Genomic DNA, 115343 nt, shown 5'->3' on the forward strand with positions numbered 1-115343 from the left:
AGAAAGAGTATTAAACTACTTAGTAAAAGCCGCAAAGATGCGGCTTTTTTGCATTTTAATTTACATAATCATCGGATGAAACAGATACTAGATTGGTTAGGCGGAGGCATTTCATTGACTCCTTTGAATGAGTTCAGTGTGAGTTGTTGGTACGTTCCTGGATGATCGCTAGAAGTTCCCATATTTTCGTAACAGAAGAACGACTACTCCAATCAAAATAAATATGATCCCGCCAAACATTTCAGTGGAACCATTTGAGCGAACTTGTTGGACTTCGGTATTGGGAGCACGTCGCAAAAATTTAAGAAGTCTGGAATTAGGATTTTTATAATCGTACAGGCCTAATACAATCATGAATATACCGAGTACAATCATCCCCATTTGATTTTTCTGCTTTTCACGAAAAGTTCCTCCAATCTTTAAATAAACTTCATACTAATAAAACAACTATATAGATTGAACTAAAGTTTAGCTTAGAACTTCCTGTTATAACGGTCCCATACGGCTCTATAACAATTAATTTCTTTAGTTCATTCTATCTAACATGTTAAGAAGTTCTTGGTTTTAGGTAAATACCCTTTTTCTTCATACGGACCAGACCGTGGCTGAATAAGCGCCATTGGAGCAGAATGGTTGACTAGAATTCATAATGACGGGAACCATCCATCTGAAATATGGTATACTGTGAACGTTAAGGGGGTGCTTTACTGATGGAGAATCGATCAAGATTGTCTGTGACTTCTTTCACTCATGCAAAGCCAGTATTGGAGAAGCGTTACTTTGCATGGGGCGGAATTTTAACTAACGCTGAATAAGCTTTTCTAATATTTTGGCTTTGCACCTTATTTTCAAAATAAGGAGTGAAGCGAATTGAAATATACGAATGCTAAAAAAATACTACCTGAAAAGCTAATTATAGAAATTCAACAGTATGTCCAGGGAGAGACGATTTACATTCCGAAGCAGCAGAAGGAATATCAGCATTGGGGGAGCTTGAGCGGCGGAAGGCAGTGGCTGGATCAGCGAAATGCCGAGATAAGACAAGCATATAAGAATAACAGCAGTATCGAGCAGCTAGCTGAGGACTATTTTCTCTCCATTGAAACGATTAAGAAAATTGTATATTCGGGAAATAAATAACGAACGGCACTGATGAAGATTATCTTCATCAGTTTTTTTAAGAGATCAGAAAGTATAAGTTTCGGAGCTTATGTTTCCTGATCTCGCAAGAAAAACTTCCTTTAGACGCGGTCTGTCTTCTTTGAAGGTACATCGATAGACGTTTTTTTTATGTCGAAAACGATTTTAAGTCATTGTTTACATATGAATCGTTTATTGCGCTCTTTAGAATTTGAATAGGTGGAGGAAGAATCCACTGGGGCGGAAGATCGATACAACAACTTATGAAATCGATCCCAACGGGGAATGCTGGACCACATCATCCTTCGATGGATTCTATAAGAAAGCGGGGAAACGTAACGATGAACGAACAAAAAAGCAGAAGCAGGCATCTGGTCGATCCGGAGATTATAAGTGCACTTGATTTATTTCCGACAAGCGATCTGACGGGTGCAACCCTAATGGAATCACGGGAAAATCAAGCAAAAATGATTCCGCAAACGGATGTAACGCAGCTGTTTCCTGTCACATGGGAAGAAAGAGCGGTGCCAAGCTATTTTGGCGGACCCGATATACGCATAGAAATTATTAAACCTCGTGAGCCCAAGTACGATAAAATGCCGTTATATTATTCGATTCACGGTGGCGGAATGGTTATGGGCAGTCCGGTCGGCGATCGCTCAGCGAATGCAGCCTTAGCGGCGCAGCATGGTTTTTGCTGCGTATCTGTGGATTACCGTCTAGCGCCGGAACATATTCAGCCAAGCCAGTTGCAGGACTGTTATTCAGGGCTGAAATGGTGCATTGAACATGCCGAGGAACTCGCGATCGATATTCAGAAAGTCGCGGTCGGAGGGAGCAGCGCAGGTGCCGGACTTGCGGCAGGGCTAGCCCTATACATTCGCGATCAGAAGGAATTCGATATTCATCATCTAAGGCTGCGCAGCCCGATGCTCGATGACCGTACGAGTATTTCGCCGGATCATCCCTATGCCGGCGAGTTTGTGTGGACAAATCGCAGCAATTATTTTGGCTGGAAATCGGTACTAGGGCACGAACCCGGTCAAGAGGGGACCAGCGAGTATTACGTGCCTGCGCGTGCGAAATCGCTGGCCGGTTTAACGCCCACGTATATCAGCATAGGCAGCATTGATTTGTTCATAGATGAAGCGATACGATTTGCCCAACAGCTTGCCTTTGACGGTGTCTTGGTGGAGATGCATGTATATCCTGGATATCATCATTTGGCTCCAGCCTTTCCGAATGCGCATTATTCGCAAGAAGGCGCCAAATCCAGTGAATACGCCTTGCTGAAAGCACTGGAGCTGGTTTGATTTCATTTTCTCGAGTATGATCTTAAAAGTAAAGCAGCAGTTCAAAACTTTGAACTGCTGTTTTTTTGTTGCTTACACATCGATGCTCAAATAACTGCAGGTACCATACAAATTTCAACCATCGTTATCAAGACATGGTGTATTGCGTATATATCTGGTCAGCATTCTCGCTATATCTTCGGGAGGAATAGAACGATCCGCCGTAAACCAATGTTGAATCATTCCAAACTGTGCATTTCCCAAATAAGCAATTGCATAATCCGTAAATAGGTTTTCAGAATGATCGTCTTGATTTCGTTTCAGATTTTCATACAAACGTGTACCCACTAAATACTGGAGCCGTTCTTTCAACTCTGCTGGAGCTTCCGGATGGAATAGCGCTTTAAAAAAGCTGGCATGCGTATGCATGTATTGGAAGGCTTTGGTAATCGGAGGATAAGCTCCCTCATGATCAGGATAGCGCATCAACTCCTGAAGATTGAGAGGTTCGAATACGCTCAATAATTCTTGAATAAATACAGTTTCCTCAATCAGATGAAAAATATCTTTATAATGCAAATAAAAAGTACCTCGATTAATTCCTGCTGTTTCACATAGGTTTTTAACCGTAAGCCCTTTAATGCCTTTATTTTCTAAAATAGATAACAAGGCGTTCTCCATTAGCGTGCGACTGCGGACGACTCTCAAATCCGTACTACTTTGGCTCATTTGTGTACCTCCATGATGAATGTCGGTGTTTATCAACAATTTTGACGTTATATCTATTAATCAACACGTGGCCTTTTATGTTCATTGAACTCCCCGTTATGCCTGATTATAATTGCTTCTATAGCCTTAAATCAACACGTGTTCATTACCATCGGGCTATATCAAATTTTAGGAGGGAAACCATGGAATATAGATATCTTGGAAAGACGGGTACGAAAGTCAGCGCGTTTGGATTAGGCGGATCCAGTTTTGGATCAAGGACAAGTGAAGAAGATAGTATAAAAATGATTGATGAAGCATTGGATTTTGGGATCAATCTGATTGATACATCTAACAGATACGGAAATGGGGAATCGGAACGCATTATCGGAAAAGCGATTAAAACCAGGCGGCAAAATGTCATATTAGCTTCTAAATTTGGTGCGGAGGCTACCCATGAATTAAATCATAGTGGTGCATCTCGCCGCTCAATACGAACTGCTGTTGAACAAAGTCTGCTACGTTTGCAGACCGACTATATAGACCTTTATCAACTCCATCTTCCTTTTGAATTTGTTGCTTATGAGGAGATTCTATTAACGTTGAACGATTTGGTGAAAGAAGGGAAAATTCATCATATCGGTACTTCAAATCACCTGGGTTGGCAAATGGTTCGGGCACAAGCCATTAGCGATCGATATCATATTCAGCGATTTGTAAGTGAACAAACACCATATTCTATGATCAATCGACAAATGGAATTTGAACTTGCTGAAGTCGCTAAACAATATGATCTTTCTCTATTCGTGTACAGTCCCTTATCTGGTGGCTTGCTGACAGGAAAGTACAAAGCAGGTCAGGCCGCGCAAAGCGATTCTCGTGCTGCGACATTAAAAGGGTATGCAGATGCGTTAGATCCTGAGCTAGCTGAAAATGAATATAAGTTTAAGATCATTGAAAAGCTGCAGCATCTTGCGAATGAAGCGGGGATTCTACTAGCGGATATGGCAGTCGCTTTTACCCAAAGTCATCCATCCGTCACGTCAACTCTCTGGGGACCGCGCACTTCAGAACAATTAAAAGCGTATATTGCCGGTGCAGAATTGAGGCTCGGTACGGATGTGCTGGATGCGATCGATGCCATTGTTCCACCAGGCAAACGGATCGATGACAAAGAGCAGACCTGGAGTCCTGAGTGGATGAGTGCCGAACGGCGCAGACGACACGTGAGTTGAAAAATCATTGGAGAGGAACCTTGCGAAATCATACAACGGCAGCCGATCACACGATCGGCTGCCGTTGTTTATCGTAGTATTGGGGAGTGCACGTTTTGGATCTTCATGAATATTAATGATGATTTGTCCCTCTAAACGGCTTGTAGAAGGCACGAATGTCTTGTGCCAAGAGCTCGGGTTCTTCCAATGCGGTAAAATGTCCGCCACGGGGCAGCGTAGTCCAGCGGGTTACGTTTAGGTTGCGTACAGCCCATTCTCGGGGCGGCAGCAATATATCTGCAGGGAGTAATGCGATGCCTGTCGGCACCTCAATGTAGCCCAGTGGCGGCAAGGAATGAGAATTCTCATAATAGATGTTCGCTGCCGACATGGCCGTGTTTGTCACCCAATAAATCATCAAATGCGTGATCAATTCATCCTTACTGAATTTTTGCTCAAGATTACCGTTACAATCGCTCCATGCCCGGAATTTTTCAATGATCCAGCCTGCCAAGCCGACCGGTGAATCGGATAGCCCATACGCCAGTGTTTGGGGGCGAGTGGATTGAAGGGACATATAGCCACCTTCTTCAGCAATCCATGCCGATGCGTTTTTCTTGTATCGCAGTTCCTCTTCCGACAGCTTTGCCTGATCCGTTGCCGTTATCAGATCTTTAATGATGCCGATATCGGTCAAGTGGATTCCGAATAACAGTTCCGGATGGTTGGCTGCCAGGTACCTTGTAACACCGGAGCCGATATCCCCGCCGGCGGCAGCAAATTTTTTGTAACCTAAGTGCTGCGTCATCAGCTTAGCCCACATTTCCGAGACACGAAAATTGTTGACGCCGGAATGTGCAGGGCGGCTTGAGAACCCAAAACCAGGTAATGACGGGACAATCACATCAAATGAGTCTTCAGGGTTACCGCCGAAGCTGGCTGGATCCGTAAGCAGAGGAATGATTTTTTCGTAACGAAGGTAACTGTCGGGCCAACCGTGGGTAAGAATGATGGGCAGAGGGTTAGATCCTTTACCACGCTCATGTACAAAGTGCACATCGATCCCGTCGATATGGCAGCAATACTGTGAAAAGCGGTTCAACTCGGATTCCTTGGCTCGCCAATCATAATGGTCCTCCCAGTACGAAACGAGCGACTTTAAATAACTTAATTCCGTGCCTCGTTCCCATCCATCGTTATCTAGTTGTTCCGGCCAGCGAATATGATCCAGTCTGTATTTTAGATCGTCCAAAATTTCGTCTGCGACATGAATGTGAAAACGCTCAATCGTCATCGTGCTTTCCCTCCTTTTGTCGTTGCATCGCCATTATATCCTTTGTGCTGGTATGGTACACTGGCATAAACGAAGCATCTAACTATAAAATTTGATAGGTGATGGCTATGCCGCAAATAGACCGACACAAACATCGTACTGTGAATATTGAGTTTACCGCTGTGGAGGATCTCAGCATGCTTCCTTATCCTGATCGTTATACTCTCATTCTCTTCACATCAGGAAGGATGAGCGGGATGTTAAACGAACGGCCGATATCGATCGTAGCTCCTGGTATCCTTTGTTTGGCCGAGGATGATGAGATGGAAGTGATCGAAAAACAAAACGTTGCTGCACAATCCTTTCGTTTTCATCCCGAATTTCTTAACACGATCACTCTCTCCGAAACGCGGGGCTATTTCCCGACGAGTCCGAGAATTCAAGCAGGCCGTTCCCTTTTTCACAGGGAGGATCCATATACAGCTGTACCCCGTATCACCGAGAAAGCATTTCCGCTATTATTTGAATGGTTTTTTATACTCGGCATGGAAGTGCAGGCGCAAAGTGATGCCCGCTGGGTGTGCAGAATAAAGAAATACCTCATCCAAATTCTGGGTTTGCTCGAGGATTTAAACCGAAATGGCGAACATTCCCCTGTCGATTTGGTGCTGGAGTATATTCACACGAACTATTCCAGAAAGATTTCTTTGGAGGATCTGACGAGCTGCGCTCATTTAAACCGAGTGACGCTGAATAAGTTGTTTCAGGAAAGATGCGGTCTTACAGCCATGGGTTACTTGCTGTCATACCGTTTAAAAGTTGCAAGTGAACTTTTAACGCATACCGGGATGAAGCTTGATGAAATTGCTCACGCTGCCGGATTTGAGTATGACACTCACTTGATCAAGCAATTTACGGCTAAAAAAGGCATCTCACCTACAAAATACAGGACCATCTCCCGCAAGTTCTCCACGGTTCAATAAAAGACGGAGAGCCCTTGAGCCTCCATTGACAGTGATCCGCTTAACGATTAAGGTAGTGGAGGATATGAAGTAGAAAGTCATTTATTTTGGAGGATATTTATGAATCAACGCTTTCGAATTACGAGATCGATGCAGCCGGACTCCGGTGATCAAGACATTTCATTGGAAGAATGCAAAGCTTATTTTTCAACCAAGGCTGATTTTACTTACCAAACGGTGCTGACTGTACAAGGGGAAGAAAGTACCATGTCGATCGAAGGGGATTTCTTTATGTGGCAGCATGGGGGCGCCCTCATTCCTTTTAGGCACTATATGGGGGAGTTGTATGCAGCTGTCTCACATCAAGACGTCGTACCCCTTATGATCGAAATTGCAGGAGATTTGCGGGCGGATATCGTGGAAGGGTAATGGGCATAGGAGGGAGACCATGGAAGTTTTTGAAGAATACTTAACACGGATGGATAACCCCGAGCATCGTGCCCGATTGGAAGAAATTATTGGCTGGATCACGAAGACATTCCCGAATTTAACACCAAAGATTGCGTGGAATCAGCCTATGTTTACCGATCACGGCACATTTATCATCGGCTTCAGCGTTGCCAAACATCATCTGGCTGTTGCCCCTGAAAGGGCGGGGATTCTTCATTTTTCCGATGAAATTGTACAATCTGGCTATGATCACACCAAGGAGTTGGTGCGGATCCGCTGGGATCGTCCTGTTGATTACTCCTTACTTGAGAAAATGATCAAATTTAACATTTTGGATAAGGCAGACTGCACAACGTTTTGGCGGGCATAGCTTTTTCATAAAGTGCAAATCGCAAGATTACGAGAATAGACAATAGTTAAAAAAGCCGCATTGCTGCGGCTTTTTTTATTTTAAATCCAATTGCCAAAACCTGGCCTACTTAACCTTGTTGTTCTTCTTAAAATAGGCGCGCGCATCTTCCCGGGTTTCCTTGGGCAAGGTGCGCTCCAGTTCCTCGTTCATCCACTGCAGTGTCCGGCTTCGCAAAGAATCCCGCATTTTCTCCTCCGCCTCCAGCATGACCATATTGATCAAGCAATCCGAAGGCGTGCAGGAAGCGCACGCATCGTTGTTTTCCTTGCTCCGGTAGAAATAATTTTTATCTTTAATGTTCTGGCATTGAAAAATGGGCTGATCTCCTTCGACGGCCGTTACGACGTCCCAGAACGTTATCGCATCCGGGGATTTGGCCAGCTTGTAGCCGCCCTTGACCCCTGGTACCGAATCCACAATACCCGCTTTGGACAGCTTCCCGAATATTTTGGACAGATACGTCTCCGACAAACCTTGATAGGCGGAAAGTTCTTTGATCCCGATCGGACTGTCCACCGGGAGATCAATCAAATATACGAGGCAATGCAAAGCATATTCGACCCCAATACTATACTGCATGCAAGCCACCTGCCTCCCGACAAATTCACTAACCATAATGTTAAAAGCAAACATTTTTGATGTCAAACGTAACGCGATTGACAAACGGAATGATTGCAAGTTATAATGTCGACAGAACTAATCGACGATCAATGTTGTCGACAATTATAAATGAGTAGGAGAGGATGCATCATGAATAAAATGCTGGTTCTAAATGCCCATCCGGACGTAGAATCCACCACCTCGGTGACTTTAAACGTGCTCGAGTCTTTTTTACAGCGTTACAGAGAGCTTGTCCCAGATGGTGAGGTCGAACAACTCCATCTTTATCGTGACGAGGTACCACTGCTGGATCACGTTGCTCTAACGGCCCGCAGCAAGTCCGCAGCAGGAGAATGGCTTACACCGGAGGAGCAGGCCGTTACGGACCGGACGAACGAACTGCTGCGGCAGTTCAAAGGTGCGAAGAACATCGTCATTGCGATGCCGATGCATAATTTCAATATCCCGTCCAAACTCAAAGACTACATGGACGCCATTCTCATTCCGCGGGAAACGTACACGTTTACCCATTCGGGCTCCGTAGGCTTGCTTAAGGACGGACGGAGCGTACTCGTTATTCAGGGAAGCGGATCGATATACACCAAAAACGACTGGTACACGGAAGTGGAATATTCCCATCAATATCTACGATCGATGTTTACCTTTATGGGATTTGACAGCTACGAGATCATTCGCGCACAGGGAAACGCTGTTTTACCGAAAGAGAACGTACTGGAGCAGGCCAAGCAGGAGGCCCTTCAGGCGGCCGAACGTTTCGCACATCGCATGTCTGGCAGCGTTACGCGATAAGGGCCCGTATTAAAGATCGTCCTGGGGGATACGATAAAGATCAAATCGGATCCGAAACGCCCCGCCATCTTCAGGCCAGGAAGGAAAACTGTCATGGAATGCGTCATTTTCACTGGGATACAGGCTTCCGGAAAATCAACATTTTACAAGGAAAGGTTTTTTGCAACTCATATGAGGATTAATCTTGATATGTTGAGAACAAGACACCGGGAGAGTGTTTTTCTGGAAGCATCCGTCCGAACGATGCAATCCTTTGTGGTAGACAATACGAATCCCACCGTGGAGGATCGAAAAAAATATATCGATTTCGTGAAAAAACATCATTATAAGGTTATAGGGTATTATTTCGAACCTGACTATGAATTATCCCAAGACCGTAATAACAAGAGGGAAGGGAAAGAAAAGGTTCCTGAGATCGGAATGATTAGCACTTTGAAGAAGCTGCAACGGCCGTCTTATAGTGAGGGTTTTGATGAGCTGTATATAGTCAAGTCACTAAACGATGGGTTTGAGATTCAAAAATTACCTTATGAAGGATAACGCAATCTTACCGTGCGCCGTCAGGCGGCGCGGTTTTTTGCTAATCCCTTCCGGTCAACAGTCGTCTTCCCAGCTGCAGCCTCGCTTCAAGCTCGATCCTGCTTTTGCAATCCTCGCAGTAATACATTCCGTTTCTGTTACGTTTCGCGCGCTCATATGCTGGAGTGCCCTCGAAGACATCAAATGATCTTTTGCAGCTATAACAGATCAATTGCCAACGAAATTTATTGGATTGGTCCTGCACCGATATCCCCTCCTTAAATCACGAAAGAGTCCGACTCTCTTGACGTGGTAACCACAACGCGGTATAACTGAAAAAAACTCTAAATAACACACTGTGCTATTTATAATAATACATCGTGTTAAAATAAAATCAAGGGGCGTTTTCACCGTGCCAAAAATTGTGGACCATGACCAAAAAAGAAAACTGATCGCGGAATCGGCATGGAGAATTATTGAAACAAAGGGGATCGAGCATGCGTCTATTCGTGCCGTTGCCGCTGCGGCAGGGGTGTCGCCTGGAGCCTTACGGTATTATTTTTCAACGCAGGACGAGCTGCTGTTATTTATCGTGGATTATTATTTGACGAGAGGAGCCGACAGAGCAAAAGGAACAGAGATAAGCCGTATTCCGATGAAAGCCGCGCTGGAAGTGGTATTAGAGCTCCTCCCCATGGATTCGGACAAACGAACGGCAGCCGGCGTCTGGTGGGTATTCGCGATCCGTTCACTCACGAGCTTGGCGTTACAAGATAAAAAGGATGAGCTCACGGACGGGCTTCATGACCTGAGCAGAACCGTCCTCGATCTTCTGGCTAAGGCAGAGCTTCTTCCCTCATCCATCGACATGGAGCTCGAAAGCTTGAGATTGGCCGCGCTGATCGAAGGCTTGACGGTTCTGGCTTTGCTTCGGTCGGAGATCTACGCGCCGGAGACCATTGAACGGATCATCGTCCGCCACCTTCAGGAGCTGTGCGGGCACGCGGTGAATGAGTAAACTTGAAGAGGAACGGTTTCACCAAACTCAACTTAGCAATTGAAAAGAAATCGAAATCGTTAATATACGATAATATTGGGTTGTGCTTATTGCGTCATTTCTAAAGCGATTTGCATCATTATTTCTTGGATGAAGGAGATGTGCGAGATGAAGGTCAATAAAATAGATCATGTAAGTATAAACGTAAATGATCTCTCGGCCGCCAAAGCGTTTTTTCTCGATATAGGCTTTGAGGTGCGAGCGGAATGGGAGATGGAAGGCGAGCTGTTGGATCGGGTCCTAGGGCTCCGCAACGGAAAAACAGCCTGTATAGCATTGGGGGCACCAGAGAGCCAGGCATGGATCGAGCTGGTCAAATATTATCATCCGACAGATGAAACCGAAATTCAGCAGTCTTATCCCTATACGCTCGGTATCCGGCATATGGCCATTGAGGTTGAAGACATTGAAGCCATCGTATCCACATTGAAACAGAAGGGCACGGAAACCTTTAGTGAGATCCAGCAATATGAACAAAGTTACAAGTTATGCTATGTTCGTGGGCCGGAAGGGATTATTTTGGAGCTGGCTGAGAAGGTCAAATAACGGGACGTCTCTGGCGTACGGAAGGGTGAATGCGCAGAGAACCCTGGTTATTCGAATTTCGAAGGCGGCACATTGTAATATTTTTTGAAGGCTTTTGAAAAGGTAAACGGATCAGGATACCCGAGAAAGCCTGCGATCTGTTGGATCGTGTATTTTTTGGCGTAGAGATAGTCGCGTGCCCGGTTCATTTTGATTTGGGAAATGTACTGTCCTGGCGTAATGCCTACGCTTTTCTTGAAATAGGAGATAAAATACTTTTCGGATACGCCGACTAGCGCAGCGAGCTCATTCATCCGAACGGAACGGTGCAGGTTTGCATCCACGTATTGAAATACGTCCTGCAGTACACTTAGGCTTCCTTCGGTTTTACCCGGTTTCCTGCCGTTGAGGAATGTGCCGGTGTAGGCGCCTTGCCCGTGAAGCTCAAGGATCTTTGCAATAACGGCGAGGAGGCAGGCTTTCAAGTAAAGCTGGTTCCCTGGTGTGCCGCTGACCTGTTTCAACCGGCGATAGGCCTGTGTGAACAATATCGCTTCCTCCTGGATCAGACCGCGTGGCACAATTCCAGGGAGTTCGAACTCACCTAGTATTCGCTGTTGTTCGCCGATACCGAAATTGAAATGAATGTAAATGAATCGGCAGCCGTCTTCGGTCGTCGAAGCGATATAAGGCATATCGGGATAAAAAAACACCGCATCTCCCGGACCTGCCGTATGTTCGGACTCGCCGATCGTTACCCTCACAGAGCCCGATTGAATGAACCATAGATCGTAATCGGGATGAGACTTGTGCTCGGTCCAATTCTTATCGTGAGCTTGTTCTAAATAAGAGCTTATGCCGAGCGTGACATACTCCGAGAGTTCGTTGAGAATGCTCATGTTTGCATTCATCGGCTTGCATGACCTCCTCTACCGCATGACATCTGTGATTTTAAACTTAGTATATCAAAGGGTTTATGAGTTGTTAATGATATTACTTTTTGACATGTACTTGAAACGATCTCACATTCCGTTTTCCGGTCATCCTCCTATAATGGACTTATACCATACGAGGAGGGTTATTTGTGAACAGTGTGAACATGCAGCAGCCGAAGGTCGTCGTCATTGGAGCAGGCAGTCTGTTTTTCGGTCGTCAGTCCATTTGGCAGATGGTCCATTCTCCATACTTGAATCAGGGAACGCTTGCTTTGGTGGATACGGACGAGGAACGATTATCGAAAATGGTCAAACTGGCGGAGATGGTGGCCCGCGAGAACAACGTATCTTTGAAGGTGGAGGGCTCGACGGACCGAAGACAGGTGCTTCCAGGGGCTGACTTTGTCGTACTCAGCTTTGCGGAGCAATCGGTCAAATATCGGGGCATCGACTGCCAAGTGTCATTAAAATACGGCATTCGCATGTGCTCCGGGGATACGATCGGACCAGGCGGTATATTTCGGGCGATGCGGGAGCTGCCGGTCATTATGGAATGCGCCAGAGATATTGAAGAGCTGTGCCCCGACGCCTGGGTGATCAACTATATTAACCCGTCTACCGTCAATGGGATCGCTTTACACCGGTATGCGCCGAAGCTGAAATCGTTCGCGCTGTGTGACAGCCATCATATGCCGCATAAAAAGGCCTATTACGCCGTAAGGGCGGGAATTATCGGGGACAGAAGCGGGTTCAATGAGGAGATCGACCGGAAGTTCGACTTCCGCGTCGCCGGCGTCAACCATTTCACGTGGCTTTTGAAAGCGGAGTTCGAAGGCAAGGATGTCATGCCGACGATCGCGGAGGCGATGCGCAAAGCGGCTGGCGAGGAAAATAACGGCGGAGATCGCGGGGCAAAGGCGCTTCATAACGATGCTATTACGTATGAACTGTACGATATTTTCGGGTATATTCCTACCTGTACAGCCCATACCAAGGAGTACGTCCGTTATTGGCAAGGTCACGGCAAGACGCCGGACGCCATTCCGCCGTTGTCGATATGGGAGACGGAGGACCGGTATCAGCGTCACGACGAGATGTGGCGGCAGGTCGACGACTTCCTCACAGGAAATATTCCGATTGCCGATTACATGAGTACCTTCGGCCCGGATCATGCGACAGACATTATCGAAAATATGGTGGGCAACTTGGGGAAACGGTTCTTCATCAATACGCTGAATCGCGGCGCGGTCACAAATATGAGCGACGACTCGTTCCTGGAACTGCTGTGCGACGTGAGCATGGACGGGGCGAAGCCAGTCCACGTGGGCGAGATGCCGCGGGGAATACGGGGCATGCAGGAGCTTGTGCTGGATACGCATGAGCTTACGGCGGAAGCCGTCGTGGAGCACAGCTACGAGAAGCTGCGGAGAGCGATGCTGACGGATCCGCTTGTGAACTCGATCAGCGACGCAGACCAGATCATCAAAGAACTGCTGATACTTGAGCGAGAGATGATCCCTGATGCTTGGTATTAAGAATGACAATCCAAACCCAAATCAGGTTCGGCGTCATGATCGTCAGTATATGTAGGAGAAAGCCGGGCGCATTAGGCTGAGAAAGTTCCATGATTGAACCTTGGTGCCCATACAACAACAGGCAAGCGAGCTAGCGCATTATGCACAGCTCGTTTGTTGTTTTTGGATATTCAAGCCTCCGATCGTTCTGGATTTATCGTTTTGGGCTGGGGTACGCCAATTATACACATGAATCTTTAATAACACCTTATTATATAGAAGGCATGTATTCAGATAATATATTAATGCGGGGTAAATATAGAAGAAGGGATGGTGGAAAATGATGAATTTTACGAAGCTCACTGCGTATCTGGATACTTTTTATAATGAGAAAAACATTCCTGGTTTAGGTGTCGCTATGTATCACAAACACCAGCCTGTTTACGAACATTATACCGGGTTTTCAGACGTAGAGAATCAGGTTCCATTTAGAAGGGACAGTATTTTCAAATTGTATTCTGCAACAAAGGTCGTGACTTGTACAGCACTGCTGCAGCTGCTAGAGCGAGGAAAATATAAGCTCACGGATTCTTTGTATGAGTATATCCCAGAGTTTAAGCACATGCTTGTTCGTCATTCGCTGCCAGATGGAACAGTCGACCTGGTTCCTTCACAAAATCCAATTACCATCGAGCATTTGTTTACAATGACAGCAGGAATCGAAACGATTCATACGGATGCAGTTCATAAGGCTGTAGCCGAGAGCAACAGTGAGGGCCGGACACTTGCTGTTATCAGGGCAGTGGCGCAGGAGCCGTTAGCCTTTGAACCGGGCTCGCATTTTAAATATACCGCGTGCCACGATGTGCTGGGTGCATTGCTCGAGGTCATAACAGGGCAAAGCTTTGGACAATATTTGCAGGAGAATATTTTCGATCCGCTAGAGATGAAAGATACCTCATTCCAGCTAAAGGATGAGAGCCGCTTTTGCAAGCTGTACAATCGATTTAATGGTAAGACGCACACGGCAGAAAGCGTCGGAGAAACCTTTAAGCTTAAGCCAGGTCCAGCTTATGAAAGCGGCGGCGGCGGATTATATTCCACAGTGTCAGACTATATTATATTTGCAGAGGCATTGTGCAACTACGGATTGGCACCGAATGGCGTGCGCATCCTTAAACCGGACACAGTGGATGCTATGCGAAGCAACCGCCTGTCGCGTACTGCGCAGCAGGATTTTGCCAAATTCGGCGGGGGAAGCAAACTGGGCTATAGTTATGGCTTAGGCGTAAGAACCTTAGTGAATCCTGAGGATAACAATGCACTTAGCCAACATGGGGAATTTGGCTGGGATGGCGCTAGAGGCTGTTACGTTGTCATGGACCCTGAATCGGAAGTCACGCTGTTCTATGCGCAACAGGAACAGGGTTCGGAGTGGTATCGCTGGCACGGTACGATACGGAACTATGCCTATGCTAGCATTTGGGATGCAGAGATGCCACCAACCCAATATAAAAGCCGACGTTTAGAGGATATATGAGGCGAAAAAAGCCGCATGGTTGCGGCTTTTTGTATTTTCTTAAACGACCCTTGCTGTTCCAAATGCATAATGATGCCATAAAATATCTTCCACCGTATCAGCCTGATCCTCCTCGCACTCAATCAAGAGGATCACTTCCGAATATTTGCCCCGTAACAGACGCCGCTTCTTTTTAATGACTTTGTAGTAGAACAAGTCGATGCAAACCCCAAGGATAAAACCAACAGACGTGCCAATCAGGCCGCAATAGATCGGCCCCCAGGCCAGCTTAAAACCGACACTGGCACCAATGACGGCAAACGCCGTGCCAAGCGCTGCTCCAGTGCTGATCAACGAAATTCCGTCCGCGTTGTGGATACTGTCAAACAATCTCCGCTCCGTTTTGCGATTCGTTAAGGGTACAGCGAAAATGTTCTCTTTATGGATTCCGTTTTTCTCCAGAACCGTGATCGCTAATTCCAAATTGGTGGAATGCTCAAACGTTGAAAATATTTGTACCATCGGGTTTATTTCACTACCTTTCCCTTTTTTACTTGAAACGAAGGGCTTTGGTAATGCTTGATCAGGAAACTCTTCTGCTCGTTGTTAAACAGCTTGTTATTTTCCACGGTGTTTGCATACGAGTCGTACGCTGAAAATCCCCACATGGAAGGCATGAACAGCAGCCATTGTTTGTCAAGCACAGCCGTTGACTCCGTTAATTGACCAAGGAACAAGTACTGGACGGACAGAAGCAGTTTGGAGAAATATAAAAATACGATCGTCCAAGCAAGTGCGAAAAACGCGGTGACGATGCGGTGAATGTGCAGCTGTCCGAGCCCTGGCATAAATAATGACCAGATGACCGACATGACGGGTTGCCGTTTATCCAAATAATTAATCTCCATCGCTCCGATGGTAAAAGAGTTAAATGGCGCATTTTCTTTTTCAGCGAGCAAATAAACTTTGTTCATATCGACCGATGTTCGGTAACTATCCCATATGCCAAACAAATAAACCGGAATATACATGAGCATCCACCTTGGATCCAGCACCTCTTTCGCTGCCTCAATATTCCCGCAAAACGAATGCACCATCGCCAGATTAATTTTTGCGTTGTAATTGACAATCACTTCCCACATAAACAAGGTGAGCCCACGTAAATATTTGCTTAACAGGAGGTGCCCGAAACCCGGAAATGCCGCAGACCACCAAGCAATGACATACGGATTGCGGATATGAAACTGGGTGGTGCCGGCTATGGAAATATGGGCCTTGTAGCGGCGGAATTTGTTTTCGACATTCCTGTAATTATCCACGAACTTTCCTCCATAAATACACTTAAAGATTGGCTATTTGCCTTCTCACGAGTTTCAAATTACATACAAGAATTAAGAATATAAAGGGATATAATACAGCTGAATACCATAGCTTCCAACCGTTGTAATAAAAAAAGTCGGTCTGCACTGTGAGCCATTCAATGCCAACAGAAAATACTGACCAGATTAGAATATAGGTAATTTTGAACCGCAATCTCTTATGGAAAGGGAAAAAATTCAAGAACAGGAAGCTGACGGACGGGAAATACATGATAATCGCCAACATAGACAGCCACTGGAATCCGGGGGACAGGTAACCATAGAGATCATAATGCAGGTCAAACACCACATCCGTTGTAAGACCGAATGCGTAGGCAAAAAAGGAAGTCGCATAAATTTCGACCCTGCTTAAACTTTTTGGGACTGAAAAAGACACAATGTTCAGAAATAAAAAAAGGACAAATACATAGACCATGCTTATTGACCACTTCCCGTTTTGATCCGGCGCAGTTCTGTGCCTGATTAGCATTATGGGATGATTCAGATGATAATAAACCCCCTTCACTGAAGACAGTAAAAAGCCCTCGGCGATGGTGCCAAGGACTGATCGGATTTTTGTTGGGCACTACTAGTCTCCCAAAAAGATTATACTTTTGGCCGGGTCGTGTTTCTACCCAAGCATTACCATAGGGACAACATACATTAATAGAGTCAACTTATGATGATTAAGGAGGAGATATGATGGGGAACAACAATATTCACGGCTGTCCCGCTCCACAGAATATTACATTGGTGCAGCGCTTGCAGGCGCTTGTGGGACGAACGGTTACGGTGTTCCAGCCCGGGTTTCCGAGATTAACCAAAACGACAGGCAAGCTCTCCAATGTGACCAAGTCCTCGTTTACCGTTGGCAAGACTGTAGTCGCAATCCAGACCTCCTTCTATATCGTCACGAACGAAAGGGTTATACGGACGAAACCCTTTGACTTGACGGCCACCGCAGAAGATATCGGCGAACTGAACGGGATTTTAATCCGCGTGGGGCGGGGTTTTGTCGAGCTTGTCCAGACCCCGGGCCGAAGAGTGCCTACCATTTTTCCATTGAATATATTTACTGAAGTGATTTGCGAAAGCGAAGAGGAGTAAGAACCGCAACAAAGCGAAAACCTTCAATCCGTTGTGGCATGGATTGAAGGTTTTTTGAGTTTAGATGCTTCTATTTTATTGTAAGATGCAATGCAGTTTTTTACCCTTCTTCCGTCGAGTACGTCTTCAGGTTCCGAAGAACAGGGAAAAGCCAATACATCCAGATCACGGCAACAGCTAGGGTGCCAACGCCGCCGATGATGGTTGCCGGCACGGCACCGACCAACCCGGCCATCGTACCGGATTCGAATTCGCCGAGCTGATTGGAAGTGCCGATGAAGAGCGAGTTAACGGCATTGACCCGACCCTGCATCTCTTGGGGCGTGTTCACCTGTACAAGCGTCGAACGAATCACGACGCTGACGACGTCGGCTGCGCCGGTGAGAAACAACGCGAAGAGCGAAAGCCAGATGCTGCGGGAGATGCCAAACAGGATGGTCGCCAAGGCGAACACCACGAGCGAGGCAAACAGCGTTTTGCCAATGGCTTTCTCAATCGAAATACGCGTGAGAATCAGCGAAACAACGATCGCCCCGACTGCTGGCGCGGCGCGAAGCAGGCCGAGACCGGTCGGACCGGTCTTCAGGATTTCGTCGGCAAAGATGGGCAGCAATGCCGTCGCGCCGCCGAGCAAAACGGCGAACAGATCGAGCGAGATGGTGCCCAGGATGATTTTACGGGCGAATACGAACCGCAGACCGCTGAAAAAGGTGTCGATCCCGACGGCATCCAGCTTTTTAACGAAATGAACGGTCTTCACGAAGAAAATCAATACGACGGATATTAGGAGCGCGACCAGCGTTGTGATGTAGGCCGTAGAGATGCCCCAGATCACGAGTAAACCTCCGAGCGACGGGCCGACGATCATCGCCGTTTGCATCCCCGAGGCGGACCAGGCGGCTGCCTGCGGCAGCTGCTCGCGGTCGACGATATCCGGCACGAGGGCGGCAGAAGCCGGGCCTTCGAAGGTACGGCAAGCGCCGAGAATGGCAGCGGCGATCAACAAATGGACAGAGGTGATCCAGCCCTCAATGCTGCTGATGACGAGAAAGACGACGACAGCGCACTCCATGAGTTGGCAAATATAAACGATGGTACGGCGATCATAACGGTCCGCCGTCTGCCCGGCCGGCAGCGTCAGCAACAGCATAGGCAGGAACTGGGCCAGCCCGACAAAGCCGAGCTGAAAGGCGCTGTCCGTCAGTGCGTACATCTGCCAACCAATGACGACGGACAGAATTTGAAACGCGCTGGCCGAGAAAATCCGCGCGATCCATAAGTGCAAAAATGAGCGGTTATGGAGCACGGACGAAGTGTTCACATTCAATGCAAGTCATCCTTTCTTGTTGTGGAAAAAATGCCGAACGTATAGTTTCGGTAAAGCGAAACTATGTATTTGCTTACATAGTGCTAATTCATTTTATATGAAATGAAAAAAAGAGGGAAGGGAGGGGGAGAAAAACATGGAAGCCCCTCACGATAATAATCGAGAGGGGCTTGCTTATTATTCGTGCTATTTCCGAAAGTTATTTTTTTCAAGGGACTATTGCAATGGAGCAGAAATCATAGCTTTCAGGCTGTCTTCCGGGAGTTTGTCCATGCCCCAGAAAACGGCAGTATAATAAATATCGTTTTGCTTCCATAAGTAATAAGGAAGTTTAATGTTATCGTCTGATGATAAGTAGACATGATTTTTGTCTTCATAAGCCGAAACTTCGACGCCGTCCATCTCCAGTGTCCGGGTGAGCGAGAATTGGGACGCGTCGAAAAGGGGCTCTTTGCTCTGATATAGCGAGACACCGGTTGAGGAATCGGAAGGTCCGTGATAAGTTGTCCATAGTGTGTCCGTTGCTTGTCTGAAACCAAACCTGGTATTCTGGTCGCCGGCTCTAAGCAGTACCGAACCGCTCAGTTTATGTTCGGGCAATTCCTGAGGGATTTTCACCTTAAAGCCGAGAAGGTTCTTCGCCGCAAGCAAATCTTTCTCATCATACAGGGGAAATGAGTTTCCAGCTCCGTCGTAGCGGACATGCTGTATTTCCTTCGGCATAGCAAAAGATTGCACCATTTTGGTGAGATCTTCCTGCGACATATACTCGCTATAATAATTGATTGCGTACCATACGTGGTCATCCTGCCAGTAGAAGCTTCTGCCGGTTTCCGGCCTTTTCTTGTCGCGTCTCATTTCCGTGAATAACGTGCCTTTGACATTGCCGACCGTCACGGCTTCCTGTCGGTATTCAAGCGGCTTGTTCGGATTTGGGGGAATCTGAGAATAAGGAGCTCCCTGCAATTCACCCTCCTCCAACAAATTTCCCTTGCCCTTGGAAGCCTTGACCTCTATGGTTTGTTCATTTTTTTGGCCAAAGTTAGATACAAAAGTAACGGATACTCCGTCGATAATAGGATCGGTATCATGAATGTTGGTGACGTTCTTAAAATATGTGATAGCCTCCAAATGATAACCTTCAGGAAGATAGTCAGGTACTTTATAGTTATACTTCGGAAAATCAAGTGCCCGATCGATACTATGAAACCATCTGAATCTGTCGTTGTATGTAGGATATAGATTCAAACCAGGGTTTACGGATGGTTCCACCATATCCAACTTAGTATCCTTCCCGGCATCCGACGCATTGGTGAGCAAGATGGCTCCCATGACCATAAACAAAAGAATCGCAGCGGCGGATAGCTTGTACGAACCTTCCTTAAACTTGGTAATCATCTTCATTCTCCGTTTCGCCTCATATTTGCTGTCCCCAAAATGCGACAGGTTGATGCCAGGAGGAGGTTGATGGGAAAATGAACGCGACAGCATGAGTAAGGTCTTGCCATAAGGCAAAGCTTCACGCTCTCCCAATGTTTCAAGAACTTTTGCGTCGCAGGCCACCTCCTGATCGGCTTTCATCTTTCTTATGGAAAGCCACACCAAAGGGTTGTACCAATGCATCCCGACGGAAAGAGCCCACAGGGAATTGAACCATAGATCCTTACGTTTGTAGTGCACCAGCTCGTGCATCAGGATATGCGTCAGCTGGTTTGGGTCGGCGATCGTGCAAATATCTTCAGGCAAATAAATCCTAGGCCTCCATAAGCCATAAAGACAAGGGCTGCGAAGATGGCTTGTTTCATAGGCGTATATTCGTTTTTTTATGTTCAGCTTTCGTTTACACGCTTCAAGAACGTTGAGTACTTTAGTTTCCTCAATCTTTAGGGAGTTTCCAACTCTTTTTCTGAAAATGAGCGCGCAAAACAGGTAATATCCTCCCAAGCATAGAAGCCCTACAAGCCATATCAGCGAGCCGATCGAAAGCCAAGTCAGTCCACTCGTGGTGCCTGTGGAATGGTCTTGAGAAGAACGTGTTACGAAGGGAGACCCAAGTTCCTCCGCCGGATTTGGAGTGAGTTCAGGAAGCTGTTTTTTTACATCCGTTTCATTGTATTGAATTTCCGTGCTGGATCCGTTCTCACTTTGTTGAGTAGGTTGATCCGAATTTCGTTCCATCGGGAACATTTGCGGCAGCACATTAAACAGGCTCATCGGACTCTGCGGAGCAATGGGAACCAGAAGCTTAATTAACACAAGAAACCACAATATATAAACAACTCTAGGTTTAAGATGCTTTTGGAACAGCTTCCGGATCATAAGCAATAACAGTAGGATTACCGTCGATGCCACTGACGCTGCGAACAGAAGAGAGAAGGCCGTTTCCAGATACTTCATGACTTCTTCTTGTTCTCCAAGATTTGTTGAAGCTCCTCAATATCTTTCTCCGAAAGTGTCTCTTCTTCGAGAAATTTTGCGCACAGCATCCCTACAGCTCCTTTATAAACTCTATTCAGGAATATTCTCGGCTTTCAAGTATTCATCATGCGAAACCAGCGGATAGTAGAGGTAATTCCGGCCGGACTTTTCAAATCGAATGGCCTTTTTCTTGTGAAGCCTATTCAGGAAGGTTTTAACTGTCTGGTCTGACCATTGCATTTGCTGGGTTAATTCGGAAATGATCTCGCTGGCGGACATAGGCTCCTTTTGCCAGAGAAGCTTCATCACTTCGCTTTCGGCTTCAGTAATGTGCGGGAATTCGTGCATGGTATTCACCTTTCTTGTTTTTTTGTTTACAGCTGTAAACGATATTTAAAGTTTACAAGTGTAAACGTAACGTGTCAAGCTTAAATTGAGCCCCCCGAACGCAACAAAATACGCATACTTTTAACGTCCGCATCCTTGACAACGGCATGCAGTTGACGATCAATCTTTGTAAATGTTATTTTGTAATAATACCCATTTTATGGGTCACAAATTAAGGGGTGCTTGGCATGAAGTTATCTTTACACGATCGATTCATTAAACAAGCGATTGAACATGTAAGCAAAGATCAACGTTTTATGGGCCTGCTCGCGGGCGGATCTATGATGTATGGAGAAATGGATGAGTATAGTGATCTGGATTTAATTATCGTCTACGAGGATGCTTTTCAAAAAGAGATCATGGAACAGCGCATCCAATTTGCCGAAAGGCTTGGTCATTTACTGTCTGCATTCACAGGCGAGCATGTTGGGGAACCCCGATTGCTTATTTGTTTATATGGACCAGCCGCTCTCCATGTCGATTTAAAATTTGTTCATTTGGAAGAGCTCGAATCCCGGGTCGAGAACCCACTGATTCTTTGGGAGAGGGGGAGTGGAATTTCAACAATACTCAATAATACAAGTGCATCTTTCCCCTCCCCTAAGCCTCAATGGATCGAAGATCGCTTCTGGGTATGGGTTCATTACTGTGCTGCAAAATTAGGGAGAGGCGAATTATTCGAAGTGATCGATACGATAACATTTATGCGGAATACAGTGTTAGGACCATTGGTACTCATCCACAACGGTCGTTCCCCAAGAGGAGTCCGAAAGCTCGAGAAATATGCTCCCAAGGAAATGGAGGAATTGCAAGGAACGATCCCTATCCATAGCTTTGAAAGCTGCTATCATGCGTTAAAAAATACGATCCAGATGTATCAGCGTCTACGCCAAGGTTCGGAAATTGTGCCAAGGAACGAAGCAGAACGCGTCTCCATCGAGTTTCTTGACGGTATCTATTCAGAAAATTCCAATGCCAGCTCGTTTAACGAACGGAAACTATAGCACAGCATAACACAACAGCAGCCGATCCAATGGATCGGCTGCTGTTGTTACTATGACTAGGATTTGTTAAGTTAGGTGTTATGAGTTCAATGAACTATTCATTTACGCGAATCGCCAACAGGCGTTTTAGGTTGTCATCAATAAATTGATTATCGGGAGGGTTGATTCCGCGGCCGGCAAAATGGCCCCAGATCGACTCGATCGGTTTAAAAATCGCATGAGGTATAAGCTTAGCCTCATATTCATTATCGTCCGCCGGACAGAAGAGATCCGTACTTCCCGGCATGATGCAGGCATGCGCCTTAATGCTTCCCAGCGCCTTATCGAAATCCCCGTTATAAGCGGGGTTTGCACTAATATCCGCATGTTGGCCGGTCCATAACATGGCCAGGACGTTATGCGGATCCATCTTCATAAAGCTATCTTCCCAGACGCCAGCCATAAAATCTGCCAAAGAGCTGAATCCCATCTCACGATAAATTTCCTCTCTGTAAAAGGCTTGAGATACGCCCCAACCTGCATAGACATGGCCAACGGCGCGCATGTCAGCCGAAGTCAACCCGTCAAGTTTACTGGAATCGAATCGGACTGCAGCCATGAGCGCGGCTTTCATTCCGCCCAGGACCACATACGTTTGGGGCCAAGTCTTTGCAACTCCGGCGAAAGGTGCGATTCGTTCCACCATGTCGGGATAGCTTGCTCCCCATTGGAAGGCTTGAATGCCTCCCATGGACCAACCAACAACGAGGGCGATCTTCTGAATGCCGAATTTTTCGGTCACCAGCCGATGCTGGAATGTAACGTTGTCATAGATCGTTACCTGCGGAAAATTCGCCCGGTCGAAAGGCGGAGGCGTATTACTGGGAGAGGAGGATAATCCGTTGCCCAATAGATTCGGAACGATAATGAAATATTTCTGCGGATCCAGTGCCATGCCGTCTCCGATCAACCATTCATTCTGAACGTGCTGGTCGCCAAATGCCGTCGGATAGACGATGACGTTATCTTTCTTTTCATTCAATTTTCCATAAGTCTTATAAGCAAGGAAAGCGCTCGGTAACGTCACTCCCGATTGCAAGGTTACGTCACCCAAATCAAAAATTTCATAATCCATCATATCGTTTGCTCCTTTCAAAATGAAACCAACAGATTGTATTGCTTGTTGTCAGTATAGTTCTGTGTTACTCTCAATAAAAGTGAATAGAATTCAAAGCAGTGTTCAATATTTTTGAAAATGAAAGGGGAACGTGTGATGGAATTGCGCCAGCTGAATACGTTCCGTACGGTTGCATCCACATTGAATTTCAGTCGGGCTGCGGAAGTGCTAAACTACGTCCCCTCCAACGTCACGATGCAAATAAAAGCATTGGAAAATGAGCTTGGAGTTCGTCTCTTTGACCGCTTGGGCAAGCAGCTTGTTCTCACGACGGCGGGGAAACGCTTTTTAATTCACATTCAAGGTGTTCTGGACAAGCTGGACGAAGCTCGCGGCGCCGTTCATGACAATGAAGATTTAACCGGCACCCTGACGATCAGTGCCAATGAGGTCGTGTGCGCCTATCGGCTCCCAGCTGTCTTTCAACGATTTCGCTCGAAGCATCCGGGGGTCCGCCTGATCTTCCGCTCCGTTCCAAATCTGGAGCTCAAGCAAGCACTATTTGAGGGAACTGCTGACGTCGTCTTTATGCTGGACGAGCCCATTCGCTCGAGCGGACTTGCCGTGGAACCGTTGGTGGAAGAGACGTTCCGCCTTTTTGCTGCTCCCGACCATCCTCTCGCCAAAAGAAACCTGCTTCAGCTGGAAGATTTTCACGGAGAAGTGTTCCTGACAAATGAAAAGGGTTGTCCCTATCGGACCATGTTCGACCGGTCATTTGAGAAAGAGGGGATAGACAGTATTACGTATTTAGAGTTTCAAAGTGCTGAAGCTATTAAACAATGCGCCGTTTCGGGAATCGGTATTGCCTTTCTTCCTGAAATCGTAACGGAAGCTGAAGTTGAACGGGGCGACCTTGTTGCTCTTCCATGGGAAATTCCGGATCTGCACGTGTATACCCAGATGTCTTGGCATAAAGACAAGTGGCTCTCACCAATCATAGAATCTTTTATAGAAACGGCAGGGGAAGTACTTGCAAATTCCCCTGTTCATGCCGTGTAGTTCGCGGAACGATTCATTTAACAAAAAAACAAGTTCTTGTCTTTTTCGAAAGACAAGAACTTGTTTAGTTAAGATGAATCGTGGGGGGACGTATCATATGGATAGAAGGGCGTGGCTAGAGGCATATAGGTTCCATTCTTATAGCCGCTTGTAGTCCTGGATAATGGTGTCCACCACATGCTTTCCCCAATCCGCAGCTTCCGAGCCCTTTTCGTTCCAATCATAGGTGATAAGCCCTTTCCATAGGGCCCAGCCGCGAGCGCGATGAATGGTGTCCTCATCAAAATCCATCCGCTTCAGGAACAGGTCGCGGCTGGCTTCATCAAAAAAGTTCCAAGCCATCACAAGGTCGCTCGAAGGATCGCCTACGCCCATCGTTCCGAAATCAATAACGCCGCACAGTCGTCCATCCCTCACCAGCAAATTGCCTACGGCAACATCACCATGCAGCCATAGCGGCTTTGATTGGTATGTTGTCGCAAGGGCAAGCTCCCATATTTCCGTTAGCAGCTTGTGATCGTATTGACCGGATAGCTTTTCGATGATCGTTCTTGTATCATCATCATATACCGCAAGATTTCCCCCTCGATGAAAGTTCTGGACCCCTGCCGGGACGCCGCGGCTTGCGTCGATCGCCTCCAACTCTTGTAAAAAACGGGCGAGGTCTTCGGCAAATTGGTTGTGATCGGATATGTTGTTGTGCGTGACCGTGTCGCCGTCAATCCAACGGTTCACGGACCAGGGAAGAGGATATTCGTCCGTGGGCGCTCCTTTTCCAACCGGAACCGGAATGGGGACGGAAAGAAGCGGCTTGAAAACGGGAAGCCAGGTCAGTTCTTTTTCAACAGCCGAGGCGTAGCTTTCATGACTTGGTAAACGGACGGTCATTTCACTGCCCAGCCGGAAGGTACGGTTATCGTGGCCGCTTTTTTCTACAGGCTTTATCTCTAAATTCGCCCATTCCGGAAATTGGCTATCGATTAATCGGCGTACCAGCTCACAGGTAATCTCCATCTTCTCACCGCTTTCTAAAAAATGGTAATCAAATTATAACCTTTCTCCTGCATCTCCTCAAGGGTTGGAGAGACCGAGAAATAAGAACGTAAAAAAACCGGGATATATATAGCCCGGCTATCGTTATTTTTGAACATGTCTCTATGAAATCAGACCAGTCACCCTGGGGCCGAGCAATGTTATAATCAGCTCAATCCTTTAAAAGTTGAAGAAAGTAAGATTTCAAATCAACAACCCGCAGTGATTCCGGTTTATGGTCTGTACCGGCAATCATTAGAGGAACGAGCGACTCCGCTTGACTTATGCCCCCGTGCCCTGCGCCTCCTATATGGGTGGGTGAACTGCCGTACTTCAATTCATATCCCGGCTTTGCGGTTACGACCATGTATTCCCCATGATGTGAATGTAAGGCAGCGGACAATCGCCGGAGAACATCGGGGTAATGTCCATAGTCCACCGTATTCTTTTGGGTATTGATTTGTAAATCAAGCACTTCAGGATCTTCGGCGAATGTCCATGATTGATGATAGGGATCAACCATGTCTCCTTGTGAGCGATAGGCGAATTTCTTGGATGATCCTGATCGAATAACACGAATCCAATCATCATCTTTCCAAGCCAATATATCGATTCTCGGGTCAGCCTTCAATACATCTGATATTTGCTCAAAAGAATATTGTGAGGTTAGCTTATACAGATAAGCCATTCTATCATTGATGGCAAGAACAAGCTCGGTCTGGTCCGTTACGGCGCCTCCCTGCCGTAAAATGCGGTATCCGTTCAAGATTTGCCCTAAATCAATGACCGGTTGGCGATTTTTCGGGTGGACGTGAGCCATACCGTTATCCCCCATGATGATGATTACGGCTTTTTCCAAAGCCTCTTCCGGTGAACCAAATGCCTGCAGCAAGGTCTTCAATTGGTGATCGGTGCGGATCACGCCACCCAAATCCGACGGTCCTTTTTTATGTATTTTTTGGTCCAGATCGGGGAAATAGACATATAGAAAATGAGGCAATTGCTCGTTTTGAATGAGATGCGTCACCATTTGGAGCGCATATTCATTGTTAAAGCCGAACTTACCGATGGGGCTCACCGGCAAACTTTTCACGCTTTTCAGCGGATTTGAGAATGCTCCATAGGCAAACAAATCCGGACCTTTGACCGTGACATTTTTAGGTAACGCTGTCGGCATATGAATCCAAAAAGGAAAATTCAGCTGGTGATCCGCGCTTCCCCGATAGATCAAACCATTAACGGACCCCGATTGTAACCCCATACGGTCCAATTCTTCAAAAATGGTCGGTATTTGCGGATTCAGGTGGTCGCCGTTCATACGGATTAAGGCATCATTCAAATATTGGTTGATTCCGTTCCTGTATATTTCCCAAAATCCGCTGCCATAATTAATGACTTTCTTGTCTTGCGTAGAGTACCAGACCAGTCCCGGTACACGATGTTCATCCGGATACGTTCCCGTCAGCAGAGTGCAGTCAATCGACACGGACATCGTCGGAAATGAGGTAACGACATTCCTATAGTATTGACCGTGTTCCATCAAGAACTGAAAAGTTGGAAGTTTGTTTTGCTCGATTCCCTTATCAATCGCCTGGCTCATTAACGTATCGACACAAATGAAGATAATGTGCTGCAACCTGTTCACCTGCCAATTTTTTCTGCAAGCCTATTCTTAAGCCACATTATTTGCTTTCAGTATTCAAAATATTCGGCAAGCGGAATGTCATGTAGGATGACATCCGATAGAAGGGGGAGTAGAAGTGAGCGATCGTGCGGATTTGGCGCTGCCATTGGATAGGCTTTTTGAACAGTTTCATATCAAAGTGGCCTCTCCATTGGGTGGGAGACTCAACCAGCACTGGCTGGTAAATTTCAAGAACGACCACCTTGTATTACGGCGCTGGTACAAAGAAACTCATTTGGAAGAGATCGATTATGAGGTGAATTTGCTTAAAAGCATAGCTGAGCTTGGATGGCCTGTGGCAGCCGTTATGGAAGGGCCGTTCGAGATGGACGGGTATATCTGGGGTTTGTTCCCTTATCTTTACGGTGAACCGCCATCTGTCGACAATCGGGCAGCCGAACAGCGTGAAAGGGGGCGGCTTATGGCTCAGTTTCACTCAGACCTTGGCAAACTCAGTGGTATCGGTCAGCGCAAGGATTGGCGGCGGTGCGAAGAGATTCTATTTGACTCCGAGCTAGATCGATTGCTGTCAAGAAATGAAAAGCAGCGCCCTGAGGAAATACGAATTCTGTGGTGGCATTTGGAGCGTGCCCGCAGGCGAGTGGAGGAGCTGAGACTTCATTCCAGACCCGGGATCGTGATCCACGGGGATTTTACACCCTGGAACCTGCGATTCCAGGATGGGAAGCTCTCCGGCATACTCGATTTTGAGCTTGCTCACTGGGATCATCGAGTAGGCGACTTTGCTCTTTCTTGGCGGGGAAAGTACGATGAGGTTATTTATGGGTATGATGAAGTATCACCTCTTGAGCTGGAGGAGTGGGAACTGATCACGCCCATGTGGTGGGCGGGGCTGATTGAGAATGCATGCAGGCACCTGAAGGAAGGAACTTGGGACGACGGCTGGATTGTCAGGAAATTGTTAGAGCGTTCACCGTTGATGGGACAGGACGCCGTCCCGTTCCGTTAAATGCGACTGTTAGACTTCAAGAAGATAAACTTTAATTTGTTTGGTTCGTTTGATAAAGCACTTCGAACATCGCTTTCCCTTTCTTCTCCAGCCAAGTGTCAAAATCCATAAGACCAGGGTGTAGGCTGCGCAATGTTGGAAAATCGACTTCGTAGCCGTCTCCGTTTAACCATTCATAGATCCGCGCCAAGGTTTCGTTTTGCTGACGAATCGTTTCTATAGGAATTTGGGCATAGCTGATCGGGCGGCCTGTCGCACGAGTGATGGCTGACGCAATGCTAGGCGGAGTCCGTGCGTCACCGGCGATTTCGATCGTCTTGCCCAGAAATTTGCCGGGATGTTTGAAGGCCAGCTTGACGAATGCACCGATGTCATCCACAGCTATGCAATGTACAGGAACATCCGGGTTGGTAGCTTCAGCCAATGTCCCATGCTGAATACCATAAAACGGACTGGCGTAACTTTCCATAAATCCCGACGGGCGCAAGATCGTTGCAGGAAGACCAAGCGTCTTAATGTATTGTTCAATTTCCCACTTGGCAAAATAACGAAAGCGGGACTGTACGTCAGCACCGCTATTCGATGAATAAACGAAATGCTGAACCCCGGCATCTTTCGCCGCATCGGCTGCATTTTTACCCCAACGAATTTCTTCGGCTGTTCTTGCATCGCTAGGCTCCCACGTAGGTGGTTGAACACTGAAGACCCCGTGCACTCCTTGCATGGCAGCATCCAGCGATGCGCGATCTCCCAAATCCCCCCGGCACAATTGAGCACCCGCTTGAGCAAGGGCTTGGGCTGCCTTACTTGAAGGATCACGGGTGAAAGCACGCACCTGCCAACCATCAGCAAGCAGATGTGACGCTACCGCACCCCCTTGCTGGCCTGTGGCTCCTAAAACCAAAATCATCTTCTGAAGTGTAGTCATATGCTTCCTCCTTCAAGGTAATGGAATAACTCATTGAAAGTGTAAATCATATATGATTTCTTTGTAAGGAGACACTTTGTTGAGTTATACTTACGAATAGTAAGTAAATTGTGAGGAAGTGATTGCTTGAACCCAAGTGATGAACAAAAATGCCTATCCGCGGTTAACGAAGCATTACAAGTGATAGGCAGCAAATGGGCGTTCCTGGTCATCTCTCAATTGTATTATGGTCCTCAGCGCTTTAATCAGCTGCGCCGGAATTTGAGCACCATCAGCATCAAATCTTTAACCGATATTTTGCGGCATTTAGAACATTATAAAATCGTAAAACGTCAGGTTTACCCGACAAATCCTATTAGCGTCGAGTACTCTTTGACGGAAAAAGGCAGAGAGTATAGGGAAGTGCTTTTTCAAATGCGCCAATGGGGAGAAAAATGGGGCTCCACCCCAAATGAAGCTGATCACCCTTAAATCGGAGAGTCATGTAATAAAAAAATGAGCACCGTCCCTCGGGACAATACTCATACCTGGAATAGCAGCTTTCTTTTGACTCATTCTGCTTCCGGCTGGAATCCCATCGCAATCGACATTCGGTTCCAACTATTGATCATCATGATTAACATCGTTAGATGGATGTACTGAGTTTCCGAAAAGTACTTCCTGACGTTATGATATACATCATCCGGCACTTTAAGCGAGGGCAGCAATGTTATATGCTCTGTAAGCTCTAACGCTGCCTTCTCCATTTCCGTGTAAAGGTTGCTTTCTTCCCATGCACTGAGACAATACAGCCTCATTTCGGATTCCCCTAACTTCCGGGCATCAGCTGCATGATAAGAAAGGCAATATACACATCCGTTAATTTGCGATGCTCTGAATATGAGCAGTTCGCGAAGCTTTGGATCAAGATCTGTCGATTTCGTATACGCATCCAGCTCACCTAGAAGCTTAACTCCTTGCGGCGCTAATTTCATTACCTGATGAATATCAAACCTTTGAGACATAAAGAGTTCCTTCTTTCTTGTTTGATTTTTTTGCTCAGGCAAACCGTTTCATGCCTTAGCCAATCCAGTACTACAGGGAGGAATCGGAAAGGGTTTTACTTTTGACTAATCATATCTCGATATCACTGACAGTTACGGTCAGTATTTTTGTACCGGATTTCTTTTTATGAGACGTTCCTGAAGAAGGGCCTCTTAAGACACGTGTCCATCCAAGGACCGCCGACCTGCAGTCGCTACCAGGATTTGCGCGCTTCAGGAAATACGCAGCTAACCAACATAGAAAAAGCAGTAAGGGACACCGCGGAATCGATGCAGTAAATGCCGTCAAACTGCATATTTCTCTGCAGCTTAAGAGGTGTTGGCCTGGTTTTGGATCATCTTGCTATAAAAGAAGGCTGTGGAGGATAGTAAAACAAAAAACCTGACTAACATTAAGTTAATCGGGCTTTTGAGCGCAGGCCAGCTTTAATGATTAACTCTCAGGGAACAGAATACCGGTCAATAAACCCAAAGAAGCGGCCAATGCTTTCATTGCGGATGGGTGTAACCGGAGCGCCTTTTGCACGAAGAAAGCGATAGAGCTTATCGATTTGATTTGAATTCGTTGGTGTTTCTGGTTTTGTTAAATGGTAATTAAAAATGTTTATAATAATCACAGTATAATTAATAAATTTGAGTCGAATATTAAAATAATTAATTTTTTGGATTCACAAATTGAATATGTTGTTTTATAATTCAAAAAAAGAAAGGAGTAGAGTATGAAGTATCCCATCATCACACAGTGTCCTGTATGCGACCATCCGCTGCACGCAGTCAAGCTGGAATGTGGACATTGCCGGACGACGATTGAGAACACGTTTGAATTATCAAAGCTGGCTCTACTCTCACCTGAACAGCTCCATTTTGTAATCACCTTTCTTGTGAACAGGGGCAACATCAAGGAAGTAGAGAAAGAGCTCGGCATATCTTACCCGACGGTTCGCGGCAAGCTCAATGATATCATCACGGCCCTCGGTTACGATACGCGTAAGAAGCAGGAAGTCGATGAGAAGAAGGTCATTTCCATGCTGGAGAATGGCGAAATTACCGCGGACGAAGCGGTCAGAATGTTGAAGGATGAATAAGGAGGAAGAAACGATGAGAGAAGAAATCAGCAAAGTGCTCTCCATGATGCAGGAAGGCAAAATTGATTCTGATAAGGCAACGGAGTTGATTAATGCACTGCAGGAGAAGCAAATGGCACATCCATCGCAAGCTGTGCAGGTACTTGGGAAACCAGACTATTCGAAGAAATTGTCATCGGGTTCCGGCCGTTATTTAGACAAAACGTTGAAAATCCGAGTAACAACTGAAGAAAACGATAATGTCAGCATTAATTTACCGATTAAACTGGTGAAGGCGGTTCTCGGAGCGGGGCACAGCATCGCATCTAATATTCCGCAATCCGCGGAATATGTGAAGAATATCGATATCGATCTGCTGATCGATGCAATCGAAAACGAGCTTGACGGGCAAATCGTTGATGTCCGTACGGGTGACGGGAATAACGTCGCCGTAGTGATTGAGTAATTGGCCATGATAACTGTTAAGGTTAAGAGCAAAGGGTATGCTTTTGTGATTCCGGTCCCTTATGCCGTATTGCGCATGGGAAGTGGTATTCTGACTTCCGGTTTAGTTCAGCGCAAAATGAAGGATTGGATGAACAAGTCTGGCGGCCATGTGGGTGAGGACTCGAGCCGGAATCCTGATTTCGATTCAGACGGCAGACGATTCGGGACTGAATTGCTGCTGTCAATTCTTGAGAACGCAAGCACACAGCAAGCGATTAGGCAGCTCATCAAAGACCTGCAGCGGTGCAAAGGGACCGTTCTGGTCGATGTCCAGGCTCAGGACGGTACGAAAGTGTTGATTAAATTGTAGGCAAGTTTTTAATTCCAGCATCATGCTTAGTGAGAAGAGGCCTATGCTGAATCAAAGCACGTAAGACGACAGGAGCATATACGTGTGATAGCCGCGGCGCAGCGGCTTTTTGTGTTTTTAGTAAGACATGTTTTTTTAAAACCGAAAGACAAGAACACATATCATGTTGACTAGAAAGAAATGGGGTCTAGTTGGTTAACCATAATTAAATTATGTTAACTAATCAAATTTAGCGTAAAAGGGATTTTAGCAAAGTGTTTTAATAAATTAATTACCTTGACAGTCACAGTAGTGTACTGTATTATGCAAATATGGAGGTGATTGTATGAGTGACAACAAAATCACATCCGACCTGCTGCGAGGCCATACCGACACGATGATTTTACGATTATTATCCGAAGCGGACCGCTACGGCTATGAAATTGTCAAGCTGATTGCCGAACGTTCGGGAGGTGAGTACGAACTAAAGGAAGCCACGATGTATTCCAGCGTCCGGAGGCTTGAAGGGGACGGAGATATCGAGTGGTATTGGGGCGATGAATCGCAGGGCGGACGGCGCAAATATTTTCGAATTACCGAGAAGGGCAAGGAAACGTACGAGCGCAACAAAAGTAACTGGGAGTACGCCAAGCGCGTGCTTGAAAACTTGTTATAAGGGGAGTCGATGGGATGAACGAGAAATTGACGAACTATCTGAACGGGGTATTTGCTCCATACGACGGGGTGAAGAGTGTCAGCGAATTAAAGGCGGACCTGCACTCCGATTTGCAGGAGCGGTTCCGTGAATTGAAAGCCGAGGGCAAGGACGATGAAACGGCTTTGGAGATGACCATCGACAGCATCGGCGACATTGAACAAACCGTACTGGAGGTGGCAAACCTCTCCCGTTCGCTGGAGCGGCAGGTGCTGACCAACCTCAGCGCGAGCAACTTGACGGGTAGCGACTTTGCTGGTGTTACCGCCCATAAGGGAAAATTCACAGCGAGCGCGCTGCGGGGATCCGACTTCACGAATGCGGACTTGACCGGCAGCTCGTTTAAGAGCAGTGACGTGCGGGACGCCCGTTTCGACGGCGCTAATCTGACCGACTGCAATTTGTCCACCCTGGACCTTGCGAATGCAAGCTTCAATAAATCCATCCTCGTGCGTACGAACTTCAGCAAATCATGGCTGGCCGGAGCAACATTCACAGGCGTTCATCTGACTGACGTCAACCTGACGATGACGGCTCTCACCAAAACCGTTTTTGAAAACTGTGTTTTCGACGGGGTGGACTTCACGTCCTCCGATTTGAGCGGACAGCGTTTTGACGGTCAAATCTTCGTCGGCGTCAAGTTCGATAAAGCTGGATTGAAAGAAGTTTCATTCAAGGGCGCGACGCTCAAGAATGTATCTTTCCAGGGATCTCTGTTGACCAAGAAATATTACCGCGCGATCAAAACCGTTTGTTTTGACGGGGCGACGATGGATAAGCTGACCTTTGCCGCACTCAAGGGCATGGATGCCAATTTGTCCAAGGTTACGGTGATCTAGTACATATCTCGATTTGGATACCCGGAACAGGAGGTGAGCCATCTTTTACTTGCCGATATTTCGTCTCGTTAATGCAGCTAATATACCTTTTTGACAAAGGGCTTTAAAGCATGAATGACTAGAGAGAATCATAGGGCTGATAAAAAGTAAAGAGAGGTCATCCAAATGGAAAAGATGATATCGGGAAAAAGCAGCAGCGGTTTCTCCGAAACCGGGCTGCAAAGAATGCGCGACGTGCTGGCACGGCATGTTGAATCGGGGAAAATCCCCGGGCTTGTCGCCCTGGTCAGCCGGAACGGTGAAACGCACGTCGAAGCGATCGGCACGATGCGCCATGACGGAGGCGCGCCGATGTGCCGGGATACGATCTTCCGGATGGCGTCCACTTCCAAGCCGGTCACGATGGCTGCGGCGATGGTCCTGCTTGACGAGTGCAGGCTGCGGCTGGACGATGTGGTAGACCCGTGGCTGCCCGAACTCGCCGACCGGCGGGTGCTGAAGAGAGCCGACGGCCCGCTGGACGATACCGTGCCGGCGCGGCGTCCGATCACCGTAAGGGACATTTTGACCTCCACATTCGGGCTTGGTATGGATATGACGTCACTGGGCACGCCGATCATGAACGCGATTTTCGAGCAGGGGCTCACGCCAGATCTGCCGGAACCGATGCCCGAGCCGGATGAGTGGATGCGCCGCCTGGGTGCGCTTCCGCTGATGCACCAGCCTGGAGAGCACTGGCAGTACCACATCAGCAACGATCTGCTCGGCGTACTCGTGGCGAGGGTCACTGGCCAGTCGTTTGAGACATTTCTGCGCGAACGCATCTTCGATCCCCTCGGCATGAAAGACACCAGCTTCCATGTGCCCGCCGACAAGATCGACCGTCTGTCGCCCCTTTATGCCCCCAACCCGCAGACCGGTGAGTTCACCGTGTGGGACGAAGCCGAAGGGGGACGCTACAGCCAGCCTCCGGCGTTCCAAGGCGGCGGAGGCGGACTTTGCTCCACTGTTGATGACTACCACGCGTACTTTCAAATGCTGCTGAATCAGGGGATGCACGGGAACCAACGGATCCTGTCCCGGCCCGCCGTCGAGCTGATGACCACCAACCGCCTCACACCCGAGCAGCAAGCCGCCCGACACGCCATGGCTACGAACAATGTCCATGTGTCATTCGGTCAAGGACAGCACGGCGGCTGGGGCTTCGGGATGGCGGTGCGCACCTACCGTGGTGACTACGCGCCCATCGGCCAGTTCGGCTGGGACGGCGGAAGCGGCACCACGACCTACGCCGACCCGCACAACCAGCTCACGGGTATTCTTCTCACCCAGGTTGGGATGTCTACTCCGGATTCAGCGCGGCTTATCCACGACTTCTGGACAACGGTCTATCAGGCCATCGAAGATTGACACCTGGGTAACATTAGCCTCGATGTACCACCTCAAGAAAGGGCACAGAGCCTTTCAGAAAATTCTCCATCCATTTGAAATTCTGGGATTCGATCAGCATATTTAATAATGAAGCAGGTTAGAAGGCGGCCGTCATGATGATCGGCTGTCTTTTTATTTGCACGAACGTATCACACTTAAAAGCCACATTATTGCGATTATTTGTTTTTTACCGAGGACCAAAAAAATAGACGGATGCAGGGAGTAGAGTACTTTTTGGTGCCTATAGTACTTCAAAGTGCGTACTTCCTTTCTCTGTTTAAATGCTTCATAATCTATTTTTGTCAGACGATAAAATGACATTTGTTGATTTGAATAGGCATTGGTTTCCAAATCGATGCACTATCAAATTGAATTATATATTAGGAGGACATCTTAGATGAGAAATATACTGCAAGGAAAAATTGGATTTGGTACGGCGCCGTTAGGTAATATGTATCGCAATATCCCGGAGGAAGAAGCTATAGCCACTGTAGATGCGGCTTGGGAGAGCGGCATCCGTTACTTTGACACAGCTCCGCTGTATGGATCTGGCTTGGCGGAGATTCGACTGGGTGAAGCATTGTCGAAAAGAAACCGGGATGAGTACGTTTTAAGTACAAAAGTAGGCCGGATTATTTCGGATGAGTTGGAAGATCCATCTGCACGTGATTTAGGGGAAAAAGGGGGACTTTTCGAATTCGGCCGTAAGAATAAAATCATCAACGACTACAGTGCGGATGCGACCCTTCGCTCGATCGAGGATAGTTTGAAACGTTTAAAAACAGATCGTCTGGACTTCGTTTATATTCATGATGTGGCGCAAGACTTTTATGGTGATGAGTGGATTTCGCAATTTGAAACGGCCCGAACCGGGGCATTCCGTGCGCTCACACGTTTACGTGAAGAAGGTGTCATTAAAGGCTGGGGACTCGGAGTAAACCGGGTAGAGTCGATCGAACTCATGCTGGAATTGGAAGAAGCCAAGCCGGATGTATCTTTGCTGGCTGGTCGGTACACCTTATTGGACCATGAGCGTGCGCTGCAACGAGTTATGCCTGCGGCAGTAAAACATAAGATGGATATTGTTGTCGGCGGACCATATAGCTCAGGTGTTCTTGCGGGAGGTACCCACTTCGAGTATCAAAAAGCGACACCGGAAATTGTGGCAAAAGTTGAGAAAATCAAAAATATTGCAGATCGTCATCAAATCAGCATCAAGGCGGCTGCTTTACAATTTTCGCTGGCTAATCCGGCGGTTGCAGCCGTCATTCCTGGTGCGAGTCGTCCTGAGCGGATTGCAGAAGACAAAGCTGCATTGAATACAGTCATTCCGGCAGCTTTCTGGGAAGAAATGCGCGAACAAAAACTGGTAGCACCTCATGCACCGCTGCCTATCGACATGAAATAAATAAGGGAGTAATGAACATGGCACATACGGCTACATCTATCAAAATTTCAGCTTTACCTGATCAAGTATGGCAATTGATCGGTGGCTTTGACGCTCTTCCTGACTGGCTACCTTATATCCCTAACAGTAAAGTAAGTGAAGGTGGACGTGTACGTCATCTCGCTAATCCTGATGGGGATACGATTGTAGAGCGCTTGGAAGCATTCAATCATAAGGAGCGCTACTACACCTATTCGATTATGAAAGCACCCTTTCCGGTTACGGATTATTTATCCACCATCCAGGTTAAAGAGGATGCTGACGGTAGATCATCAATGGTAGAGTGGTCTGGCAGTTTCACCCCGGTAGGGGTCAGTGATCAAGAGGCTATTGATCTGTTCCATGGGATCTATAAAGACGGCTTGGAGGCATTACAACAAGCATTTTTAGATTGAAGATTTAATAAGTAAAAGAGGCGTGTATCCGAGTCGAAATTTGAACTTGGATACACTCTTTTTTTGTTCGCTCAAATAAAGAAGCGTTTATAAAATATGCCCAAGTATGATTTGCTGTGCTCAAGGTTCGAACTTGTGGGTCATATCATCCTTTCCATAAAAGCAGGAAAGTGCATGAAGCAAGAGGAATACATAGACAAATCATCAAGCTAAGGGGGTCTTGAATTGGCGTTTCCGACACATATAGTATCGGCAGGCGGTATTGTGGAAGATGGAAAGGGAAACATCCTATTAGTAAAAGCGCATGACGACGGTTGGGTATATCCGGGGGGAATCACTGAAGTTGGCGAAAACCTGATGGATGGCGTGATCCGTGAAATCAAAGAGGAAAGTGGAATAGACGCCACGGTTAGCCATTTAATCAGTGTGGTTTCAAATACAGCGATCCATAAGTGGTATGACGGTGTAACCGATGTTCCTACGAAGGTCATGTTTGATTTCGTGTGTACAGCTGTGGGGGGAGAGTTAGCGACTTCTGAGGAGACGAGCGAATGCAGGTGGGTTCCAAAAGAAAATGTTCTGGATTTGATTACCTTACCCGCAATCCGCATGCGCTACGAAGCTTATTTGAACTTTAACGGCTCTGTGAATTATATGGAGTACGTCACTGCAACAACGTCTGAATGTCAGGTCAAGCTTCAAAGAAACATGTAGTTCGCTTGTCACCTCCAAGAGATATGGGTTAGGAAATTTTCGCTATAATGGAGTATCAAACGAGAATACCACTATTAATTAGCGTTGAGAAAGAAGCGTAAAGGATATTTATAGGAGTGAACGTTTATGATGAAAAAACAAGGGCTAAACCCCTATCTCCCATCGTGGGAATACATACCTGACGGAGAACCGTACGTTTTTAACGACAGAGTTTATGTATATGGCTCGCATGACCGCTTTAACGGACATGTGTTTTGTTTAAACGACTACGCTTGCTGGTCGGCACCCGTAAATGATCTAGGCGACTGGCGGTATGAGGGCGTGATCTACACCAAAACGGATGACCCGCTAAATCCTGATGGCCGGATGTGTCTTTATGCGCCGGACGTTACCGTCGGACCGGATGGCCGTTATTATCTTTATTATGTCCTGGATAAGGTTCCGGTTGTTTCGGTTGCCGTCTGCGATACACCTGCTGGAAAGTATGAATTTTACGGATACGTAAAGTACGCGGACGGTACACGCTTGGGCGAAAGAGAAGGAGACGAGCCCCAGTTTGATCCGGGTGTGTTGACAGAAGGGAAGAAGACGTACTTATATACTGGTTTCTGTGCACCCAAGGATAAATCCAGGCATGGCGCAATGGCCACGGTGCTTGGTGAAGATATGCTTACCATTGTGGAGGAACCTGTATTTGTCGCCCCAAGTGAACCTTACAGTACGGGAAGCGGGTTTGAAGGGCATGAATTTTTTGAGGCTCCCTCCATCCGAAAGAAGGGTGATACCTATTATCTTGTCTATTCATCGATTGTCATGCATGAATTATGTTATGCCACCAGTAAATTTCCGACTAAAGGCTTCATTTATCAGGGCGTCATCATAAGCAATAATGATCTTCACATCGATTCCTACAAACCGGCGGACAAACCGATGTATTATGGCGGTAATAACCATGGCAGCATTGTGGAAATGAACGATAGATGGTTCATTTTTTATCATCGCCATACCAACGGTACGGCTTTTAGCCGGCAGGGCTGCATCGAACCGATCGTCATTCGGGAGGATGGAACGATTCCTCAAGTGGAAATGACCTCTTGCGGTCCCAATGACGGCCCGCTTGTGGGTCGCGGTGAATACCACGCCTACTTGGCATGTAATCTGTTCTGTAAAGACGAAGAATTGTATACAGGCGGTTTCGGCTCAGGGGCATGGATGGACAGCCGTTTTCCGAAGATCACGCAGGAGGGAAGAGACGGGGACGAAGAGATCGGATACATCGCTAACATGACAGACTCTGCTACTGCCGGTTTCAAGTATTTCGACTGCCAAGGAATACGGAAGGTGAAAATCAAGGTGCGTGGTTATTGCCAGGGCAACTTTGAAATTAAAACGACTTGGGACGGCCCGGCTCTCGGAAAAATACCCGTTAACTTCACGAATATATGGACGGAATATTCAACGGACCTCGTCATTCCGGATGGCATACAAGCTCTATATTTTACTTACACAGGCAGCGGAAGCGCGGATCTGGCATCGTTTATTTTAGAGTAGGCCGCCGCCAGGGAACCAGCTTCCCGAAAAAATACGCAAGCAGTTCCGAGCATTTTCCGGAACTGCTTTTTTTGGTTTGTGCGATCTTTTCATGATAAAGCCATGGAGGCCGAGTATTAAAAAATGACAACGCTTTCTTAAAAATGTTGGCTTACGAGCAGATGGGTCAAGAGGATAGACTAGCAATAAAGGAGGAGCGCATATGGATTTGGATGCACAGTTTACGAGAACTGCGGATCACGGCGGCCAGCAGCACCAATTATGGAAGCGGTTCAAAAAGCAAAAAGTACTGCATGTATTTGTAGGGCTGGGTATGATCTTTCTGCTGATTTTCTCGTACACGCCGATGTTCGGTATTCTTATGGCGTTTAAAGACTACAGTATTTCAAATGGGATCAAGGGGATCTTTACCAGCGAGTGGGTCGGCTTGAGATACTTCGATGAATTCATTCATGATTATCAGTTTGCCACGATTGTACGCAACACGCTTGTCCTGAGCTTACTGAAGGTCATCTTCGCTTTTCCTGCACCGATTTTGCTCGCGATCCTGTTGAATGAAGTGAAAAATATGGCGTTCAAGCGATTTGTTCAGACGATCAGCTACCTGCCGCATTTTATTTCCTGGGTTGTCGTCGTCGGAGTATCCTACGCCTTCCTGTCTGCGGATGTTGGCATGGTAAACCGGGCCCTGGTCGAAACCGGGCTGATTGACAAACCGCTCAACATTTTAACGAGTCCGAACTATTTCTGGGGGCTTGCCGTCGGCAGTGCGATTTGGAAGGAAATGGGCTGGTGGACGATCATCTTCCTGGCCGCCATCACGGGGATTAATCCTTCGCTTTACGAAGCTGCCGAGATGGACGGCGCCGGCAGGCTGGCACGGATCCGATATATCACACTTCCGGGAATCAGGGGAACGATCGTCGTCGTGCTGGTGTTGACTATTGGCAGTATTCTCGGAGGCGGCCTGGTCGGCTCCAACTTCGAACAAGCCTACTTATACGGCAACAGTATCAACAATCCGACATCGGAAATTGTTCAGACGTACGCATTCAAGGTTGGCTTGAGTGACGGGCGATTTTCCTACGCGGCAGCAATCGATCTTATTCAGTCCGTTATCTCCGTCATTTTGATATTTTCCAGTAACTTCATTGCCAAGCGGGTGTCGGGATCAAGCTTATTCTAAAAAGGAGGGCTGGTGGTGCTTAAGAGCCAAAGACAGAAGGATGTAATTTTTGACAGCTTCATTTATATCATGTTGTTTATATTGATGCTCATCATGCTGTATCCGTTCTATTATGTATTCATCGCCTCGTTCAACAAAGGCTCCGATACGCTCCTGGGAGGCATTTATTTGTGGCCCCGAAACGTAACTCTGGAAAATTACAAAATATTTCTGGAAGATCCGAAGTGGTATCGAGCCTTTTTGGTCACGGTTGCCCGGACGATATCGGGTACGGCATTGGGACTGCTGCTGACAAGCCTGGTCGCTTACGCCCTTTCGCACCGTGATTTGTTGTTCAGCAAAACGTATTTTACGGTCATCATTTTCGCGATGTACTTCTCCGGCGGATTGATTCCTTATTATGTTGTGCTGCGCTCGATCGGATTGCTTAATTCATTTGCAGTGTACATCGTGCCGTCCATGCTCAACACGTTTTTCCTGCTCATTGCCATCTCGTTCTTCCGCGAAATCCCGGGCGAACTGAAAGAATCGGCGCATATCGACGGCGCTGGCGAACTCAAGATCTTTTTTCGGATTATCCTGCCGGTCTCGACGCCGGTACTCGCCACGATGGCGTTATTTATGGGCGTCGGCCAGTGGAATTCATGGCTGGACTCCGCCTATTTCGTGCAATCGGAAAACTTGCGAACGCTTACCTTCCGGATGATGGAAGTGATCAACAAGAGCAACACGCCGCTGGATTCCATTGCCGTAGCAAACAGCGCCTCGGCTTCGGCCGGCGTGACGAGCTTCTCGCTGCAGGTGACGGCGATGGTCATCTCCATCGTGCCGATCATATGCGTATACCCTTTTCTGCAAAAATATTTTGTGCATGGAATTATGTTAGGATCTGTGAAAGGGTAAATCGTTGTTTCTATATTTAACCGCTTACATTAAAATACCAGTATATTCATTGGAGGGGTACACTTGAAAACAATCAAGAGCTATAAGCTGCTTGCTGCAGCACTGTCTGCGGTGCTTGCCTTTACAATGCTGTCTGCCTGCGGCGGCAACGGTAACGGCGGGGATTCAGCCGCGAAGCAGGACGGTGATTCGTCGGCATCATCAGGCGGCGTGAAGGAATTATCGCTGTTCATCGATGCGCCGTGGTATCCGGTAAAGGAATGGAAAGGCCCGGTTGCCGAGAAAATTACCGAAAAGACAGGAGTCAAGCTGAATGTCACTGTAGCAACCGACGATAAGCAGCTGCCGCTGATGATCGCTTCGGGAGATTTGCCGGACCTCGTCTTCACGTATGCTAACATCGATCGGCTGTCGGACTCGAAGCTGTCCTATCCTTGGAATGAGTTGATCGAAAAATATGCGCCCGATTTCAAAATCGACAAAACGAGAATCGCGATCCATACGATGGACGACGGCAATTTCTATACGGTGCGGAATTCCTTCGCTACGCAGGAGGAAATGGCTCAAAACAAATATTCGATTGGAAGCGACGGCCATCCAGGTATTGCCGTTCGGGAAGATATTCTGAAGGAGCTCGGCAATCCGCCGATCCAATCGCTGGACGATTTTGTAAAAGTTTTAGGCATGGTCAAACAGAAGCACCCGGAGATGGTTCCGCTGGTCCTGGATAAGGAATGGGTTGAGCAGTACTTTATGCAGCAGTTCGGCACGGAAGCGCTCATTGACGGCTGGTATGAACGAGACGGCAAAATCGATTATGCGATCAGACAACCGAAGATGCTGGAGTATTTCAAGTTTATGAACAGCTTATATCGCAATGGATTCATTCTCGCGGAAAATTTTGCTTTTGCGAATGACCAGATTGACGATCAATACGTGACAAGCGGCAAAGCCTTTGCTCACGGTTATACCGTTTCCGCGGCGGAAGCGGACAACAATAAAATCAAGAGTAACGGGGGCGCCTTTACGCTGAAAATGCTTCCGAGCGCTTTGTCGAAGGATGCCAAAGCCGTGAGTACGGGCCTGGGATTTGCGGGTACCTTCATCACGAAGAAAAATAAGGATCCGGAAGCCTCCATCAAGTTTATTCAATACCTGGCAAGCGACGAAGGCAAAAAATTGACCATGTTTGGTGTCGAAGGCGAACATTGGACGTGGAATGAGGCGGGTTATCCAAATCTGAAATACGACCCATCGGATGCCGATTTCGTTAACGGCAATGGGATCAAATGGTGGTACTTGTACAATGACGGGGTCACCGAAGGCATGTTGTCCTATGTTCCCGGAGCGCAGAAAACACAGGCTTTAATGGAGACGAAGGCCATCACGACCTATAAACCGGCGATCGGTCTTATCCAAACGCAGCCGGATTCCAAAGAAAAGACGCTCAAAACAAAAATCGACGAGATGATTAAAAATGAGAAAGTAAAAATTTATTTGGCGAAATCCGAAGAAGAAGCAGTTGCCAACTACGAGAACATGGTGAAGACCGCCGAGAATATGGGTTTGCAGGAGCTTGTAGATTGGGCAAATGAGACATACCAGAAGAAGAAAAGCTTGTTTGAGTAACACGATGCCATTAAACCGGTAGGGACGTAGAATCTCTACCGGATTTTGCTTGCTCATGGTACGTTTAGTAGAAATAAACCGGCAGCGGGGGGATTCAAGACCGTGAGTATCGTGCGCAAAATTGTTATCGGATATATTTTCTTTGTCTTTATCCCGGTCGTTACGTTTGGATATTACTACTACGTACAAATATACGGCAATCTGACCCAGCAATTCGTAGAAAGCCGGCAAAAGATCCTGGAGCAGGCCAAGGCAAATATGAAAGCGGATCTGACCCGCATCGAATCCGTCCATCGCTTGCTGCAATATAACCCGTATGTCACAGACTACCTGGGCGGAGTTTATGGATCCGACGCCGAAAGCATTTATGCCTACAACCGTTATATCAGTCCGATCATGACACAGTCGCTGTTTGCCAATCCGGAAATCGAGTCGCTTCGAATCTATAAAACCAAGAAACAAGCGCTTCGAATTACCGACCGGTTTCTCGATAGGTCATCTCTTGATGCACAGGGAAAGAAGATAGCAAGTTCATTAAAACCCGGTCAAGGAGGATGGATTGTCCAGGATCCGGGAGCTCAGGAACCGCGGCTTGCTTTTTATCAGAACATTTATAACCCGGAGTTTACCGAAATTGTCGGGCTTCTAGAGCTGCGCATTGGCGGCAGTCTGATGCAGAAATTTTACAAGGCTATCGGCATAGAAGGTGACTGGGAAGCGCTCCTGATACCGTTTGGTGAGAACACGGCTTCCGGAATGGATGAGGAGACGCTCAAACTGCTCGGCGGAAGTGACAATAAGCCCTATTTCATTAACCGGAAAACGATCGTGAATCAGCTCTCCTTTGAGGAGCTTGGGGTCAGAGTTGTTGTGATTGGAAAGGTAGACGTCGTGTTTCACGCGATCAAGCGCAAGGAGATGATTCTGATCTCAACCGTCATCGTTTTTTTGGCGGCATTGTCGCTAGCGTATTATGTACTCGCTTCCACAATCACCAAGCGCATTCTTCGCCTGGCTAGACACATGCGTAACCTGGACGACAACAATATGAGACCGTACATCAGCAAGCACGACAGTCCGAACCGACAGGATGAGATTGGCTTTCTGATAATGACTTACAATTCGATGATTCAGCGGATGGACGAATTGATTAACAATGTCCACCGGGCCGAGCTGCGAAATAAAGAAGCGGCCTATAAAGTGCTTCAGGCTCAAATCAAACCGCATTTTCTTTATAATACGCTCGAAACGATCAGAATGCTGGCCGAGTCCAATAACGATAAGGAGGTAGCCGACATTTCCTTTTGGTTCGGGAAGCTGATGCGTTACAGCTTGTCCTCCAAGGAGGATCATACGGTTCTCGCCCAGGAAATCGAGACGGTCATCTTCTATCTTAAGATTCACAAGATGCGGCTCCGAAACAGACTGAGCTACGAGCTGGACATCGATGTGGATGCAGATCGGATCGATTGTCCCCGGTTTATGCTTCAGCCCTTGATCGAGAACAGCATCGTCCACGGTGCTGCAGCAACACTTCGGCCCGTCCATATCAGACTGCATGCGTATGAAACGGCTGACGAAGTTCGGATCTCCATATCTGACAGTGAGGCAGGCATGCCGGAGGACAAGCTGTCCAGGCTCCGTTCACTGCTCATGGGGGATAGTGACAACTATTCCAGCAGAGAGACCGAGGGCGGTGGTGTTGGCTTGATTAACGTCAGCGAACGGGTAAAATCCTTTTTCGGCGGTGCTTCACGGCTGGTTATTGATAGTGAGCAAGGAGTAGGAACATGTCTCACAATCATCATAACGAAAGGGGCGGCGGTTAATGATGAAACTATTGATAGTAGATGATGAGCCGATTATTCTTGAGGGATTAGTCAAGGTCATCAAGGACGCGGCTCCGCTCGGTACTGAGGTGCGAGAGGCAGGCAACGCTTTTGAGGCTCTTGAAGTCATGAAGGGATTTATGCCGGATGTCACGGTGACGGATCTTCATATGCCGGAAAAAAGCGGGTTCGAGTTGATGGAGGAGGCGAAAGGGAACGGACTGTGTAAGCGGTTTATTATTCTGACTGGCTATGACGAATTTGAATACGTAAGAAGAGCACTGCGCAGCGGCGTCGTGGATTATTTACTTAAACCGCTGGACAAAGACGAAATTGCTAAGCTGCTTGCACTTATCGATGAAGAGCTGCCTTCCGAAGCCGATTCCGACTGTGAACGGCACACGAAACGCATTCTTGCTTATACGCAAACGAATTTTATGAACGATCTTTCCTTGGATCACCTTGCCGATTTGATGGACCTTCATCCGAATTACATCAGCAGCCTGTTCAAGAAAGTGACAGGAGACACGTTTGTCAATTATTTGAACGCATTTCGGATCAAGGAAGCGCAGAAATTGCTGAGGACGCATCGGCATCTTTCCGTAAGCGAGGTCGGTCGGCGGGCGGGGTTTGAAAATAAACATTATTTCACCAAAGTCTTCAAAAAGTATACTGGGATCACACCAGGTGCCTACCGTGAAACAGATGATATGGATAATATAGAGGTGGATTCCAAGGAAAGTTGCTAAACTGGGAGATGACTCATAGTCATTAAACCGTTGATTGAACTGGACTGAACACACCATTTTTTCGCCTGTGAGGCGGATTGGAGGAAAAGCATGACGAATACGAATCCCACGGAGACCGTGGAACAAAAGCAGCGATTATGGTACCTCAAGCCTGCCGCAGAGTGGAACGAGGCACTGCCGATTGGGAACGGCCGGCTCGGCGCGATGATCTTTGGCGGAATAACCGAGGAGAAGCTGCAGCTGAACGAAGATTCCGTATGGTATGGCGGTCCGCGTGATCGCAATAACGAAGACGCCCTGGCGCATCTGCCGGAAATCCGCAAACTGATTATGGAGGGACGCCTGAAGGAGGCGGAGGCACTTGCGGGGATGACGATGGCGGGGCTGCCCGAATCGCAGAGGCACTACTTGCCGCTCGGCGATCTTCTGATTTCGTTCGATCGTCATGAGAAGGCCGAGGATTACGTACGGGAGCTGGATTTGGAACGCGGCGTTTCCCGGGTCAGCTACCGGATCGGAGATGTCCGGTATATCCGTGAGCTGTTTGCCAGTTACCCGGATCAGGCGATCATGATGCGGATTTCCGCTGACAAGAAGGGGGCGATTTCCTTAAAGGCAAGATTTAACCGCCGAAATTGGAGATACATGGAGAAGACGGAAAAATGGGGCCAGCAGGGACTTGTGATGCAAGGAGAATGCGGCGGCAAAGGCGGCAGCTCGTTCTGCGCCATCGTGAAGGCGCTTCCAGAAGGTGGAGGATGCAAGACCATAGGCGAATATTTATTGGTTGAAAATGCGGATGCGGTTACGCTGATGCTTGCCGCGGGTAGCACCTTCCGGCATCCCGATCCGGTGCTTTACGGCAAACGACAGTTAGAGGAATTGAGCCAGGTTTCCTATGCCGAGCTGCTTGCCCGACATGTGAAGGATTACTTTGCATTGTTCGGGCGGGTTACCCTGAGACTGCCGGATAGCCCAGGCAAAAACGCGCTGCCGACCGATGAAAGACTGAAACGGTTCCGGGAGGGCGAAGAGGATAACGGGCTGATCCAAATGTATTTTCAATTCGGCCGATACTTGCTTATTTCCTGCAGCCGGCCGGGTTCCCTGCCTGCGAACCTTCAAGGGATCTGGAACGATAGCTTTACTCCGCCTTGGGACAGTAAATTCACGATTAATATTAACACGCAGATGAACTACTGGCCGGCGGAAAACTGCAATCTGTCCGAATGCCATGAGCCATTGTTCGATTTGCTCGAAAGGATGCGTGAGCCCGGGCGGGTCACGGCCAGCGTCATGTATGGCTGCCGGGGATTCACGGCGCATCACAATACGGATATTTGGGCGGATACGGCGCCGCAGGATACATATCTTCCGGCATCATTCTGGCCGATGGGCGCTGCCTGGCTGTGCCTTCATTTGTGGGAGCATTATCGCTTCAGCCAGGATCGTTATTTCCTTGCGCGTGCTTATGAGACGATGAAAGAGGCAGCGTTGTTCCTGCTCGATTATTTAATCGAGGACAACGAGGGACGCCTGATGACTTGTCCGTCTGTCTCCCCGGAGAACAGCTACAGGCTGCCCAATGGCGAAACAGGAGTTCTCTGCGCCGGGGCCACCATGGATTTTCAGATCATCGAAGCGCTGTTTGATGCTTGCATCCGCAGCGGGGAAATCATTGAGAGAGATGAGGCGTTCCGAGAGGAGCTCGCTGCCGCCTTGAAGCGGCTGCCCAAACCGCAAATCGGGAGACATGGACAAATTCAGGAGTGGATGGAGGATTACGAGGAGGTGGAGCCGGGACACCGCCATATCTCCCATCTATTCGGGCTTTATCCGGGCGAAGGCATTAACGTGGATTCCACGCCGGAGCTGGCAGCAGCGGCCCGGACGACGCTGGAACGCAGGCTGGCTAACGGCGGTGGACACACCGGCTGGAGCCGGGCGTGGATTATCAACTTCTGGGCCCGGCTGCTGGATGCGGACAAGGCCTATGAAAATGTAAGAGCGATGCTCCATCATTCTACGCTGCCTAACCTGTTCGACAACCATCCCCCATTCCAGATCGATGGCAATTTCGGCGGCACGGCGGGCATTGCCGAGATGCTGCTGCAGAGCCACTCTGGTTTGATCCGGCTGCTGCCCGCATTACCTGACAGCTGGAGCGATGGGGAAGTCAGAGGGCTGCGGGCTAGGGGCGGCTTCACCTTGAATTTCACCTGGACGAAGGGCCAGGTTACTGAAGCGGTCGTAACGTGCGCGGGTTCCGGTCCATGCCGTCTGGAAGCACCTGGTCTTGATCCCGTTTCGTTTGAGGGGGAAGCCGGCCGCTCCTACACGTTCACCAAACGAATGAGTGATGAAATAACACCTTAATTGCTTGTGACTGTTTAAAAGCTTATGACCGGATCATAGAGGAAGCCGATTATAGGTTATCGTTAATGAGTTACTATTCCGGCTCATAAGCTAAAGGCTGCTGCTGGACTTGGTTTCGGTACTCGCTGGGAGCCATCCCCGTCCACCGCTTGAACTGGCGGCTGAAATGCGAATTGGTTTTATACCCGAGAATCATGGCGATGTGGTCGATCCCCAAATCGGTTTGCAGCAGCAAGCGCTGTGCTTCGTTCAGCAGCGTTTCGGACATAAACTTACGCGGGGCTTTCCCGTAGATCTGCTTAAAGATGCGGTTCACTTGCGAAGGACTCATATGGACCGACTTGGCAATGTCCTGAATCCAGGTTCGTTCGTTTTCCCGAATCTCTCCGTGAAGGAGAATGTATTTAACGGAATCTTCTATTTGCTCGGCGATCTGCTGGGCAAGTGATTCCTTTTTGGATCGGGCGACGGTTGCAGTCTCTGACAGTTGGCCAACCAGGGATCCAAGCAGCTCGAAGACAGCCGCATGGACCTTCATCTGTTTGGATGTTGGGAGCGGGCTGCGCAGGTGCTCTGCCGCAAGACGATACAGCGTCGATAGAGACGGAGACAGCCCTTGGACCAACGGCGAGTCTGACGGATAATAAAATTCCTTGCAGCGGTTGAGCTCCTTGCAAAAGGATGTATCGTCCACGCTGAAGTGAACGGAAAAGTAGGTGAAACCCTGGGATCCGGCACGGGTGCAGGAATGCGTCATGCCCGGATGGATGAACAGCAGGTCCCCCCGGGACTGCCGGTATTTTCGCCCATTAATCACCATGTCCATTTCTCCCTCCACGACCCAGTGGATCTCGTACATGGGATGCTCGTGGGAAGGATAGGTCCAGCGGGAATCCACTTTTCGCGCATGCAGGCCCAACAGCTGAAATGACATGCGGACATCGGGAAGACGGCCAACATAGACTCCGGGAAGCTCGGTCACGGCGATACCCTCCTCTGTATGGTACAAGTTATCAATTTGTTATGATTATAGCTTGATCCTTCCGGAAAAGAAATGCGTGAAAAGGGTAAATCGAAGTGAAGATTAGCGTATCGTCAAGGGTCATAGGCGATGATATGGTAGTATTATCAACCCTTATAGGGAGAAATTGGGGGCAATATTGAATGCGGATTATTCGATATTTGGACGGACGGCAGACGAGACTCGCAGCAGTTACGGATGATGAGAAGGCTTATCCATTGCCTCACTCTGATTTGATATCGTTGATCGATGAGGCCAGGGAGAAGGGCGTTTCACCTGTCCGAATAGTTGAAAGCGCTATTACACCTCAAAATGAGCTGACTGCCGCATGGCCGTCATTGCAGCTGCTTACTCCAGTAGATGCGCCGGAGGTCTGGGCAGCCGGCGTCACCTATCAGCGCAGCCGGGAGGCGAGGAATTATGAAGCCACTGGCGGAAGAATGGATGCGGAGACGTTCTACGACAAAGTCTATGACGCCGTGAGACCTGAAATATTTTTGAAATCCACGGCAGCACGCACGGTCGGACCGAATCAGGATGTAACGCTGCGCAGCGATTCGGTATGGCAAATCCCCGAGCCGGAGCTTGGCTTGGTGCTTGCCGGCGACGGGACCATCGTGGGATACACGGCTGGCAATGATATGAGCTGTCGCGATATCGAGGGGGAGAACCCGCTTTATCTGCCGCAGGCAAAAATATGGCGGAAGTCCTGCTCGATCGGGCCCGCGATCCGGCTCGCGGATACCGTGGAAGACCCCTACGATTTCAAAATCGTCTGTCAGATTTACCGCGAAGGCCACGTTGTGGTGGAAAGTGAAGCCAGCACAAGTCAGTTAAACCGCAAGCTGGATGAGCTGGTCCGCTTCCTGGCGGCGGACAACGATTTGTTTGACGGTACCGTTCTGTTGACGGGCACAGCTATTGTGCCGCCGGCCGACTTCACGCTTGCTCCCGGCGACCGCATCGAGATTTCGATTAGCGGGATCGGGACGTTGGTGAATCACGTTATATCAAACTAGGGATTTGGGGAGGAGATTATAATGACAGCATTCCAGGGAGAACAGATTTATCGCAATTTCATCAATGGAGAATGGACGGCGGCTTCCACCGGACAAACGGAGCCCAGCATCAACCCCGCGAATCGCCATGAAGTGGTCGGTTATGTACCGGTTTCCACAGAAGAGGATGTGAACCGTGCCGTCGCAGCAGCCACAGCAGCCCGGCGGGCTTGGCGCAGCCTGCCCGGGTCGGAACGCGGCAATATCCTGTTTCGTGCGGCCAGCGTATTGGAACGGCGGGCTGATGAGGTCGCCGAGGCAATGACAAGAGAAATGGGCAAGACGCTGGCGGAAGCCAAGGGGGAGACGATGCGCGGGGTCGCTATCTTGCGGTACTACGCCGGTGAGGGGATGCGCAAGTCCGGTGACGTGATTCCTTCGACGGACAGCGAGGCGCTGATGTTCACGACCCGGGTGCCGCTGGGGGTTGTCGGTGTGATCGCCCCGTGGAATTTCCCCGTAGCCATCCCCCTATGGAAGACTGCGCCGGCTCTGATATACGGCAACACCGTTGTGTTGAAACCGGCCCAGGAAACGGCGGTGACCGCAGCCAAATTGGCCGAATGCTTCGAGGAGGCGGGCATTCCGGCGGGTGTCTTCAATCTTGTATGCGGCAGCGGTTCGGTGGTCGGGTCTGCGCTTGTGGAGCATCCGGACGTGGGCGGAATCACTTTCACAGGCTCCAACGAAGTCGGGAAGCGCGTCGGCGCGGCTGCGCTGGCCCGAGGAGCCAAGTACCAGCTCGAGATGGGCGGCAAAAACCCGATTATTGTCGCCGAGGATGCGAACCTGGATTTGGCGGTCGAAGCGACGATCAGCGGCGGCTTGAAATCCACCGGCCAAAAGTGCACGGCGACCAGCCGGGTGATCGTTGTATGCAAAGTGTATGAAGCCTTTAAAGCGAAGCTGCTGTCCCAAATCGAGGGCATTCGGCTTGGTGACGGCATGTTACCCGAGACCTGGATGGGGCCCTGCGCTAATGAAAGGCAGCTGGAAACTGTGCTGCACTACATCCAAAAAGGGCTGGATGAAGGAGCCGTATTGCTGACCGGAGGGGCAAGGGCGAGCGGCCCGGCACTTGAGGACGGGTTCTATGTCCAGCCGACCGTATTTGACGGGGTGACTCCTCAAATGGCCATTGCCAGGGAGGAAATTTTCGGTCCGGTGCTTGCCCTGATTGCCGTGGACAGCCTTGAAGAAGCGATAGCGACGGCCAACGATAGCGATTATGGCTTGAGTGCCTCCATCTATACGCAAAATATCGGCGCCATGCTGTCCTTTATTCAGGACATGGATGCCGGGCTGGTCCGGGTGAATGCGGAAACAGCGGGCGTTGAGCTGCAGGCCCCGTTCGGCGGGATGAAAATGTCGAGCTCGCACTCCAGGGAACAGGGGCAGGCGGCCATCGAATTTTTCACTTCCATCAAAACGGTTTTCGTGAAGCCATAATCTTGGGGAGGGTGCCATGCACAATTCGATCAAGTCGATCATGGGGAAGGATGACCTGGCAAGCGGCGACATTACAACGCATGCCCCCGGGGTGCAGGGAAGGCTGCCATTAACAGATGATCTGCTGAGAAATGCCCCAAGCGGAGACCTGTTTGGCATGTCCCAAAACGTCGGGATGGGCTGGAAGCCGGGAGAACTGAACGGAAAGCAGTTTCTGATTCTCAGCACGCAGGGAGGGATTCGCCAAGAGGACGGCAGTCCCGTGGCCCTGGGATATCACACAGGACACTGGGAGGTTGGCTTGCTGATGAAGGCTGCGGCGGAGGAAATCTCCGGCCGCGGTGGTATCCCGTTCGCCGGCTACGTGAGCGACCCATGCGACGGCAGGTCACAGGGAACGTCGGGTATGTTCGATTCGCTCCCCTACCGGAACGACGCAGCCGTCGTGTTTCGCCGGCTCATCCGCTCGCTGCCTACGCGAAAAGGTGTTATTGGCGTTGCCACCTGTGACAAAGGGCTGCCTGCCATGATGCTTGCGCTTGCGGGCATGCCGCAGCTTCCGGGAATTGTCGTTCCCGGAGGGGTAACGCTTCCGCCTACCGAAGGGGAAGATGCCGGCAAAATTCAAACGATCGGCGCAAGGTACTCAAGCGGCGAACTCACGCTGGAAGCAGCGGCGGAGCTTGGCTGCCGGGCCTGCGCGACGCCTGGTGGGGGATGCCAGTTTCTCGGTACGGCGGCAACGGCCCAAGTTGTCGCCGAGGCGCTTGGCATGACGGTTCCTCATGCCGCGCTTGCGCCTTCGGGCCAGCCCATCTGGGAGGAAATGGCCCGTCAATCCTCCCGTGCGCTGATGGCGATGGAGTCTCAAGGACTGCGGATGGGCGACATCCTCACAAATGCGGCGGTACGAAATGCCATGGTCGTTCATGCTGCTTTCGGAGGCTCGACCAATCTGCTGCTCCACATCCCAGCGATCGCCCACGCAGCTGGATTACAGGTGTCGGCGGTGCAGGATTGGATCCGCGTCAACCGGGATGTACCGCGCATCGTCAGCGTACTACCGAACGGCCCGGTTTTTCACCCGACCATTCGGGTATTTCTGGCCGGGGGCGTGCCTGAAGTGATGCTGCACCTCAGACGTCTCGGTGTGTTAGATGAATCGGTGCTCACGGTAACGGGCTCCTCACTGGGAGAAGTTCTTGATTGGTGGGAATCGTCGGAGCGTCGTCATCAGCTGCGCAAGCAGCTTAAGGAAAAGGACGGAATCGATCCGGACAGTGTCATCATGAGCCCGGACCAATCGAGGCTCCTTGGCATCACTTCCACCGTCACGTTTCCAACCGGGAATATCGCTCCGGAAGGCTCTGTGATCAAGTCCACATCGATCGACCCTTCCGTCCTGAATGAGGATGGCATTTATCACCATAAAGGCAGGGCCAAGGTGTTTACGACCGAACGCGACGCGATCCGTGCGATTAAGAACGGTGGTGTTCAGGCAGGTGATATCATGGTTCTCATTGGCAGGGGACCGTCCGGAACGGGCATGGAGGAGACGTATCAGCTCACGTCCGCGCTTAAGCACCTATCCTTCGGAAAATATGTGTCGCTTATCACCGATGCCCGTTTTTCCGGCGTCTCAACTGGCGCATGCATCGGTCATGTCGGCCCTGAAGCGCTGGCAGGCGGACCGATCGGCAAGCTCAGGGACGGCGATTTGATTGAAATTGTCGTTGACCGTAACCGGTTGGAAGGGCGGGTAGATTTTATCGGAGAAGGGGACCAGGAGGTAACGCCGGATGAGGGGGCCCGATTATTGGCCCAGAGGCCATTCCACCCAGAAATGCGTCCCGATGATGACCTCCCGGACGACACGAAGCTATGGGCTGCTCTGCAAGCCGTCAGCGGTGGCACATGGAAAGGCAATGTTTATGATGTAGAGCGAATCGTCACAGCTATCGAAGCCGGAAAAAAGGCGCTCGGTTGGAACTAAAACCTAGTGAACCTGATTAACTCTCCGTTGGGGAAAACTAATAGGATGATCGTTCTTTTTAAATCAATATCAGGACCGCTGATTAATTTCGGCGGTCCTTTTGTTATTGGACCAGAGGGCTGTTTTTCAAGACAGGGATTAGTTTCAAGCTAACGGACGTGAAGAGCGATTGTGAAATGTAAAGAAAATATGACTTGCCGAGATAGCTTCTAGTAGAGCGACTCCTGTGGGTTCAGCGTAATTTGCCCGTTGAGCTTGTTACCAATTATTACATACCGTATAATTTCAATGTGCGACCAAGTGTGCACAGTGCGGTAAGAACAAATTTAATAAGATAAGGAAGTCACTCATGAGAAAATGGCTAGTATGCACGTTGGCGATCATGTTGAGCTTAGGTGCATTTACCCCCGCGATTTACGCTTCTGAAGTCCGTGTATCCGTGGACGGGCGAGAAGTACAATTCCCAGATGGACACCCCTATGTCGATCAAAAATCCAGCCTTACGATGGTTCCGCTTGCTTTTGTATCCGACAAACTCGGAGCGACAACGAAATGGAACGGAAGTTTAAAACAAATCACGATCTCGCTTAACCGTGACATCATTATTTTGGTGATTGGCCATAATTATGCACTGGTGAATGGGAAAAGGGTGGACTTTGAAGGGTCAGCGGTGCTTAAAGATGGCCGCACGATGGTTCCGCTGCGCTTTATTAGTGAAGCCCTGCACTCCAACGTGGATTGGCAGCCTTCGAGCAATCTGGTGAGCATCATGTCTTCGGTGGCCCGGGTTCCGAAAGGAACATGGATATGGGACAGTCACATCATCAAACAGGATCAAGATCAAATCATAAATTTCGCAAAAGTAAAAGGTGTAACATCCATTTACCTTCAAATCGACAGAGATCTAGATCCGGCAATATATGAAGGCTTCATCCGGAAAGCGAAGAAGGAAGGAATTCAAGTGGAGGCACTTGAGGGCCGTCCGGAATGGGCCAAAAAGTCTGCGCAGGGGGATATTCAAAAATTTATAGCGTGGGTGAAAGCTTATAATTCTTCTGTTGGCCCGGAAGCAGGCTTCACGGGATTGCATTTCGATATTGAGCCTTATGGTCTTAGCGAATGGACCACGGACAATAAGACCATTCTTGAAAGCTGGATGGACAATTTAAGACTGATTGAGAAAGAAAGCAAAGGAAGCGGCTTGAACATTGCGATCGACGTTCCGTATTGGCTGAATACGATTAAATTACCGGGAAAGGATTACAGCATGAGCGCATGGATGCTGGAGAAGTTCGATTCCCTTGTCATCATGAATTATCGGAATCATGCGTTGGGCGGTAATGGCATTGTGGAAAATGCGCAGGCCATGCTGAGGGAAGCGTCCACGTTGAACAAGAAGATTGTTATTGCTGTCGAAACGGTCAAAAGCAATGAGGGGCCGCGGGTCTCATTCTATTCCATGAGCAGCGATATGATGGATAAAGAGCTGCAGTCCGCTCATAATCAATTGGCTAATTATGCAAGCTATGCCGGCTTCGCCATCCACGATTTCAAAAGCTGGCAGGACATGAAGTGAGAAGCCAATCCATTACAAAGTACACCGTATAGCTGCTGGGAAGAGTAAGGGTGCCGTTGACGGGAGGCGTTCAATGAAACTATAATGGTTTTATTGAAAGGGGATGCCGAAAATGGCTATCGTAAGCCGCTACACCGTTGCGCTTCATATATTGACTTGGCTGGCTTATTGGTCGGAGAAGGACGAATTTTTCCCTTCCGACCGGATTGCGAACAGCGTAGGAACGAGCCCGGTTTTTCTGAGACGGATTCTCGGCCAGCTCGCGAAAGCAGGCCTGGTTCTGGTGCAGCACGGAGGGACAGGGGCCGGATGGAAGCTGGCGCGCCTTCCGGAGGAGATCAGCCTGCTGGACGTGTACGAAGCCGTTGTGCAGACGCCACTTTTCGAGCTGCATCACAGCCAGCCGAACCCGAGCTGTATTATCGGCCATGGCATTCAGCCGGCCCTGCAAACGGTTTACGAGGACAGCGAGGAAGCGTTGAAGCGCCGGCTGGCACAGGAATCGATCCGTGATCTGGTCGCCTCGTCGCTGGAGCACGGGAAGCGGTGATGCCGCCGCAGCGGATGGCATCCTTGGAGAACCGCTTGCCGGAGGGGGCCAGGTTAGCGGGCCAGCAGCTGCCGGATCCGAAAATCTGGCAGCCGGAGACCCCGGTTGAGAAATCCGGCAACGCCGTTTGACTGACCCGCGTTTTTTCGCTCCTCAATGTAACTGATTCAGTTTCAATGAAAGGAGGTGGCAGGCGACTGCTCACGTTCAAGTGAGGATGGAAGTGGGCTCATTACGACGTTCAATGTAACCGATTCGGTTGTATTGATTGCTATAAGAATTTAAGATGTAACCGAAGCTTGGCTTTTTTTGCTTCTCATTGTAACTGATTCAGTTCTATTGATAAGACGAATCTAAATAAGGAGAGGGATTTCATGGACAAACGGTTTTTTTGGCTGGCGCTTGGGTCGTTTGCGGTCGGCACGGAAGGGTATATGATCGGCGGGCTGCTGCCGACACTGGCGGCGGCGATGCATGTGTCGACGGCGCTTGCCGGACAGCTGGTGACGGCGTTTGCGCTCGTGTACGCTGTATCGTCGCCGCTGTTGACGACTCTGACAGCGAGGATGGAACGCAGGAAACTGCTGTTCGGTTCGCTGCTGCTGCTCACTGTCGGAAACGTGCTGTGCGGGTTCGCCTCATCTTATGGCCTGATGATGACCGGGCGGATTGTCGCCGCGCTGGGGGCAGGCCTGTTCTCGCCGGGGGCCGTCGCCGTCGCCTCCACGCTGGCCCCGGCTGAGAAAAGAGGGCGCGCGGTGTCGATCGTCGTTGCCGGGCAGACCGTCTCCCTGATCCTGGGCGTCCCCTTCGGGATGTGGGTCGCCCTGACGTTCGACTGGCGTACGACGTTCTGGATCGTCGGCGGAGTGGCGCTGCTCGCCGCGGTAGCCATCCGGCTGCTGTTCCCGCAGGTGGCGCCGGGAGCGGCGATCGGCATACGGGAACGCCTTTCGTATCTGAAGAAGCCGGAGCTGCTATCCGCCTTGCTGATTACGCTCGCTTGGGCCACCGGTATTTTTGCGCTCTTTACGTATGTTTCCGAACTTTTTTCCGGCTATGGTGCCGGCGGCCGGACGATCAGCATGGTGCTGAGCCTCTCCGGTATCGCCAGCTTCATCGGGGTGCGGACAGGCGGCTTGGCCGCGGACCGGATCGGACCAAACCGGGCGATTCCGCTGGCGCTGACTCTGCTCACTGCCGCGCTTATCTTGATGTCCGCATTATACGGCTTTGCCGGCCGGCCTGGTATTCTCGCCATGGCGGTGGCTGCTATGGCACTGTTCGGATTCAGCGGCTACATGTTCAATCCTGCACAGCAGCACCGTCTGATCGGGCTGTCGGGGCCTTCGTCTGGCATCGTCCTGTCGCTACAGTCTTCCGTCCTTTACGTCGGCAGTGCCTTGGGCGCATCGGCCGGAGGAGCTGTCGTGCGCTTCGCTACCGTCGGTGAAATTGGCTATTTCGCAGGCGCTATGACGGCGCTGTCGCTCGTCTTATTTGCGGTTAGCCTGCGTCTGGAGCGGCGCATGAAGCGGCGGGCAGCCGTAACGGGGCAGGCGCACGCTGCAGACGAGTCGGGTGCCGCCGGCTAAGCTCAGCTGGCTTTTACTTCCGTCCGCATTTTGTAAATACGATGTGTCAATGGTGACAAGATGCTGTCATATTTTGAATGCTACGATCGAGAGGTGATCAGAAAATTTCGATAGGAGTGAGAAGGTTTGTTCACACACCGGGAAGTACTTGTGAAAGAAGTTCCGATCCATGTAGTCGAAGCTGGTTGCATATCAAAGCCGACTGTGTTTTTGATTCATGGTTGGCCGACCTGTTGGCTGGAATTTGAAGGAGTGATGCATAGGCTTGCCGAAGCGTATCATGTTATCGCCATCGACATCCCCGGAATCGGGAACTCAATCATCCCTTTACAGTCATACAGCAAACGCAATATTGCCGAGTATGTTCGAGGAATTATGGATCATATGAATTTGCAAGATGTGACGTTGGTAGGATGTGATGCTGGGGGCCAGGTGACGTATGCTTTTCTGAAGAGCTTTCCTGACAGGTTATCGCGAGCGGTGATTATGAATGTCGCCATTCCTGGAGTTGATCCGTGGAACGAGGTGAAAAGTAATCCTTACATCTGGCATTTTGGTTTTCATAACGTGCCTGAACTGCCCGAGATACTGGTTTCAGGCAAAGAACTTCCTTATTTCTCCTTTTTCTATGACGTGCTGGCCGGAAAGGGCAAGCGAATGAGTGATGCCCGCAGAACATTATATGCCGAAGCCTATTCCCGTTTGGATGCATTGAGAGCAGGATTTGATTTATACAGAGGCTTCCAAGAAGATGAACAGGATAATGCCGCGTCAAAACATGTTACCGTGTCAACGCCAGTTCTATACTTGCGAGGATCGGATGAAAATGTAGATATTGAAAAATACCTTACGGGATTTAGGGAAAATGGCCTGCAAAATATCAAAGCCAAAATCATCGAAAATTGCGGACATTTTTCAGCAGAAGAACAGCCTGAACGGGTTGCAATGGCCATAAAGGAATTTATCCATAGCTCTTTGTAACGTTAAAAGGTTTGGCTGAGAGTACGATTGATACATTGCGAAGTTGTAAGACAACCAGAACAGCTAATCACTTAAGAGCCGCATTGTTGCGGCTTTTTATCATTTCTCGGCATATGATCTTGCCAAAACCGGAGGAATCTCAAACGACCCACTCAATAGCTTATTGACCTTAACGTAACGTCAACCCTTAAAATGATCTCAAGAGGCCAATGCAGATTTTCAAAGGGTCAGTGTTCACGAAGGGAAAGTGGTATTATGCAGAATATAGAGCTGCAAGCCCAGAAAAAGGACATAAAGTTGACGGATCACGGCAGATGCCAATTTTGCGGGTCAAACACCAGGGGCGGAGTATTTGAATGCTTTGACATTTTCAACGATCTGGCAATGAATTTCATGGAAGGGAATAATCTATTCACATTTATATATGCCGATGCACATTGTTTGCAGCATTCGGAGGTTCATGGGGTATGGAACAACAATTTGCATCTCACCAGACAGTATTTAATCCTTGAAAAAGCTATAGCCTGGGAGTATGCAAAGACAAGCCGGCTGAGCGGTATCCTCGATCAATACAAACGGTCACACCCGGATATTTTGATTCCTGCATTGCCGCTTCAGCAAAGAGGACATTTAACGGTTACAGACATAATCGGGCTAAAGCAGAAAGAACTCGAATCCATGGTATACAAATGGGCAAATGATGTCTACCATTCATATGATCGGTACCATACAAATGCAAAAGTTGTGGGAGATCTATATATCAACAAATATGAATGATAATAATGGAGGAAGGACGAGATGAATGTAATAAATATCGGCTACGCTTCGACCAATTATTATGCAATCGGCTTCCAGGAAAAGTATCTTCTCATCGATGTGGGGTTACCCGGTACGCTGGGGAAGATGGCCAGCCAATTGCGAAAACATAACATCCAATGGAGTGACATTCCCTATTTGATGGTTACGCATTTTCACCCTGATCATTGCGGAATCGCACAAGAGATACAATCCATGGGTGTTGAGCTTATTATCAGCCGAACGCAGTCGGATTTTCTTGAATCTGCAAACGAGTCTATGAAAAAGTTCTCCAGCTTTAAAGAAATCAAGGTGGAAGCTCATAATATCATCAATGAACATGATCAGGCCGTTTTTACTAAAAAAGTTGGCATTCCAGGGTATATACTTCATACACCAGGCCACTCGGATGATTCCATTAGTATTGTTATCGAGGGGTTGGGTATTTTTACGGGGGATTTACCCTATAATCCCCATATGAGGATGGATACGAATGAAAAGGTTGATCAAAGCTGGTCACGGTTAAGAAATACAAACGAACACAAGGTATTCCCTGGGCACGGCCAACCCCTCATGCTTTGAAATGACAGTTAGGCGCAGTTCGAGACATTTACATGAAGTGGAGAAATCAGTAAAATAAACATATTATCGATTGTAATATTTGGTAATGATTAGACACCGATCATTTTTTTGAAAGTGAGGTCTCGAATGATGAGAAAATTGACGATCAGCTCCATGCAAAGTCTTGTACTATAAACAACGGCGGTTGTTTGTATGGAGCTTAGAATTCATTTTTACCGCCTGAATATCAGCGTACATGATAGTTGTTTATAGGATAGGCTTTGCAACCTTAAATTTTAATAAATTTTAAGGAGCAGAGCTATCATGAAGTATGTAAACGCAGATATCATTTTTCCGGAAGAGCTTTTAAAGGAAATACAGAAATATGTCCACGGAAGTATGGTTTACATCCCAACCCCAGAAGGACAACGGAAGAAATGGGGCGAAAATTCAGGGAGCCGAAAACATTTGAGCCTCAGAAACGAAACGATACGTCAGCAATATATCGATGGTGCAACGATCGATGAACTTTCGGATCAATTCTGCCTTTCCATCGATAGTATTAAAAAAATCATTTATTCAAAAATATAGGCGTAGAAATCACATCGTATGTTATGATGTGATTTTTTGTGTAACAAATGATTCTGAAGGATCTTTTATATATTTCTAAACGGTTTCCTTTGCTACGATTGAAGAAACACCATGCAGAGGGGAGCATTCGGATGTCATTACAAGTTCGTCCGTATGGGTCTGAATTAGAGGAAGCAGTAAAAAACTTAAGTCACAAAGTATGGATCCTTTTTAAATATAATCAAGATTACGATCATCAGAGGATGAGCTGTATATTTAATGAGGAAGGGAATTTAATTTGTGCGGGATACTTACGCCACGGAATTGCTGATGATCATGATGTATTCGAAGTCGAAATGCCCACGAATGAATTAGCTTTAAACCGCATGGATGAAGTGAGAGCAGCTCTTTTCCCTACATTTATAGAAACCTGTCAAAAGCTGCGTAATCCAAACAAGAAAACGAAGCTGGTTGCGTGGAAGGACTTTTATGGTGACAGAGCGTTTTACGAAGGGAAGGGCTTTAGCCCTTTTCAAACTTATTACATAGCACGGCGTTCACTTGAAGAACCTGTACCTGAAGTCAGAACGCCTGTTGGAGTGAATGTCAAATACCACCCGATGGAATCCAGAGAAGAACGAATCCAATATACCGAGCTGGAAAATCAATTTTATCAAGGTGTAGTTTACCGAAGTGTAAATATGTTGGAATGGATGATGGGTGGCCCGGAGTTACATACCATCTCTGCCTTTGAAGGTGATGAGCTTGTTGGGAGCGTAATGTGTTGGCAAACTGGGGCAGTCGAAAGACTATTCGTCATTCCGCGTTGGCGTAAAAAAGGGCTGGGTAGGTTTCTCATCACGAAGGGATTTGATTATCATCTGAAGAACGGCCGAAACGAAGTGGAGACGCTGGTTCATGAACAGAATAAGGAAGCTATGTCGTTGTTAGAGTCAATGGGGTATACCTTTCCTGTAAAATTAGTACTTATGTCAATGGATATTTAGAAAAAGGATTTGCAGCGACTTCCCGGAATATTCAAATGTCTTAAGGGGATACTGGAAATAGGTAGGAGATCATGCATTTGGTCGATGATGATCATAGAAACACCCGCATTGATCTCCATTCCATGAAACCCTAGTATAAGCTTAACGACATAAATAGGGGGCGCTTAGCGATGTCCATGTCAATCGCAGATATCCAAATACCTGATAGCAAACTGGCCAAGGAAGCAGCCGAATTACTGCGGGAACATGGCGATGATTTGCTATGGAACCATTCGAACCGGGTGTATCTTTTCGCAGCATTCAAAGGCAACCTGAGTCAATTGAAGTACGATCCGGAATTGCTGTATATCAGTTCTCTATTCCACGATTTAGGCCTGACGCCTGCATTCCGCAGTCCGGACAAGCGCTTTGAAGTCGACGGCGCGAATGCCGCTCGAGATTTCCTGCAAAGCCGTGGCGTCCCGGAAGAATCCATTCGTTTGGTGTGGGATGCCGTTGCCCTTCATACTACGATGGGAATCGTCGAATATAAAGAAAACGAAGCGGCCCTGATGAATTTTGGCGTCGGTTACGACGTCGTGGGGAAAAACTTCGAACTGATCTCGGAAGAAATTCGCCGGCAAATCGTTGATGCGTTCCCGCGAAACCGGTTTAAGCACAACATTCTGCGCGCCTTCTTTGAAGGCTTTAAGCATAAACCGGAAACGACCTACGGCACGATTAACGCCGATATATGCGAGCTGTTTCTGCCGGGCTATAAACGGCCTAATTTTTGCCATCACGTGCTTCATTCCAGATGGGAAGAGTAACAGCGCACGTTCAATCAGCATAAGCCATGAACCTGGACAAGAGCGTACACACTTCATAGCCGCGTAACTGCGGCTTTTTGTGTTTTAAAATGAATTGATGCTAAAGTATGATGACAAAATGGAAAATTTTAACGTCTAAGCCGTGATGATTAGGATAGAATCAAGGTATATGTGTGGATACCGCTGGACCGGTTGAACTTTTAAAAGATGAAATTCCTGTTTCGGTACAGCCCGGTGAAGTCGTGAAGTTTGCAATGAATGTTGAGCCCATGCCCAACAAATATCACGTCACGCAAATGACGGCGGAGGGAAGTTCAATAGACGTTGCGGTAAAAGAGAATAGTTTTTACGCCCCCTTAGAAAAAGGGACTTATTATTACTCTTACGGCGTGTGGTAGATGGACGAGCACATTGAAAATCGATCGAATGGTGACGCTTTTTATTGTTTTGTCTTAAAAGTCCTTTAAAGAAACAGGAGACGATCGTAATCTGTGTTAAGGCTCCCAAATATGAATCATCGAGGAGAGAGAGCAAATGAATAGGAAACAGATAGACATTTTTCGTATGCAATTTGACTTTGTTTGGGATACGGAAACCTGGTTTTTACCCTTAGAATCTGCTCTTGCAGGTTTAAATTCGACCGATGCAAGCTGGCAGCCTCCTGGAGGAGGAAACACCATTTGGCAAATGGTAAACCATCTAAATTATTACAACGCCCTGCTTGTCAGACAACTCCATGTCACAACGCCTGGAACAGAGGCATCTGAACACAAGCCTACATATGGAGATATCGGTGAACCCCCTGATTCTAAATGGGAGGCCGTTTTGGCAGAAGATTCATTTGGAGGGCCTGGGGACCCGGCGGATGCTGACAAGTGGGCGGCAACCATGGCAGAAACCCGCCTGATTTGTGAAGAATTGCGTCAATCTCTGGCACAAATGAACGACAGTCAGCTGGATGAGGAGCGTGTTGGGAGGCTGGCCCGTCAAATGCTGCACAACGTATACCACATCGGACAAATCGTATTCATTCGCAAACAGCAAGGTTCTTGGCCAAAGGAACGGGAATAATATGTATATTCGCTTAAGGGCCCTATAATGAAGTAACAAAGCCTAATTTCTCACCGAATGCCGAGAAATTAGGCTTTTTCACGCTTCATAGCCATATATGGTGAAGAACAAATGGAAAGTAGGGTGTATTAAAGAAGCTGTTGGTAATTCCGATGATAATACCTATGGGTACTAAGAATATTGCTCTAGGCTTAAGTGCAAGCGATTCACATACAGTTCATAAAATTACTTTACAATAAGCTGAATCGTTTGCGAGGGCCCTGAATTTACGACAAGTTGATGAATACAGATATCGATATGGAGGTAAGATTCGTTTGGAATTGTTTGAGTATATTTTGCTAATGCTGGCGGCGGTGTCTTTATCCAATTTAGTGAACCGGTTTATCCCCTCGGTCTCCGTGCCTATGATTCAAATCGTGCTGGGGATGCTGATTACCAGGCTGCCCTTACACTATGAGCTGAAATTAAATCCGGAGCTGTTTTTGCTCCTGTTCATTGCCCCGTTGCTGTTCAATGATGGAAGGCATGCGGATAAGGAAGCGCTCTGGAAGCTGAAGAAACCAATCCTTTTGCTGGCGCTGGGTCTGGTGTTCGTCACGGTAGCCGTAGTTGGTTATTTCCTGAACTGGCTCCTTCCGGTGATTCCGCTGGCGGCATCTTTTGCACTGGCGGCTGCATTAGCGCCTACCGATGCTGTGGCCGTGGGTGCACTGGAGCAGAAAGTAAAAGTCCCTCATCAGACGATGCAAATTCTGGAGGGGGAATCCTTAATTAATGACGCATCGGGGCTGGTGTCATTTCAGTTTGCCGTAGCCGCAATGGTCACGGGTGTGTTCTCTTTCAAAATGGCCAGCGTCAGTTTTATTTCCATCTCACTTGGCGGGGTGGTGCTGGGCCTTCTGCTCACGCTTGTTAAATATGGGTTGGTGAAATGGCTGCGGAGACTGGGGATGGAGAATGTTACGCTCCACATGCTGATTGAGATCCTGACCCCTTTTGTGATTTTCATGACGGCCGAGGAATTAGGGGTTAACGGCATCCTGGCCGTCGTCGCCGCCGGAATCGCCCATTCTTTTGGCTACAAGAAAATGAATCCCGAGGTAGCCAAGCTGCGGGTTGTATCCAAAAGCACCTGGTCGGTCATTGTTTTTGTACTGAACGGGCTGGTTTTCCTGCTGCTTGGCACACAGCTTCCAGATATTATTCAGACGATTTGGAACAGTGCGGAAATCGGAAATCTGAAAGTAATCATGTACACCCTCTTATTGACCGCAGCTGTGCTTGGGCTGCGATTCATCTGGGCGATTCTGATGGATATGGTCGAAGGGACCAAACCGCGCGGCCCTTGGCGGCTCAGGGTCAAGAAGGCGCTGATCCTCAGCCTATCAGGCGTCCGGGGAACGATCACACTCGCGAGTACGATGTCACTTCCATTATTTCTTGGTGACGGCACCGCGTTTCCGGCGAGGGATCTGATCATTTTCCTTGCGGCTGGAGTTATCCTGTGGACCCTTCTTGCGTCCAACTATCTGCTGCCGCTTTTATTGGGGAAAGAAACGCAAACGGAGCAGGAAGAGGAGGAGGTTCAGGCAAAAATTGAAATTCTGAGGAATGTGGTGAACGGATTAAACGAACTGACCACGGATCAGAACCGGCTGGCGATTGCCCAGATCATCAATACGTATACTTCCCGAATCAAATCGCTCAGAAAAGAGGAAAAGAACGATAAAGTGCAGCGGGCCTTGGGCCTGTCTATCCTGAAATGGGAAAGAGAGAACACGCTGCACGCGGTTCAGAAGAAAGAAGTGAATCCAGTGACAGCGTACCGTTACCTTAAAAGAATAAACCAGCTGTTATTTATGCACACAGGAGATGTCCGTTATAAAAAAGAGCTTTTCCCTGTGAAGCAATGGATTAAAGTGTTCGGAATGCTGCATCCGGCCCACCTGAGTATCCGAGAGAGGCGCGCCGAATTGGCCAAGCTCAGAATTCAAAATACGGCTTACGTCATAAAGGAGCTGAATGCGCTGCTTGCAAAAGGGGAGACGGATATGGAGTCGGTCAGCTCGCTGATCCTGCAATATGAACGTACGCTGCTTCTTCTGACCCGAAACGAATCGGACACCTACAACCGGGAAGAGTTCGACATCATGATGCAGGAGCTCGCACGGGTCGGGATTCAGCTGGAGAGAGACAACATCCAAACCATGTTCGAGACCGGACGTATATCCAGACAGGGCATGAAGGAAATGAAACGTGATATTCTCTTCATGGAGCATGACTTGAGAGAAGAGATGGGTTGAGAATCATCCTATTGATTTATGCTGCCTGCTAACGCGTTTGTAGACGCCGATGACGATTTTTTATTCAATTTTCTTACCGAGACTAGACTGCTTGCAAGCAGCACAAATGCACCAAAAAGATAAGGCAAGTCGATATGGATTTCATATAATATTCCTGCGAGTAACGGTCCAAAGATCGTACCAAGGCTCGTATAGGCATTATTCATCCCTGCGACGAATCCTTGGTCCTCTCCAGCTTCTTTGGATAGGAGGGTGTTGATGGTTGGACGCAAAATATTATTGAATGAAAAAAATAGCATGGTGATGATCATGACATAATAGTAATTGCCTGAGAAAAGCAACGATGCGAGCGTGAAAGCGGATAGCACAAGCATGGCGACGATAACCCGCTTTTCCCCGAACCGGCGGGTGATCCGGTCGGTCAGGAGCACTTGGTTCAGCGTGCCGATCAAAGAGCACACGGTAAGTAAAATGGCGATTTGCTGCGTGGTGAAGCCATAACCCTGAACGACAAAAAGCGGGAAAATGGCTTCAAAGTGCGTCAGACCAAACGTCATGGCGAAAACAATAAGCAGCAGGATAAAATAACGGGATTTAACGGAAAGACCAATTTGACGAAAGATATTGTCTTTCTTGTCCTGCACAGATTGGCGAAGGCGGCGGATCTCAGGCGACAGCGGCTCGGGGAGCATCCACATACTGCATATCATAGCCAGCAGTCCAACGGATGCGGAAGCGAAGAAAGGCATTGTGATGCCCCATTCCGCAAGCAATCCTCCTACACCCGGCCCGATAATAAACCCTGAAGTCATCGATGCGCCTAACCAAGACATGGCCTTGCTGCGCTGGGCATCTGCTGTAATATCCGCAACGTAAGCAATAATCGCAGGGACCAGGGCGGCTGACCCGATTCCGCCGATCAGTCTCGACACGAATAATAAGGTTAAATCGCCTGCAAACGCCGCCAGCAAATTAGAAATGGCAAATAAAATCAACCCTGTAATGATCATCGGTTTACGACCGTACCTATCGGACAAATTTCCTGCGAAGGGTGAGAATAGAAACTGTGTCAAACCGAAGCAAGAGACGAGATAGCCGGCAGCTTGGCCGCTTGCTGAAAACATCTCGAGCAGTTCCGGCACGATCGGTATGACGAGGCCCATGCTCAGATTGGCGAGAAACATATTCAATAGAAGTAATGGAAATGCGGACCTTGGTAACATCAATGATCTCCTCTGTAGTCAATATATAACGATGGAAACAGGATAAACGGATCCTTTCATTTATGTTAGCATGCGTCAGTCCGCTTGAATAATATGAATAATATTTACCACAGGAATCATTTTTATATAGATGGCTATTCGTATCCGATGAACAGAGAGGCATAACAAGCGAATAACGATAACCTTTACTGAAAATAAAAAGGGTGTCCCTAGCCAATTAAGGCTTGAGACACCCTCCTATTTTATGCGAAATAATGCCCTTCTTCGAGATCGGCAATGAGTCCGGGCTGCATCGGTTTCCAGCCAAGAAGCTCCCGTGTTGCCTGACTGGCTTGCGCAGTGTTGTACAAGCTTGTAATGTCGAGGGTCGCAATGGCACCTAGAAAGCCGAAATGAGCGGCAGCTTCTTCAGATGTGATGCTGACCGCCGGCACGTTCAATTGCCGTCCGATGACCTCGGCAATCTCGCGGAGCGGAATGCCTTCATCGCCGGCGCCAAGCAGCCGTGAGCCCGCCGGGGCGGATTCCAGCGCCAGACGGTACAGAACTGCCGCGTCCAGGCGACGAACCGCCGGCCAGCGGTTCGTTCCATCACCGATGTAGGCGGCGAAGCCCTTCGACCGGGCGATGCTGATCATCATCGGGACAAAGCCCTTATCGCCTTCGCCGTGTACGGACGGTGCAAGCGAGACGATCGATGCCCGGATACCCCGCTTCGCCATCGCGAGCACAGCTTCATCCACGGCATGGCCATTGGCGTGTGCCGTAGTTATGAACGGCTTTCCGGAGCCTTCGAGCGCCGCTCCCATGACTTCCACGGCCCGCAAATCCAGAGCCAGCGCACCTTCAAAGTCGGAAAAATCGTTGGTGAACGCCAGATGAATCACGCCGTCCGCAGCCGCGGCGGCGCTGCTTAGCGTGTCGAGATCGTCGAGCGTGCCGTACAGCGGTTCGGCTCCCGCTGCCTTTAATCCCGCGGCTTTCTTTTCAGAGCGGCAAAGACCCGATACGGTATGTCCTGCACCGATCAGTTCCTTGACAACCGCAGAACCGACATACCCTGTTGCTCCTGTAACAAAAACATGCATGTTGATATCCTCCTTCATGAGTTGACTGCTTGAACATGTTAAGCATAAACTATGAAGTGAACTCTAGGGCAAGCGGTCCAAAGGAGAAAAGACGATGAAAATTCAGGAACTGGCGGATAAGATGGGATTAACGATTCATACGATCCGCTATTATGAAAAGGAAGGCTTGCTGGATGACCGGCATGTCCGGCGAGAAAGCAACAATTACCGCAACTATTCGGATGAGGCTGTCGAGCGGTTGAAGCTCATCAAGAAGTTCCAGTCCATCGGCTGTTCACTGGCTGAACTGAAGGAAGTGCTGCGGGACCACGACGCCAACGCGAACACGAACCAGCAGATTATCGATTGGATTCGCGGCAAGAAAAAGGAGATCGAAGGCAAGAAGGAAGAATATGACCAGATGCTGGTCACCCTTAACTGGATGCTGGAGTATCGGACTCTACTAAGGGACGATCCGCAAAAAGCACAAGAGATGCTAAAGGCTTGGCATGCCGGCTCATCCGATTGAGCTGCTGATGCGTCTCGTCTCCTATTGGCGGCAATTTAGGAATATTGATTCACCATTTCAAGTAAATAATTTCGAAATTCTTCAGCATACGATGGGGGCTCCACGACTTTTAGGTTTGTGCCGAAGCTTGCTAAAAATTGAAATCCGATATGGCTTTGAGGAACGTGGATGGTTGCCAAGAATAAGTCTGAACTATAGTTTTCAATACTTTTACGGCCATATCTTTCAATGAATTGATCCTTTACGCTGGGCGAAATCAACGCTCTTACAGCGACCAGTTCCGGTTGGTAACTTGACTCATATTCTTGATCTAATGAATAATCTCTAGGGTTAAACGTTTTTTCATCCACTTGAAGATGGTCGATCCTGGATAATTTAAACGTTCTATACCTCATGCGATGCAGACAGAATCCTTTCAAATACCAACTCGTTTCGCTAAAATGAAGCTGATACGGCTCGACCATTCTGTCCGTGATCATGCCGTTTTTATCAATATACGCAAATGAAATCAACCGTCTTGCTAATATTGCTTCCTGACACTTCTTCAAGGTTTGACGAATTTCAGACCTGCCCTCCCAATCATAAAACGACAGCTGAACTGAGCTTTTCGGAGCCAACGGGCTGACCATGGCCTCTATTTTTTTTATAGTCACATCAACTTCTTCGCTGATCAGAATTTGTTCCAATCCGCTGAGTGCCGTTAAAATATTCTCCAGATCGGAGCTGCTTAACAGGCGTTTATCAACCTTATACTCATCCATAATACCGTAGCCGCCATGAACTCCGTTGACCGAATAGATGGGGATGTTGGATACACTCAATGTTTCCATATCACGCAGAATCGTTCTTTTGGTAACGTTGAACAATTGTGCGAATTCTGTGGTTGAAACGACATCCTTTTTCAGCAGGATCATGATGATCGATATTAATCTCTCAACCTTTTCCATATGTACTCCTTCTTTTATATCCTTGATTTATAAAAGGTGACATCATGCTGTCACCTCTTCGTCATTATACTATATTTAGAACAAGAAGGAGGTTTTAGTACATGTCGGCGATTGTCTATTATAGACAAAAAATGGAGCAAAGGAAAATTAAATGGTCAAGAACGGATCAGGCCATCCAAAGTGGACAGCCCATATCCGAAGTTTATAATTTAAGCGTTAATTAGACTGTCTTTTAAAAAATCCGAAAAATTTACTGGGGATCTGCCAATCAGATTTTCCAACGCGGGATTGGTTTGCGAAAAATCCCCGAGTCGACTTGCCTGAAACATCCCCGTAAGCATGTCGACCATCGCTTTCGGCAGTCCCCGGGACACCAAGTGGATCCGATATTCATCATCCGACACGACAATTCGCCGAATGGGTCGATCCAAAGCCCTGGAAGCTATCGATGCGATTCCACTCATGTCCATCGCTTCAGAAGCCGTAAGGGGAGGAGTGATACCGTCATATCTCTGCTCTGTCAGGATGACCGCTGCGGCTTCAGCCAGGTCGGAATGGGTGGTCCAGGCGACTGGACCATCTTCGGGAGCAATCAACTCGCCTGTTTCCAAGGCATCACCCATCCACATGATCGCTGATGCGGCATAAAATCCGTTTCGGAGCGACGTGAATGCCATTCCTGAAGATTGTAGCATCTCTTCTGTAGCAGCATGAACGTTCATGGGAGAAAAGTGTGATGTTGCCGATGAAAACATTTGGCTTGTATACAGCAGTCGACGAACTCCAGCTTTCTTTGCCGCGTCGATTGCGGTTTGATGCTGACGAACAGCAGCTTCTCCCAGGGAGTGGGACGAGATCATGAGAACTTGAGATGCTTCCTCAAAAGCGTAAAGAAGACTTTCGGAATCATCGAAATTTCCTTGCCGAACACGGACTCCACGTTCTTGTAGATCACGAACCTTGTCCACATCCCGGACACTGACACCAACATCCCCGGCAGGAAGACGCTTCAGAAGTTCCTCTACGACCTTACGGCCCAATTTTCCATTTGCTCCAGTAACAACAATCATTTCTAACTCATCCTTTCGTCTGCAAATCAGATTAAGCGTTTCTTGCCATACGATTTTTCATGTGCAATCATAATCGTATAAGTTTAGTTAAAAGGAATGAGCCCGCGCGAACAACCTGCAAATCGCTGTTTTTGTCCTGTTCCCAACATAGTTGTCCTTTTGTCTGTTATTTAAGATCAAGAGAAAGAGGGGGTACACATGTCTGTAAATCCCGAAGATCCGCGTGTTATACGAACCCGCCAATTGTTCGTGCAGGCGTTTAACGATTTGGTTGAGAAAAAGAGAAACCTCTACTCCATATCTGTGCAAGATATCACGAAACAAGCAGCTGTAAATCGAACAACATTTTATGCTCATTTTCAGGACAAATATGACTTTCTTGAATATTGGATGAAGGAAAAATTCCAAATGGCAATAAGGGATAGACTGCTGCAAGAAACAAGATGCAATGCGAACAATTTGCGAACCCTTCTTCAAACCCTATTCGAGTTTCTTTTACGGTTTCAACAATGTAGTACGCCGGGAGACAAACCGTTTGAAGCGATGTTTGAAAATGTCATACATCAGGATCTTTATCGACTCCTGCTTAAACGGGTCAATGAAATGGATACACAGGGCTTTTCGCCAGATAAACTAGAAGCTGCAGCACTCGTTATCAGTTGGGGCATGTTCGGAACGGTTTTGCTGTGGAGCCGGAACCCTCAAGATCACTCCGTAGAAACGATGTTTGAAGAGGTTGTTGAGGTTTTATCAGTCAATTTGGCTCCATTTTGGGAGCAAACAGCCAGCTGAAGAGAACCAAAAAGTCATAATCACATCATTGTGTTTATGACTTTTTAGCGTATAGGAGGGATTCAAATATCCGGATCGTCAAAATGGAGACGGCTTAGTAGAGAATATTTGGACTTTTATAGGAGGGGAAGAGTATTTTCCATTTGCCATTAAACTTTTTTAGCGTGAAAGTCACATCTCTGGGGCTTGGTTTATTTTGCTCGGTTAATGCAACTAAGGCAACGTAACTATCTTTTCCTAAAACAAAGAACTTTTTAATGGAGTAGCTCACGATTTGGTTTGAAATCGCATTTCGTTTATAACTTTCGAATGGCTCAGCAAATCCATTTTCAAAAACAATACATTGATAAGCTTCTTCGATATGTAATTGTTTTAGACTTCTAAGGTAGAAATCTAGGGTCTTTTCTGGATCAGACTTATGAATATAATCAAAGAATATAAACGCTATTGCAATACCAATGATGACTCCAATGACTCTTTTCGTTGTCACAACCACCTCCGTTTCAGTTCTATCGCCCCATGTGATTATACATAATTTCTTGCATAACTTGTATAAAATTTGGTATGCTTATCAGCCGCATTGTTGCGGCTTTTTGTGTTTAAATACGTTGCTCAAATAGACTAGAACTTAGTGACTTAGCCGATTTAAATAACGTATTACATGGACTCATGAAATTTTTGTGCGTATCCGATGTCACAAATCAGAGCCTTACATCGTTCTTTGTGCAAAATGCAAAAGGAGCTGAGGAATGATGAAGGACTTGACCTGTGTCATCATTGGAGGAGGATATGCGGGGCTTCAAGCGCTCAAATCGATACAGAAAAAAACACGGGGCATAGCGAACGGACGGAGGATTCGGTTTGTTCTCCTCGACAAGCAGCCGGGTCATTTGCGCAAATTGAGAATGTTCCGTCCAACCGCGACCGAGGAAGAGATTATAATCCCCTGGAATCAGTTAACTCTTAAGGATGTCGATTTCGTGCAAGGCTCGGTTGCGTCTGTGGAAAGTACCGAGAAACGGGTTCGATATACAGACTCACAAGGAAATGATGCCCGAATGCGTTATGACCTCCTAGTCGTGGCGGTGGGCAGCATCGTTCGGGAACCGGATCCCGATCAAGGCGGCATCGCTTTGACCGACCCACAAGCTGCGGAAGACATCCGGGAGCGCTGGCGCGCAAACCTTCAGAAGGCTGCCCGCGAGATGAACCCTAAGGAACGCAAGAGACTGATGACCATCGCGGTTGCAGGAGCTGGGATCAGCGGCATTGAGACGTCGGCCGAGCTTGCGCTCGCCATGAGGAAGGAAGCCATGGCGTTAGGTTTGAACCCATCCGAGGTCTCCGTCTATATGCTGAATGCAAAGGAACGATTGCTCCCGGAAGTGTCGGGGAAACTTAGACGGAAGCTGGAGCAGCAGCTTATCGAATGCGGAGTAACGGTGCTTCACAATCGTAAGGCGCTTCGGGAGGAAGCAGGATCATTGGCACTCAATAACGGCGTCTGTCTGCCGGTTGGCTTGTGTATTTGGACTTTAGGCTTGATACCCAATCCTGGATTGAAGGGTATGGGGCTGCCCCTTACACTTGACGGGAAGGTAATGGTGGATGAATGCTATCGCGTCAAAGGGATGCCGGACGTTTACAGCATTGGTGACTGTTCAGGAATTGTTGATCCGAGAGACGGCAGAGCTACCCAGATGACGTGCTTTGAAGCGGGGGAGCAGGGGCTTCGGCTGGGGTCAATCGTGAGGGCGGATTTAGAGGGCCGTCCCGCTCCAAGTCATCATTCCGCCAAATCGAATATGGATGCGTTCACCATCGCACTGGGGCAAAAAGGAGTGTTCTGGATGCGCAAATGGGGGATCGATATGGTTATGACCGGAAAACTTCCGGGAAGAATCAAAAAGCTGGTAGAAGATACCGCCAGTATGCTTAGATAGAAATGATCGGAGGGACGGCGATTGGAAGAACTGTACGGTCAATATAAATCACTGCTGTTCATATTGGCTTATCAGCTGACAGGTTCTGCGGCGGATGCGGAAGATGCGGTACAAGACGTGTTTATGAAGGCTTACGATGTACATGTAGAGTGTTTGGAGGAGCCTAAAGCGTATTTGTGTAAAATGGTAACCAATCGCTGCCTTGATCTGCAGAAGTCAGCGCGGAGGAGGCGGGAGATGTACGTTGGTCCATGGCTCCCCGAACCTTTTCGTACGCCGGAAGTGGATACGCTCGAGACGACGGTTGTCCGCCGGGATATGCTATCCTACGCGATGCTCGTTATGCTCGAGAGACTGACGCCGACAGAGCGAGTGGTTTTCGTCCTGCGTGAGGCGTTGGGTTTTGAATATCCCGAAATTGCCGAGCTGCTAGGTAAGCAGGAGGCGAACTGCCGAAAGCTAATGAGCCGGGCAAAAAGCAAGATGGGAATATCCGAAGGGGAACAGGTTACGGCCGAAGTGACCGAAAGGGAGTGGGTTAGCCGGTTCCTCACATCCTTCGAGCAAGGTAACATCGATGAAATCCTTTCCCTTCTGACCGAAGATGTCATGCTCGTCTCGGATGGGGGCGGAAAAGTACTTGCCTTTACACGTCCGATCCAAGCGCGCGATCAAGTGGCCCGAATCCTTGCCGGTGCGTTCGAGGGCATAAAGCCCTACTATCAGGGAAGTCTTCGCTCCGAGTTTGCCTTTTTGAACGGGGAGACCAGCATCGTGCTCCGCTCAGGGGACGAAACTGTGGCGGCTATATTTTTACAACTCCGTTACGGAAAGCTTGCCGGAATCTACATCGTAAGAAACCCGGATAAGCTTACTCGGGTATAGGTAGTTTTAATTGCAGGTTTTCAGCGGGGGGCTGCGGCTCCCTTTTATCGTGTATCGAGGCATTTTTAATCGGGAAACGATAATTTTTGCAGTATCTTTTTGACTGGTAAAGTTTAGGTGTGTTACTATAACTCCGTATCGAGTTTTTCATGCTAAGGAGAGACAACTTTTATGTATTGCATCTCATTTTTTCGTATTCGTTAATGAAAGGTACAGAACATTTGTAACCCTCTAACTCCTTATTCTTTTTAAGGGTATTTTGTTGGGTTTATTTGTGCTGTGCCTTTTTCATTTCCTATTACGAATGAATGAGGTGCTTTTTATCATGCCTAAATACGATTCAAGAAATCGTAAAGCGTTGTCAAATTTCTCTGGACAACACTTGTTAATCAATAAATTTTTAATTAAAGAACTGGTAGATCTGGCTCAGATCAATCGCAGCGATATGGTCATCGATATCGGTGCAGGAACAGGGGCAATAACTTTTCCGTTGGCCGAGAAAGCAGGGACTGTCATCGCAATCGAGAATGATCCTGCAAGCATACAGAAACTAAGAAGCAAAATAAAAGAAGAAAATAATATTAAAATCAGGCAGATCGATGTTCTTCGGTATGAACTACCACGAAGTCCATTTTGTGTGGTGGCTAATATACCGTTTTCAATCACTTCTCCTATATTTGAAAAGTTTTTGGGGGACACATCGGTGCAGCTGCAAAGAGCTGTTTTTATTATCGAAAAAGGGGCTGCGAAACGTTTTACAGCAGATCCGATGACGAATCCGGTTATTCTAACGTGGAGAATGTGGTATGATATTCGGCTCGTTCGAACCGTTCCATCGAGTCATTTTTCACCACCGCCGAGTGTTGATTCAGCCGTTGTAACGGTGATTAGGAAGAAGAATCCAGCGGTTCCGATAAACCTTCGGAGAAAGTTTATCGCCTTTGCTTCACATGGTCTGCGTTATCCCCGATTACCTTTTTACGAAGCGATGAACGAGGTGTTTACGCCGCCGCAGATTACAAAATTGGTAAGGGAGCTAAGGATAGATCGTAATCAACCCATCTGTAGCTTAAATGAACAACAGTGGGGGATGTTATTTCTTGCAATGACCAGACACGTAGCCTCCTATCGATGGCCAAAGTCACCAAAGAAAAACAAACGTCAATAATGTCGGATCATCCATATGGAACCAACTAGCCGCAGGTGGTAGACTAACGCTAATTAATTGTGTTAGGGGTGTGCATAAGCATATGAAAAGTTTAGAGCACAATAAAAACATTTGGGAAGAAAAAGTAAAGCAACAAAGCCGTTGGACCGTTCCCGTATCCAGCGAAGACATTCAACAGGCAAGGGCAGGCAATTGGAGCATTGTGGTGACATCCGTAAAACCTGTACCCAAAGTATGGTTTCCTGATCTTCATGGAAAAAAAGTGCTTTGCCTTGCTTCTGGCGGCGGACAGCAAGGGCCGATACTCGCAGCAGCAGGCGCGGATGTAACCGTATTGGACTTTTCGAAATCGCAATTGGAACAGGATGCCCTGGTTGCGAAACGCGATAAATTATCGATCCGAACCGTTCTTGGCTCAATGACTGATTTGAGTATATTTGCCGCGGATAGCTTTGATTTGATTGTGCATCCGGTATCCAATTTATATGTACCTGAAATCCAGCCGGTCTGGCAAGAAGCATTCCGTGTTTTGAAACCCGGAGGTTGTTTAATCAGCGGATTTATGAATCCCGTATTTTATTTATTTGATTGGGAGCTTCAAGAGGAAGGGGTCCTCCAAGTGAAACATTCCATCCCTTATTCGGAACTCGATTATTCAACTGAAGAAGAGATTGCAAAGAATGGAATACCCCTTGAATTCGGCCACACGTTGGAGCAGCAATTGCAGGGTCAAATCGATGCCGGTTTTGTCATTGCCGGGTTTTACGAAGATACCTTCGGAGGGGAAAAGCTCTTGGACCGCTATACAAACAGCTTTATTGCAACACGAGCCATAAAACCTAAAGAATAATGGATGTTTCGCGATGTTGTTATAGGGCCAATCGTTGAGCTTTGTTTACGATTACAAGAACCGGATTCTCGTAGGGATCCGGTTCTTTTCTTGTTGTATTTCATTGTATTTGCGATCATTCAAACTCTACCTTTTCCGAATTTTTAATCGGACGAGTCCCTTGCCGTTTTCTTTGCGTGCCCAGTAAAAACAGTCCAAGCAGGATGGCAAGAGCAAGAAAGGCTGCGAACAACCGAAAACCAACATTCGTCGCATGAATAAGGGCATCCCTTGATGAACTCATGTCATGATTCTGGGCCCCCGACAACAAATGAGAAGCAACATCAGACTTTGCCACCCATTGAATGATGACCAGAACAAGCGCTTGGCTGATCGCACGGCACATATTGTAAACGGTCCAGAACACTCCCGATGCGGGCCCTGCTTGATTTTGTGGAGCCGCTGACAGCACTGCTTTAGCAAGCGATGGCCAGGAGAGCCCGGTTGCTGCAGATATAATCAAAAGCGGAATGATGACAGCTGCACCCGACATCTCGGCGCCGAGCTGTCCGAGTAATAGGATCGCAAGACCGATTAGAAACGAACCGAGCAATATCATTCTTGCCGGGCCGAAACGGTCCGCAAGTTTGCCTCCTAAGGGAGCCGTGAACAGTTGGGGTACAGATAAAGGGATCAGCATGAGCCCTGCTTCCAAGGGACTGAGGTGTTGAGCACCTTGCAGATAAAGCGTCAAAAGAATAGAGACAGCGAAATAACCGATGCAATAACTCGCCGTGATGCCAAGCCCAATTGTATAATCCCGATAGCCGAGGAGACCTAGATCAAACAAAGGGTGTCGGACTTTTTTCTCAATGAAAACGAATGCGATCCAAAGGAGAATTCCAAGAGCGAGCAGCCCAAGCGTTATACTCGATGCCCATCCCCAAGTTTGCGCTTCCGACAAAACAATGAGAAATGCGGTTAATCCTGTCCCATAGGTAAGTAAGCCTGGCCAGTCCGTTCTGGCTTTTTGCAGTTCCGCAGATTCTCTTAAAATGAAAACTCCGGCGATCAAGCCCAAAATTCCGAGCGGAACGATAACGTAGAACATGGAGCGCCAACCGAACCCGCCGATGAGTGCGCCTCCGACAACAGGGCCGAGAAGAGAACCGGTCACCCATGCGATGTTGTTGATCCCAAGGGCCCTTCCAAGCTCTTGGGGAGGAAAGGTCCGCATCAGAATCGGGGTGGATGCTGCCATCGCCATAGCGGCACCTGCTCCTTGCAGCAGACGAGCGAGGATCAGCACCGTACCGGAACCCGCCATTCCGCAAAGAGCGGTAGCAATAGTGAATAAAGCAAATCCCCATAGAAAAATCCGTTTCGTTCCGAACATGTCTGACCAACGGCCGGCAGGAAGTAAAAATACAGTACTTGTGATGTAGAACGAGGTAAGCGTCCACATTCCCAGTTCAAGCGAAAGATGCAAATCCTCCATGAGTGGAGGGAGACCATTGACCACAATCGTCGCATCCAGATTCGTGATAAAGGAGACCAGCGTGACGACAAACAATACGGACCATTTGCCCGATTTCCTATGTGTGATCATAAAGGGCACCTCCTCGTTGGGATTGTTACGCTTATGGTCCGCCACAATTTTTTTTCGTTTAGCATCTGGTCATACGTGAGTTGCAAGTCAACCGATATCATGCTATCCCTCCTAAACGCTTTTTCATCTTGCTTGAGACTTTGCACAATTTTAACACTTCAAAAAATAAATGCCGCCGAAAATGGAGCATCTATTTTTGGCTGGTTTGAGTTTGAAAAAGAATTGAAGCTCGTGGATGCTATCTTCACGCATTATCTATTGACTCTCTCGCAAGGTGAAGGTTTATGATTTAGAAGAGGTCAGCTGCATCTAAAAATATGGTTTGAAAAAATAAGGATAAAAACGCTTAACATAAAGGGTTTTTATTGCGGTGGATGAGGAGGAAAATACATGCCGAATACTTGTGTTCTATGCAACGCCGATCTTCCTCAGGGGATTACCTGCGAATCGATTTTCCACGAATTTTTGGCACTTGAATTCAATGATCCAAGCTATGGACAGGTTCACTTTCTCACCGTTGCCACCTACATGGTTCAACACCAAGGTTATAGCGATGAGATGTACGCTTGGATCCAATCCGCATTACAGAAGCATTTGGAGGAAGGCTACGCAACGGAATCGATTCGCCAAGATATGGCCAAAGGACCCGGAAGGACGAAGGGGATTCGAAGGCCATTGGATGCGCAGCCTCTCCCCACAATATCTTGGACCATGACGATCGCTGACGTGGCGGCGCAGATGTATGACGCCGAAAGCTATTGCAAGCTCATCGAGCAGTGGGGACGTACTACGTTGAAAGAGATGGGACCCCTTGTTTTGAAAAAGATTTAAAACTTTAAGGAAAACTTTTAATTGTCGACGCACCCCTTCCCTGTCCAAGACAGCTCCTGTCCGTTCCAGAACGTATTTACGCCTGACTTGAAGGACGGCTCGGTGGAGCGTGGCCATCTTGGCGGAACAGTGGCTGAAGAAAACATATGCCGTCTTGAAAGGGTAGGAATAGACCGAAATGAAAATCCTGATGCTGCAAAGTTTTAAGTGAGCCAGAGAACGATAAATTGAAATTTTGTTAAGATCAGGGATGAAGAAGGACCAGTTCACGTTGTGGAACTGGTCTTTTTGTTCTGTGATTGCAGGCTAAGAAGGCAACATTCAGAGGACAAGAGCTTGTTGCTGGTTATCTGAAATCAACATAGTAAAAAATTTATCGACTTTTTAAATAAAAATGTTTAATAAGTGTCCGGAATCATATAATCTGTATACAAGGAAAGCAAATGAATTCAAAAAATGGAGGCGTTCTCATGAATGGTTGGATTCAGGCGGGTTCGGTAGAAGAGCTTCGAAATCAAGGGCCGAAGTTGATCAAAGGGGGCATCGTCGTTTTTTATCACGAGGATCAAGTGCATGCGCTTGATAACCGATGTCCTCACCTCGGTTTTCCTCTCCACATGGGCAGTTTGTGCAACGGAATTTTGACATGCCACTGGCATCATGCAAGGTTTGATGTATGCAGCGGGGGAACGCTCGACCCTTGGGCGGACGATGTTCCTGTACATGATCTTACCGTTCATGACGGGTTGATTTGGGTCAACCCAAGTTCCCGAAATGGCAATCAAGTACAACTGTATAAGGATCGGCTTCTAAGCGGACTTGAGCAAAATATCGGTCTTGTCATCGCTAAGGGCATCGTCGGATTAATGGAGGCGGGCGTTCCGGGGAAGGAAATCGCGGCGGTCGGGATCGAATTTGGAGTCAAACAGCGCAGGGAAGGGTGGGGTTCCGGATTAACGATTCTGACTGCGATGACCAACATTCTGCCTAAGCTGCATAAGCAAGGCCAGATCCTTGCGTTGTTTCAAGGATTGCTGCACACGGCGCGCGATTCAGCCGGAAGCGGAACGCGCTTCTTGCTCGATCCGTTTCCGAATACAGACGTCTCCATAGAACGGTTAACGGAGTGGTACCGCGAGTGCATCGAGGTTCGGGATACGCGCGGCGCGGAACGGGTGCTTCTGACCGCCGTTCAGGCGGGGGCGGATGAGGGACGGTTATTCTCCATGATGAGCATGGCGGCGACGGACCATTTTTATATTAATGGAGGCCACACGCTGGATTTCCATAATAAAGCTTTTGAGAGCTTAAAGTATGTCGGACACGAACAGCGCGCTGATGTCCTCGCTTCGCTCGTTCCGATGTTTGGGAACGCATCACGCAGCGAGGAGCTTCATAGCTGGCAATCTCCGGTCAATTTGGTTCAGCCGTTGAAGGAAGCGTTCGAGGAGTTGTCCAGTCAGGGAGTTTCATCTGGAAAAGGGGGCCCCGGGATTGACGATGAGGAACTGCTTCAAGCGCTGCTCGGAGACGATCCGCTTCGGACGATTCGCTTGTTAAAGGAGGCTTTGCTCGGTGGCGCCTCTCCGGTGCGTATATCACAAATTGCCGCATTGGCTGCGGCTGAACGGATCGTCCGCTTCCCTATCCATAACGATTTCGGAGACTGGATTTCGGTACTGCACACGTTCACGCATGCTCACGCGGTTCATGAGGGCTTGATTCGTTCCGCCGATCCAGGGCTGGTTCGGGGGATTTTTCATACGGCGGTTACCATTTACCTCGACCGGTTTTTGAATATCCCGGCTGCCCCGAGACCAAGTGCAGTTAGCGCGAGCGAAGAAGTTCCGCAGCCCTCGGAACTGCTGGAGATTCTCGATAAGCAGCAGCAAGTGGCGCCGGCTGCGGCATGGGTGATGCGTTACCTGCGCAGCGGCGGTAAGCCGGAGCCATTATTCAACGTTCTGGGTCATGCACTGCTGCGAGAGGATGCGGAATTCCACTCCTTCCAGATGTACGAGGCAGCCGTGGCGGAATATGACCGCTGGGCATCCGAGTCTGGGCCATTTGCCGAGAAGGCGTGCGAAACGCTGATCCTTGCAGTTACCCGTTATTTGGCCGCGCATGCTCCGACTTCCCGTGAGTTGCCTCATACGGCGAAAATTGCATGGCGGCTCCATCGCGGAGAGAAATTGTTCGAGGAAGAATAGGTGATTCGGTGACGATGTCATTCCTATGATGTAGATTGAATTGTGCTGAAAATAGGCTTTCGATATGATCGGAAGCTTATTTTCCTTTGTATAGAAAAGAGATCATGTACTATTGAGAGCTGATTTAAGCTGTAAAAGATATAGCGATGTAATTACATAATATTACAAAGTGATCCGTAATCCGCATGACTTTAACGGAATCTTTCAATGTTCTGAATTGGAACTGCATAAGAAAATGGTTGAGTATATTAGTGGATGATTGCCTGTATTAGGGTACCATCTGAGGTTGAAAATCACCGGCATTCGTGCCGGTGATTTTTTGTTGAACGTTCTATTTTACAAACCATTAAAGCGCTTAAGCATCTGAATAAAAGCCTCGAGGCTGGAGTCGTCCCAATCCGAAATGCGGTGATAAAATTCAGCTCCTTTTTCATTCATGGCCAGAACGGCTTTGTCCCTTCCCAAATCAGTTACAGACAGCACGACGCCGCGGCGATCATGGGGGTCGGGTTCGCTATGAACATAACCTGCTTTTTTGAGCTGGGCGACGAGTCTGCTTACGGAGCTTCGGTCCATAGCCAAGGATTCAGCCAATGAGGTAGCGCTGGACGGACCGTATGCTAGAAGCCATCGAACCAGTAGGAACGCAGCGGGCTGCAAATTCGGATCAAAGACAGCCGCTGTTTTTACATGAAGGGCATGGGATGCGCTTAACAGGGCATTCAGCTGCTCACCAAGATGGATTTCCAGCTGCGCTCTCCCGGTTTCGTTATTGTTGTTGTCCATAATAAACTCCTATCGAATCCAAAATAGTTGACATATATCAAACAAATAAATATAGTTGAGATATATCAATTATATGAAAGAAATAAACACTCATCAAGTTCAATGCATCCAAGTAAGGAATCGGGGAGGAATAAATCATATCAGATCCAATTATTGCGATAACAGGGGCGACGAGAGGCTTAGGACAATTGGCAGCCATTAGCCTGGCTAAGCAAGGCGCCCATCTAATATTAACGGCAAGGAGCAAAAGAGCGGCTGAAGTAACGAGAGAGATACTAAGCCAGCATGCCCCCAACGCAAAGGTGGACTTTTTTTTCGGTGATTTTTCACTCATGGACCAAGTCAGACAGGTAGGGAATGAAATACGCTCTGCTTATCCTAAAATTGATGTATTGGTAAACAATGCGGGCTTGCATGGTTTCGAACAACGTATTACCAAGGATGGATACCCGGAGATGGTAGCGGTCAACTATTTAGCGCCTTGGCTGCTGACGCATCTGCTGCTTCCTTCGCTGAAGAATGCTGGGCAAGCAAGAATTATTAATGTAGCTTCCGAAGCCTCCCGACATCACGGGGAACTTAAGCTGCCCCAAGACCTTACTGACACAGCGGAGTTTTCGCGATGGGGTTCCTCCAAAATCTATGGAAAGACGAAATTGTTTAATATCATGTTTACGGGTGAAATGTCGCGGCGGTTGGACGGAACAAGCATCACGGTGAATGCGCTTAATCCCGGTTTCAACGTAACGGGTCTGGGACGTGAGCTAGCGTTTTCATCGGTTCTCGAGAAGGCATTGCGATTTTTAAAAATTGGGGATCCGCGGAGAGGTGCGGGGATCATCGTTCAATTGGTCACGGATTCAAGGTATCGGGGCGTTACAGGCGGGTATTTTAATGTCGGTTCCGGGAAAGCGATCACTCCCGTACATCCCGGCGGGGATTCCAATACGCAAAGTCTGTTATGGAATGCCACTGAGACATTGTTAAGGCCCTATTTATAAAAAACTTTGAGATCATCTTGCTGAGATGGTGCGTTTTACAATTACGATGAAAAGGGGAAGGGCGATCATTAAGAAAGACGAAAACCCTGCCGGCTATGGCTGGCAGGGTTTGGTCTATTTCATCGAAGCGGCAGTCTTTATTCCGGAATAGAGAATCTAATTCTTTTGCTCGGTCAATATGATCGGTCCATCCGCAGTTATGGCGATCGTATGCTCGTACTGCGCAGAAAGTGATCCATCGGCGGTTCTGGCAGTCCATCCGTCGGCATCAACCGTCATGAATGCTTTTCCGGCATTGATCATCGGCTCAATCGTCATAACCATTCCTTCCTTCAAGCGGAACCCTTTGCCTGGCTTCCCGACATGGGGATAATTAGGTTCCTCGTGCATCTCCCGTCCCACGCCGTGACCGAGCAGATCCCGCACCACCGAGTATCCGCTTTTCTCCGCATGGCTTTGAACCGCGTGCATCACATCGCCGATCCGGTTTCCGACGACGGCCTTTTCGATACCAAGGTATAAGCATTCCTTCGTTACCCGCATTAAATTACGGGCTTCTTCCGACACCTCGCCAACTGCATAGCTCCAAGCTGAATCGCCGATCCAGCCATCCGCTTCCGCGACGATATCGATGGTGACGATGTCGCCTTCCTTGAGCGGCTTAGGGCTCGGAAAACCGTGCGCAATGACGTCGTTGACAGACGCACAAGTCGCATACGGATAGCCGTTGTAGCCAACCGTATAAGCCCTGGCGTTATTCTCCTTCAGGAACCGCACAGCGAACAACTCAATGTCGAGCGTTGTGACTCCCGGCCGGATCATTCCTGCGATGGCTTGATGAAAAGCAGCGACAATTCGGCCGGCTTTCCTCATTTGTTCAATTTCCGCTTTCGATTTCAGGGTGATCATTCCGATTATCTCTCCTTTGCCTGTATGCCTGAAAAAATCACGTCAACGATGCCTTCGACATCCGTCTCGCTGCGCATATTGTGGTGGATGTTCAATGCTGCACAGCCAACCAGCGAGCCAAATATCAGATTAGCTGTCTTCTCCGGTGATTTAGAACTGGTTCCATCACGAATCATTTCCACAAACGGCATATAGATCCGATCCTGAAAATGGTCTGACAGCTTGATAAACCGGTTACCAGGGAAGTGATGAAAGTTATCCGCAACCGTCTTAAGCAATATAAATATGGAGGGATCTTGAATGCACTCCTTCAGGAGCAGCCTGGAGAACGTATCCGCTTTATGCAAACTGTTGCCGTCTCCGGTCAAAACGGGCTGTACTGCCGACTCCGTTCGATACAGGGCATCCCATAATAAATCTTCCAAAAGCATGTGCTTATTTTTGTAGTAATGATACACGGTTCCGTAGCCGAGTTCAGCCTTCACCGCAACATCGCGTATTTCCAATTGGATACCTTTCTCCAAGTATACTTCCGCCGCTGCCTGCATAATTTGGTTCATCCGCATCTCGCGGATCGCGTCATTCTGTTCTTTGGTACGAGGTGACATGGCTCCTCCTTTTTTAGACCTGCAGTAATGTCAATGTAAAAACAATATACATCATGTGACGGATTCGCGCAATCAGAAAGAAATGCTCACAAAGTCTATTCTGACAACAGACGGCCATAGAAATTCACATCATCTCATGATACATTGTAAGACAACGAGAACATGAACAGCAGTGCGAGCAGGAGGTCAAATGTGAATATATTAATTGATTCCTACACGGATGAAAAATTAGCGCAAAGCTTAGCAGGACGTCCCGGTTTTTTTAAGCTTTTTTATGATACCGAGGACTGCGGATGTAACGGGGTGCTGGCCATCGAGATTCTTGAGCAGCCGCTTGACACCGATATTAAGGTTACAGTAGAAAAATTTACTTTTCTGGTCGACAGGCAGCAGGAAAGCTTATTCGACAACGTGTTGAAGCTGGAAGCGGACCGAGCATATCCGTCGTTTAAGGTGTCCAGCGATTCGGCATTGTACAGTACCAATGTCAGAATCAGGGACGCCAGGGACAGTGCTGCAAAGTAGTTTTTTTGTAGTCTGGATTCAAAAAATGTAAGACGACAAGAACATACAAAGAGAATAGCCGCATAACTGCGGCTTTTTTTTGTTTTTAACAATGCCTGGATTACAGGCCGTTGTTTCAGCATCCAGAATACCCGACAATTAGAGGCTTCACAGCTTGTGATGGAAAATCAAATGTAAGCCTATTTTTTACAATGCAACGAGAAACGCCGTTGACAAAACCAGCTACTACGTGTTACTTTATAGCGGTAGTAAGTAATACTTCATACCAGTCACACAGAATAGCAAGGAGCGATTGTGTTGGAAAATTTAACGGAAATGCTTAAAGGCGTGCTTGAGGGCTGCGTCCTTGAAATCATAAGCCGCCAAGAAACCTACGGCTACGAAATTACGCGGCAGCTGAACGCCCTCGGCTTCACAGATGTTGTGGAAGGAACGGTATACACCATTCTGATCCGGCTAGAAAAAAACAAGTTGGTGGAGATCACCAAGAAACCTTCCGACATGGGACCGCCGCGAAAGTTTTTCGCGATCAACGACGCAGGGCGTGAAGAGCTGCGGAAGTTCTGGGAGAAATGGGAGTTTGTATCATCCAAAATAAACGAGTTAAAGGAGAAGGAACAATGAATTTTTGGGAAAAAATCACCGGCAGCGACATGACCAAAGAAATGAAAGCCTTTGAATCGCGAGCCCAAAAGCTGCCTGCTGATTATCAAGCGGCGTGGAAAAAAATTAATGCCAACCTTTGGGTGCATTCCGACTTCACCGGCCGCAACCTCATGCCGATTCTTGATGGTGTGCTAGGCCTGCTTGAAGAAACTGCGGCGGACGGCCAGAGTGTTCAAGAGGTTTTGGGTGACGATATTCAAGGCTTCTGTTCAGCGCTGGCCGGCGAAGAAGGGGCAAAGTCTTTTCGTGACAAGTGGCGCGAGCAGCTCAACCATAATATCGCCAAAAAATTAGGCAAATAGGAGGAGGATCACATGAGTATACGAGATATCATCGAAGGCAAAAAAGAGTGGAGGGCGCACGTGGCGCGAGTCAAAGCGCTCCCGCGGGATTATCAGATTGTGTATAAGGAGATTCAAAAATATCTCTTTAAAGTAGGCCCTGTGGAGCTAACCGAAGGGACCGGTATACTCTCGGGAATTGTCGATCTTTTTGAAGAGGGCGCAGCATTGGGGAAAGGCGTGCTCGAAGTGACGGGAAGAGACGTAGCGGCTTTCTGCGACGATCTCATCAAAGATTCAAAAACTTACGCTGACATCTATCAGGAAACGGTTGCCCAAGAAAGTAACAAGGCCATAAAAAAGGCAACGGATAAAACAAAGTAAAAGAGGGGGACCCGGATGGAAAAACTAATTGAAGTGAAAGGTTTGAGAAAATCTTTTAAGGACACAGAAGTTCTAAAAGGCGTCGATCTTGAAGTGGGGCGAGGTGAGATTTTCGCCCTGCTTGGCTCCAACGGGGCGGGCAAGACGACGATGGTCAGAATCCTCACCACGCTCCTCAAACCGGACGGAGGAACCGCCACCGTAAACGGCTGCGACGTCGCATCAAAGCCCGACCGGGTACGACAATCAATCAGCCTGACCGGGCAATTTGCCGCCGTGGACGAAATATTGACAGGACGGGAAAATCTGATTATGATCGCCAAGCTGCGGCACCTCAAAAATCCGCGCCAGGTCGCGGATCGTATGCTGCAACGCTTCGGCTTGACGGACGCCGCTGACCGCAAGGCAGCGACTTATTCGGGAGGGATGCGCCGCAGGCTCGACATCGCCTTGAGCCTTGTGGGCAATCCGCAGATCATTTTCCTCGACGAGCCGACTACCGGGCTTGACCCCGAGGCCCGCATCGAGGTTTGGAAGACCGTCAAGGAACTTGCCGGCGGCGGCACGACGATCTTCCTGACCACGCAATATTTGGAGGAAGCCGAGCAGCTCGCCGACCGTATAGCCATTCTGCATGAAGGCAGGATTATTGCGAGTGGCACGCTCTCTGAGCTGAAAAAGCTGTTCCCATCCGCAAAGGTGGAGTATGTAGAAAAACAGCCGACATTAGAAGAGATATTCCTCGCAATCGTCGGAAAGAAGGAGGCTATGTAAATGGAGACAGTCAAAAATCACTTTTTTAGCGATATGGGCGTTATGCTTGGACGTTCCATGCGTCATATATTCCGCAGCATGGACACCATCATTACGGTCTGTATCACACCGATTGCGATGATGCTGCTGTTTGTCTATGTGTTTGGCGGCGCAATCCACACCGGAACGGATAACTATGTGAACTACCTGCTGCCCGGCATCCTGCTGATTGCGATTGCGAGCGGGATATCCTATACGGCTTACCGCCTGTTTATGGATAAGCAGCGGGGCATCATTGAGCGGTTCCACTCCATGCCGATTGCGCGTTCCGCCGTGTTATGGGGGCATGTGCTGACCTCACTGGTATCCAACATGATTTCTCTTGTCGTCATCATCCTTGTAGCGCTCCTTATGGGCTTTCGTTCCTCGGCAGGGGTACTGCCATGGCTCGCCGTAACCGGTATACTCGTGCTGTTTACACTGGCTTTGACATGGGTCGCAGCGATTGCCGGATTGTCCGGAAAATCGGTCGAAGGGGCCAGCGCATTTTCCTATCCGCTGATCTTCCTGCCATTTATCAGCTCGGCCTTTGTGCCGACCGATTCGATGCCGAAGGTCGTTCGGGCCTTTGCCGAAAACCAGCCGGTAACCTCTATTGTAGAAACCATCCGTGCTTTATTGTCAAATCAACCGGTAGGCAATGATATCTGGATTGCTCTGGCATGGTGCGTCGGCATTATGCTCGTAGCTTATGTCTTTGCGATGAGAGCGTACAAAAAGCGGGCGTAACGTGGTCTTCTCCATCCTTCCTGCCGTCTCGAATTCAGCAAACCTTCCATTGATCGGAACATTGCATACATTTTTATTCACGACTTCTGGATGCGGTCTACCGTGCAATCATAGATTACACAGATGGCACTGACGCGGGCTTTTAATCAAACAGCAGCAGTCTGGACTATTGTTTTCTCGTCCTTGGCTGCTGCTTATTTATTGGTGACAAAAGGGGGATTTTTGCTTGCGCCCAGGCAACACTGCCGGATCTCACTTAGCGAATACGGAAAAAAACACCAATATTTTTCTGTTCTGTAATTAGAAAACCGTTTTTAAGCAGACAGAGTACAGCATCTTTTACGGGTGCCCCTACTCTTAAAGTACTGAGGCAAGGGGACGCGCTACCTAAAATGCGTACTTTGCCGATGTTGGCAAAATTTTTTTTGCTTCTGACGATAATGACCACATCCGGAAAACGGCTCATGATATCAGCTCCTAACTTTAAGTGGATATCATAAGGTATTCCGCTTCATACAGGCATGCTTGGACACCGTGAAGTATTCGGGATGGGGGTTTGCCAATACGGTTCAGATGGTTATGGATTGACTTGATTGTAGGGCTAATGTAAAATTTTGTTATGTTCATTGCAGTTAATGTACTTACTTACAGGTAAGGGGATGATTCATCAATGATTCATCAGCGTGAATGTCCGATTGAGACCATCATTCATGTTCTAAGTGGCAAATGGAAGCCGATGATTTTATGGCTTTTGATTGATTCTACAAAGCGATTCAGCGATCTGGAAAAGCTTATCCCTGATGTTTCGCAAAAAATGCTTGCACAACATCTCCGGGATTTGGAACGAGAAGGCGTAGTCGATCGAACGGTTTACCCGACTGTCCCTCCAAGAGTAGAATATTCCCTTAGTGAATACGGCCAAACCTTGATTCCTGTTGCGGAAGTCATGTGTGCTTGGGGAGAGAATCATAATAAGCGGAAGTATGAAGAGCCGGCGTCATAAAGCGGATTTAATGAACTTGTACACGAATTCAAACAACTCCAACTAAAAGCTGCCACGGGATTTCCGGGCAGCTTTTTGCTTCCCTGCAGTCACACTCCTGAAAAAAGCAATGTATCCCTTCCCGTCATACTTACTTTTAAGTAAGTCCCCTACTTTAAAGTGGGTTCTTAACATCCTTTTGAAGCGATGCTAAGCTTGAGCTAACCAAATATAGGGACCCATGAAGAGGAGGACATAACGATGAAAATCATTGTTTTTGGAGCGACGGGGAATACAGGGAAAAGAGTGTTGGCACAAGGGATACAAATGGGGCATGAAATGACCGCATTTGTGCGAAATGCTGAGAAGCTTTACGATCAGCTGAGTGAGCATTCCGAAAAGCATGTAAAAGTGATCGTGGACGATATGATGGACCCGGTGAGCGTTCGTGAGGCACTTATGAATCAAGACGCCGCTATTATTGCAGCCGGCCATGCGGGGCAGGGAGAAGGGTTTGTCCGTATCGTCGATAACATTATAAGCCAGTGTGAATTGGAGCCTAGTTTCTCCGGGCGGGTATGGGTTATGGGAGGAGCCGGCCTGCTGGATATTCAATATACGGATTTGATCGGCAACAATTTACCCGGCTTTCCGCCTGAGTATAAAAACCACAACCGGAATTTCGAAAGGCTGCAGCGGACGGACCTCGATTGGACCATGATGTGTCCGGGAACCATGACAGATTCGAGGGAGCATTCAGATTCTGCTCATCTGCATGTCACAACGGAAATCTTGCCCGTTCCGATGCAGGAGACGATCAAGGACTTTTCCGAAGCAGAGATAGCCGGTCACTTGTTCAGCAGATTTCAAGAGCTGAATGTAGCTTATGACGATGTCGTAATGTGTATGTTGAATCATCTTGAACTCGAAGGATCGTTTAAAAGAAAAAGGGTCGGTCTAGCCTATCAAAGCAATATTACAGTGAGCTGAGGAGGAGGGGATGATGGGTTTATTTGGATTACTGCTCGTTTTGCATATATTGTCTTCGATCGCTTTTATCGGCCCCGCTTTCGTAACGCCCATCATTCGGAGATGCGCCAGAACGGTCGGCCAGCTGCATTTTGTTTTAGGGATAACGGCCAAACTGGCCATCATTACTAAAATTGGCGGAACCGGACTTATTCTGACCGGGGTTGGGCTTATGATCATAACCAAGATGGGGTTATCCCAAATGTGGCTGAATGCATCTATTCTCTTAGCGCTTCTCATGGTTGGACTGATCGACGGATGGATCGAGCCGCGTATGAAAAAGATCAGAAAAACCATATCTGAGCGTCAAGACCAAGGTAGTGACATACCCGCCGAATTCGGAATACAGTTAAAAAAGATCCTGCTCGTCGAGATGGCAGCCATGCTGCTGATGATTGCCGTATTGGTGCTCATGGTCGTTAAGCCATTTTAAAAGCCGCATCACTGCGGCTTTTTTTATTAACAAAATATGTGTATACTTCTAATCCTGACCTTTCCAAGGGTAGTCCATAACGATGATCCCTTCAACATATGGGCCAATCGCCTGCAAAAACTCTTGATGCAGGGGATGCTGAATATAGTCCTGGCAAGCCTGTTGATTTTCAAAAGAGACTCGGATTCCCAGCGTATACCCCTGCATATGCTCCTTCTCCTCCGTAACGTTCATTCCAGCGGTAATTTCTGTGATACCCGGAATGTTTCCTTTAAAGTCATAGACTTGCATGACGGCTTCTTCTTTTTTTGCAGTCGAAACATCGGGCTTGAATTTCAATAGTACAATATGCTCAAACATCTTTTTCCTCCAGTTTCTCGTTTATACTTGGCTTTGCAGCTGCTTTAATCGGGATTGTTCCTTTGCCCATTTCACGAAATTCCCGGATACGAGATCCAGGTGCTTAATCGTAGGTTCATCTGTCAACTCACCCTTCTCATTAATTTTCTCATGCACAAGGCCGATGTATACTTCATTTCCCGGTAACAGTGGCGATGAAATGCCGGAAGCAAACAATATATCACGCAGATGGCCCTGAGCTTTCACCGATCCCAGCAGACCCATGGAAGAGCCTACAATCCAAGAGGGCTTACCGACCATCACTTGGTCAACGCGGGATAACCAGTCAATCGCATTTACCATAACACCAGGAATGGTTGAATTATACTCAGGAGTGACCCATAACACCGCGTCGGCTTCAGCGACTTTGCCCTTGAAATCGATAACCGTCTGCGGCGGAGCAGACTCCGTATCCTGATCGTAAAAGGGAAGATCCCGGATATTCAACACATCTAATTGGAAAAGATGCTTATAACGATGTTGAATATAGTAAGCTAGTTTTAAATTAAAAGATTCCTTGCGGATGCTGCCGACAATGGCGGCTACTTTCATTGTCATCACCTCAATCAGATGGGTTCGAATGGAAAAGAACAGGTTGGGGCGATCACTGTCTTATCCATTCTTGCTTTTCCTCCTATGGAGGACATAAACTGAGTTTAATGAAACCTGAAGAGGCTAGGAAGAGATCTGGTTATCGTAGGATTGGGAATCCTACGTTCATGAATATAGTAGGGGGCATGGGGATGATATCGAAGAGATTGGACCGTTATCAGGAATTATCTCGATTTTTACGATCACGTCGTGAAAGGATAACACCTAAGCAAGCAGGATTGCCGGATTCCGGACGCAGACGGACACCCGGACTTCGGCGAGGCGAGGTGGCTCTGTTGGCAGGTGTGGGATTGGATTGGTATACCTACTTGGAACAGGGGCGTCATATTAACGTATCCGTAGAAGTCCTTGATCGGATAGCCGAAGTGCTCCGGTTAGATGAATCGGAACGCAGACATCTGTATCATCTGGCCCGTAAGCAATATCCCTTGGTTGAAACAAAGAAAACATCTAAGGTTACACCGGAACTTCAACGCTTTCTAGATAGCCAAAACCTGTCCGCGGCAAATGTCATGGATGCACGTATGAACATCATTGCCTGGAATGAAGCTTATTGCGCCTTGAATGGGGAGCTGGCCGCTATGTCAGATCGGGAGCGGAATTTCGTATGGATGACGTTTACGTCACCCCGCTTCCGTTACGCTAAGGGAGAACAATGGGAACTGCATGCGCGACGGATTGTCGCTAATTTTCATGCCGGTTATGCGCGTCACGGTGACGACCCCTGGTGGTCCGAACAGTTCGACGCTTTGTCCCAAGTTAGCAGGGAGTTTCGAGAGTTTTGGGACGATCATGAAGTACTCGATGCCATAGATGCTCCAAAGACGCTGCACTGTCCGAATCTCGGGAAGTTGAATTTTGATCTTGTTTCGTTTCAGTATTCAAATGATCCGAATTTGACCGTCTCCATTCATGTTCCTCATCAAGATGGCACGATGGAAAAAATGCAGCGTTTACTAAGTGATTATCAGAGCAGCAGGCATGCTGAGGCACTTGAAACTTCTCAAAGAGTTTAGTTGTGAGGCAAAAAGTCTTCGAACATGGAACAACTGATGAGGACAACAGCATGGTCCCATGTAAAGTCGCCGAGATGGCGGCTTTTTTTTATCAGTACAAGTTCTTGTTCCGGGCTAAAGAGAGGGGCTTGAACCGATTACCGTATTTGGACATGAATATGTTCCGAAATCCGACTCAATGATTTCTATATCCAGAAACCGTTCAAATGCTGGCCAACCACGAGATTATCAGTAAAAACTGACAAAAAAGTATCCGATCATTATAATTGTTATATATATCCAAAGCTGTACTGACCGGGAGGACGGTATGCAATTTCAACCAATCTATGATGATGGGAAACTACTTCTACCGAAGATCGAATTGAAAATGACATCGAACCAATCGATCGGCATTATAACGGACTTGAAGCGAAAGCAGCTTTTAATGAATCAATTAGTGGATCGTTCCCGATATTATTTATTTCGAGCTGGGCAAAACGAGTATATTCGTTTAACGGTGGAAGAGCTGATCACTTTTCTAATTAAAGTAACGGAGAGGAATGAGCGTGTCGTCCCGTTAATGGATTATTTTGCTTTAAAAGAAGAACGGAAGGTAAAGATAAAGGATCTGAGCTCATCGAAAAGGATGTATGTGACATTGCTGCGTGTCTTTTTTGCGCATCAGCCTACACTTGTACTGGAGGAACCCTATTTTTACTTGGAAGAAGAGGATCGTCGTCAATTTAAACGGATTTTAGATGATCTTGCGAAAGAAAAGCAGATTTTAATGTTAACTTCGAATTTAGAGGATGCCATAATTTCCTGTGATGCCATTTATCGATTGAACGAATTCGGTTTTCATCCATTGGATATTCGGGAATCCGAAGAGGATAAGCAAAAAGTGCAGAAACAAGATGAGGTCAATATCACCTTGCAGAAGATATCCACAAAAAGAAATGACAAAGTGATTTTATTTGATCCGCCTGAAGTCGATTACATAGAAAGTATGGATGGTATGATTCTTGTTCATGTAGGTGGAGAAAATTATGTCTGTGCTTTGACGCTAACCGAGCTCGAGCAGAGATTGTTAAATTTCGGATTTTTTAGGTGTCATCGATCCTACATCGTTAATCTGCAAAAAGTTAGAGAGATTATTACATGGACGAAGAATAGCTACAGCTTGCGATTAAATACGGGTAAAGATGCCGTGGTTCCGTTATCCCGTTCAAAACTGCATGAATTAAAAGCGCTACTTAACATTTAAAATGTTTGCTAGGCAAACATAATTTCGTAAGCGTATGCCATTTCCGAGTCAATATCGAACAGATCAAGCATTCTATGGTACCATTCAGGCGTTCATAGCTACATTTCGGCCGGTCTTGATGGCTAAAGGCATGCAATCTTTATATATTTAAGCCATCAACGCGAAGGATGTGGTGAAGGTTCATTGATCGATTAGAAACAAAAGAGCCAAGTTTGGGTGATATTTTCATTAAAATGACAGGAAGTGAGTTACGATGAGTATCTCCTTAAAACGCGCCGGGGCGATATTTGTGAAGGATTACAAAGAGTTTTCACGCAATTATGGGCTCTCTATAAGTTTGATGTTTCCATTGATATTGGCACTTCTTTTTCGAAGCGCAGGCCCTTCTTTGAATGGAGCTTTCGCTTTCAGTCTTGTTCTTAATCCCTCATTTGTAATACTAACGTGTTTGGTACAAGCATGCTTAATTGCGGAAGAAAAGGAGCGTAATACGTTACGTTCATTAATGTTCACACCGGCCACGTCCTTAGATGTTTTAATCGGTAAAAGTTTTTTGGTCTTTGTCATGTCTGCTGTGGCTCTGGCAGCTGCAACGTATTTAATTGGTTATGAGCCAGCTAGTATATGGGCGTTCGTGGCAGCTATCATTCTTTCGATTATTCTATACATAGCAGCCGGTACGATCTGTGGTTTATTCTCCAAGACGCTGCTTGATGCGTCATTATCCATACTTCCTGTGGCGTTCGTATTCACCATGGCACCATGGGGGGCGTTTCTAGTGGATGATTATCCGATCCTCAACGTGCTGGATTACGCACCAAGCAGTCAACTTGTGCATTTGCTAGGTATTCCCCATAAAGGTTTTAAGGCGATAGAATTATTAGAACCCCTGCTCATTATTTTGGCATGGACGGTTGTATTAACGATGGTGTCTGTTGTTTTGTATCAATGGCGTTTAAAGGACGAATAGGAAGGAGGATTAAATTCCGATGAATTTAGCCGTCAAGTTGCTCCGAGAATTCAAAGACCGCAATGCCCGACAAAAGCTGAAAGGTTATCGGGACAAAACGCAGCTCATCAGAAAACGGAATCTTGAAGCTTGGGACCATCGGCATCTGCAAGCGGAATCCCTCCGGCTGAAAAAGAAAGCACAATCGGGTATGCCTTTGGACGAGCTGCTTGTCGATGCCTATGCGTTAGTTTGCGAGGCAGCGAAGAGAACGCTTGGATTACAGCCTTACGATGTCCAAATCATGGCTGCCATCGCAATGCACGAGAGATTTTTAATCGAGCAGCATACTGGCGAAGGGAAGACGCTCTCTGCGGTGATGCCTGCTTATCTAAATGCACTGACTGGGAAAAGCGTTCATGTGCTGACTTTTAACGATTATTTGGCAAATCGGGATGCGAAGTGGATGGGCCCAATCTATAGTTTCCTCGGGTTAACGGTAGACTCGGTTCAAGCGGGTATGAGCCTGCCAGAGAAACGGGAAGCGTACGCCATGGATATAACCTATGTTACGGCGAAAGAGGCGGGATTCGATTATTTGCGCGACACGATTGCACTAGATGAAGCCGACACCGTGCATCGTCCTTTCCACTACGTCATCGTCGACGAAGCGGACTCACTGCTTCTTGACGAAGCACGGGTGCCGCTAGTCATCGCCGGCGAGCCGGACTTTTCAAGGAACGACGGCGTTCGTTTCGCAGAAGTGGCAAGGCAGCTCCAGCGAGATGAGCATTACGTATTCGACGAGTTTCAGCGAAATGTTTATTTGAATGAAGCGGGCTCTGCAAAAGCGGAAGAGTTGCTAGGATGCGGCAATTTGTATGATAGCGATAACAGTCATTTGTTATCGTCGTTAAATTGCGCACTGCATGCGGAATCGTTATTAAAAAAAGACGTCGATTATATCGTCCGAGACGGCAAAATCGAGCTGGTCGACGAATATACCGGCCGCGTGGCAGAGAATAGGCATTTACCGGACGGGCTGCAAACTGCGCTTGCGGCCAAAGAAGGGCTGCTGACATTAGCCGGTGGGATAATTCTTGGTACGATCACTTTTCAACACTTCCTTAGTCTATATCCGAAAATTTGCGGGATGACGGCTACCGCGCAAGCTTCTGCAATGGAATTCGAAGAAATGTATGCGCTGGAGGTTGTGCAAATTCCGCCGAACCGGCCTAACATACGGATCGATCATCCGCATCGAATTTATACCCATAAAGAAGCCAAACTTAAGGCGCTTGTACAAGAAATTTCGTCCGTCCATAGAACGGGACGTCCGATTCTAATCGGTACGTCAAGCGTTGGGGAGTCTGACATGCTAGCGGAAGCGCTAGCTGCAGCGGGCGTACCTTGTCATGTTCTGAATGCGAAAAACGACGCGGAAGAAGCCGAGATCATCGCCAAAGCAGGAGAAATCGGCGCTGTGACGGTGTCCACAAATATGGCGGGCCGAGGCGTCGACATTCGGCTCGGCGGCGGTAATCCCTCACAGGCAGAAGTTATCGCCAAGCTGGGCGGATTATACGTGATTGGTACGCATGTGCACGAAAGCGTGCGGATCGACAACCAACTGCGCGGGCGTTCTGGTCGCCAAGGCGACCCTGGATCTTCCGTGTTTTTCGTAAGCTTGGAGGACGAGTTGTTCCTTCAGTTCGGCATCGATAAAGTGATTCAGCCTATGTATCGCGATCTCAGGCAGGATGAAGTTCTCGGAGAGTCTGTGCTCTACAGCAAAATTGAGCATATTCAGCGGGTGATAATGGGCCAAAATTTCCATATCCGTCAGGAACTGAACCGTTATTCGGATATGGTAGAGGAACAGCGGCGTATTTTATACGAGGAGCGGCTCGGCATTTTGAAAGGCGAGACGAAGCTGAGTCCTTCGGAACAGCGGGTGCGGCTTTATTATATCGACAAGTTCTGGGCTGATCATCTGGCATATGTTTCTTACATTCGCGAAAGCATCCATTTGACGGGCCTTGCTAACCGCAATCCGATCGACGAATTTCATGAGCAAATCATCCAAGCCTATGAGCAAATTCAGGACAAAATAGATAGAGCGTCGGCAAATATGCTCGTAAAGCTCGGAGGTTCGAATGATCCGGCGAAGTGGGAAAAGTTCGGGCTGAAGAGCCCGACTTCCACTTGGACCTATATTATCAACGATCAATATATGGAGTACTTGCAGAACCCCGGTTCATGGAATCCGGGGACGATCATCGCTTATTGGATGCGCAAAATTTTGAGGCCTATATTCGGGTGGTCAAAATTTTGACCGGGTTGAAGCGAAGCAGACAAATTACAACGTAGGTGACTTATTGCGCCAACTTATTTTATTTTGTTTGTTGGCCGGCCAAGTTCATAATATTTTGATTTCCGCTGGCCCATACCGCGGTCATGACCAATTCGGTAATCTTCCACTGACCGTGTTCTTTCACAAAGCGGAACAAATACTTTCCGCCCAAAGTCCACTGACTCCCTCCGAAGGAGTTTGGAAAATCATGCTGCGCCTGGAAGTAGGCACGGCATACGGCCCGATCTTCATTTTCAAAATCCACGAGTTGGTTGGAGATCAAATGCTGTGTCGCTTTTAAAGGCGTTAATGACTGATTCCAGTTGTCCATCAGCATGCTGGCCGGTATGGTAATAGGTTCGCCACCTGCCAAGGACGTATAATCGACTGTCACTTCTTCCGTAAATAGCTGCTGAAGTGATTCCCACTCCCGGCTGTCGGCATAATAAGCAAATTTGGATACCGTTTCGATTACAGCCATTTTGTTCATCCAGATCAAGAGCTCTTGATTGTTGTTCATCGTATTTCCTCCTCGTTTGTACATACGTTTATTTTACAGGGCATCGCTTTTATATTCTTGTAAGTTCTGCTCATCACTTTGCATAAAAGTCTCAAAGATCCGATTTGACCGAAGCGGTGATGGATGGCTTTTGCCCATGATTTCCACTCGGCCCCGTTCGTTTTGTCCGTACTGCAGTGACGACACCCAATATGACCAGGAAGGTACCGACAACTTGAACCCAACCTACCGGTTGCCCCATCAGTACCGAAATCATCAGTGTTACGACAGGAACCAGGTTGAAGAATACGGAGGTATGGTTTGCACCTACTTTCTGTATGCCTTGATTCCACCAAAGAAAAGTCAAAACAGCGCCAAATGTCCCCATAAAGAAAATGCAAATCCATGCTGTTGTGAGTGTCGTTTGCGATATACCCGGTGAGGGGAAATTCAGAAAAGGCAGAAAGCAAATGGTAGCAATTGCCATGGTTATGGCTGAGGTGGCGAGCGGCGTGCTGTTGGTCAGAAGCTTTCGTCCCAGTACACCATAGAGCGCCCAAGTGATATTCGCTCCCAGTGCTATAAAATCTCCAAGTGATATGTTAGTGAGTTGCCAAAAAGCCCCGTTGGTAATGACCATAAGAACACCGGCGATCGAGCACAACATCCCGATGATTTGGCCCTTACGGATGTTTTCTTTCAGCAAAGGCACCGCCAAAAAAGCCGTTACGATTGGGTTTGTAGCCATAATCAAGGCAGGATGAAGTGGCGGTGTATACTTCAAGGCTGTGAACTGCAGAGCATTCGTTACAAAAACACCGACTACCCCTAATAAAATATAGACCGAGATCGAGGAACGAAGGGTGCTCCACGATGGTTTTTCCTTCACAAATAGAAGCAACAGCATGAGTGCTGCGGCTATGAGGAATCTCCAAGCGGTGACCGTCAAAGGGGGCATCGCTTGAATGGCCAGCTCACCGGCATTAAAGCTGGCTCCCCAAAACACGGATACGGCGGCAAGGCGGACATAGGTCCATGCATGGTTCATTGAACATCCTCCATCGATTTGGAATAGAACCTCTTTAGCATTAGTGTAAGGCATTCCTGTAGAACGATCTTGAACAATGTGCTCTTTATTTTGTACAAAAGAACCACAATTGAAGTTGAGATGGACCTGCCTGCCAACGTAAGGTAATTATCCAACCTTCAAGATACACAGCAAAAAGCCGCAAACCTGCGGCTTTTTATATTCTAACGATAGATGTTCCTGTCAAAACCGACGACAACAACAGGTTACACAGCAGGAAAAAAGACAAGGAAACCAACGCGTTTTCGTCTATATTCATTAATATGGTCGATTCAGTTTTATTTTCGCAAGTAGTCGATCTTAATAACGGCAAACCTTTTCTGATTTTGTACGATTTCGGGAGAAACCACCATCCTTTATGCTGAATATGGCAAAAGCACATCTAAAATTGAGGAGGAGCTACGATTGATGCAGATGAGCAGGAAAATAATCAATAAGCTTGCACCCGTTTTATGTTTGGGGTTAGCCGCTATAGCGATAGCCGGCTGCAGCAGTGAGGAGAACGCAAAGGGGAGTACGAAATCCGCAGAGACAACCGAACCTTTGAGCCACTTATCGTATTGGAAAGAGATGCATAAGGACGCAGCAGCCATTATGAAAAGCTATGGAGAGATTACCGCTATTAAAGAAATCGAAAAGAACACCGGTGTCACCATCGATTATCAACACCCGGCCCAAGGCCAAGGTGGTGAACAATTCAACTTGATGATGGCTTCGAAATCGCTGCCGGATGTCGTGGAGTATTCGTGGAATAATTATCCGGGAGGCGCTCAAAAAGCGATTCAGGATGGTAAAATCATTCCACTAAACGACTATTTGGATGATGCGCCTAACTTCAAAAAGCTGCTGGACGAGAACCCGGAATGGAGAAGGCAGGCGTCGACAGATAATGGTGATATTATCGGCTTCCCGTTCATCCGCCCTGTTAGAAAACTGCAAACCCACGACGGTCCGGTTATACGTAAAGATTGGCTGGACAAGTTGGGTTTGCCTATTCCTAAAACGATCGACGAATGGTACACCGTTTTGAAAGCGTTTAAGGAGCAAGATCCCAACGGCAACGGAAAGGCCGATGAAATTCCGATCATGATCGGAGCAGGCGAGCTTGCTTTTACTGGTGTTTTTGGAATCCCGAACGGCTTCTATCACGAAGGAAATACGGTTAAATATGGCCCCGTTCAACCCGAATATAAGGAATACCTTACCACCATGAACCGTTGGTACAATGAGGGCTTGCTGGACAAAGACTTTGCGGCCAATGACAGCAAAATGTACGATGCCAAAATGACCGGCAATCAGGTCGGTGCGGCTGTGATGGCAGTAGGCGGTGGCTTGGGCAGATTTATGGACTTAATGGAGTCCAAGGAACCCCAATTCAAGCTTGCTGCCACACCTTATCCGACATTGAAGTCCGGCGATAAACCGATATTCGGTCAAATGGACAATCAAATTGTAGGCATATTCACGGCTATTACCGGAAGCAACAAACACGTAAAAGAAACTGTAAAATTCCTCGATTACTTCTATAGTGAAGAAGGACGAATGATCATGAACTTCGGTAAAGAAGGCGTCTCCTATACGATGGAGAACGGTTATCCGAAGTATACGGACTCGGTCATGAACAATCCGGATGGATTGCCGCTTGCGCAATCCCTTAAACAGCATGTCTTGTCCGCTGATGCCGGTCCGTTCTTGCAGGATGTACGCTACATGGAGCAATATGCGGCCAGACCGGAGCAGCAAGAGGCTTTAACCGTCTGGGCAGAACCTTCGAATGAAAAGAGAATGCCTCCGATTACTATCGCCAGGGAAGACAACAGCCGATATGCCTCGATCATGAACGATGTTGACACCTACAAAAATGAAATGATCGTTAAATTTATTATGGGCGCAGAATCGCTAAATAAGTTCGATGAGTATGTCGCTACCCTGAAAAGCATGGGGCTCGACGATGCGATCAAAATGCAGCAATCCGGATTGGAACGCTACAACAACCGCTAAAAAGCCTACTAAACTGGAGGCGGAAAGCTTACGGCTTGCCGTTCTCCCGTGTTCAAAGAAGGAGTAAGCCATGCCTAATGTACAGGGAAATATGGTGACGACGGCAGCGGGGAACCGGGCAGACACGAAATGGAGCATCATTAAAAGGGACATAATCCGAAATCGCTACATTTATCTTATACTGCTGCCTGTCATTGCCTACTATATCGTTTTTCATTACGGACCGATGTATGGTCTGCAAATTGCTTTTAAGGATTACGGGCTTGCAGACGGCATTTGGGGAAGTCCGTGGGTTGGTTTTGACCATTTTAAAAGCTTTTTTGGAAATTACTATTTTTGGAGACTGATTCGGAACACCTTGTTGATCAATATTTATGAATTGCTGTTCGCATTTCCCGCTTCGATTATCCTTGCGTTATTGCTTAATGAAATTCGGAAGGGCTTTTTTAAACGGATCGTACAGACGATAAGTTACCTCCCGCACTTTATCTCCATCGTCGTTGTGGTAGGGATGATGATCGATTTCTTTGCCCGAGACGGTCTGGTGAATAACCTTCTCCTCATGATTGGACTTCAACCGATTGCTTTCATGCAGGAGCCGGAATGGTTTCGGTTCATGTACATTTCGTCGGGCATCTGGCAGGGAATCGGGTGGGGCTCTATCATCTATCTCGCATCCATTGCCAATATCGACCCGACACTTTATGATGCGGCCCGGATCGACGGAGCAGGGCGATGGAAACAGACCTTGCATATTACCTTAACCGGAATTATGCCAACCATTGTGATCATGTTCATCCTCAATATTGGATCCATGCTTTCTGTCGGGAGCGAGAAAATTATCCTCATGTACAATCCGATAACCTATGAGACGGCCGATGTCATCTCCACCTATGTATACAGAAAAGGTATTCTTGGAGCCGATTTCGGTTATACCGCTGCCGTGGGGCTGTTCAATTCGGTCATCAGCTTCATTCTGATCGTACTCGCCAATTCCATTAGCAAACGAGTGAGTGAACATAAATTATGGTAAAAGGAGAAACGGTATGCTTCACAAACGCAGCCTGGGTGAATGGATATTTTCCGGTGTCAACACGTGCTTCATGATTCTGCTTTGCTTCGTCACGCTTTACCCGTTCCTTTACGTATTGTTCGCCTCTTTGAGCGATCCTACAGAAATGGCCCGATTTCGCGGCATGCTGTTTTACCCTAAAGGATTTAACTTGGAGGCATATAAAGCCGTAATGGATAATCCGATGATCCTGACCGGTTACCGAAACACGATTTTTTATGTTGCTGGCGGTACAGCCATCAACTTATTCATGACAACACTTGGAGCCTATGCCCTTTCTCGCCGCAACGTCTATTTCAGCAATTCCATCATGTTCATGATCGTGATCACGATGGTATTCAATGGGGGGCTCATTCCATCGTTTCTGCTGGTGAACAGTCTCGGCATGCTGGATACGCCTTGGGCACTTCTCTTGCCTGGGGCTGTCAGTTCATTTAACTTGATCATTATGCGAACCGCATTTCAAGCGGTACCTGTGAGTCTGGAGGAATCCGCACGGATCGACGGAGCGAATGACTGGACCATCATGAGCCGGATCATTGTTCCTCTCTCGATGCCCGTTATAGCCGTCATGATTTTGTGGTATGCCGTCGGACATTGGAATTCGTACTTTAGCGCATTGATTTATTTGCGTGACCGGGAGTTATTTCCCCTGCAGCTGGTTCTCCGTGAAATTCTGATCTCGAACAGTACGGACAGCATGACGACCGATGCAGCGGCCTCAGATCGGTTAGACATCGGAATCACGATCAAGTATGCGACAATTATCATTTCCACACTTCCGATATTATGTCTGTATCCGTTTCTGCAAAAGTATTTTGTGCACGGTGTCCTGATCGGTGCGTTAAAAGAATGATCGTCACACGAATCGGTCATCCAACGAAGGGAGTAAGCTTGCTCTTCCCGAATTATAGGGAGTGAGCAAGCTTTTCTATACTAGGAGGATCGCAATGTTTTCATTCATCCGAAAAAAGAATGCCGGTAGCAAAAGAAGAAGCCTATTCATCAGGATGCTCGTATCCAATTGTCTGCTGCTCCTGCTACCCATCATCATCTGGTTTGTTTTCTATACCCAGTTTGAACATATCATGAAAGCCAATGCGGAACGTTCCAATCTTGGCATGTTGGAGCAAATGCGTCTCAATATAGACAGCAATCTTAAAGATATTGAACATTTATCCAATCAAATGATACTCAATCCTAAGCTGCGTTATTTATTGGATACGCAGAGCAAAAACTTATCCGAACGATATCATCTGGTACAGTTTTCAAGAGACTATTTAAAAATGTACTCCCACATGACCAACAATTTTGTGTACGATTTCTATATTTTTTTGGACCGAAGTGACTCTGTGATCAAACCGAACCTCGTGACCGATTCGCACAGCTTTTACGATAAATATTATAGCTTTGATCATCTTACCTATGAAGAATGGCGTAAACAGATGATCAGCTACCATAGTCAAACTTACCTGCCGGCAGCAACCTTGCAGCGAAACAGCAGCCTGAAGAATGACCCTATGAAAGTCATTACCTTTATGCAATCGCTGCCTGTCGAAGATACCTCCACAATTAAAGGAAGTCTTGTCGTTCTGATCGATGAAGCCAAAATTCACGAAATGACACGAAAAATCGAGTCCGCCAACGGGAGCTCCGTTTATATCGTGGACCAAAATCATGAACTCATCAGCAGTACACCCGGTGCCAGCCCTTTATCAAAATCCATATTGAACGAACTGAAGTCGAACACCGGTCTACTCAATACCAACCTGAACGGTCAAGATGTGATGGTATCATTCACCACCTCGGAACAAGTCGGATGGTACTATATTGATGTGATGCCATTGAATTTGTATCTGCATAAATTAAAACAAATGGAGCATCTTGCGCTGTGGCTTCTCTTGTTATGCATCCTTGTAGGGAGCGCAGCAGCGTATGGAATCACATATAGAAATTATTTTCCAATCAAAAGAATTGTAGAGGCAATACCGGGCGGAAAGTTCCATCCCCGGAAAGCGGCTGGTGATGAATTTGACTACATCATGGAAATGATGAAGGTTTCCTGGGACGAGGAGAGAAGTATTAAGAACAAGCTTACCCAGCAGCTGCCCTTGCTTCGTTCCAATTATTTGCATCGAGTGCTTCAAGGCTATTATGAGCCTCCAGAGCAAATGAAACAATCGCTGGAATTTATGGGTATCCAGTTTCCGTTTTCTCATTTTGCCGTCATTCTCGTTCAAGTGGACGACTTGACCCGGTTCGCACCGAACCAAAGTGAAAAACAATGGGCATTGGTCCGATTTATTATCTCCAATTTGGCTGAAGATTCGATCTACGACTTGCATACGATACATACCATAGACCTGGAGAAAAACCGGCTGGCCCTGCTCGTCAATCTGTTGCCGGATCAGTTGGGGCACCCGGCTTGCCGGGTTAAGGACATCGTTTCTGAATTGCACCGCATTTTGGAGACCCGATTCAAGCTGGAGATCAGTATAGCCATAAGCGGAGTTCATGAGGGGCAGCATCAGATTGGAGAAGCCTATTTGGAGGCGGCTGCCGCCTTGGAGTACAGGATGGTAAATGGGCAGCTGTCGATCTTTTATTATCAAGATATCCGCCAGCAAAAGCTGCAATATTATTACCCCGTCGAAACCGAGCTGCAGTTAATCAATTGTGTTCGAAGCGGTGACAAAGAGCAGGTTGTCCTTCTGCTTAAACAGCTGTTCGATATGAATTTTAGCGACGAATCTATCACTCCTGAGCTGGGGAGATGCCTATTATTCAGTCTCGCCAGTACCCTGCTGCGTATCATGACTTCGGATACTCCGGCGTACCGTAGGCTTACAGAGGGCGACATCCATCCTGTACGTTTCCTGCTCTCCTGTAAAACAACCGATGAAATGTTTGAAAAAGCGAAGGACCTGTATTTATCGGCTGCCGAATCATTCAAATTGGAACGGAGTGACCACAGTGAACAGCTCCTTATGCAAATACAGGCTTGTATTCAAGCGAATTACGCCGATCCCAACATGAGCCTGAATTTATTGTCTGAGCATTTGCAAATCACACCGCAATATATCTCACAATTTTTTAAAAGGGTAAGCGGGCAGAACTTAAACGACTACCTGACCGTCGTACGGATCGATCACGCAAAGAAACTGATGTCGGATCCTGGGCTGACCAACGCACAGATCGCCAAGATGGTCGGCTATACAAGTGACAGCGTTTTCATTAGAGTGTTTAAGAAAGTCGAAGGGATTACACCCGGTAAATATAGAGAGAGTATGACGAAATGTGACAGACGAATACCCTAGGCTTGTAACCGCGGGAAATGAAACCGCCGAGTTGATGAAGGAGGGGGATCCTATGAATATTACGGGGATACAATCGGATTGGGTTGTGGAAAAAATCGAATTCGCCAAGTTAAGGGGGGAACGTGCCAGAAGCGCCGGGGCCAATGGCAGAATCGGCATTCATGGCAAAAGCTGTACAGTCGATATCGCCAGAATTACGATCGATGGACAAACGGGTTACGGCAGCTCGATCCATATGACGCCGGAGTGGGCCGAAGGCATCATAGGCCGCAGCTTGCTTGACTTATTTGATGACAAGGGCAGACTGCGCGAAGCGTATCGCTTGCCATTGGAATATCCGGTGTTAGATTGGTTAGGACAGAGACAAGGCAAACCAGTATATGACTTGGTATCGGGTGCTAACTTGGAAAGGGGAGTCCCATTCGTTGTCCCATGTTATGACACCTCTCTATACTTCGATGATTTGCATCTTTCCGATGAGAAGGCAGCCGTCGTATTGATGCAAGAAGAAGCGATACAAGGCTTTGCGAAGGGCCAGCGTCATTTTAAGATTAAGGTTGGCCGAGGCGGACGCCATATGCCGCTTTGGGAAGGGACGAAACGGGATATTGCGATCGTACGCGGGATTGCAGAAGTGGCGGGTCCCACAGGCAAAATAATGATCGATGCAAATAATGCATATAATTTGAACTTAACCAAAGAGGTATTGGCGGCTTTGACGGATGTGAACCTGTATTGGCTGGAAGAAGCGTTCCATGAGGATGAAGCCTTGTACGAGGACCTGAAGGAATGGCTCCGGCAACGCGGGCAGAATGTGCTCATCGCGGACGGGGAAGGGCTTGCCTCACCGCATCTCGTGGAGTGGGCGATTCGCGGATGTGTCGATGTGCTGCAGTACGATATCATCTCGCCGGGTTTCACGCATTGGATGGAATTAGGCGAAAAGCTGGATGCCCATGGTTTGCGATCCGCTCCTCATTGTTACGGCAATGCTTACGGTATTTACGCGTCGGGGCATTTGTCAGCAGCGGTGCAAAACTTCGAATTTGTGGAATATGACGACATTACCATTGAAGGCATGGATGTATCAGGCTATCGAATCGAAAACGGAGAGATTCATATTCCGGCGACCCCCGGATTCGGAATCGTCTTCGACGATGAGCTTGTCACCAACCTGATCAAGCGATCTGGATGGTCCCTTTAAAGCCTAGAATAAGCCGAGAATATATTCAAGTTGCAAGGAGGCTGCCGCATGGCGGCCTTTTTAAGTTCTATTGATTTCGACCAAAATGTTTACAAGTCGGATACAATTCGGAGATAGTTTGGAGATAAAGTCGCTCTATAGTTAGGTACATAAGGAACCCCCGCCTTAAACAAGATAAACGGGGATATGAAGAAGGTTTGAGTTCTACCAAAGTAAGATATCGCGTTTGCTTCGGCAATAAAACAACAAGGGAGAGAATAATTATGAAAAATCGAGTAAAAGGAACCATTATGGCTGCACTTGTCGTAGGTATGACCGTTTCCGGAGCGGCAGGCGTCTACGCCGGTGCCAACTTGCAGAAAATTTCCGCCTACCTCAATCACAACATCAGTTTCAAAATCGATGGAAAAACGTTTGTACCGACGGATGGAAAAGGGAACAAATTGGCTCCAATCGTATACAACGACTCGACTTATCTTCCGGTTCGTGCCCTGTCTGAGGCATTGAAGGCATCGGTTGATTATAATAGCCGTACCGGTGTCATCACCATTGGTACACCTTCTAACAATGGGAATACAGGAAACCATACAGGATCCGATCTTGTGGCTGTTACTTATTCGACTTCTCAAATTCAGGCGATTAAGAAAGAATTCGCGAAATTCGACGGCTTTACTACGGCTTATGCGCCAATGCAGGCGGTGAAAAACGATAGTTTCCAGAAAGTAGCTGCTGGTGGGGATTCAGTCAAGTTTACGTTTAAGCACATGAGCGTAGAGGTATCGCCACGGGACTACGCTTTCGAATATGATGGTAAAAATGTCACGCTCTCCAATGGGGTGCAGGCTAAATGGTATACACCAAGCGATACCGCGATGCTGACTTTTAAACTCGATGACCGATTTGTTACGCTCTACTCGCAGGATCATTCCCTCTCAAACGCGCAATTGGAGAAGGTAGCCGTATCCGTCGCTAAATTGAAGTAATTCATTGATGACGATTTTGCTTAACTTAAAAAGCAGATCGATGAAGCAGCAGGCTTCCGAAATATCGGGAGCCTGCTATTTGTGTATCCAACAAAGAACGGACATGGAATAAATCGATCTCGTCATTCGTATTTTATATATTGAATATATTGATATGAAATGTGGTGATTCGGATGAACTCAGCGGACAGAATACCTTTGTATCAGATGGTTCAAGAGTATATACGTGATTTGGTCACGTCCGAGGTATTGAAGGTTGGAGACCGTATCCCTACGGAAAAGGAACTTATGGAGCGTTTCGGAGTAAGCAAAATTACTGTCGTGCACGCCTTGTCCGGTTTGGTTAACGAACGAATCATTACAAGAGTGCCCGGTAAAGGGTCCTTTGTAAGTGATCCGGAATATGAAATTCCGACGACATCTTCTAAAAGTGCGGTACAGCAAGCCAATCAAACCAGCGTAGAAATGCAGACGAGGCTGATCGGTCTGATTATGCCCAGCATTTATGATTATTTTACCATTAGACTTGTCCAGGGGATTCAGCAAGCACTAAATGAAAACGACTACCGTTTCGTGATCTATTTATCAGAGGGCAGCATTGAGAAGGAAAAAGAGGCGATCCAGACATGCAGTAAAATTGGTGTGGAAGGGCTGCTGATTTTCCCCGTTGACGAGGAATTATTCAATGAAGAAATATTAAGCATGAAATTTGCAGGATTTCCGTTTGTTCTCATCGACCGTTACCTTCCAGGGGTGGAAACTCATTATATCGCATCAGACGGTAGGCTTGGCGCTAACCTTGCTGTCAATTACTTATGGGATCTGGGACATCGTGAAATCGCCATATGCTCTGATTCGCCTATACAAACCGTTACCGTTCAAGAGCGGATCGATGGATATATGAATGCCTTAAAGGAAAAGGGATCCCTCATTAACCCGGCCCACATCGTAACCGGTTTTGAAATCGGAAGTCTTGAGCAAGCTGAAGCACATCCTCTGTACCGATATATCCAAAATCGAATGGCAACGGCCTATATTACGCTAAACGGAAGTCTTGGCGTGAAAATCCATCAGATGGCACGTCAAGCCGGATTGAAGGTGCCTGAGGACATATCCATCATCAGTTTTGACGATCCGACTTCCATCATCGAAGGATACAGCACATTCACACATGTTAAACAGTTTGAACGAGATATGGGCTACCGGGCGGCAAACACGCTGCTTGAGGTCATAAACAGTGATGACGGCCAACCCGGAAAATACATTAAAACCCTCGTGGAGCCGGAATTGGTGATTGGCGAGACGACGGGAACATCTCCTTTTTTCTGACTTGAAGATAACTTTTATGCGAATGAAGAAATTATGGAATGATTCCTACACCATATTGAATATATTTGAATCATACAAATGAAACCGCTTGCAATAAAGGAGGGGAAACCGTGCGATATGCCTTACGCAAAAGTGAGACCGGAATGTGTGAAATCCATGCGATATAAAGCCTGATACGACGAAGAGGTAGGAGGTGTTCGGAGAATGGTACCCAAAGGTGCTGTTATCCCTAGATATGAACGACTAAAAAAGAATAGGAAATTAGTTAAAATATGGCAATTTAGATATATATACTTATTTATTCTTCCTGCGATCCTATGGTTTCTGATTTTTGCCTACTATCCGATGTACGGCATTCTGATCGCGTTCAAAGATTACAAATTCAATCTGGGGATCTTGGGGAGTCCGTGGGCAGGCTTTAAATATTTCGAGCAGTTTTTAAACGATTCCAGCTTTTACGATGTACTCCGAAATACGTTGTCCATTAGTGCCCTTAAGCTGATTTTCGGATTTCCGGCTCCATTGGTGCTGGCCTTGATGCTTAATGGAATCATGCACAAAAAAATCAAAAGGGTTTTTCAAACGATTTCCTATCTGCCGCACTTCGTGTCGTGGGTCGTCGTCGTTACTTTACTTCAAAAAATCCTTTCTCCGAACGTAGGTCTCATCAATGATATTCGGTACCAGATGGGTTTGGATCCGATCTTTTTTATGGGAAGGCCAGAATTGTTCTATCCATTGGTCATCATTTCCGATATTTGGAAAGGTGTAGGCTGGGGTTCGATCATTTATTTAGCCGCGTTAACGAATATCGATCCGCACTTGTATGAGGCAGCCGAAATCGACGGGGCAGGCCGGTGGAGCAAACTGTTTAAGATCACACTTCCATCCCTTACGCCAACGATCGGCATATTGCTCATATTCTCCCTCAGCGGAATACTGAATGCGGGCTTTGACCAAATCTGGCTGATGCAGTCCCCCGCAACATTAAGCGTCTCGGAGATATTGGACACGTATGTCTTAAAAACGGGCCTGCAGCAAGGGCAATTAGCCTATTCCACGGCCATTGGTTTATTCAAGTCAGCGATCTCGCTGCTTCTCATCGTGGTTGTCAACAAAGTATCCAAACGTGTGAGTGATGTATCGTTGTGGTAAACAGCTGGCGCTGATGATTGAGGAGGTGTGTGTATGGGGGAGAGAAGGCTGACGCCGGCAGATAAAATGTATGCGACGCTGAACTATTCGGTGCTGCTTTTATTCTGCGCTACGGCACTCTATCCATTTATCTATTTTCTGGCCCTTTCTTTCAATGACGGCTACGACGCGATGAAGGGCGGAATCTATCTTTTTCCTAGAGTGTTTACATTAGAAAACTATGCGAAAGCTTTTAGCAATCCCTTAATCTTAAATTCGTTTTATATTTCCATTTCCCGAACCTTGATCGTAACGGTTGGCTCCGTATTTTTGACGGCGTTATTAGCCTACGCCCTGTCGCGGAAAGGGCTGCCCGGAAGAAAATATATTGTATTCTTCTTTTTCTTCACCACGTTGTTTAGCGGAGGCCTCATTCCGACCTTTATCCTGTACCGGGAATTACACATCCTGAATACGTTCTGGGTGTTGGTACTGCCGTCTCTGTATAACTTTTTCAATGCGATTATTATGAAAACCTTCTTCGACGGAATCCCGGAAGGTCTGTCGGAATCGGCCCGAATCGACGGTGCAAGTGAGTTGGCGGTATTCGCAAGAATCATCCTGCCTCTTTCGATGCCGGTGCTTGCTACGATTGCCTTGTTTGTCGGGGTTGGCGTGTGGAATGACTGGTTTACCGGTCAGTTTTTCATACAGAACGAAAAACTGCAGCCTGCGGCTACGTTCCTGAACAAGATGATCAGCGAAGCGTCTTTCCAGTCGATGACGTCGTCGGGAAATAGCGGATCAGCGATCCAAAACATGACCCAGTCTCAGATGGAGCTGCGGGGTGTAACGCCGGAAGCCTTGAGGATGACCTTCGTCATTATTATCACCACCCCGATCATCTGTGTGTATCCATTCCTTCAGAAATATTTCGTCAAAGGCGTATTGGTAGGTTCGCTTAAGGAGTAGTTGGTATAAAAGGCTAAGCCTTTTATATATAAACTTCCAATGGAAGGGGATTGTAGGATGAGGAAGAACAGGCGGCGTAGGAGTGTTCTTGCGATGACACTAATCGCTTTACTGCTGTTAGTGACCATGACGGCATGTACGGGAACAGGCAAAGAAGAGGACGCAGGCACGGTTGACCCGGGTCCGAATAAGTCAGGTACTGAAGAAATAAAGCCGGTAACCTTGACTTTCCTCAGTGCTTGGAACGGCGGCGGAGCCGGTTTCCCGCAGGACCAGAAAAATAATCCGGTGGCCCAAAAAATCAGGGAAAAAACCGGGGTGACGTTAAACCTGGAATCCATCACGACAAGCGAAGTAGAGAAACTGAATACGATCTTCGCTTCCGGTACGGTCCCGGATATTGTTAACGCACCGTTCTGGTCTACTACAGGAGGAGAAGGGCAAGTCATCAAGAAGGCAGCCATGGAAGGACAGCTTCTGGATTTAACCCCTTATCTCGATAAATACCCGAATATTAAAAGACTGGTGACGACCGGGATTGCGAAGGATTTTGCCGAGTTCGATCTCAATAGTCCCGATTTTGAAGGCAAGACGTATCTCATTCCAACGGAGACCCCGGACGGAACCCCAGAGAGCATTCATAATTGGAATTACGGCCTTTTTGCCAGGGGAGATATCCTGAAAGCTCTAAATGTAAAAGCGGAGGATATTGATACGCAGGATGAACTGTATGATCTATTGGTCAAAATCAGAGATGGCGGTTTCAAAGATATTGGCGGGAAGCCGGTCATCCCGGCCGGAACGATGTGGAATGGATGGGATTACGGGCAGTTCCTTGCCGGATGGTCGGATTATTCGATTTCGGACTTCCGTGAAGTGGACGGAAAACTGATTCACTGGACGCAATCCAAGGATTATGAAGCCAAGTTGTTATACATGAGAAAGCTGCTCAAAGAAGGATTGTTTGATCTTGAAGCCTTCAGCAATACGAGTACAACAGCGAATGAAAAGCTTACGACGGGCAAGATGGCTGTATTCGGTGCCCAACCGATGTTAGCTGATTTACAAAAAACGCTGTATAAGACGAATCCGGAAATGCAATATGAACTACTCGGCCCGATGAAGAATAAGAACGGAGACATTCGAACGCAAGTTGAAAAACCCGGCCGTTCCGGTTTCCCTGTCCTTTTCTTGAGCGCGAACATCAAAGATCCCGATGCGGCATTGCGGTACATTGATTATGTCAACAGCGAAGAAGGCCGACTGCTTGCTTATTTTGGTATCGAAGGAACGCACTATACGATGGAAAACGGGATACCCCAATGGATTCCGGATGTGAAAAAACAATTCGATGAAAACCCGGATCTGAAGAGAGACGCAGGGCTCAATTTTCTTCCAGGAAGATTCATCGGGGCATTCTCCAATGAAGTCACTTGGCCAACGCCCGAAGATCAAAAAACGCAGTGGCAAAAGTTGGAGGAGAGCTTCTCGGCAAAAATGCCTATCAAAATCATAGACAAAGTAAGCGCCAGCTACCTTGCAAGAGAATGGCCCAAATACCAGGATTTTATCAGTAAAACCAGCAGCTTGAATTTCGATGACGAATTTAAGAAAGCGCTGTTTGCTTCGTCAGATGAAGAAGCTCTAAATCTTCTTCATAGTGTTCAAGAAAAATATAAGGCCGCGGGCGTGGATGAAATGGCGGAGTTCGTAGCTCAAAAAGCTGCGGAAAGAGATGATGTAGGATTCTAGATCGTTCAATCTATATCATGAACCATTTTGGGGTGGCGTTACTGCCATCCCAATTCACTTTCTAACGAATGCTCAAACGCATACGACGACCATTAACCGATTACGGAGGGGAAAAGCATGTTGAACGTTGCGATGTTAAGCAAATGGCATGTGCATGCAGCGGATTACGCCAGAAGGCTGCAACATCATGGAAACGTTAAGATCACGGCCGTATGGGACGAACAGCCTGAACGCGGAAGCGAATGGGCTGCCCAATTGGGAGTTGATTTTGAAGCCGATTTGGACACTCTACTGAAACGGGAAGACGTCGATGGTGTCGTCGTGGACGCCCCTACAAGCATGCACGCAGATGTTATGGTAGCAGCCGCTGAGGCCGGCAAACACATTTTTACCGAAAAAGCCATGGCTCTTACCACCCAGGAATGCGATCGGATCTCTGCAGCGGTACGCAAAGCAGGCGTCAAGTTTTGCATTTCATTTCCTGCTCTTACAAGACCACACCAATTGTTCGCGAAGCAGCTGATCGACGACCAAATATTAGGGGACATTACGCTTTTACGCATTCGTAACGGTCACGACGGTGCTTTAAACAATTGGCTGCCGGAATACTGGTATGATGAGAAGCAGACAGGGGGCGGAGCCATGATGGATTTGGGCTGTCATCCGATGTACATCGCAAGTATGCTGCTCGGTAAGCCCAAAAGAATCACCTCCATGTTTCATTACTTCACCCATCGTGCAGTGGAAGATAATGCGCAGTGCTCTATTGAGTTCGTAAACAATGCGGTTGCACTTGTCGAAACAAGCCTTGTTACGTACAAAACTCCTTCTGCCCTTGAGATTTACGGCACAGAGGGCACCTTGATGGCCTCAGATGATACCGTTAGAGTCATCTCGAAGAAGCTCGATTTGCCTTTCTCCGGATGGATTTCACCGAACCAACTCCCTAAAGAGCAGCCGCTTCCGATCATCCAATGGGCAGATGCATTGCTATATGACAAGCCGATGCCCTTCGGACTGGAAGAGGGGACAAAATTGACGGAGCTATTGGAGGCGGCATACACCGCTCATAAGGAAAACCGGACGGTAGAGTTCAAATAGCGTGGGGGAGGGAATTCAGATGAGAACTGTAAAAGTAGGAATCATCGGCTGCGGCATGATCGCGGGCGGGAAGCATATGCCGTGTTTGTCCAAGTTAGATCATGTACAAATGGTGGCCTTCTGCGACTTGAAGCCGGAAAGGGCCGAGGAAGCGGCGCAAAAATACGGCACGCCAGATGCAAAGGTGTTTACAAATTACAAAGATCTGCTTGCGATCGAGGATATTGAGGTCGTACATGTATTGACACCGAACAGCTCTCACGCGTCCATATCTATTGATGCTCTCGAATGCGGCAAACATGTCATGTGCGAAAAACCGATGGCAGTCACAGGCGCGGAGGCCAAAGCGATGTACGAAGCCCACTTGCGAACAGGCAAGAAGCTAACCGTCGGGTACCAGAATCGCTCTAACGCCAGAAGCCAGCTGTTAAAAAAGATGATCACCAATGGGGAACTTGGTGATATCTATTTTGCCAAAGCGGTTGCGACCCGGAGGAGAGGCGTACCTACATGGGGCGTGTTCCTGGATAAAGAGAAGCAGGGAGGTGGTCCTATGATTGATATTGGAACCCATTCCCTTGATCTGATCCTGTGGTTGATGGATAACTATGAACCGGTCAGTGTCGTCGGCAGCGTCTTCCATAAACTGAAGTATACCGAAAATGCCGCAAACGAATGGGGATCCTGGGATCCAAACGAATTTGAGGTAGAAGATTCGGCGTTCGGGTATGTGAAATTTAAAAATGGAGCTACGGTCATCATTGAAACCAGCTGGGCCCTGAACATTGCGGAAGATGGCGGCAACCTGCTGTGCGGAACGAAGGGAGGAGCGGATTTTGCTAAAAATGAGCTGCGGATCAATGGCGAGAGGGACGGGAGCCTGTTCCTGAATAAAATCGATGTGAATCCGAATGCAAGAGAACGATTCAGCGGAGAAGCAATGACCGATTTCGAGTATGAAGCGAAGCAATGGATTGACAGTATCGTGAACGATACCGAACCTTTGGTTAAACCGAGGGAAGCTATGGTCGTATCGCAAATATTAGAGGCGGTGTATATATCCGCGGAAACGGGAAAAACCGTTTATTTTGATGAGGAATAAGGACGTAGAATGAAGAGCATAGAATAAAACGAAGGTGCCCAAAAGCTTGCTTTTGAGGCACCTTCAGCATGTAATCACTTATGGAACAAATGTTGGTACGCAGCTTACATCGTGCTAATATCGATGACGAATCTGTATTTCACATCCGAGGCTAATACACGTTTGTAGGCTTCGTCAATCTGGTCGGCCGAGATCACTTCGATCTTAGGAACGATGCTGTGCTGTGCGCAGAAGTCCAGCATTTCCTGTGTCTCGCGGATGCCTCCAATCATGGAGCCCGCAAATGAACGCCGATGTCCGATGAGGGACATGACATTCAGCGACAACGGCTCCCCAGGGGCGCCGACGTTAACCAAAGTTCCGTCAAGCGTTAGTAGTGAGAAATAAGCATCCATATTGATGCTGGCACTCACCGTGTTAATAATCAGATCAAAGCGGCCGGCGAGTTTTTCAAAGGTTTCCGGATCGCTAGTGGCGTAGTAGTTGTCTGCACCCAATTGCAAGCCATCTTCTTTTTTACTTAAGGTTTGGGACAAAACTGTGACCTCGGCACCCATCGCATGCGCAATTTGAACAGCCATATGCCCGAGGCCGCCCATACCGACTACAGCTACTTTTTTGCCTGGGCCGGCCTTCCAGTGATTAAGCGGGGAATAGGTTGTAATACCCGCGCAAAGCAACGGCGCTGCGGCATCAAGCTCGATGTTGTCGGGGATTCTAACTACGAAATCCTCAGTGACGACAATGTGGGTGGAATAACCACCTTGAGTTGGCTCGCCGTACTTGTCAACACCAGCGTAGGTCGGGACATTTCCTTTGAGGCAGTATTGTTCTTCCCCTTTACGGCAGTTCTCGCATTCGCCACAGGAATCAACCATACAGCCAACCCCTACACGGTCTCCGACCTTGTATTTTGTGACATTAGGGCCAACAGCCGTAACAATTCCCGCAATCTCATGTCCAGGCACAAGCGGATAGTTAACAGGTCCCCATTCGCCGTGAGCCGTATGGATGTCGGAATGGCATATTCCCGCAAATTTGATTTCAATTAAAATATCCTGCGAATCCAGATCGCGCCGTTTAATTTCAGCTGCTCGAAACGGTTTGTCCGGACCGTCGACAGCTCTTGCTTTAGCAGTAATCATTTCGAAATCCTCCTATCCATGGTTGTTCAAATGTTGCAAAATCAATTTTATTCCCTAGAGTTAACTCTAGGTCAAGCCCTGATTTTATGTTAATATGTTCTCGTAGCTTTAGGATTAGCTCGAGGTCTATATCGCAAAGAAAGGAAGATCCCTGTTGAAGACATTTTCAATCAGCGAAGCTGCCAAGCAATTGAACCTTACTATATATACCTTGCGTTACTACGACAAAGAGGGACTTTTGCCCTTTGTAGAACGGACAGCCAGCGGAACACGTTTGTTTAAAGAATCCGATATCGAGGCTTTAAAAGTAATCGAATGTTTGAAAACCACGGGGATGCCGATTAAGGAAATTAAAAATTTTATTAGTTGGTGTTCAGAAGGGGATACGACTCTGAAACAAAGATATGATATGTTCCTGGAACGGAAAGCTGCTGTAGAGGCGCAGATGGAAGAACTTAAAAAAACGATGGAAGTCATCGAACATAAATGCTTCTATTACAAGACCGCGCTGGATGC

117 protein-coding genes (2 of these 117 only partly in view) are annotated in these 115343 nt (G+C 47.7%); 85 read left to right on the plus strand and 32 right to left on the minus strand.

What is annotated here, in order from left to right; translation table 11 throughout:
• The 3 genes from ABID47_RS05915 to ABID47_RS05925 form a co-directional block, all read left to right on the plus strand.
• Window positions 1-14, plus strand: partial view of a phage tail protein gene (locus ABID47_RS05915; RefSeq protein WP_354495261.1) — the final stretch only. Its footprint begins 448 nt before the window's first position; only the last 14 of its 462 coding nucleotides appear in the window; its start codon lies beyond the left edge, outside the window; its stop codon occupies window positions 12-14.
• Window positions 15-870: 856 nt separating this feature from the next.
• Window positions 871-1140 (plus strand): CD3324 family protein, encoded by a 270-nt coding sequence (locus ABID47_RS05920; RefSeq protein WP_354495262.1) that lies wholly within the window; start codon window positions 871-873, stop codon window positions 1138-1140.
• Between the two features lie 341 nt (window positions 1141-1481).
• The gene (locus ABID47_RS05925; protein WP_354495263.1) at window positions 1482-2453 is read left to right on the plus strand and encodes an alpha/beta hydrolase; all 972 of its coding nucleotides are present in this window, start codon (window positions 1482-1484) and stop codon (window positions 2451-2453) included.
• A gap of 114 nt (window positions 2454-2567) precedes the next feature.
• Here ABID47_RS05925 and ABID47_RS05930 read toward each other — a convergent pair whose 3' ends face one another.
• The gene (locus tag ABID47_RS05930) at window positions 2568-3161 is read right to left on the minus strand and encodes a TetR/AcrR family transcriptional regulator (RefSeq protein WP_354495264.1); all 594 of its coding nucleotides are present in this window, start codon (window positions 3159-3161) and stop codon (window positions 2568-2570) included.
• A gap of 182 nt (window positions 3162-3343) precedes the next feature.
• On the opposite strand from ABID47_RS05930, the gene ABID47_RS05935 reads away from it, so the two are divergent.
• Complete coding sequence (locus tag ABID47_RS05935; RefSeq protein WP_354495265.1) at window positions 3344-4375, plus strand: aldo/keto reductase; 1032 nt, start codon at window positions 3344-3346, stop codon at window positions 4373-4375.
• 112 nt (window positions 4376-4487) lie between these two features.
• On the opposite strand, the gene ABID47_RS05940 is transcribed toward ABID47_RS05935, so the two are convergent.
• On the minus strand, window positions 4488-5648 hold the full coding sequence (locus tag ABID47_RS05940) for an epoxide hydrolase family protein (RefSeq protein WP_354495266.1): 1161 nt from the start codon (window positions 5646-5648) through the stop codon (window positions 4488-4490).
• Window positions 5649-5824: 176 nt separating this feature from the next.
• Here ABID47_RS05940 and ABID47_RS05945 point away from each other — a divergent pair, with 176 nt between their 5' ends.
• The 3 genes from ABID47_RS05945 to ABID47_RS05955 all read left to right on the plus strand — a co-directional run bounded on the left by ABID47_RS05945 (window position 5825) and on the right by ABID47_RS05955 (window position 7409).
• The gene (locus tag ABID47_RS05945; protein ID WP_354495267.1) at window positions 5825-6610 is read left to right on the plus strand and encodes a helix-turn-helix domain-containing protein; all 786 of its coding nucleotides are present in this window, start codon (window positions 5825-5827) and stop codon (window positions 6608-6610) included.
• A 99-nt stretch (window positions 6611-6709) separates the two neighbouring features.
• Window positions 6710-7018 (plus strand): hypothetical protein, encoded by a 309-nt coding sequence (locus ABID47_RS05950; protein WP_354495268.1) that lies wholly within the window; start codon window positions 6710-6712, stop codon window positions 7016-7018.
• 19 nt (window positions 7019-7037) lie between these two features.
• Entirely contained in the window at window positions 7038-7409 is a 372-nt protein-coding gene (locus tag ABID47_RS05955; protein WP_354495269.1) for an iron chaperone, read from the plus strand.
• A gap of 105 nt (window positions 7410-7514) precedes the next feature.
• On the opposite strand, the gene ABID47_RS05960 is transcribed toward ABID47_RS05955, so the two are convergent.
• The gene (locus ABID47_RS05960; protein ID WP_116230133.1) at window positions 7515-8030 is read right to left on the minus strand and encodes an RrF2 family transcriptional regulator; all 516 of its coding nucleotides are present in this window, start codon (window positions 8028-8030) and stop codon (window positions 7515-7517) included.
• Between the two features lie 171 nt (window positions 8031-8201).
• On the opposite strand from ABID47_RS05960, the gene ABID47_RS05965 reads away from it, so the two are divergent.
• From ABID47_RS05965 to ABID47_RS05980, 4 genes are all read left to right on the plus strand, one after another.
• The gene (locus tag ABID47_RS05965) at window positions 8202-8861 is read left to right on the plus strand and encodes an FMN-dependent NADH-azoreductase (protein WP_354495270.1); all 660 of its coding nucleotides are present in this window, start codon (window positions 8202-8204) and stop codon (window positions 8859-8861) included.
• A gap of 93 nt (window positions 8862-8954) precedes the next feature.
• A complete protein-coding gene (locus tag ABID47_RS05970; RefSeq protein WP_354495271.1) occupies window positions 8955-9401 on the plus strand; it encodes an AAA family ATPase in 447 nt (148 codons plus the stop codon).
• 391 nt (window positions 9402-9792) lie between these two features.
• A complete protein-coding gene (locus ABID47_RS05975) occupies window positions 9793-10398 on the plus strand; it encodes a TetR/AcrR family transcriptional regulator (RefSeq protein WP_354495272.1) in 606 nt (201 codons plus the stop codon).
• A 147-nt stretch (window positions 10399-10545) separates the two neighbouring features.
• Window positions 10546-10983 (plus strand): VOC family protein, encoded by a 438-nt coding sequence (locus ABID47_RS05980; protein ID WP_116230138.1) that lies wholly within the window; start codon window positions 10546-10548, stop codon window positions 10981-10983.
• A 47-nt stretch (window positions 10984-11030) separates the two neighbouring features.
• On the opposite strand, the gene ABID47_RS05985 is transcribed toward ABID47_RS05980, so the two are convergent.
• The gene (locus ABID47_RS05985; RefSeq protein WP_354495273.1) at window positions 11031-11873 is read right to left on the minus strand and encodes an AraC family transcriptional regulator; all 843 of its coding nucleotides are present in this window, start codon (window positions 11871-11873) and stop codon (window positions 11031-11033) included.
• 173 nt (window positions 11874-12046) lie between these two features.
• Between ABID47_RS05985 and ABID47_RS05990 the strand changes: the two genes are divergently transcribed.
• The gene (locus ABID47_RS05990) at window positions 12047-13432 is read left to right on the plus strand and encodes a family 4 glycosyl hydrolase (protein WP_354495274.1); all 1386 of its coding nucleotides are present in this window, start codon (window positions 12047-12049) and stop codon (window positions 13430-13432) included.
• A gap of 319 nt (window positions 13433-13751) precedes the next feature.
• Window positions 13752-14951, plus strand: a complete 1200-nt coding sequence (locus tag ABID47_RS05995) for a serine hydrolase domain-containing protein (protein WP_354495275.1) — start codon at window positions 13752-13754, stop codon at window positions 14949-14951.
• Window positions 14952-14990: 39 nt separating this feature from the next.
• Here ABID47_RS05995 and ABID47_RS06000 read toward each other — a convergent pair whose 3' ends face one another.
• The 3 genes from ABID47_RS06000 to ABID47_RS06010 are packed head-to-tail and all read right to left on the minus strand — an operon-like array spanning window position 14991 to window position 16778.
• Window positions 14991-15452 carry a hypothetical protein gene (locus ABID47_RS06000; RefSeq protein ID WP_116230140.1) on the minus strand — a complete coding sequence of 154 codons (462 nt, stop codon included), beginning with the start codon at window positions 15450-15452 and terminating at the stop codon, window positions 14991-14993.
• Between the two features lie 5 nt (window positions 15453-15457).
• The gene (locus ABID47_RS06005) at window positions 15458-16249 is read right to left on the minus strand and encodes a hypothetical protein (RefSeq protein ID WP_116230141.1); all 792 of its coding nucleotides are present in this window, start codon (window positions 16247-16249) and stop codon (window positions 15458-15460) included.
• A 22-nt stretch (window positions 16250-16271) separates the two neighbouring features.
• Window positions 16272-16778 carry a CBO0543 family protein gene (locus ABID47_RS06010; RefSeq protein WP_116230142.1) on the minus strand — a complete coding sequence of 169 codons (507 nt, stop codon included), beginning with the start codon at window positions 16776-16778 and terminating at the stop codon, window positions 16272-16274.
• A 212-nt stretch (window positions 16779-16990) separates the two neighbouring features.
• On the opposite strand from ABID47_RS06010, the gene ABID47_RS06015 reads away from it, so the two are divergent.
• Complete coding sequence (locus ABID47_RS06015; RefSeq protein WP_354495276.1) at window positions 16991-17395, plus strand: hypothetical protein; 405 nt, start codon at window positions 16991-16993, stop codon at window positions 17393-17395.
• A 100-nt stretch (window positions 17396-17495) separates the two neighbouring features.
• Here the strand turns inward: ABID47_RS06015 and ABID47_RS06020 are convergent, their stop codons facing one another.
• The 4 genes from ABID47_RS06020 to ABID47_RS06035 all read right to left on the minus strand — a co-directional run bounded on the left by ABID47_RS06020 (window position 17496) and on the right by ABID47_RS06035 (window position 21488).
• Window positions 17496-18716 carry an MFS transporter gene (locus tag ABID47_RS06020; RefSeq protein WP_354495736.1) on the minus strand — a complete coding sequence of 407 codons (1221 nt, stop codon included), beginning with the start codon at window positions 18714-18716 and terminating at the stop codon, window positions 17496-17498.
• 222 nt (window positions 18717-18938) lie between these two features.
• Complete coding sequence (locus tag ABID47_RS06025) at window positions 18939-21119, minus strand: M56 family metallopeptidase (protein WP_354495277.1); 2181 nt, start codon at window positions 21117-21119, stop codon at window positions 18939-18941.
• Window positions 21116-21208, minus strand: a complete 93-nt coding sequence (locus ABID47_RS06030; RefSeq protein WP_354495278.1) for a hypothetical protein — start codon at window positions 21206-21208, stop codon at window positions 21116-21118. Before ABID47_RS06030 ends, ABID47_RS06025 begins: the two co-directional genes overlap by 4 nt.
• Before the next feature lie 22 nt (window positions 21209-21230).
• Complete coding sequence (locus ABID47_RS06035; RefSeq protein ID WP_354495279.1) at window positions 21231-21488, minus strand: BlaI/MecI/CopY family transcriptional regulator; 258 nt, start codon at window positions 21486-21488, stop codon at window positions 21231-21233.
• A gap of 227 nt (window positions 21489-21715) precedes the next feature.
• Here ABID47_RS06035 and ABID47_RS06040 point away from each other — a divergent pair, with 227 nt between their 5' ends.
• Window positions 21716-22531, plus strand: coding sequence for a nucleotidyltransferase family protein (locus ABID47_RS06040; protein ID WP_354495280.1), 816 nt, complete (start codon window positions 21716-21718; stop codon window positions 22529-22531).
• A gap of 94 nt (window positions 22532-22625) precedes the next feature.
• Here the strand turns inward: ABID47_RS06040 and ABID47_RS06045 are convergent, their stop codons facing one another.
• Complete coding sequence (locus tag ABID47_RS06045; RefSeq protein WP_354495738.1) at window positions 22626-23645, minus strand: alpha/beta fold hydrolase; 1020 nt, start codon at window positions 23643-23645, stop codon at window positions 22626-22628.
• 138 nt (window positions 23646-23783) lie between these two features.
• Between ABID47_RS06045 and ABID47_RS06050 the strand changes: the two genes are divergently transcribed.
• Entirely contained in the window at window positions 23784-24689 is a 906-nt protein-coding gene (locus tag ABID47_RS06050; protein WP_354495281.1) for a LysR family transcriptional regulator, read from the plus strand.
• 138 nt (window positions 24690-24827) lie between these two features.
• On the opposite strand, the gene ABID47_RS06055 is transcribed toward ABID47_RS06050, so the two are convergent.
• Together ABID47_RS06055 and ABID47_RS06060 are read right to left on the minus strand one after the other, a co-directional pair.
• Window positions 24828-25703: an aminoglycoside phosphotransferase family protein gene (locus ABID47_RS06055; RefSeq protein WP_354495282.1), complete on the minus strand. Its 876-nt coding sequence runs from the start codon at window positions 25701-25703 to the stop codon at window positions 24828-24830.
• A gap of 190 nt (window positions 25704-25893) precedes the next feature.
• A complete protein-coding gene (locus ABID47_RS06060) occupies window positions 25894-27357 on the minus strand; it encodes an alkaline phosphatase family protein (protein WP_354495283.1) in 1464 nt (487 codons plus the stop codon).
• 124 nt (window positions 27358-27481) lie between these two features.
• Between ABID47_RS06060 and ABID47_RS06065 the strand changes: the two genes are divergently transcribed.
• The gene (locus ABID47_RS06065) at window positions 27482-28375 is read left to right on the plus strand and encodes a phosphotransferase enzyme family protein (protein WP_354495284.1); all 894 of its coding nucleotides are present in this window, start codon (window positions 27482-27484) and stop codon (window positions 28373-28375) included.
• Between the two features lie 31 nt (window positions 28376-28406).
• Here ABID47_RS06065 and ABID47_RS06070 read toward each other — a convergent pair whose 3' ends face one another.
• Entirely contained in the window at window positions 28407-29303 is an 897-nt protein-coding gene (locus ABID47_RS06070) for an NmrA/HSCARG family protein (RefSeq protein WP_354495285.1), read from the minus strand.
• Window positions 29304-29429: 126 nt separating this feature from the next.
• Here ABID47_RS06070 and ABID47_RS06075 point away from each other — a divergent pair, with 126 nt between their 5' ends.
• Window positions 29430-29774, plus strand: coding sequence for a winged helix-turn-helix transcriptional regulator (locus tag ABID47_RS06075; RefSeq protein WP_354495286.1), 345 nt, complete (start codon window positions 29430-29432; stop codon window positions 29772-29774).
• 80 nt (window positions 29775-29854) lie between these two features.
• Here the strand turns inward: ABID47_RS06075 and ABID47_RS06080 are convergent, their stop codons facing one another.
• On the minus strand, window positions 29855-30307 hold the full coding sequence (locus ABID47_RS06080; protein ID WP_354495287.1) for a carboxymuconolactone decarboxylase family protein: 453 nt from the start codon (window positions 30305-30307) through the stop codon (window positions 29855-29857).
• Between the two features lie 758 nt (window positions 30308-31065).
• Here ABID47_RS06080 and ABID47_RS06085 point away from each other — a divergent pair.
• The 16 genes from ABID47_RS06085 (at window position 31066) to ABID47_RS06160 (ending at window position 47970) form a co-directional block, all read left to right on the plus strand.
• Window positions 31066-31431, plus strand: a complete 366-nt coding sequence (locus ABID47_RS06085) for a DUF2089 domain-containing protein (RefSeq protein ID WP_089547632.1) — start codon at window positions 31066-31068, stop codon at window positions 31429-31431.
• Window positions 31432-31444: 13 nt separating this feature from the next.
• Window positions 31445-31876, plus strand: coding sequence for an SHOCT-like domain-containing protein (locus ABID47_RS06090; RefSeq protein WP_354495288.1), 432 nt, complete (start codon window positions 31445-31447; stop codon window positions 31874-31876).
• A 6-nt stretch (window positions 31877-31882) separates the two neighbouring features.
• A complete protein-coding gene (locus tag ABID47_RS06095) occupies window positions 31883-32227 on the plus strand; it encodes a hypothetical protein (protein WP_354495289.1) in 345 nt (114 codons plus the stop codon).
• 325 nt (window positions 32228-32552) lie between these two features.
• Complete coding sequence (locus ABID47_RS06100; RefSeq protein ID WP_076164694.1) at window positions 32553-32882, plus strand: PadR family transcriptional regulator; 330 nt, start codon at window positions 32553-32555, stop codon at window positions 32880-32882.
• Window positions 32883-32896: 14 nt separating this feature from the next.
• The gene (locus ABID47_RS06105) at window positions 32897-33760 is read left to right on the plus strand and encodes a pentapeptide repeat-containing protein (RefSeq protein ID WP_116230153.1); all 864 of its coding nucleotides are present in this window, start codon (window positions 32897-32899) and stop codon (window positions 33758-33760) included.
• A gap of 165 nt (window positions 33761-33925) precedes the next feature.
• A complete protein-coding gene (locus ABID47_RS06110) occupies window positions 33926-35170 on the plus strand; it encodes a serine hydrolase domain-containing protein (RefSeq protein ID WP_435530589.1) in 1245 nt (414 codons plus the stop codon).
• Between the two features lie 418 nt (window positions 35171-35588).
• Window positions 35589-36599, plus strand: coding sequence for an aldo/keto reductase (locus ABID47_RS06115; RefSeq protein WP_116230154.1), 1011 nt, complete (start codon window positions 35589-35591; stop codon window positions 36597-36599).
• 17 nt (window positions 36600-36616) lie between these two features.
• Window positions 36617-37033 carry an SRPBCC family protein gene (locus tag ABID47_RS06120; RefSeq protein ID WP_354495290.1) on the plus strand — a complete coding sequence of 139 codons (417 nt, stop codon included), beginning with the start codon at window positions 36617-36619 and terminating at the stop codon, window positions 37031-37033.
• Window positions 37034-37258: 225 nt separating this feature from the next.
• Entirely contained in the window at window positions 37259-37747 is a 489-nt protein-coding gene (locus ABID47_RS06125) for an NUDIX hydrolase (RefSeq protein WP_116230156.1), read from the plus strand.
• A gap of 129 nt (window positions 37748-37876) precedes the next feature.
• Window positions 37877-39298: a family 43 glycosylhydrolase gene (locus ABID47_RS06130; RefSeq protein WP_354495742.1), complete on the plus strand. Its 1422-nt coding sequence runs from the start codon at window positions 37877-37879 to the stop codon at window positions 39296-39298.
• 202 nt (window positions 39299-39500) lie between these two features.
• Window positions 39501-40484, plus strand: a complete 984-nt coding sequence (locus ABID47_RS06135; RefSeq protein WP_145132834.1) for an ABC transporter permease — start codon at window positions 39501-39503, stop codon at window positions 40482-40484.
• A gap of 15 nt (window positions 40485-40499) precedes the next feature.
• Complete coding sequence (locus ABID47_RS06140; RefSeq protein WP_240913115.1) at window positions 40500-41387, plus strand: carbohydrate ABC transporter permease; 888 nt, start codon at window positions 40500-40502, stop codon at window positions 41385-41387.
• Window positions 41388-41450: 63 nt separating this feature from the next.
• Window positions 41451-43016, plus strand: a complete 1566-nt coding sequence (locus tag ABID47_RS06145; protein ID WP_354495291.1) for an extracellular solute-binding protein — start codon at window positions 41451-41453, stop codon at window positions 43014-43016.
• Between the two features lie 102 nt (window positions 43017-43118).
• Complete coding sequence (locus tag ABID47_RS06150) at window positions 43119-44870, plus strand: sensor histidine kinase (protein ID WP_354495292.1); 1752 nt, start codon at window positions 43119-43121, stop codon at window positions 44868-44870.
• Entirely contained in the window at window positions 44845-45594 is a 750-nt protein-coding gene (locus ABID47_RS06155) for a response regulator transcription factor (RefSeq protein ID WP_354495293.1), read from the plus strand. Before ABID47_RS06150 ends, ABID47_RS06155 begins: the two co-directional genes overlap by 26 nt.
• Before the next feature lie 90 nt (window positions 45595-45684).
• Window positions 45685-47970 carry a glycoside hydrolase family 95 protein gene (locus tag ABID47_RS06160; protein ID WP_354495294.1) on the plus strand — a complete coding sequence of 762 codons (2286 nt, stop codon included), beginning with the start codon at window positions 45685-45687 and terminating at the stop codon, window positions 47968-47970.
• 73 nt (window positions 47971-48043) lie between these two features.
• On the opposite strand, the gene ABID47_RS06165 is transcribed toward ABID47_RS06160, so the two are convergent.
• Window positions 48044-48904, minus strand: coding sequence for an AraC family transcriptional regulator (locus ABID47_RS06165; protein ID WP_435530599.1), 861 nt, complete (start codon window positions 48902-48904; stop codon window positions 48044-48046).
• Between the two features lie 230 nt (window positions 48905-49134).
• On the opposite strand from ABID47_RS06165, the gene ABID47_RS06170 reads away from it, so the two are divergent.
• From ABID47_RS06170 to ABID47_RS06245, 16 genes are all read left to right on the plus strand, one after another.
• Window positions 49135-50010, plus strand: coding sequence for a fumarylacetoacetate hydrolase family protein (locus ABID47_RS06170; protein ID WP_354495296.1), 876 nt, complete (start codon window positions 49135-49137; stop codon window positions 50008-50010).
• A gap of 21 nt (window positions 50011-50031) precedes the next feature.
• Window positions 50032-51498 (plus strand): alpha-ketoglutaric semialdehyde dehydrogenase GucD, encoded by a 1467-nt coding sequence (gene gucD / locus ABID47_RS06175; protein ID WP_354495297.1) that lies wholly within the window; start codon window positions 50032-50034, stop codon window positions 51496-51498.
• 16 nt (window positions 51499-51514) lie between these two features.
• The gene (locus ABID47_RS06180) at window positions 51515-53491 is read left to right on the plus strand and encodes a YjhG/YagF family D-xylonate dehydratase (RefSeq protein WP_354495298.1); all 1977 of its coding nucleotides are present in this window, start codon (window positions 51515-51517) and stop codon (window positions 53489-53491) included.
• A gap of 349 nt (window positions 53492-53840) precedes the next feature.
• A complete protein-coding gene (locus tag ABID47_RS06185) occupies window positions 53841-55067 on the plus strand; it encodes a copper amine oxidase N-terminal domain-containing protein (protein ID WP_354495299.1) in 1227 nt (408 codons plus the stop codon).
• Between the two features lie 112 nt (window positions 55068-55179).
• The gene (locus ABID47_RS06190; RefSeq protein ID WP_116230166.1) at window positions 55180-55617 is read left to right on the plus strand and encodes an Rrf2 family transcriptional regulator; all 438 of its coding nucleotides are present in this window, start codon (window positions 55180-55182) and stop codon (window positions 55615-55617) included.
• Complete coding sequence (locus ABID47_RS06195) at window positions 55614-55748, plus strand: hypothetical protein (RefSeq protein WP_354495300.1); 135 nt, start codon at window positions 55614-55616, stop codon at window positions 55746-55748. Before ABID47_RS06190 ends, ABID47_RS06195 begins: the two co-directional genes overlap by 4 nt.
• A 243-nt stretch (window positions 55749-55991) precedes the next feature.
• A complete protein-coding gene (locus ABID47_RS06200) occupies window positions 55992-57212 on the plus strand; it encodes an MFS transporter (RefSeq protein WP_354495301.1) in 1221 nt (406 codons plus the stop codon).
• 150 nt (window positions 57213-57362) lie between these two features.
• A complete protein-coding gene (locus ABID47_RS06205; protein ID WP_354495302.1) occupies window positions 57363-58193 on the plus strand; it encodes an alpha/beta fold hydrolase in 831 nt (276 codons plus the stop codon).
• Between the two features lie 255 nt (window positions 58194-58448).
• Window positions 58449-58970, plus strand: coding sequence for a DUF5946 family protein (locus tag ABID47_RS06210; protein WP_354495303.1), 522 nt, complete (start codon window positions 58449-58451; stop codon window positions 58968-58970).
• A 21-nt stretch (window positions 58971-58991) separates the two neighbouring features.
• Window positions 58992-59570: an MBL fold metallo-hydrolase gene (locus ABID47_RS06215; RefSeq protein WP_354495304.1), complete on the plus strand. Its 579-nt coding sequence runs from the start codon at window positions 58992-58994 to the stop codon at window positions 59568-59570.
• Window positions 59571-59873: 303 nt separating this feature from the next.
• On the plus strand, window positions 59874-60140 hold the full coding sequence (locus ABID47_RS06220) for a CD3324 family protein (RefSeq protein ID WP_354495305.1): 267 nt from the start codon (window positions 59874-59876) through the stop codon (window positions 60138-60140).
• A 131-nt stretch (window positions 60141-60271) separates the two neighbouring features.
• Window positions 60272-61126: a GNAT family N-acetyltransferase gene (locus tag ABID47_RS06225; protein ID WP_354495306.1), complete on the plus strand. Its 855-nt coding sequence runs from the start codon at window positions 60272-60274 to the stop codon at window positions 61124-61126.
• A gap of 170 nt (window positions 61127-61296) precedes the next feature.
• On the plus strand, window positions 61297-61935 hold the full coding sequence (locus ABID47_RS06230; RefSeq protein ID WP_354495307.1) for an HD domain-containing protein: 639 nt from the start codon (window positions 61297-61299) through the stop codon (window positions 61933-61935).
• Window positions 61936-62108: 173 nt separating this feature from the next.
• On the plus strand, window positions 62109-62333 hold the full coding sequence (locus ABID47_RS06235; protein ID WP_354495308.1) for a hypothetical protein: 225 nt from the start codon (window positions 62109-62111) through the stop codon (window positions 62331-62333).
• Window positions 62334-62469: 136 nt separating this feature from the next.
• Window positions 62470-63006 (plus strand): DinB family protein, encoded by a 537-nt coding sequence (locus ABID47_RS06240; RefSeq protein WP_354495309.1) that lies wholly within the window; start codon window positions 62470-62472, stop codon window positions 63004-63006.
• A gap of 314 nt (window positions 63007-63320) precedes the next feature.
• The gene (locus tag ABID47_RS06245; RefSeq protein ID WP_354495310.1) at window positions 63321-65309 is read left to right on the plus strand and encodes a Na+/H+ antiporter; all 1989 of its coding nucleotides are present in this window, start codon (window positions 63321-63323) and stop codon (window positions 65307-65309) included.
• A gap of 8 nt (window positions 65310-65317) precedes the next feature.
• Here the strand turns inward: ABID47_RS06245 and ABID47_RS06250 are convergent, their stop codons facing one another.
• Window positions 65318-66532, minus strand: coding sequence for an MFS transporter (locus tag ABID47_RS06250; RefSeq protein ID WP_354495311.1), 1215 nt, complete (start codon window positions 66530-66532; stop codon window positions 65318-65320).
• A gap of 242 nt (window positions 66533-66774) precedes the next feature.
• Window positions 66775-67620 carry an SDR family oxidoreductase gene (locus tag ABID47_RS06255; RefSeq protein WP_354495312.1) on the minus strand — a complete coding sequence of 282 codons (846 nt, stop codon included), beginning with the start codon at window positions 67618-67620 and terminating at the stop codon, window positions 66775-66777.
• 94 nt (window positions 67621-67714) lie between these two features.
• Between ABID47_RS06255 and ABID47_RS06260 the strand changes: the two genes are divergently transcribed.
• Window positions 67715-68128, plus strand: a complete 414-nt coding sequence (locus ABID47_RS06260) for a MerR family transcriptional regulator (protein WP_354495313.1) — start codon at window positions 67715-67717, stop codon at window positions 68126-68128.
• A gap of 35 nt (window positions 68129-68163) precedes the next feature.
• On the opposite strand, the gene ABID47_RS06265 is transcribed toward ABID47_RS06260, so the two are convergent.
• Both ABID47_RS06265 and ABID47_RS06270 read right to left on the minus strand, forming a co-directional pair.
• Window positions 68164-69075: a helix-turn-helix transcriptional regulator gene (locus ABID47_RS06265; protein WP_354495314.1), complete on the minus strand. Its 912-nt coding sequence runs from the start codon at window positions 69073-69075 to the stop codon at window positions 68164-68166.
• Window positions 69076-69284: 209 nt separating this feature from the next.
• Window positions 69285-70145, minus strand: a complete 861-nt coding sequence (locus tag ABID47_RS06270) for an SDR family oxidoreductase (protein ID WP_354495315.1) — start codon at window positions 70143-70145, stop codon at window positions 69285-69287.
• Window positions 70146-70343: 198 nt separating this feature from the next.
• On the opposite strand from ABID47_RS06270, the gene ABID47_RS06275 reads away from it, so the two are divergent.
• A complete protein-coding gene (locus ABID47_RS06275; protein ID WP_354495316.1) occupies window positions 70344-70937 on the plus strand; it encodes a TetR family transcriptional regulator in 594 nt (197 codons plus the stop codon).
• Between the two features lie 94 nt (window positions 70938-71031).
• Here the strand turns inward: ABID47_RS06275 and ABID47_RS06280 are convergent, their stop codons facing one another.
• Window positions 71032-71427, minus strand: coding sequence for a hypothetical protein (locus ABID47_RS06280; RefSeq protein WP_354495317.1), 396 nt, complete (start codon window positions 71425-71427; stop codon window positions 71032-71034).
• Between the two features lie 259 nt (window positions 71428-71686).
• Here ABID47_RS06280 and ABID47_RS06285 point away from each other — a divergent pair, with 259 nt between their 5' ends.
• The 4 genes from ABID47_RS06285 (at window position 71687) to ABID47_RS06300 (ending at window position 75783) form a co-directional block, all read left to right on the plus strand.
• Window positions 71687-72880 carry an NAD(P)/FAD-dependent oxidoreductase gene (locus ABID47_RS06285; RefSeq protein WP_354495318.1) on the plus strand — a complete coding sequence of 398 codons (1194 nt, stop codon included), beginning with the start codon at window positions 71687-71689 and terminating at the stop codon, window positions 72878-72880.
• Window positions 72881-72901: 21 nt separating this feature from the next.
• Window positions 72902-73765, plus strand: a complete 864-nt coding sequence (gene sigJ / locus ABID47_RS06290) for an RNA polymerase sigma factor SigJ (RefSeq protein WP_354495319.1) — start codon at window positions 72902-72904, stop codon at window positions 73763-73765.
• A gap of 325 nt (window positions 73766-74090) precedes the next feature.
• Window positions 74091-74933, plus strand: coding sequence for a 23S ribosomal RNA methyltransferase Erm (gene erm / locus ABID47_RS06295; RefSeq protein WP_354495320.1), 843 nt, complete (start codon window positions 74091-74093; stop codon window positions 74931-74933).
• Window positions 74934-75015: 82 nt separating this feature from the next.
• The gene (locus ABID47_RS06300; RefSeq protein ID WP_219990088.1) at window positions 75016-75783 is read left to right on the plus strand and encodes a class I SAM-dependent methyltransferase; all 768 of its coding nucleotides are present in this window, start codon (window positions 75016-75018) and stop codon (window positions 75781-75783) included.
• Between the two features lie 115 nt (window positions 75784-75898).
• Here the strand turns inward: ABID47_RS06300 and ABID47_RS06305 are convergent, their stop codons facing one another.
• Window positions 75899-77371, minus strand: a complete 1473-nt coding sequence (locus ABID47_RS06305) for an MFS transporter (RefSeq protein WP_354495321.1) — start codon at window positions 77369-77371, stop codon at window positions 75899-75901.
• A 390-nt stretch (window positions 77372-77761) separates the two neighbouring features.
• On the opposite strand from ABID47_RS06305, the gene ABID47_RS06310 reads away from it, so the two are divergent.
• Together ABID47_RS06310 and ABID47_RS06315 are read left to right on the plus strand one after the other, a co-directional pair.
• Complete coding sequence (locus ABID47_RS06310) at window positions 77762-78202, plus strand: DUF5946 family protein (protein WP_354495322.1); 441 nt, start codon at window positions 77762-77764, stop codon at window positions 78200-78202.
• A gap of 470 nt (window positions 78203-78672) precedes the next feature.
• Window positions 78673-80412, plus strand: a complete 1740-nt coding sequence (locus tag ABID47_RS06315; protein ID WP_354495323.1) for a Rieske (2Fe-2S) protein — start codon at window positions 78673-78675, stop codon at window positions 80410-80412.
• 336 nt (window positions 80413-80748) lie between these two features.
• Here ABID47_RS06315 and ABID47_RS06320 read toward each other — a convergent pair whose 3' ends face one another.
• A complete protein-coding gene (locus tag ABID47_RS06320) occupies window positions 80749-81198 on the minus strand; it encodes a MarR family winged helix-turn-helix transcriptional regulator (RefSeq protein WP_354495324.1) in 450 nt (149 codons plus the stop codon).
• Between the two features lie 134 nt (window positions 81199-81332).
• On the opposite strand from ABID47_RS06320, the gene ABID47_RS06325 reads away from it, so the two are divergent.
• Window positions 81333-82199, plus strand: a complete 867-nt coding sequence (locus ABID47_RS06325; RefSeq protein ID WP_354495744.1) for an SDR family NAD(P)-dependent oxidoreductase — start codon at window positions 81333-81335, stop codon at window positions 82197-82199.
• 156 nt (window positions 82200-82355) lie between these two features.
• Here the strand turns inward: ABID47_RS06325 and map are convergent, their stop codons facing one another.
• Both map and ABID47_RS06335 read right to left on the minus strand, forming a co-directional pair.
• Window positions 82356-83108 carry a type I methionyl aminopeptidase gene (map, locus tag ABID47_RS06330; protein ID WP_251676265.1) on the minus strand — a complete coding sequence of 251 codons (753 nt, stop codon included), beginning with the start codon at window positions 83106-83108 and terminating at the stop codon, window positions 82356-82358.
• Window positions 83109-83113: 5 nt separating this feature from the next.
• Window positions 83114-83716 (minus strand): TetR/AcrR family transcriptional regulator, encoded by a 603-nt coding sequence (locus ABID47_RS06335; protein WP_354495325.1) that lies wholly within the window; start codon window positions 83714-83716, stop codon window positions 83114-83116.
• A 192-nt stretch (window positions 83717-83908) separates the two neighbouring features.
• On the opposite strand from ABID47_RS06335, the gene ABID47_RS06340 reads away from it, so the two are divergent.
• The 6 genes from ABID47_RS06340 (at window position 83909) to ABID47_RS06365 (ending at window position 87114) form a co-directional block, all read left to right on the plus strand.
• Window positions 83909-84241 (plus strand): iron-sulfur cluster biosynthesis family protein, encoded by a 333-nt coding sequence (locus tag ABID47_RS06340; RefSeq protein ID WP_354495326.1) that lies wholly within the window; start codon window positions 83909-83911, stop codon window positions 84239-84241.
• Between the two features lie 315 nt (window positions 84242-84556).
• Window positions 84557-84865, plus strand: a complete 309-nt coding sequence (locus ABID47_RS06345; RefSeq protein ID WP_285855252.1) for a PadR family transcriptional regulator — start codon at window positions 84557-84559, stop codon at window positions 84863-84865.
• Complete coding sequence (locus ABID47_RS06350; RefSeq protein WP_076164786.1) at window positions 84862-85209, plus strand: DUF1048 domain-containing protein; 348 nt, start codon at window positions 84862-84864, stop codon at window positions 85207-85209. The genes ABID47_RS06345 and ABID47_RS06350 overlap by 4 nt, the downstream gene beginning before the upstream one ends.
• Before the next feature lie 12 nt (window positions 85210-85221).
• A complete protein-coding gene (locus tag ABID47_RS06355) occupies window positions 85222-85572 on the plus strand; it encodes a DUF1048 domain-containing protein (protein WP_354495327.1) in 351 nt (116 codons plus the stop codon).
• Window positions 85573-85587: 15 nt separating this feature from the next.
• Window positions 85588-86346, plus strand: a complete 759-nt coding sequence (locus ABID47_RS06360; protein ID WP_354495328.1) for an ABC transporter ATP-binding protein — start codon at window positions 85588-85590, stop codon at window positions 86344-86346.
• Window positions 86347-87114: an ABC transporter permease gene (locus ABID47_RS06365; protein ID WP_145159372.1), complete on the plus strand. Its 768-nt coding sequence runs from the start codon at window positions 86347-86349 to the stop codon at window positions 87112-87114. It begins immediately after the preceding gene.
• A 256-nt stretch (window positions 87115-87370) separates the two neighbouring features.
• On the opposite strand, the gene ABID47_RS06370 is transcribed toward ABID47_RS06365, so the two are convergent.
• Window positions 87371-87580 carry a hypothetical protein gene (locus ABID47_RS06370; protein WP_354495329.1) on the minus strand — a complete coding sequence of 70 codons (210 nt, stop codon included), beginning with the start codon at window positions 87578-87580 and terminating at the stop codon, window positions 87371-87373.
• 204 nt (window positions 87581-87784) lie between these two features.
• Between ABID47_RS06370 and ABID47_RS06375 the strand changes: the two genes are divergently transcribed.
• From ABID47_RS06375 to ABID47_RS06385, 3 genes are all read left to right on the plus strand, one after another.
• Entirely contained in the window at window positions 87785-88117 is a 333-nt protein-coding gene (locus tag ABID47_RS06375) for a winged helix-turn-helix transcriptional regulator (protein ID WP_089547588.1), read from the plus strand.
• Window positions 88118-88357: 240 nt separating this feature from the next.
• The gene (locus tag ABID47_RS06380; protein ID WP_354495330.1) at window positions 88358-89086 is read left to right on the plus strand and encodes an NAD(P)-dependent oxidoreductase; all 729 of its coding nucleotides are present in this window, start codon (window positions 88358-88360) and stop codon (window positions 89084-89086) included.
• 13 nt (window positions 89087-89099) lie between these two features.
• Window positions 89100-89558, plus strand: a complete 459-nt coding sequence (locus ABID47_RS06385) for a DUF2269 family protein (protein WP_354495746.1) — start codon at window positions 89100-89102, stop codon at window positions 89556-89558.
• A gap of 48 nt (window positions 89559-89606) precedes the next feature.
• On the opposite strand, the gene ABID47_RS06390 is transcribed toward ABID47_RS06385, so the two are convergent.
• Both ABID47_RS06390 and ABID47_RS06395 read right to left on the minus strand, forming a co-directional pair.
• Window positions 89607-89918 (minus strand): Dabb family protein, encoded by a 312-nt coding sequence (locus ABID47_RS06390; RefSeq protein WP_354495331.1) that lies wholly within the window; start codon window positions 89916-89918, stop codon window positions 89607-89609.
• A 21-nt stretch (window positions 89919-89939) separates the two neighbouring features.
• Window positions 89940-90509 carry an NADPH-dependent FMN reductase gene (locus ABID47_RS06395; protein WP_354495332.1) on the minus strand — a complete coding sequence of 190 codons (570 nt, stop codon included), beginning with the start codon at window positions 90507-90509 and terminating at the stop codon, window positions 89940-89942.
• Between the two features lie 191 nt (window positions 90510-90700).
• On the opposite strand from ABID47_RS06395, the gene ABID47_RS06400 reads away from it, so the two are divergent.
• From ABID47_RS06400 to ABID47_RS06415, 4 genes are all read left to right on the plus strand, one after another.
• Window positions 90701-91585 carry a helix-turn-helix transcriptional regulator gene (locus ABID47_RS06400; protein ID WP_354495333.1) on the plus strand — a complete coding sequence of 295 codons (885 nt, stop codon included), beginning with the start codon at window positions 90701-90703 and terminating at the stop codon, window positions 91583-91585.
• A gap of 307 nt (window positions 91586-91892) precedes the next feature.
• Window positions 91893-92828 (plus strand): LytTR family transcriptional regulator DNA-binding domain-containing protein, encoded by a 936-nt coding sequence (locus tag ABID47_RS06405; RefSeq protein ID WP_354495334.1) that lies wholly within the window; start codon window positions 91893-91895, stop codon window positions 92826-92828.
• A gap of 253 nt (window positions 92829-93081) precedes the next feature.
• Window positions 93082-93798: an ABC transporter permease gene (locus tag ABID47_RS06410; protein WP_354495335.1), complete on the plus strand. Its 717-nt coding sequence runs from the start codon at window positions 93082-93084 to the stop codon at window positions 93796-93798.
• A 19-nt stretch (window positions 93799-93817) separates the two neighbouring features.
• On the plus strand, window positions 93818-96112 hold the full coding sequence (locus tag ABID47_RS06415; RefSeq protein ID WP_354495336.1) for a preprotein translocase subunit SecA: 2295 nt from the start codon (window positions 93818-93820) through the stop codon (window positions 96110-96112).
• 58 nt (window positions 96113-96170) lie between these two features.
• Here ABID47_RS06415 and ABID47_RS06420 read toward each other — a convergent pair whose 3' ends face one another.
• Both ABID47_RS06420 and ABID47_RS06425 read right to left on the minus strand, forming a co-directional pair.
• A complete protein-coding gene (locus ABID47_RS06420; protein WP_354495337.1) occupies window positions 96171-96650 on the minus strand; it encodes a nuclear transport factor 2 family protein in 480 nt (159 codons plus the stop codon).
• A 91-nt stretch (window positions 96651-96741) separates the two neighbouring features.
• Window positions 96742-97677 (minus strand): DMT family transporter, encoded by a 936-nt coding sequence (locus tag ABID47_RS06425; RefSeq protein ID WP_354495338.1) that lies wholly within the window; start codon window positions 97675-97677, stop codon window positions 96742-96744.
• Window positions 97678-98124: 447 nt separating this feature from the next.
• Between ABID47_RS06425 and ABID47_RS06430 the strand changes: the two genes are divergently transcribed.
• The 12 genes from ABID47_RS06430 to ABID47_RS06485 all read left to right on the plus strand — a co-directional run bounded on the left by ABID47_RS06430 (window position 98125) and on the right by ABID47_RS06485 (window position 113682).
• Entirely contained in the window at window positions 98125-99717 is a 1593-nt protein-coding gene (locus ABID47_RS06430; protein WP_251677601.1) for an extracellular solute-binding protein, read from the plus strand.
• 70 nt (window positions 99718-99787) lie between these two features.
• A complete protein-coding gene (locus tag ABID47_RS06435) occupies window positions 99788-100750 on the plus strand; it encodes an ABC transporter permease (RefSeq protein WP_251676246.1) in 963 nt (320 codons plus the stop codon).
• A gap of 13 nt (window positions 100751-100763) precedes the next feature.
• Window positions 100764-101645: a carbohydrate ABC transporter permease gene (locus ABID47_RS06440; protein WP_076164814.1), complete on the plus strand. Its 882-nt coding sequence runs from the start codon at window positions 100764-100766 to the stop codon at window positions 101643-101645.
• 94 nt (window positions 101646-101739) lie between these two features.
• Window positions 101740-104106: an AraC family transcriptional regulator gene (locus ABID47_RS06445; RefSeq protein ID WP_354495339.1), complete on the plus strand. Its 2367-nt coding sequence runs from the start codon at window positions 101740-101742 to the stop codon at window positions 104104-104106.
• 52 nt (window positions 104107-104158) lie between these two features.
• Window positions 104159-105310, plus strand: a complete 1152-nt coding sequence (locus ABID47_RS06450) for an enolase C-terminal domain-like protein (RefSeq protein WP_354495340.1) — start codon at window positions 104159-104161, stop codon at window positions 105308-105310.
• A 263-nt stretch (window positions 105311-105573) separates the two neighbouring features.
• Window positions 105574-106293, plus strand: coding sequence for a stalk domain-containing protein (locus ABID47_RS06455; RefSeq protein ID WP_354495341.1), 720 nt, complete (start codon window positions 105574-105576; stop codon window positions 106291-106293).
• A 173-nt stretch (window positions 106294-106466) separates the two neighbouring features.
• Window positions 106467-107621, plus strand: coding sequence for a GntR family transcriptional regulator (locus tag ABID47_RS06460; protein ID WP_354495342.1), 1155 nt, complete (start codon window positions 106467-106469; stop codon window positions 107619-107621).
• Window positions 107622-108017: 396 nt separating this feature from the next.
• On the plus strand, window positions 108018-108776 hold the full coding sequence (locus ABID47_RS06465; RefSeq protein ID WP_354495343.1) for an ABC transporter permease: 759 nt from the start codon (window positions 108018-108020) through the stop codon (window positions 108774-108776).
• Between the two features lie 33 nt (window positions 108777-108809).
• The gene (locus ABID47_RS06470) at window positions 108810-109727 is read left to right on the plus strand and encodes a carbohydrate ABC transporter permease (RefSeq protein ID WP_076164828.1); all 918 of its coding nucleotides are present in this window, start codon (window positions 108810-108812) and stop codon (window positions 109725-109727) included.
• A gap of 93 nt (window positions 109728-109820) precedes the next feature.
• Window positions 109821-111479 carry an extracellular solute-binding protein gene (locus ABID47_RS06475; RefSeq protein WP_076164830.1) on the plus strand — a complete coding sequence of 553 codons (1659 nt, stop codon included), beginning with the start codon at window positions 109821-109823 and terminating at the stop codon, window positions 111477-111479.
• Window positions 111480-111596: 117 nt separating this feature from the next.
• The gene (locus ABID47_RS06480; RefSeq protein ID WP_354495344.1) at window positions 111597-112580 is read left to right on the plus strand and encodes a Gfo/Idh/MocA family protein; all 984 of its coding nucleotides are present in this window, start codon (window positions 111597-111599) and stop codon (window positions 112578-112580) included.
• A 19-nt stretch (window positions 112581-112599) separates the two neighbouring features.
• Window positions 112600-113682 (plus strand): Gfo/Idh/MocA family protein, encoded by a 1083-nt coding sequence (locus tag ABID47_RS06485; RefSeq protein ID WP_354495345.1) that lies wholly within the window; start codon window positions 112600-112602, stop codon window positions 113680-113682.
• Between the two features lie 104 nt (window positions 113683-113786).
• On the opposite strand, the gene ABID47_RS06490 is transcribed toward ABID47_RS06485, so the two are convergent.
• On the minus strand, window positions 113787-114827 hold the full coding sequence (locus tag ABID47_RS06490) for an NAD(P)-dependent alcohol dehydrogenase (protein WP_145163650.1): 1041 nt from the start codon (window positions 114825-114827) through the stop codon (window positions 113787-113789).
• 154 nt (window positions 114828-114981) lie between these two features.
• On the opposite strand from ABID47_RS06490, the gene ABID47_RS06495 reads away from it, so the two are divergent.
• On the plus strand, window positions 114982-115343 hold the 5' portion of the coding sequence (locus ABID47_RS06495; protein WP_116230215.1) for a MerR family transcriptional regulator. It continues 61 nt past the right edge of the window; 362 of the gene's 423 nt are visible here — the first part of the coding sequence; it begins with the start codon at window positions 114982-114984; the stop codon falls past the right edge of the window.

It is taken from the genome of Paenibacillus favisporus (assembly GCF_040545415.1).
GTDB lineage: Bacteria > Bacillota > Bacilli > Paenibacillales > Paenibacillaceae > Paenibacillus_AQ > Paenibacillus_AQ favisporus.

Bases quoted from the DNA above. Each gene is read 5' to 3' on its own strand.
- ABID47_RS06200 (WP_354495301.1), top strand. From the start codon at position 55,992: ATGGACAAACGGTTTTTTTGGCTGGCGCTTGGGTCGTTTGCGGTCGGC.
- ABID47_RS06025 (WP_354495277.1), bottom strand. From the start codon at position 21,119: ATGAAGTATCTGGAAACGGCCTTCTCTCTTCTGTTCGCAGCGTCAGTG.
- ABID47_RS06365 (WP_145159372.1), top strand. From the start codon at position 86,347: ATGGAGACAGTCAAAAATCACTTTTTTAGCGATATGGGCGTTATGCTT.
- ABID47_RS06420 (WP_354495337.1), bottom strand. From the start codon at position 96,650: ATGAACAACAATCAAGAGCTCTTGATCTGGATGAACAAAATGGCTGTA.
- ABID47_RS06085 (WP_089547632.1), top strand. From the start codon at position 31,066: ATGAAGTATCCCATCATCACACAGTGTCCTGTATGCGACCATCCGCTG.
- ABID47_RS06480 (WP_354495344.1), top strand. From the start codon at position 111,597: ATGTTGAACGTTGCGATGTTAAGCAAATGGCATGTGCATGCAGCGGAT.
- ABID47_RS06410 (WP_354495335.1), top strand. From the start codon at position 93,082: ATGAGTATCTCCTTAAAACGCGCCGGGGCGATATTTGTGAAGGATTAC.
- ABID47_RS06440 (WP_076164814.1), top strand. From the start codon at position 100,764: ATGCTTCACAAACGCAGCCTGGGTGAATGGATATTTTCCGGTGTCAAC.
- ABID47_RS06180 (WP_354495298.1), top strand. From the start codon at position 51,515: ATGCACAATTCGATCAAGTCGATCATGGGGAAGGATGACCTGGCAAGC.
- ABID47_RS06030 (WP_354495278.1), bottom strand. From the start codon at position 21,208: ATGCTGTGCGCAAAATTTCTCGAAGAAGAGACACTTTCGGAGAAAGAT.
- ABID47_RS06130 (WP_354495742.1), top strand. From the start codon at position 37,877: ATGAAAAAACAAGGGCTAAACCCCTATCTCCCATCGTGGGAATACATA.
- ABID47_RS06445 (WP_354495339.1), top strand. From the start codon at position 101,740: ATGTTTTCATTCATCCGAAAAAAGAATGCCGGTAGCAAAAGAAGAAGC.
- ABID47_RS05960 (WP_116230133.1), bottom strand. From the start codon at position 8,030: ATGCAGTATAGTATTGGGGTCGAATATGCTTTGCATTGCCTCGTATAT.
- ABID47_RS05930 (WP_354495264.1), bottom strand. From the start codon at position 3,161: ATGAGCCAAAGTAGTACGGATTTGAGAGTCGTCCGCAGTCGCACGCTA.
- ABID47_RS05945 (WP_354495267.1), top strand. From the start codon at position 5,825: ATGCTTCCTTATCCTGATCGTTATACTCTCATTCTCTTCACATCAGGA.
- ABID47_RS06080 (WP_354495287.1), bottom strand. From the start codon at position 30,307: ATGTCTCAAAGGTTTGATATTCATCAGGTAATGAAATTAGCGCCGCAA.
- ABID47_RS06230 (WP_354495307.1), top strand. From the start codon at position 61,297: ATGTCCATGTCAATCGCAGATATCCAAATACCTGATAGCAAACTGGCC.
- ABID47_RS06255 (WP_354495312.1), bottom strand. From the start codon at position 67,620: ATGCATGTTTTTGTTACAGGAGCAACAGGGTATGTCGGTTCTGCGGTT.
- ABID47_RS06070 (WP_354495285.1), bottom strand. From the start codon at position 29,303: ATGACTACACTTCAGAAGATGATTTTGGTTTTAGGAGCCACAGGCCAG.
- ABID47_RS06185 (WP_354495299.1), top strand. From the start codon at position 53,841: ATGAGAAAATGGCTAGTATGCACGTTGGCGATCATGTTGAGCTTAGGT.
- ABID47_RS06380 (WP_354495330.1), top strand. From the start codon at position 88,358: ATGAAAATCATTGTTTTTGGAGCGACGGGGAATACAGGGAAAAGAGTG.
- ABID47_RS06100 (WP_076164694.1), top strand. From the start codon at position 32,553: ATGAGTGACAACAAAATCACATCCGACCTGCTGCGAGGCCATACCGAC.
- ABID47_RS06490 (WP_145163650.1), bottom strand. From the start codon at position 114,827: ATGATTACTGCTAAAGCAAGAGCTGTCGACGGTCCGGACAAACCGTTT.
- ABID47_RS06460 (WP_354495342.1), top strand. From the start codon at position 106,467: ATGAACTCAGCGGACAGAATACCTTTGTATCAGATGGTTCAAGAGTAT.
- ABID47_RS06345 (WP_285855252.1), top strand. From the start codon at position 84,557: ATGCTTAAAGGCGTGCTTGAGGGCTGCGTCCTTGAAATCATAAGCCGC.
- ABID47_RS06220 (WP_354495305.1), top strand. From the start codon at position 59,874: ATGAAGTATGTAAACGCAGATATCATTTTTCCGGAAGAGCTTTTAAAG.
- ABID47_RS06455 (WP_354495341.1), top strand. From the start codon at position 105,574: ATGAAAAATCGAGTAAAAGGAACCATTATGGCTGCACTTGTCGTAGGT.
- ABID47_RS06415 (WP_354495336.1), top strand. From the start codon at position 93,818: ATGAATTTAGCCGTCAAGTTGCTCCGAGAATTCAAAGACCGCAATGCC.
- ABID47_RS06265 (WP_354495314.1), bottom strand. From the start codon at position 69,075: ATGGAAAAGGTTGAGAGATTAATATCGATCATCATGATCCTGCTGAAA.
- gucD (WP_354495297.1), top strand. From the start codon at position 50,032: ATGACAGCATTCCAGGGAGAACAGATTTATCGCAATTTCATCAATGGA.
- ABID47_RS06045 (WP_354495738.1), bottom strand. From the start codon at position 23,645: ATGGATTATGAAATTTTTGATTTGGGTGACGTAACCTTGCAATCGGGA.
- ABID47_RS06315 (WP_354495323.1), top strand. From the start codon at position 78,673: ATGAATGGTTGGATTCAGGCGGGTTCGGTAGAAGAGCTTCGAAATCAA.
- ABID47_RS06270 (WP_354495315.1), bottom strand. From the start codon at position 70,145: ATGATTGTTGTTACTGGAGCAAATGGAAAATTGGGCCGTAAGGTCGTA.
- ABID47_RS06435 (WP_251676246.1), top strand. From the start codon at position 99,788: ATGCCTAATGTACAGGGAAATATGGTGACGACGGCAGCGGGGAACCGG.
- ABID47_RS06450 (WP_354495340.1), top strand. From the start codon at position 104,159: ATGAATATTACGGGGATACAATCGGATTGGGTTGTGGAAAAAATCGAA.
- ABID47_RS06210 (WP_354495303.1), top strand. From the start codon at position 58,449: ATGCAGAATATAGAGCTGCAAGCCCAGAAAAAGGACATAAAGTTGACG.
- ABID47_RS06310 (WP_354495322.1), top strand. From the start codon at position 77,762: ATGCCGAATACTTGTGTTCTATGCAACGCCGATCTTCCTCAGGGGATT.
- ABID47_RS06155 (WP_354495293.1), top strand. From the start codon at position 44,845: ATGATGAAACTATTGATAGTAGATGATGAGCCGATTATTCTTGAGGGA.
- ABID47_RS06355 (WP_354495327.1), top strand. From the start codon at position 85,222: ATGAGTATACGAGATATCATCGAAGGCAAAAAAGAGTGGAGGGCGCAC.
- ABID47_RS06300 (WP_219990088.1), top strand. From the start codon at position 75,016: ATGAAAAGTTTAGAGCACAATAAAAACATTTGGGAAGAAAAAGTAAAG.
- ABID47_RS06015 (WP_354495276.1), top strand. From the start codon at position 16,991: ATGGGGAACAACAATATTCACGGCTGTCCCGCTCCACAGAATATTACA.
- ABID47_RS06360 (WP_354495328.1), top strand. From the start codon at position 85,588: ATGGAAAAACTAATTGAAGTGAAAGGTTTGAGAAAATCTTTTAAGGAC.
- erm (WP_354495320.1), top strand. From the start codon at position 74,091: ATGCCTAAATACGATTCAAGAAATCGTAAAGCGTTGTCAAATTTCTCT.
- ABID47_RS06405 (WP_354495334.1), top strand. From the start codon at position 91,893: ATGCAATTTCAACCAATCTATGATGATGGGAAACTACTTCTACCGAAG.
- map (WP_251676265.1), bottom strand. From the start codon at position 83,108: ATGATCACCCTGAAATCGAAAGCGGAAATTGAACAAATGAGGAAAGCC.
- ABID47_RS06135 (WP_145132834.1), top strand. From the start codon at position 39,501: ATGGATTTGGATGCACAGTTTACGAGAACTGCGGATCACGGCGGCCAG.
- ABID47_RS06055 (WP_354495282.1), bottom strand. From the start codon at position 25,703: ATGGAGATTACCTGTGAGCTGGTACGCCGATTAATCGATAGCCAATTT.
- ABID47_RS05965 (WP_354495270.1), top strand. From the start codon at position 8,202: ATGAATAAAATGCTGGTTCTAAATGCCCATCCGGACGTAGAATCCACC.
- ABID47_RS06240 (WP_354495309.1), top strand. From the start codon at position 62,470: ATGAATAGGAAACAGATAGACATTTTTCGTATGCAATTTGACTTTGTT.
- ABID47_RS06115 (WP_116230154.1), top strand. From the start codon at position 35,589: ATGAGAAATATACTGCAAGGAAAAATTGGATTTGGTACGGCGCCGTTA.
- ABID47_RS06095 (WP_354495289.1), top strand. From the start codon at position 31,883: ATGATAACTGTTAAGGTTAAGAGCAAAGGGTATGCTTTTGTGATTCCG.
- ABID47_RS06275 (WP_354495316.1), top strand. From the start codon at position 70,344: ATGTCTGTAAATCCCGAAGATCCGCGTGTTATACGAACCCGCCAATTG.
- ABID47_RS06190 (WP_116230166.1), top strand. From the start codon at position 55,180: ATGGCTATCGTAAGCCGCTACACCGTTGCGCTTCATATATTGACTTGG.
- ABID47_RS06010 (WP_116230142.1), bottom strand. From the start codon at position 16,778: ATGCTAATCAGGCACAGAACTGCGCCGGATCAAAACGGGAAGTGGTCA.
- ABID47_RS06400 (WP_354495333.1), top strand. From the start codon at position 90,701: ATGATATCGAAGAGATTGGACCGTTATCAGGAATTATCTCGATTTTTA.
- ABID47_RS06000 (WP_116230140.1), bottom strand. From the start codon at position 15,452: ATGGTACAAATATTTTCAACGTTTGAGCATTCCACCAATTTGGAATTA.
- ABID47_RS05925 (WP_354495263.1), top strand. From the start codon at position 1,482: ATGAACGAACAAAAAAGCAGAAGCAGGCATCTGGTCGATCCGGAGATT.
- ABID47_RS06215 (WP_354495304.1), top strand. From the start codon at position 58,992: ATGAATGTAATAAATATCGGCTACGCTTCGACCAATTATTATGCAATC.
- ABID47_RS06350 (WP_076164786.1), top strand. From the start codon at position 84,862: ATGAATTTTTGGGAAAAAATCACCGGCAGCGACATGACCAAAGAAATG.
- ABID47_RS06470 (WP_076164828.1), top strand. From the start codon at position 108,810: ATGGGGGAGAGAAGGCTGACGCCGGCAGATAAAATGTATGCGACGCTG.
- ABID47_RS06120 (WP_354495290.1), top strand. From the start codon at position 36,617: ATGGCACATACGGCTACATCTATCAAAATTTCAGCTTTACCTGATCAA.
- ABID47_RS05940 (WP_354495266.1), bottom strand. From the start codon at position 5,648: ATGACGATTGAGCGTTTTCACATTCATGTCGCAGACGAAATTTTGGAC.
- ABID47_RS06035 (WP_354495279.1), bottom strand. From the start codon at position 21,488: ATGCACGAATTCCCGCACATTACTGAAGCCGAAAGCGAAGTGATGAAG.
- ABID47_RS06250 (WP_354495311.1), bottom strand. From the start codon at position 66,532: ATGTTACCAAGGTCCGCATTTCCATTACTTCTATTGAATATGTTTCTC.
- ABID47_RS06485 (WP_354495345.1), top strand. From the start codon at position 112,600: ATGAGAACTGTAAAAGTAGGAATCATCGGCTGCGGCATGATCGCGGGC.
- ABID47_RS06475 (WP_076164830.1), top strand. From the start codon at position 109,821: ATGACACTAATCGCTTTACTGCTGTTAGTGACCATGACGGCATGTACG.
- ABID47_RS05995 (WP_354495275.1), top strand. From the start codon at position 13,752: ATGATGAATTTTACGAAGCTCACTGCGTATCTGGATACTTTTTATAAT.
- ABID47_RS06260 (WP_354495313.1), top strand. From the start codon at position 67,715: ATGAAAATTCAGGAACTGGCGGATAAGATGGGATTAACGATTCATACG.
- ABID47_RS06370 (WP_354495329.1), bottom strand. From the start codon at position 87,580: ATGAGCCGTTTTCCGGATGTGGTCATTATCGTCAGAAGCAAAAAAAAT.
- ABID47_RS05950 (WP_354495268.1), top strand. From the start codon at position 6,710: ATGAATCAACGCTTTCGAATTACGAGATCGATGCAGCCGGACTCCGGT.
- ABID47_RS06430 (WP_251677601.1), top strand. From the start codon at position 98,125: ATGCAGATGAGCAGGAAAATAATCAATAAGCTTGCACCCGTTTTATGT.
- ABID47_RS06165 (WP_435530599.1), bottom strand. From the start codon at position 48,904: ATGTCATTTCAGCTGTTGGGCCTGCATGCGCGAAAAGTGGATTCCCGC.
- ABID47_RS06170 (WP_354495296.1), top strand. From the start codon at position 49,135: ATGCGGATTATTCGATATTTGGACGGACGGCAGACGAGACTCGCAGCA.
- ABID47_RS06425 (WP_354495338.1), bottom strand. From the start codon at position 97,677: ATGAACCATGCATGGACCTATGTCCGCCTTGCCGCCGTATCCGTGTTT.
- ABID47_RS06375 (WP_089547588.1), top strand. From the start codon at position 87,785: ATGATTCATCAGCGTGAATGTCCGATTGAGACCATCATTCATGTTCTA.
- ABID47_RS06335 (WP_354495325.1), bottom strand. From the start codon at position 83,716: ATGTCACCTCGTACCAAAGAACAGAATGACGCGATCCGCGAGATGCGG.
- ABID47_RS05955 (WP_354495269.1), top strand. From the start codon at position 7,038: ATGGAAGTTTTTGAAGAATACTTAACACGGATGGATAACCCCGAGCAT.
- ABID47_RS06225 (WP_354495306.1), top strand. From the start codon at position 60,272: ATGTCATTACAAGTTCGTCCGTATGGGTCTGAATTAGAGGAAGCAGTA.
- ABID47_RS06050 (WP_354495281.1), top strand. From the start codon at position 23,784: ATGGAATTGCGCCAGCTGAATACGTTCCGTACGGTTGCATCCACATTG.
- ABID47_RS06285 (WP_354495318.1), top strand. From the start codon at position 71,687: ATGATGAAGGACTTGACCTGTGTCATCATTGGAGGAGGATATGCGGGG.
- ABID47_RS05985 (WP_354495273.1), bottom strand. From the start codon at position 11,873: ATGAATGCAAACATGAGCATTCTCAACGAACTCTCGGAGTATGTCACG.
- ABID47_RS06090 (WP_354495288.1), top strand. From the start codon at position 31,445: ATGAGAGAAGAAATCAGCAAAGTGCTCTCCATGATGCAGGAAGGCAAA.
- ABID47_RS06385 (WP_354495746.1), top strand. From the start codon at position 89,100: ATGGGTTTATTTGGATTACTGCTCGTTTTGCATATATTGTCTTCGATC.
- ABID47_RS05935 (WP_354495265.1), top strand. From the start codon at position 3,344: ATGGAATATAGATATCTTGGAAAGACGGGTACGAAAGTCAGCGCGTTT.
- ABID47_RS06105 (WP_116230153.1), top strand. From the start codon at position 32,897: ATGAACGAGAAATTGACGAACTATCTGAACGGGGTATTTGCTCCATAC.
- ABID47_RS06040 (WP_354495280.1), top strand. From the start codon at position 21,716: ATGAAGTTATCTTTACACGATCGATTCATTAAACAAGCGATTGAACAT.
- ABID47_RS05970 (WP_354495271.1), top strand. From the start codon at position 8,955: ATGGAATGCGTCATTTTCACTGGGATACAGGCTTCCGGAAAATCAACA.
- ABID47_RS05980 (WP_116230138.1), top strand. From the start codon at position 10,546: ATGAAGGTCAATAAAATAGATCATGTAAGTATAAACGTAAATGATCTC.
- ABID47_RS06160 (WP_354495294.1), top strand. From the start codon at position 45,685: ATGACGAATACGAATCCCACGGAGACCGTGGAACAAAAGCAGCGATTA.
- ABID47_RS06390 (WP_354495331.1), bottom strand. From the start codon at position 89,918: ATGTTTGAGCATATTGTACTATTGAAATTCAAGCCCGATGTTTCGACT.
- ABID47_RS06305 (WP_354495321.1), bottom strand. From the start codon at position 77,371: ATGATCACACATAGGAAATCGGGCAAATGGTCCGTATTGTTTGTCGTC.
- ABID47_RS06110 (WP_435530589.1), top strand. From the start codon at position 33,926: ATGGAAAAGATGATATCGGGAAAAAGCAGCAGCGGTTTCTCCGAAACC.
- ABID47_RS06395 (WP_354495332.1), bottom strand. From the start codon at position 90,509: ATGAAAGTAGCCGCCATTGTCGGCAGCATCCGCAAGGAATCTTTTAAT.
- ABID47_RS06320 (WP_354495324.1), bottom strand. From the start codon at position 81,198: ATGGACAACAACAATAACGAAACCGGGAGAGCGCAGCTGGAAATCCAT.